At 45.6% G+C, this 115,343-nt stretch carries 88 protein-coding genes, 1 pseudogene and 1 other annotated feature (1 of these 90 running past the window's edge); of the genes and pseudogenes, 41 read left to right on the top strand and 48 right to left on the bottom strand.

Annotated elements, in window-relative coordinates; translation table 11 throughout:
* A protein-coding gene (locus tag L5M28_RS11565) for a hypothetical protein (protein WP_263196626.1) crosses the window boundary here: on the top strand, positions 1-343 show its final stretch. Its footprint begins 395 nt before the window's first position; only the last 343 of its 738 coding nucleotides appear in the window; the start codon falls outside the window, past its left edge; it ends in the stop codon at positions 341-343.
* 99 nt (positions 344-442) lie between these two features.
* On the opposite strand, the gene L5M28_RS11560 is transcribed toward L5M28_RS11565, so the two are convergent.
* Together L5M28_RS11560 and L5M28_RS11555 are read right to left on the bottom strand one after the other, a co-directional pair.
* Entirely contained in the window at positions 443-1,564 is a 1,122-nt protein-coding gene (locus tag L5M28_RS11560; RefSeq protein WP_028760965.1) for a beta-ketoacyl-ACP synthase III, read from the bottom strand.
* On the bottom strand, positions 1,561-2,754 hold the full coding sequence (locus L5M28_RS11555) for an RDD family protein (protein WP_263203389.1): 1,194 nt from the start codon (positions 2,752-2,754) through the stop codon (positions 1,561-1,563). The genes L5M28_RS11560 and L5M28_RS11555 overlap by 4 nt, the downstream gene beginning before the upstream one ends.
* Before the next feature lie 250 nt (positions 2,755-3,004).
* On the opposite strand from L5M28_RS11555, the gene cysK reads away from it, so the two are divergent.
* The 4 genes from cysK (at position 3,005) to L5M28_RS11535 (ending at position 9,807) form a co-directional block, all read left to right on the top strand.
* A complete protein-coding gene (gene cysK, locus L5M28_RS11550; protein WP_113940761.1) occupies positions 3,005-3,973 on the top strand; it encodes a cysteine synthase A in 969 nt (322 codons plus the stop codon).
* A 202-nt stretch (positions 3,974-4,175) separates the two neighbouring features.
* Entirely contained in the window at positions 4,176-5,249 is a 1,074-nt protein-coding gene (locus L5M28_RS11545) for a methyltransferase (RefSeq protein WP_263203387.1), read from the top strand.
* Positions 5,250-5,400: 151 nt separating this feature from the next.
* The gene (locus L5M28_RS11540) at positions 5,401-6,399 is read left to right on the top strand and encodes a TDT family transporter (RefSeq protein WP_263196631.1); all 999 of its coding nucleotides are present in this window, start codon (positions 5,401-5,403) and stop codon (positions 6,397-6,399) included.
* A 693-nt stretch (positions 6,400-7,092) separates the two neighbouring features.
* Positions 7,093-9,807: a TonB-dependent receptor plug domain-containing protein gene (locus L5M28_RS11535; protein WP_263203386.1), complete on the top strand. Its 2,715-nt coding sequence runs from the start codon at positions 7,093-7,095 to the stop codon at positions 9,805-9,807.
* A 154-nt stretch (positions 9,808-9,961) separates the two neighbouring features.
* Here L5M28_RS11535 and focA read toward each other — a convergent pair whose 3' ends face one another.
* A complete protein-coding gene (gene focA, locus L5M28_RS11530; RefSeq protein WP_263196633.1) occupies positions 9,962-10,957 on the bottom strand; it encodes a formate transporter FocA in 996 nt (331 codons plus the stop codon).
* A 1,221-nt stretch (positions 10,958-12,178) separates the two neighbouring features.
* Here focA and pflB point away from each other — a divergent pair.
* On the top strand, positions 12,179-14,461 hold the full coding sequence (gene pflB, locus L5M28_RS11525; RefSeq protein WP_263196634.1) for a formate C-acetyltransferase: 2,283 nt from the start codon (positions 12,179-12,181) through the stop codon (positions 14,459-14,461).
* 63 nt (positions 14,462-14,524) lie between these two features.
* Positions 14,525-15,265, top strand: coding sequence for a pyruvate formate lyase 1-activating protein (gene pflA / locus L5M28_RS11520; RefSeq protein ID WP_105252135.1), 741 nt, complete (start codon positions 14,525-14,527; stop codon positions 15,263-15,265).
* Positions 15,266-15,309: 44 nt separating this feature from the next.
* On the opposite strand, the gene yfbV is transcribed toward pflA, so the two are convergent.
* The gene (gene yfbV, locus L5M28_RS11515) at positions 15,310-15,753 is read right to left on the bottom strand and encodes a terminus macrodomain insulation protein YfbV (protein ID WP_081729091.1); all 444 of its coding nucleotides are present in this window, start codon (positions 15,751-15,753) and stop codon (positions 15,310-15,312) included.
* Between the two features lie 141 nt (positions 15,754-15,894).
* Here yfbV and ackA point away from each other — a divergent pair, with 141 nt between their 5' ends.
* The 3 genes from ackA (at position 15,895) to L5M28_RS11500 (ending at position 20,272) form a co-directional block, all read left to right on the top strand.
* The gene (ackA, locus tag L5M28_RS11510) at positions 15,895-17,094 is read left to right on the top strand and encodes an acetate kinase (protein WP_219234385.1); all 1,200 of its coding nucleotides are present in this window, start codon (positions 15,895-15,897) and stop codon (positions 17,092-17,094) included.
* Positions 17,095-17,205: 111 nt separating this feature from the next.
* Complete coding sequence (gene pta / locus L5M28_RS11505) at positions 17,206-19,359, top strand: phosphate acetyltransferase (RefSeq protein ID WP_131523542.1); 2,154 nt, start codon at positions 17,206-17,208, stop codon at positions 19,357-19,359.
* A gap of 478 nt (positions 19,360-19,837) precedes the next feature.
* Positions 19,838-20,272, top strand: a complete 435-nt coding sequence (locus tag L5M28_RS11500) for a hypothetical protein (protein ID WP_105252133.1) — start codon at positions 19,838-19,840, stop codon at positions 20,270-20,272.
* Positions 20,273-21,071: 799 nt separating this feature from the next.
* Here L5M28_RS11500 and L5M28_RS11495 read toward each other — a convergent pair.
* Positions 21,072-21,989: a class I SAM-dependent methyltransferase gene (locus L5M28_RS11495; protein WP_263203385.1), complete on the bottom strand. Its 918-nt coding sequence runs from the start codon at positions 21,987-21,989 to the stop codon at positions 21,072-21,074.
* 6 nt (positions 21,990-21,995) lie between these two features.
* Positions 21,996-23,105: an AI-2E family transporter gene (locus tag L5M28_RS11490; RefSeq protein ID WP_219234382.1), complete on the bottom strand. Its 1,110-nt coding sequence runs from the start codon at positions 23,103-23,105 to the stop codon at positions 21,996-21,998.
* A gap of 98 nt (positions 23,106-23,203) precedes the next feature.
* Between L5M28_RS11490 and folX the strand changes: the two genes are divergently transcribed.
* From folX to gltS, 3 genes are all read left to right on the top strand, one after another.
* Positions 23,204-23,566, top strand: coding sequence for a dihydroneopterin triphosphate 2'-epimerase (gene folX / locus L5M28_RS11485; protein ID WP_006082167.1), 363 nt, complete (start codon positions 23,204-23,206; stop codon positions 23,564-23,566).
* A gap of 87 nt (positions 23,567-23,653) precedes the next feature.
* On the top strand, positions 23,654-24,547 hold the full coding sequence (locus L5M28_RS11480; RefSeq protein WP_263203384.1) for a TIGR01777 family oxidoreductase: 894 nt from the start codon (positions 23,654-23,656) through the stop codon (positions 24,545-24,547).
* A 532-nt stretch (positions 24,548-25,079) separates the two neighbouring features.
* Positions 25,080-26,303: a sodium/glutamate symporter gene (gene gltS, locus L5M28_RS11475; RefSeq protein ID WP_113940752.1), complete on the top strand. Its 1,224-nt coding sequence runs from the start codon at positions 25,080-25,082 to the stop codon at positions 26,301-26,303.
* Positions 26,304-26,378: 75 nt separating this feature from the next.
* On the opposite strand, the gene lepB is transcribed toward gltS, so the two are convergent.
* From lepB to L5M28_RS11460, 3 genes are all read right to left on the bottom strand, one after another.
* Entirely contained in the window at positions 26,379-27,041 is a 663-nt protein-coding gene (lepB, locus tag L5M28_RS11470; RefSeq protein ID WP_219234380.1) for a signal peptidase I, read from the bottom strand.
* 266 nt (positions 27,042-27,307) lie between these two features.
* Positions 27,308-29,818, bottom strand: coding sequence for an ABC transporter permease (locus tag L5M28_RS11465; protein WP_263203383.1), 2,511 nt, complete (start codon positions 29,816-29,818; stop codon positions 27,308-27,310).
* A gap of 2 nt (positions 29,819-29,820) precedes the next feature.
* Complete coding sequence (locus L5M28_RS11460) at positions 29,821-30,549, bottom strand: ABC transporter ATP-binding protein (protein WP_212600695.1); 729 nt, start codon at positions 30,547-30,549, stop codon at positions 29,821-29,823.
* A gap of 52 nt (positions 30,550-30,601) precedes the next feature.
* On the opposite strand from L5M28_RS11460, the gene L5M28_RS11455 reads away from it, so the two are divergent.
* Both L5M28_RS11455 and L5M28_RS11450 read left to right on the top strand, forming a co-directional pair.
* Entirely contained in the window at positions 30,602-31,201 is a 600-nt protein-coding gene (locus L5M28_RS11455) for an arylesterase (protein WP_263203382.1), read from the top strand.
* Between the two features lie 145 nt (positions 31,202-31,346).
* The gene (locus L5M28_RS11450) at positions 31,347-32,414 is read left to right on the top strand and encodes a DUF3083 family protein (RefSeq protein ID WP_263203381.1); all 1,068 of its coding nucleotides are present in this window, start codon (positions 31,347-31,349) and stop codon (positions 32,412-32,414) included.
* Between the two features lie 87 nt (positions 32,415-32,501).
* Here L5M28_RS11450 and sohB read toward each other — a convergent pair whose 3' ends face one another.
* Together sohB and L5M28_RS11440 are read right to left on the bottom strand one after the other, a co-directional pair.
* Positions 32,502-33,518 (bottom strand): protease SohB, encoded by a 1,017-nt coding sequence (gene sohB / locus L5M28_RS11445; protein ID WP_263203380.1) that lies wholly within the window; start codon positions 33,516-33,518, stop codon positions 32,502-32,504.
* A gap of 111 nt (positions 33,519-33,629) precedes the next feature.
* A complete protein-coding gene (locus L5M28_RS11440; RefSeq protein WP_219234377.1) occupies positions 33,630-36,113 on the bottom strand; it encodes a VolA/Pla-1 family phospholipase in 2,484 nt (827 codons plus the stop codon).
* A 262-nt stretch (positions 36,114-36,375) separates the two neighbouring features.
* Between L5M28_RS11440 and L5M28_RS11435 the strand changes: the two genes are divergently transcribed.
* Positions 36,376-37,113, top strand: a complete 738-nt coding sequence (locus L5M28_RS11435; RefSeq protein WP_105252124.1) for a YciK family oxidoreductase — start codon at positions 36,376-36,378, stop codon at positions 37,111-37,113.
* A gap of 145 nt (positions 37,114-37,258) precedes the next feature.
* On the opposite strand, the pseudogene L5M28_RS11430 reads toward L5M28_RS11435, so the two are convergent.
* The 6 genes and pseudogenes from L5M28_RS11430 to rnm form a co-directional block, all read right to left on the bottom strand.
* Positions 37,259-38,223, bottom strand: a pseudogene (locus L5M28_RS11430) (exo-alpha-sialidase).
* A 101-nt stretch (positions 38,224-38,324) separates the two neighbouring features.
* A complete protein-coding gene (gene rluB, locus L5M28_RS11425; protein ID WP_028760991.1) occupies positions 38,325-39,200 on the bottom strand; it encodes a 23S rRNA pseudouridine(2605) synthase RluB in 876 nt (291 codons plus the stop codon).
* Positions 39,193-39,789 carry an SMC-Scp complex subunit ScpB gene (scpB, locus tag L5M28_RS11420; protein WP_198572804.1) on the bottom strand — a complete coding sequence of 199 codons (597 nt, stop codon included), beginning with the start codon at positions 39,787-39,789 and terminating at the stop codon, positions 39,193-39,195. Before scpB ends, rluB begins: the two co-directional genes overlap by 8 nt.
* 3 nt (positions 39,790-39,792) lie before the next feature.
* Positions 39,793-40,581 carry a segregation and condensation protein A gene (locus L5M28_RS11415; RefSeq protein WP_105252121.1) on the bottom strand — a complete coding sequence of 263 codons (789 nt, stop codon included), beginning with the start codon at positions 40,579-40,581 and terminating at the stop codon, positions 39,793-39,795.
* Positions 40,582-40,740: 159 nt separating this feature from the next.
* The gene (locus L5M28_RS11410; RefSeq protein ID WP_028760994.1) at positions 40,741-41,361 is read right to left on the bottom strand and encodes an L-threonylcarbamoyladenylate synthase; all 621 of its coding nucleotides are present in this window, start codon (positions 41,359-41,361) and stop codon (positions 40,741-40,743) included.
* Entirely contained in the window at positions 41,358-42,218 is an 861-nt protein-coding gene (rnm, locus tag L5M28_RS11405; protein ID WP_105253095.1) for an RNase RNM, read from the bottom strand. The genes L5M28_RS11410 and rnm overlap by 4 nt, the downstream gene beginning before the upstream one ends.
* A 210-nt stretch (positions 42,219-42,428) precedes the next feature.
* Positions 42,429-42,536, top strand: a sequence feature (Trp leader region).
* A gap of 97 nt (positions 42,537-42,633) precedes the next feature.
* Here rnm and L5M28_RS11400 point away from each other — a divergent pair.
* The 16 genes from L5M28_RS11400 to xthA all read left to right on the top strand — a co-directional run bounded on the left by L5M28_RS11400 (position 42,634) and on the right by xthA (position 60,882).
* Positions 42,634-44,292 carry an anthranilate synthase component 1 gene (locus L5M28_RS11400; protein WP_263203391.1) on the top strand — a complete coding sequence of 553 codons (1,659 nt, stop codon included), beginning with the start codon at positions 42,634-42,636 and terminating at the stop codon, positions 44,290-44,292.
* Between the two features lie 9 nt (positions 44,293-44,301).
* On the top strand, positions 44,302-44,904 hold the full coding sequence (locus tag L5M28_RS11395; protein ID WP_263166032.1) for an aminodeoxychorismate/anthranilate synthase component II: 603 nt from the start codon (positions 44,302-44,304) through the stop codon (positions 44,902-44,904).
* Positions 44,901-45,947 (top strand): anthranilate phosphoribosyltransferase, encoded by a 1,047-nt coding sequence (trpD, locus tag L5M28_RS11390; protein ID WP_263192220.1) that lies wholly within the window; start codon positions 44,901-44,903, stop codon positions 45,945-45,947. The genes L5M28_RS11395 and trpD overlap by 4 nt, the downstream gene beginning before the upstream one ends.
* A 6-nt stretch (positions 45,948-45,953) precedes the next feature.
* Positions 45,954-47,432, top strand: a complete 1,479-nt coding sequence (gene trpCF, locus L5M28_RS11385; RefSeq protein WP_263203375.1) for a bifunctional indole-3-glycerol-phosphate synthase TrpC/phosphoribosylanthranilate isomerase TrpF — start codon at positions 45,954-45,956, stop codon at positions 47,430-47,432.
* Positions 47,433-47,610: 178 nt separating this feature from the next.
* Positions 47,611-48,801, top strand: a complete 1,191-nt coding sequence (trpB, locus tag L5M28_RS11380) for a tryptophan synthase subunit beta (protein ID WP_105252117.1) — start codon at positions 47,611-47,613, stop codon at positions 48,799-48,801.
* A gap of 5 nt (positions 48,802-48,806) precedes the next feature.
* Positions 48,807-49,628, top strand: coding sequence for a tryptophan synthase subunit alpha (gene trpA / locus L5M28_RS11375; protein WP_263139047.1), 822 nt, complete (start codon positions 48,807-48,809; stop codon positions 49,626-49,628).
* Between the two features lie 246 nt (positions 49,629-49,874).
* The gene (locus tag L5M28_RS11370; RefSeq protein WP_105252115.1) at positions 49,875-50,306 is read left to right on the top strand and encodes a glycerate kinase; all 432 of its coding nucleotides are present in this window, start codon (positions 49,875-49,877) and stop codon (positions 50,304-50,306) included.
* Positions 50,307-50,377: 71 nt separating this feature from the next.
* Complete coding sequence (locus L5M28_RS11365; RefSeq protein ID WP_212600684.1) at positions 50,378-50,662, top strand: DUF2798 domain-containing protein; 285 nt, start codon at positions 50,378-50,380, stop codon at positions 50,660-50,662.
* A 732-nt stretch (positions 50,663-51,394) separates the two neighbouring features.
* A complete protein-coding gene (locus tag L5M28_RS11360) occupies positions 51,395-52,921 on the top strand; it encodes a lysine N(6)-hydroxylase/L-ornithine N(5)-oxygenase family protein (protein WP_263203373.1) in 1,527 nt (508 codons plus the stop codon).
* Positions 52,922-52,923: 2 nt separating this feature from the next.
* Positions 52,924-53,688 carry a GNAT family N-acetyltransferase gene (locus tag L5M28_RS11355; RefSeq protein WP_263203371.1) on the top strand — a complete coding sequence of 255 codons (765 nt, stop codon included), beginning with the start codon at positions 52,924-52,926 and terminating at the stop codon, positions 53,686-53,688.
* Positions 53,689-55,617: an IucA/IucC family protein gene (locus L5M28_RS11350; RefSeq protein WP_263203370.1), complete on the top strand. Its 1,929-nt coding sequence runs from the start codon at positions 53,689-53,691 to the stop codon at positions 55,615-55,617. It abuts the gene before it with no gap.
* A gap of 95 nt (positions 55,618-55,712) precedes the next feature.
* The gene (locus L5M28_RS11345; RefSeq protein ID WP_263203368.1) at positions 55,713-57,917 is read left to right on the top strand and encodes a TonB-dependent siderophore receptor; all 2,205 of its coding nucleotides are present in this window, start codon (positions 55,713-55,715) and stop codon (positions 57,915-57,917) included.
* 124 nt (positions 57,918-58,041) lie between these two features.
* Positions 58,042-59,112, top strand: a complete 1,071-nt coding sequence (gene fhuF / locus L5M28_RS11340) for a siderophore-iron reductase FhuF (RefSeq protein WP_263203367.1) — start codon at positions 58,042-58,044, stop codon at positions 59,110-59,112.
* Between the two features lie 113 nt (positions 59,113-59,225).
* Positions 59,226-59,771 (top strand): septation protein A, encoded by a 546-nt coding sequence (locus tag L5M28_RS11335; RefSeq protein WP_028761007.1) that lies wholly within the window; start codon positions 59,226-59,228, stop codon positions 59,769-59,771.
* Entirely contained in the window at positions 59,771-60,070 is a 300-nt protein-coding gene (locus L5M28_RS11330; protein WP_028761008.1) for a YciI family protein, read from the top strand. Before L5M28_RS11335 ends, L5M28_RS11330 begins: the two co-directional genes overlap by 1 nt.
* Positions 60,070-60,882, top strand: coding sequence for an exodeoxyribonuclease III (gene xthA, locus L5M28_RS11325; RefSeq protein ID WP_263203366.1), 813 nt, complete (start codon positions 60,070-60,072; stop codon positions 60,880-60,882). The genes L5M28_RS11330 and xthA overlap by 1 nt, the downstream gene beginning before the upstream one ends.
* Positions 60,883-61,873: 991 nt before the next feature.
* Here xthA and L5M28_RS11320 read toward each other — a convergent pair.
* From L5M28_RS11320 to L5M28_RS11275, 10 genes are all read right to left on the bottom strand, one after another.
* Complete coding sequence (locus L5M28_RS11320) at positions 61,874-62,299, bottom strand: SMI1/KNR4 family protein (RefSeq protein ID WP_131523523.1); 426 nt, start codon at positions 62,297-62,299, stop codon at positions 61,874-61,876.
* Between the two features lie 187 nt (positions 62,300-62,486).
* Positions 62,487-62,855, bottom strand: coding sequence for an SMI1/KNR4 family protein (locus tag L5M28_RS11315; RefSeq protein WP_028761011.1), 369 nt, complete (start codon positions 62,853-62,855; stop codon positions 62,487-62,489).
* Between the two features lie 485 nt (positions 62,856-63,340).
* Positions 63,341-64,795, bottom strand: a complete 1,455-nt coding sequence (locus L5M28_RS11310; protein ID WP_263203364.1) for a methyl-accepting chemotaxis protein — start codon at positions 64,793-64,795, stop codon at positions 63,341-63,343.
* A gap of 104 nt (positions 64,796-64,899) precedes the next feature.
* Positions 64,900-65,391, bottom strand: a complete 492-nt coding sequence (locus L5M28_RS11305) for a DUF1097 domain-containing protein (RefSeq protein WP_028761013.1) — start codon at positions 65,389-65,391, stop codon at positions 64,900-64,902.
* A gap of 260 nt (positions 65,392-65,651) precedes the next feature.
* Complete coding sequence (locus L5M28_RS11300; protein ID WP_263203362.1) at positions 65,652-67,898, bottom strand: xanthine dehydrogenase family protein molybdopterin-binding subunit; 2,247 nt, start codon at positions 67,896-67,898, stop codon at positions 65,652-65,654.
* Position 67,899: 1 nt separating this feature from the next.
* On the bottom strand, positions 67,900-68,403 hold the full coding sequence (locus L5M28_RS11295) for a (2Fe-2S)-binding protein (protein ID WP_263139066.1): 504 nt from the start codon (positions 68,401-68,403) through the stop codon (positions 67,900-67,902).
* 3 nt (positions 68,404-68,406) lie between these two features.
* Positions 68,407-69,174 (bottom strand): nucleotidyltransferase family protein, encoded by a 768-nt coding sequence (locus L5M28_RS11290; protein WP_263220910.1) that lies wholly within the window; start codon positions 69,172-69,174, stop codon positions 68,407-68,409.
* Entirely contained in the window at positions 69,174-70,190 is a 1,017-nt protein-coding gene (locus L5M28_RS11285; protein ID WP_263139069.1) for an XdhC family protein, read from the bottom strand. Before L5M28_RS11285 ends, L5M28_RS11290 begins: the two co-directional genes overlap by 1 nt.
* Positions 70,191-70,513: 323 nt before the next feature.
* Positions 70,514-72,253 (bottom strand): methyl-accepting chemotaxis protein, encoded by a 1,740-nt coding sequence (locus tag L5M28_RS11280; protein ID WP_263203360.1) that lies wholly within the window; start codon positions 72,251-72,253, stop codon positions 70,514-70,516.
* A 145-nt stretch (positions 72,254-72,398) separates the two neighbouring features.
* Positions 72,399-73,043, bottom strand: a complete 645-nt coding sequence (locus L5M28_RS11275; RefSeq protein ID WP_113940724.1) for an MBL fold metallo-hydrolase — start codon at positions 73,041-73,043, stop codon at positions 72,399-72,401.
* 255 nt (positions 73,044-73,298) lie between these two features.
* On the opposite strand from L5M28_RS11275, the gene L5M28_RS11270 reads away from it, so the two are divergent.
* Positions 73,299-74,588, top strand: coding sequence for an alpha/beta hydrolase (locus tag L5M28_RS11270; protein ID WP_263139072.1), 1,290 nt, complete (start codon positions 73,299-73,301; stop codon positions 74,586-74,588).
* A gap of 207 nt (positions 74,589-74,795) precedes the next feature.
* Here L5M28_RS11270 and L5M28_RS11265 read toward each other — a convergent pair whose 3' ends face one another.
* Genes L5M28_RS11265 through L5M28_RS11255 form a run of 3 tightly spaced genes read right to left on the bottom strand, consistent with a single transcriptional unit; the run spans position 74,796 to position 78,454 of the window.
* A complete protein-coding gene (locus L5M28_RS11265; protein ID WP_173244080.1) occupies positions 74,796-75,179 on the bottom strand; it encodes a cytochrome c3 family protein in 384 nt (127 codons plus the stop codon).
* A 42-nt stretch (positions 75,180-75,221) separates the two neighbouring features.
* Positions 75,222-76,859 (bottom strand): histidine ammonia-lyase, encoded by a 1,638-nt coding sequence (gene hutH, locus L5M28_RS11260; RefSeq protein ID WP_263203357.1) that lies wholly within the window; start codon positions 76,857-76,859, stop codon positions 75,222-75,224.
* A gap of 41 nt (positions 76,860-76,900) precedes the next feature.
* Positions 76,901-78,454, bottom strand: a complete 1,554-nt coding sequence (locus L5M28_RS11255; protein ID WP_263203355.1) for a flavocytochrome c — start codon at positions 78,452-78,454, stop codon at positions 76,901-76,903.
* Between the two features lie 165 nt (positions 78,455-78,619).
* Between L5M28_RS11255 and L5M28_RS11250 the strand changes: the two genes are divergently transcribed.
* A complete protein-coding gene (locus L5M28_RS11250) occupies positions 78,620-80,146 on the top strand; it encodes a sigma-54 interaction domain-containing protein (protein ID WP_263203353.1) in 1,527 nt (508 codons plus the stop codon).
* Positions 80,147-80,261: 115 nt separating this feature from the next.
* Here L5M28_RS11250 and L5M28_RS11245 read toward each other — a convergent pair whose 3' ends face one another.
* Entirely contained in the window at positions 80,262-81,431 is a 1,170-nt protein-coding gene (locus L5M28_RS11245; protein WP_261272888.1) for a porin, read from the bottom strand.
* A 304-nt stretch (positions 81,432-81,735) separates the two neighbouring features.
* The gene (locus L5M28_RS11240) at positions 81,736-83,805 is read right to left on the bottom strand and encodes a DNA topoisomerase III (RefSeq protein WP_263203351.1); all 2,070 of its coding nucleotides are present in this window, start codon (positions 83,803-83,805) and stop codon (positions 81,736-81,738) included.
* 166 nt (positions 83,806-83,971) lie between these two features.
* Between L5M28_RS11240 and L5M28_RS11235 the strand changes: the two genes are divergently transcribed.
* Together L5M28_RS11235 and L5M28_RS11230 are read left to right on the top strand one after the other, a co-directional pair.
* A complete protein-coding gene (locus L5M28_RS11235) occupies positions 83,972-84,259 on the top strand; it encodes a hypothetical protein (protein ID WP_028761027.1) in 288 nt (95 codons plus the stop codon).
* Positions 84,260-84,526: 267 nt separating this feature from the next.
* A complete protein-coding gene (locus L5M28_RS11230; protein ID WP_105252099.1) occupies positions 84,527-86,005 on the top strand; it encodes an alanine/glycine:cation symporter family protein in 1,479 nt (492 codons plus the stop codon).
* Positions 86,006-86,132: 127 nt separating this feature from the next.
* On the opposite strand, the gene purF is transcribed toward L5M28_RS11230, so the two are convergent.
* The 9 genes from purF to fabB form a co-directional block, all read right to left on the bottom strand.
* Positions 86,133-87,647: an amidophosphoribosyltransferase gene (gene purF, locus L5M28_RS11225; RefSeq protein ID WP_028761029.1), complete on the bottom strand. Its 1,515-nt coding sequence runs from the start codon at positions 87,645-87,647 to the stop codon at positions 86,133-86,135.
* Between the two features lie 57 nt (positions 87,648-87,704).
* Entirely contained in the window at positions 87,705-88,193 is a 489-nt protein-coding gene (locus L5M28_RS11220; RefSeq protein WP_028761030.1) for a CvpA family protein, read from the bottom strand.
* Between the two features lie 115 nt (positions 88,194-88,308).
* On the bottom strand, positions 88,309-89,082 hold the full coding sequence (locus L5M28_RS11215) for an SPOR domain-containing protein (RefSeq protein WP_028761031.1): 774 nt from the start codon (positions 89,080-89,082) through the stop codon (positions 88,309-88,311).
* Positions 89,075-90,346: a bifunctional tetrahydrofolate synthase/dihydrofolate synthase gene (gene folC / locus L5M28_RS11210; RefSeq protein WP_263139085.1), complete on the bottom strand. Its 1,272-nt coding sequence runs from the start codon at positions 90,344-90,346 to the stop codon at positions 89,075-89,077. The genes L5M28_RS11215 and folC overlap by 8 nt, the downstream gene beginning before the upstream one ends.
* A gap of 44 nt (positions 90,347-90,390) precedes the next feature.
* A complete protein-coding gene (gene truA / locus L5M28_RS11205; protein ID WP_028761033.1) occupies positions 90,391-91,176 on the bottom strand; it encodes a tRNA pseudouridine(38-40) synthase TruA in 786 nt (261 codons plus the stop codon).
* A gap of 102 nt (positions 91,177-91,278) precedes the next feature.
* Positions 91,279-94,731 carry a FimV/HubP family polar landmark protein gene (locus tag L5M28_RS11200; protein ID WP_263203349.1) on the bottom strand — a complete coding sequence of 1,151 codons (3,453 nt, stop codon included), beginning with the start codon at positions 94,729-94,731 and terminating at the stop codon, positions 91,279-91,281.
* Between the two features lie 177 nt (positions 94,732-94,908).
* A complete protein-coding gene (locus tag L5M28_RS11195; protein WP_131523510.1) occupies positions 94,909-95,925 on the bottom strand; it encodes an aspartate-semialdehyde dehydrogenase in 1,017 nt (338 codons plus the stop codon).
* Positions 95,926-95,927: 2 nt separating this feature from the next.
* On the bottom strand, positions 95,928-97,058 hold the full coding sequence (locus tag L5M28_RS11190; protein ID WP_263203346.1) for a 4-phosphoerythronate dehydrogenase: 1,131 nt from the start codon (positions 97,056-97,058) through the stop codon (positions 95,928-95,930).
* A gap of 160 nt (positions 97,059-97,218) precedes the next feature.
* Complete coding sequence (gene fabB / locus L5M28_RS11185; RefSeq protein WP_168824238.1) at positions 97,219-98,430, bottom strand: beta-ketoacyl-ACP synthase I; 1,212 nt, start codon at positions 98,428-98,430, stop codon at positions 97,219-97,221.
* A gap of 138 nt (positions 98,431-98,568) precedes the next feature.
* On the opposite strand from fabB, the gene mnmC reads away from it, so the two are divergent.
* Positions 98,569-100,611: an FAD-dependent 5-carboxymethylaminomethyl-2-thiouridine(34) oxidoreductase MnmC gene (gene mnmC / locus L5M28_RS11180; protein WP_263203345.1), complete on the top strand. Its 2,043-nt coding sequence runs from the start codon at positions 98,569-98,571 to the stop codon at positions 100,609-100,611.
* 95 nt (positions 100,612-100,706) lie between these two features.
* On the opposite strand, the gene L5M28_RS11175 is transcribed toward mnmC, so the two are convergent.
* From L5M28_RS11175 to prmB, 6 genes are all read right to left on the bottom strand, one after another.
* Positions 100,707-101,456, bottom strand: coding sequence for an RNA methyltransferase (locus L5M28_RS11175; protein WP_263203343.1), 750 nt, complete (start codon positions 101,454-101,456; stop codon positions 100,707-100,709).
* The gene (locus tag L5M28_RS11170) at positions 101,446-101,730 is read right to left on the bottom strand and encodes a YfcL family protein (RefSeq protein ID WP_263192192.1); all 285 of its coding nucleotides are present in this window, start codon (positions 101,728-101,730) and stop codon (positions 101,446-101,448) included. Before L5M28_RS11170 ends, L5M28_RS11175 begins: the two co-directional genes overlap by 11 nt.
* Positions 101,731-101,734: 4 nt before the next feature.
* Positions 101,735-102,913 carry an ATP-NAD kinase family protein gene (locus L5M28_RS11165; protein ID WP_263192190.1) on the bottom strand — a complete coding sequence of 393 codons (1,179 nt, stop codon included), beginning with the start codon at positions 102,911-102,913 and terminating at the stop codon, positions 101,735-101,737.
* 60 nt (positions 102,914-102,973) lie between these two features.
* Positions 102,974-104,149: an MFS transporter gene (locus L5M28_RS11160; RefSeq protein ID WP_263192189.1), complete on the bottom strand. Its 1,176-nt coding sequence runs from the start codon at positions 104,147-104,149 to the stop codon at positions 102,974-102,976.
* A 66-nt stretch (positions 104,150-104,215) separates the two neighbouring features.
* A complete protein-coding gene (aroC, locus tag L5M28_RS11155) occupies positions 104,216-105,310 on the bottom strand; it encodes a chorismate synthase (protein ID WP_028761043.1) in 1,095 nt (364 codons plus the stop codon).
* A 124-nt stretch (positions 105,311-105,434) separates the two neighbouring features.
* Positions 105,435-106,379: a 50S ribosomal protein L3 N(5)-glutamine methyltransferase gene (gene prmB / locus L5M28_RS11150; protein WP_263203341.1), complete on the bottom strand. Its 945-nt coding sequence runs from the start codon at positions 106,377-106,379 to the stop codon at positions 105,435-105,437.
* A gap of 80 nt (positions 106,380-106,459) precedes the next feature.
* On the opposite strand from prmB, the gene smrB reads away from it, so the two are divergent.
* On the top strand, positions 106,460-106,990 hold the full coding sequence (gene smrB, locus L5M28_RS11145; RefSeq protein ID WP_263184859.1) for an endonuclease SmrB: 531 nt from the start codon (positions 106,460-106,462) through the stop codon (positions 106,988-106,990).
* A gap of 114 nt (positions 106,991-107,104) precedes the next feature.
* Here smrB and sixA read toward each other — a convergent pair whose 3' ends face one another.
* Positions 107,105-107,575 (bottom strand): phosphohistidine phosphatase SixA, encoded by a 471-nt coding sequence (gene sixA, locus L5M28_RS11140; RefSeq protein WP_028761045.1) that lies wholly within the window; start codon positions 107,573-107,575, stop codon positions 107,105-107,107.
* A gap of 169 nt (positions 107,576-107,744) precedes the next feature.
* Between sixA and L5M28_RS11135 the strand changes: the two genes are divergently transcribed.
* From L5M28_RS11135 to L5M28_RS11125, 3 genes are all read left to right on the top strand, one after another.
* Positions 107,745-110,534, top strand: coding sequence for an insulinase family protein (locus tag L5M28_RS11135; RefSeq protein ID WP_263203340.1), 2,790 nt, complete (start codon positions 107,745-107,747; stop codon positions 110,532-110,534).
* Positions 110,535-110,817: 283 nt separating this feature from the next.
* Complete coding sequence (locus L5M28_RS11130) at positions 110,818-115,086, top strand: EAL domain-containing protein (RefSeq protein ID WP_263203338.1); 4,269 nt, start codon at positions 110,818-110,820, stop codon at positions 115,084-115,086.
* Positions 115,087-115,175: 89 nt separating this feature from the next.
* Positions 115,176-115,343, top strand: a 168-nt coding sequence (locus L5M28_RS11125) for a transposase (protein WP_263203170.1), incomplete at its 3' end; no start/stop codon positions are given.

Genomic DNA, 115,343 nt, shown 5'->3' with positions numbered 1-115,343 from the left:
TATATCCCATCTTTATCAGCAAATGGATGTGGAACAAGGTGCGCTTTTTACCGCTAATCTGAGCGATGTACGCCTCAACTGGCAATTCAGTCTACACAGTTTTATTCGCCTTTCTAGCATTTACACCCGGATAAATCGCAATGTAGCGCAGTATTTATATTCAGCGCCGCAGAGTGAGGAAGCGCATTTAGGCAATGAGCTCCTCTACGGTTATAAACTCAATCCGCAGAGTGTGTTCTACCTCGGATACTCTGATAGTTTGCAGGCTAATGATGAGTTAAGCCGCCTGACACGGGACGAGAAAACCTACTTTATGAAGTTAAGTTACGCATGGCTGCTATAAACAATCATTGCCTTAAACAGAAAGCAACTTAGGCAAACAACTGACATAAAAAGCCCACATCTTCCTCGATGTGGGCTTTTTATTATGGCGGTGAGAATCTTAGACCTTCTGCAGAATAACACTGCCAATAGAATATCCTGCGCCAAACGAACTCAATAAACCTAAATCGCCAGTCTTAAAGTCACCGGAAAACTTGTGAAATGCAATCACAGAACCCGCGGAAGCCGTATTGGCGTATTCATCTAACACCACGGGCGCTTGTTCCGCTGACACATCATCCCCAAGCAACTTTCTCACTACAAACTGATTCATGTTGATGTTCGCTTGATGCAACCATAAACGCTTAAAAGACTGTGGCGTTAACGCTTGTTCGGCCAGATGTTCATCCAAATGCTGATAAATCATCGGCAACAGCTCTTTAAATACCTTGCGCCCTTGTTGGTGGAATAACTTATCAGCTTGATGGGCCGCACTCGGATCGCAGCGATTCAAGAAACCGAAATTACTGCGAATATTGTTCGAGTAATCGGTAAAACAGCGGCTTGAGAGGATCTTAAACACATGATCAGACTGGGCTAAGCTTTGTTCTTCCAGTACCAGAGCCGTCGCCACATCACCGAAGATAAAATGGCTGTCACGGTCGCGATAATTCACCTGTGCCGAGCAAATCTCAGGGTTGATCACTAACACTCTTGAGGCAGAACCCGTAGCAATGGCATTAGCCGCGGCGACAATTGCAAACGTCGCCGATGAACACGCTACCTGCATGTCGTAACCATAACCCCGCGTACCCAGTGCACGTTGAATTTCAATCGCCATAGCAGGATACGCACGCTGAGTATAAGCACAGGCAACAATCACTAAGTCAATTTGCTCAGCCTTGAGATTGGCATTCTTTAGTGCCATCAAGGCAGCTTCAAGGCCAATCTCAGCCTGCATAGATAATTCGTCACTGCTGCGCTCAGGAATCAACGGCATCATGACTTCGGGATCCAGAATGCCCTCTTTCACCATCACATATCTGTGCTTGATACCTGAGGCTTTTTCAATAAACTCGCTCGATGAATAGGACAAAGCCGCAACATGGCCTTGCTCAATTAAGCCTGCATTTTCAAGATTGAAAATATCCACATAAGCATTGAAGCTCTCAACTAAGGCTTCATTGGAAATACTGTGGGGCGGCGTAAATAGGCCACTCCCCGAAATGACGACCTGTTTCATAAATGCTCCAAACGGGTACTGGTTGTAAGGTGAGCAGAGGATGCATCATCACTCGTAAGCACAGGTGCTAACTCATTTTGCCCCTGCGCTTGTTGCTCTAATCGTTGCTTTTTATGCATTTGCACTAAGTCTATCACGACTGTTGAAGATATTTTATCTTGGATCCCCTGCCGATTGGCATCCCAAAATATTTGCATAAAGCCAAGTAAGCCAGTGGTAAAGCCTGCGGCATAGCCACCATAACGGCCAAACGCGGCCCATAAACTGATGTTGGCACCATCGAGCTGGATCACCCGAATGCCCAACATCTTCTTACCTAAGGTTTGACCATCAAATCGTGCAGTAAAGACGGTAAAGTAAAACGCTGCCCAACCAAAACCCAGCCCCATATCACTCAGAAAGCCTTTCACCCAAGCGACAACACTATGGGTTGTAGCTTCATCAACGGTTCTGAGGCGAGAATATTGCGAAGAGCTCACATTCACTGCATCACCCACCGCACTTTGCGGTTGTACATCCGGCGAAATAGCTTGAATAGGCTCAGGCGGAGAATCTGTTGTCGCCAACTCAACAGGAAGCGTAATAACAGGCCATAGGCTGCCATTAAGCACTTCCGCCTGTAACTTTTCACTGTCTATGGCAGGCAAACTACTGTTGGCTATGGTTGCTAGCACTATTTCACGTTGATCATTTTCTGTCATGCCCTTTGATCCTGAAGCGCTTTTTATCGCTTCATGTAGGGACTGAACTTGAGTTTTACCACAAGCATAATTATTACAGTGGCTCAACGACATCAATGCTGGTAGTGACGTAATGATTTGTTCACCTAATGCAAATTGTTGCTCTACTCCCTCACTGCTTTTAACGTCTGTTCCATTAAAATCAAACAGATTATTGGCGGTTGTCAGCAACATAAAAACCAACATCAAGGCATAAAGTCCCCACTTGAGTAAACGACCAAACTTACGACTGCGCTTTTCAATCCAGATAATACTGACCACCAGCAAGACAAACATCCAATCCATCTGCTCAGCTAACACAGTGATCAGCAAACCATCAATCAGTATGGCTAACATCCGCTTCAACGGTGTCGCCAATGGGGTATATAACACGGCTGCAGCAATGGTAAATGCCTTTGGTGTTACCATCGTTTTTGGATCTTTACCCAGATCCATTTGTTGCTGCTTCATCTTTGCGCTTGTCCGATACGAGTGATAGGCTAGTTTTACGATTGAGACATCAAGAAGTTATCCCTGTTAATGCCACAATCTTTTTTATGTTAGCAAGAGGTTAACACAGTTAAACTGGCTGCCAATCAGGGTTTGCGAATAACAGCACACCCTTTAATAACCAAATCGAATAAAGAAGAACAAACAATCACTTCTAAAAGCGCCACAGCAGATTATGATTCAGTAGTGCCAACATAGGAGCAAGCAATCCATGAGCAAAATTTTCGAAGATAATTCATATACTATTGGTAATACACCACTAGTACGTTTAAACCGTGTTAGCCAAGGTAAAGTGCTGGCCAAAGTCGAAGCCCGTAACCCAAGTTTCAGTGTTAAATGCCGTATCGGTGCCAATATGATTTGGGATGCCGAGAAGAAAGGTCTATTAACAAAAAATCACGAGCTGATTGAGCCAACATCAGGCAACACAGGTATTGCATTAGCGTATGTTGCCGCGGCCCGTGGCTATAAACTGACTCTGACCATGCCAAATACCATGAGTTTAGAGCGTCGTAAGCTACTCAAAGCCCTAGGCGCAACTCTCGTGCTAACTGAAGGCGCGAAAGGCATGAAAGGTGCGATTGATAAAGCGGAAGAAATTCGCCAATCGGCTCCTGAAAAATACATTTTATTGCAGCAGTTTAATAACCCTGCTAACCCAGAAATCCATGAAAAAACCACAGGTCCAGAAATCTGGAATGATACCGATGGTGAAGTGGATGTGTTTGTTGCCGGTGTAGGTACTGGCGGTACAATTACTGGTGTAAGCCGTTACTTGAAAAAAGTGGCAGGTAAAACCATCACCTCAGTTGCGGTTGAGCCAGCAGATTCTCCTGTTATAGCTCAAACCTTAGCGGGTTTACCAGTGCAACCAGGGCCGCATAAAATTCAAGGTATTGGTGCAGGCTTTATCCCAGGTAACTTAGATTTAGAATTGATTGACCGTGTTGAGGCTGTAACTAACGATGAAGCCATCGACATGGCCCGCCGCTTAATGCAAGAAGAAGGCATTTTAGTGGGTATTTCATCGGGTGCCGCCGTTGTCGCCGCCAACCGCATCGCTGAGTTGCCAGAGTTTGCAGGCAAAACCATTGTGGTGATTTTGCCATCGGCTGCCGAGCGTTATCTATCTTCAGTCTTGTTCCAAGGCCAATTCGGCGACGAAGAAAACGTTCAATAAACGACGTTTTATCGTCCTTAAAATACCCAGCTTTGGCTGGGTATTTTTATTTATGGCATTCCATTATTTAGATCTCGATTACAGAGCATAAACAAGTTACAGCTCAAGTTTGGATACAGCTCATAGTTCTTCGTATCTCAACTGGCTTTCACGGCTAACTTGGTTATAAAGAACGGACCCGCTCGCCAATTCATTCCTTTTTATGTCTTTTTACCGAACATCAAGTAATATCAGCGCCTTCAATGCAAAGTTTGAAGCTCAAAAAATTGCCTTTGGCCCCATCAGCTTTCAAGTCGCCCACTGCCTACTCAAATTCGATGTGCTAGCGCAAATAGATAAAGCGGCCGAGCATGGGATCACTGCAGCCGAGTTAAGCCAATCCACCCCACTGAGTGAATATGCCTTGGGGGTATTGCTGGATATGGGACTCAGTATGGGTTTAGTTTGGCAAAATGAAAATGGCTATGTGCTCGACAAAACTGGGCACTTTTTACTGCATGACGACATGGCAGCCATCAATCTTAACTTTGTGCAGGATGTTTGCTATCAAGGCCTTTTTAACCTTGATACCGCGCTACTCGAAGGCAAGGCCGCAGGACTTAAGGTGTTCGGTGACTGGAATACCATCTACCCCGCCTTAAAAGATCTACCGCCCAAAGCGAAACAGAGCTGGTTTGCCTTCGATCATTACTATTCGGATCATGCCTTTCCACAGCTTCTGCCATTAGTGTTTGCCCATAAGCCAAGCCATTTAGTGGATATAGGCGGCAATACGGGCAAATGGGCACTGAGCTGCTGTGATTATGACGCAAACGTTGAAGTCACGATTATGGATTTCCCGGGGCAACTTGAGGTAGCCACACAAAATGCACTCGCACGAGGTTTTGCAGCACGAGTGCATACCTTTGCCACCGATCTGCTGGACGACTCCCAACCCTTTGTCGAAGGCGCCGATACTTACTGGATGAGTCAATTTTTGGATTGCTTCTCAAAAATCCAAATCCTGAGCATTTTACAACGCACGGCAAAGGCAATGACATCAAGCAGCCAACTCTTTATCGTCGAAACCTTTTGGGATAGACAGCCATCGGCCGCCTCCGCCTATTGCGTAAATGCCACTAGCCTCTATTTCAGCGCCATGGCCAATGGCAATAGCCGCATGTATCACTCTAAAGATTTATTGGCCCTGCTTCACCAAGCGGGACTGTATGTGGATGAAGACACAGACAATCTTGGCCTAGGGCACACGCTACTGCGTTGTAAACTCAAACCTTAAGTTTAATAGCAACATTAAAGTAAATAAAATTTATGCAATGAATAAAATTAATCAAATTTATTTATCATGGATACCCGCAGTACACTAAATATATCAAAACAGCGCCCCAAAAAGCGATGTTAAGCATTGTCAGTATTGAGAGGTATTCAAAATGACTTCAAAACGCAAACGCTGGACATCCCACGCAGCTAAACTTCCCAGCCCTATGGCTGGGTTGGCACTGGCAATTGCCAGCTTAGGTTGGACATGGGAGAACATGACACCTTCACTTAATGGCGCAGGACAACTCACAGGGGCCATCATAGCCTCTGTGTTACTGTTATTGCTCATGGGTAAATTCATGCTTCATCCTAATATTTTAAAGGACGAGCTAAGCCACCCAGTGATTGGTAGTGTGATCCCCACCTTCGCCATGGGCTTGATGGTGGTGTCTAAATCACTCGGCGATTATTTCCCCCATGCAGGCTTAACTCTGTGGCTAGTCGCCATTGGTATCCATGTGATCTTCCTAAGCGCGTTTATCTATTATCGCGCCATTGATTTTAAACTCGAGCACATGGTTCCAAGCTGGTTTGTACCACCGATTGGCATTATCGTCGCGGCAGTGTCTTTCCCTGTGTCTGACTACCAATGGTTAGCAAATGCCATTTTGGTTTTTGGGATGTTGGCTTACTTAATCATGCTGCCTTTGATGCTCTATCGCCTCATTTTCTGTCAGGCGATACCCGATGCCGCTAAACCAACCATTGCCATTCTCGCGGCGCCCGCCAGTTTATCACTTGCAGGTTATCTGACCGTTTGCGAGCAGGCGTCGATTCCCTTAGTCGCCTTACTACTGAGCATCGCCATTCTGATGACCAGCATCATCTACTTGGCCTTCTTTCACCTACTAAAACTGCCCTTTAGCCCAGGCTACGCAGCCTTTACCTTCCCTATGGTGATCGGTGCAACCGCCCTCTTTAAAACCGCTGCTTGGTTAACGCAGTTCAATAACATGGGTGAGTTAGCGATATGGATAAAATACTTAGCAGAATTCGAATTGGTAATCGCCACCTTAGTGGTTGCCTATGTCGCCCTACGTTATTTAGGACACTACTTTCCACTGCAATTTAACGTGGTAGAGCAAAAATCAGTTCTAAATAGCAAATAAACAGAACAGCTTTTTGTAAAAAAAATTAACCATAAAAATGAATTGTTCACTCAAAAAACTAAACAATAAACCGAAAACGAAGTGAATAGATATTCACTTCGTTTTTATATTTAAACAGTTAAAATTAAATAATCAGAAATAGTATTTGATTAGTTTTTATTCTTTACAACATTTCATTCCATAATTTTACTTCTAGTTTCCTGACGCGGTGTAAAAATATCACCATACAAAATTAAACCGCATGAAAACCCTTATTGATAACACTCCTCAATCATCCAATCTAAAATATATGGAATGACAAACCATATCGTTATTAATTTTTACTTTTTCACATAAAATAGTTTCAAACTATTATTGAAAACAACAAAATTAAAACACAATAAAACAAAGCATTAGCAACAATAAAAAAACACAAAGAACCAATAATAAAAACAAAAAGCCAAATAAAAAACAAAACACTCAGATTAAAACCTTATCTGCCACCGATTACACACACACCCTACTTATATCTGCATTTTAAAAAGAGAGTAAATAACAAATTTTAAACAAAACTCCAGCATGACCAATGTTGCACTTGTTATTTTCTTGTGGTTATATCCTGAACTCAATTAAATGAGAGCTTAATTCTTTACATAAGTAACCATTTAAGAAAAATAAAAAATAAACATACAACATGTGTTAAGGGAGAATAAAATGCGTGCAAATTCTACATTAGCCAAAGCAGTTCGCTTTGCATTAATAAGCGGAGCAGCTACTGCCGCGTTAACCACTTCGATAGTATATGCAGCTGAAGATGGTGCCAAAGTTGAACGTATTGAAGTAACAGGTTCACGTATTAAGCGTACCGATATGGAAACCGCAACCCCAGTTACAGTACTAAGTGCTGATGATATGGCAAAACAAGGTTTTACTAACGTACAAGATGCATTGCAGAGCCTGACTTCAACAACAGGAGCAATGACAACTCAATCAGTACATGGTTTTACACCAGCTGCGTCATCAATCAGTTTACGTAATGCGGGTGCAAGCAGAACGCTAACATTGATTAACGGTAAACGTCTCAACCAATATCCTAAACCAGCAGGTGGTACAGACAACTTTGTTGATACCGCAAACTTACCAATGGAAGCTGTTGCTCGTATTGAGATATTACAATCTGGTGGTTCAGCAATTTATGGTGCAGATGCTGTTGGTGGCGTAGTAAACATTATTTTAAAAAGAGATTTTGATGGCGTCGCATTAAAATATCGACATGGTGATACTACTGAAGGCGGTGGTGGAAGCGATCGAATTGCGCTATCTCTGGGTTCATCTTCCGAACGTGGTAACGTCTCAACCTTCATCGAATTTACTGATACTGAGCGTTTGAATGCAACTGATAGAGCTGTTTTTGGATTAGATACAGACAAAGTACCTTATAGTAAATATTCACAATACAGCTCATATGGGGCTGGCATTACAGGTAAAAAACCTGCTGGTGGAACGACACCAAAAGGCCAACGTGTCCTAACTGCGAGTGAATGCGAAGCGGGCGGTTTTCTTTGGACAGGTAGCGCATGTGGCTTTGATCGCTCAAAGTGGCGCGATCTATCACCAGAAAGCACTCGTTTTATCAGTTCAACGAACTTTAACTATGAAATTGCAGATAATTTGAACTTTGTAGGACGTCTTGATTTTGCAGAAGCAAAATCAACAACACGTATCGAACCTATGGGTATCGATAACTACACAGTCAATGTTGCAGGAGACAAAGTAACTTTAGGCGTTGATTTAGATGATTCACTGACAAAGACATTCGACAAGAATACAGGTCTTGGTGGAGATTTTAAAAATGCCGAAAATGGTGACTACAACTATATTCGTCGTTTGCACGAATTCGGCAACCGCGCAGGAGAAACAAGTACCCGTAACTATTTCTTCACCGCGGGCTTGGAAGGCGTGATCGCTGATGATTATAGTTGGGATACATCCGTAAATTACGGCCGTACTAATGTGGATGTATTCAATAGTGGCTTTGCGACTGTGGGTGGATTATTTAATTATCTAGCTCAAGGCACTGACGGTAAATCACTGCTTGCGCCAATCAGCACAAATGATGTCAGCGGTATAGCGTACACTCCGTTTGAAAAAGCTCAATCAACTCAAAAAAATATTCAAGCAAATATCACAGGTCCAGCATTTGAACTGCCAGCAGGTTCAGCTGACTTTGCTTTTGGGGCAGAATATACCACTCAAGACTACTCATCAGAATCTGACTCAGAATCTGTTAAAGGCAATATTCTAAGCCGTGGTGGTTCATCAGGTGCTGGTGAGCGTTCATACTGGGCAACCTATATGGAATTAAAGCTTCCAGTTCTTGAGGACTTAACACTTGATGCGGCCTTACGTTATGACCGATATGATGATTTCGGTGGAAATTTGTCGCCTCAATTAACCGTAGAGTATCGTCCACTTGATGAATTATTAGTTCGTGGCTCTATCAGTAAAGTGTTCCGCGCACCAGATATGCATCGCGTATATGGAGATGCAACTCAAGCATATAGCAATATCATTGATTTTAAACAGTGCCAAGCTCTAGGTGGAACTCCATCTCAGAAAAATCCAGATCCAACACTGAACAAAATCTGTAATGAACTCAATATTGATATCACTACTGGTGCTAACAAAGATCTTAGCGCTGAAACAGGCTATACAGCCAACATAGGTGCTGTTTATGGTGGCGATAGCTTAAATGCTTCACTCGATATTTGGGAGTGGAAACTGGATGACATGGTAAGTGACATCTCTGCAAGCAAAGCTGCTCGTGAATATGAAACTTATGCAAACATGATCACCCGTGACGCATTAGGTACCATTACTCACATTAATACCGTCGCACAAAACCTTGCTTATCAGAAAGTTCGTGGTATTGACTTAACCACTGGTTATGGATGGGATGTCGCTGACTTTGGTGAGTTAAAACTAAACTTTAATGGTACTTATATTCTTCTTTCTGAAGTACAAACAGATCCTACAGCTGCAATTGATGATGACATTGATGATGGTGGTTTACCGCAATATAAAGCCAATATCATTTTAGGTTGGTATATAAACGATTTTGAAACAACTTTAGGCGCTTACCACACAGCAAGAATGCATGGTGTTGGATATAAATCGTTTAAAAAAGCTGCATTAGATAAAGGTTTGGCATTCGATGAAAGTGCAAACGAAATTGCATCACAAACGAAGTGGAACTTAACATCGGCTTATAACATCACAGACGCAATTAAAGTGACTGGCGGTGTAATGAACTTATTTAATGCTGGACCAAACTTTGATCCAACAGATACAGCCTGGCCACACTATAACCGTTCATCATATGATGCGCGTGGTCGTGAATGGTTTATCGAAGGCGAAGTTAAATTCTAATATGGTGTTGATTAGTTAGAACCTAATCAAAAAACGGCATCTTCGGATGCCGTTTTTATTTACTTCATTATTTACACATCATAGTAAACCGACATAAAAAAATGCCCAACTACTTGCTGGGCACTTTCCCTTCAGACTGATAATTAAAGACGTTTTAAGAATGTTTAGTCAGCTTAATCTCACTCTGATGCTGAGGTTTTTCAGTATGTGAATGTGGTGCAGAAAAGTGTTCATGATGAGCTTTGTGTGATTCAGCCAAGGTTGCTTTACCCTGCTCTATCCACCAATAACCTAAACCAACAATCACACCGCCACCGACAATATTGCCTAAGGTTACAGGTATTAAATTATTGAATATAAAGTTTGCCACGGTTAAATCGGCAAATTGTGCTTGAGTAACCCCTAAAGACACGAAGAACTCTGGGCTGGCGATTGATTGGATCATCATGCCCATAGGCACCATAAACAGGTTAGCGATACTGTGTTCAAAGCCACTACTGACGAACATAGCCACAGGTAAAATTAACAGTAACGATTTAGTCAGCACATCACGGCTGGCAAAGGTCATCCACACACCTAAACACACCAACATGTTACATAAAATGCCTAAACTAAAGGCTTGAATCCAAGTATGGTGCAGTTTGTGCTGTGCCACTTTAAGGGCATTTAATCCCCAGTTACCACCATCAAGATCATACATACCTGCGGCAGTGATCAAGCAAACCATCAACATAGCGCCGACAAAATTGCCGGCATACACGCGGCACCAACATTTGAGTAATTCAGCGCCAGTGACCTGTTTTTGTGCCCAGGCAACGGTACTGAGCACAGAACTGGTGAACAGTTCTCCACCGCAAACAACCACTAAAATTAAACCTAAACTAAAGGCTATTCCGCCAACGAAACGAACTAAACCCCAAGACGCATCGCCTGCGCCAGTAGTTACGGTTAAATAAAAAACAAAGGCTAAAGCGATAAATGCGCCAGCAAACACAGCTAAGCCAAAGGACTGCCAAGGTGCTTTAACCACTTTGCTTGTCCCGTAAATTTCAGCCTGATTGTAACAGCTAAAATGAGCTGAAACCTGTGGCGCTTCATGTGCGCTGTTTGTCACAGTTGGAACTGATGACGATGGATTTGGGCTTTTCATTGCATAACTCCAACTTCAGATAAACAAACTTGAACGCGTAGCATAGGTATCTCCAGCAGCGCCATTGCGCAGATAACACGAATCAAAACCGAGATAATGATTTGCTTAGCTTAAATGATGATTCACTAAAGTCTCGCTTTGTATCATACAACGCGCTTATGCTGTGAAGCAGATATTGCTAAAGCGTGATGCTATTCACACCCAAAATGTGAAAACTTTGAAGCCAAAAACACAAAAGGTTAATTGGTCTTACCACAGCAACCCGATTTTCATCGCGAGAATGTGGCTTAATTAAGATGGTATACAATGCATATCCTGCACGTTTCCATTTCATATTTAGCGAACTAACGCTTAAATTAATGCGCTATAGATTCAAGCAAACCTCAGCAATGACACATTAAATGACCAATAGCTTGATGCGTGTCTCTCGGTATTCATTAAATTGAACCCACTATAACCCATACTTTAGCATTTACAGTTTAGTCCAACAGCAAGTAACAAGTTGCCTGCATCATAGCAAACTACTGTATTTAGCCACTCTTTAACCCTTCCTGAATGATTTAAGCATTGCATGCTTTATTTGATGGCGTTATGACATGCCGTCTCCTAAATCGACACTAAGTTAGCAAATAAAAATAAATTAATACAAATAGCTAACATCAAACTTATTTTTAATATCATAACCACTGCGCCTACTGTGACAGCTCCCATTATCGAGCCGTGACTCCCACCAATCAAAATCAGCCTATACGAGGATAGATTTATCCTCGCTAAAGGTGGACAGTAAATGGTAACAATATAGGCAGGCTGATTTAAGAGATAATGGGGTTCAGATGTCACACCAACTTAAAAAGCGTGCCGTATTCCCTATTGTGGTAAAAAAATGCTACCTAGCTAGCAAATTTGGGATTAACAGAGCATAAACCAAGCCGTTTAAGATGCGATAGCGACAGACCTATGTTAATATGCCTATGGACAATTGGTCTTACCAATTATAAAGATTTATCAGTAGCCGATAATCAAAGTAAGCGAATATTTGTCATCTTATCGGGTATCAATAGACAGACTTTTGGAGTGACGAGCGCTTCAAAATCCAGTTCCCATCATAGGGCGTCATCATGAAGGGAGCTTTATTTCAGGAATTAGCTATTGGCTTATACTCAGCATTGCTTAACGCTGATCGCCAATAACCTTTTATCTCAACCAGAAGGTATTAGTACGATGACCGACAAAACTGAACTGTTTGCCAACGCATGGGAAGGCTTTACTCCTGGCGATTGGAAATCTGAAGTCAATGTACGTGACTTTATCCAACAAAACTACGCGCCTTTTGAAGGCGACGAGTCCTTCCTCGCCGGTGCCACAGAAGCGACCACAAAATTGTGGGATAAAGTCATGGAAGGCATCAAACAGGAAAACCGTACCCACGCGCCTGTTGATTTCGACACTAAGATGGTTTCAACCATCACTTCCCACGACGCTGGCTATATCAACAAAGAATTAGAAACTATCGTTGGCTTACAAACAGACGCGCCGCTAAAACGCGCTATGTTGCCTAACGGTGGTATTCGTATGGTGGAAAGCTCATGCGCCGCCTACGATCGTGTACTGGATGAAGATGTTAAATATGTTTATTCAGAACTGCGCAAAACCCATAACCAAGGTGTGTTCGATGTTTACACCCCCGAAATTATGGCCTGTCGTAAATCAGGTATTTTAACGGGCTTACCCGATGCTTATGGCCGTGGCCGTATCATTGGTGACTATCGCCGTGTGGCACTTTACGGTATCGATTACCTGATGAAAGATAAGTTTGCCCAATTTAGCTCACTGCAAGTGCAGTTCGAAGCGGGTGAAGAGTTATCTAACGTTATCCAATTACGTGAAGAAATTGCCGAGCAACACCGTGCATTAGGCCAAATGAAGAAAATGGCTGCCAAGTATGGCTTCGATATTTCTCGTCCAGCGACTAATGCACAAGAAGCGATCCAATGGACTTACTTCGGCTATTTAGCTGCAGTGAAGAGCCAAAACGGCGCTGCCATGTCATTAGGTCGTACCTCTTCATTCCTCGACATCTATATTGAACGTGATCTAAAAAATGGCACCTTAACTGAGCAACAAGCTCAGGAAATGGTTGACCATTTTGTGATGAAATTGCGTATGGTGCGTTTCCTACGTACCCCTGAATACGACGAATTGTTCTCAGGCGACCCAATTTGGGCAACGGAGTCAATCGGCGGTATGGGCTTAGATGGCCGTACGTTAGTGACGAAATCAAGCTTCCGTTTCTTGAACACCCTTTACACTATGGGTCCAAGTCCAGAGCCAAACATCACAGTATTATGGTCAGATAAACTGCCAATCGGTTTCAAAAAATATTGCGCCAAAGTGTCTATCGACACTAGCTCAATCCAATACGAAAACGATGACTTAATGCGTCCTGATTTCCAATCAGACGACTATGCAATCGCCTGTTGTGTGAGCCCTATGGTTGTGGGTAAACACATGCAGTTCTTCGGTGCTCGCGCTAACTTAGCGAAAACCATGCTATATGCGATTAACGGCGGCGTAGACGAAAAACTGAAAATCCAGATTGCCCCTAAAGCAGACATGATCACAGACGAAGTGCTCAACTTTGATGACGTGATGAATCGCTTAGACGGTTTAATGGATTGGTTAGCGACTCAATATGTCACTGCACTGAACTCAATCCACTACATGCATGATAAGTACTCTTACGAAGCCGCGCTTATGGCGCTGCACGACAGAGACGTACGTCGCACTATGGCTTGTGGTATTGCGGGTTTATCTATCGCAGCCGACTCACTGTCTGCCATCAAATACGCCACCGTAAAACCGGTGCGTGATGAAAACGGCATAGCAGTTGATTTCGATATCAGCGGTGACTATCCAAAATTTGGTAACAACGACCCACGTGTAGATGATATCGCCTGTGACTTAGTTGAACGTTTTATGGCGAAAATTCGTGACCGTAAAATGTATCGCAATGCGATCCCAACGCAGTCAATTCTGACCATCACCTCAAACGTGGTTTATGGTAAGAAAACCGGTAACACACCCGATGGTCGTCGTTCAGGTGCGCCATTTGCACCGGGTGCAAACCCTATGCATGGCCGTGATGAAAAAGGCGCAATCGCTTCTTTAACCTCAGTGGCAAAACTCCCATTTGCCCACGCTCAAGACGGTATTTCTTATACCTTCTCAATCGTGCCAAATGCGCTGGGTAAAGATGATGATGCTCGCCGTACCAACTTAGCGGCATTGATGGACGGATACTTCGACCACAATGACAAAAAAGAAGGTGGCCAACACTTGAACGTCAACGTGATGAACCGCGAGATGCTCGAAGATGCCGTTAAGCATCCAGACAAGTATCCACAGCTGACCATCCGTGTTTCTGGCTATGCAGTGCGCTTTAACTCACTGACACCAGAACAGCAACAAGATGTGATCACGCGTACGTTCACAAAAGGTCTGTAAGCTAAATTAGTCAAGGCTGTAGTACACTGTGCTACAGCCTCACTTATTTTAACAGGAGTCACAATGGCAGTTATCGGTCGGATCCACTCGGTGGAATCCTTTGGCACAGTAGATGGTCCCGGCATACGGTTTATCACCTTTATGCAGGGCTGTTTAATGCGCTGCCAATATTGCCACAACCGTGACACTTGGGATCTTGATGGCGGAAAAGAAGTTCTGGTCGATGAGTTAATGAGTCAAATCATCAGCTATCGGCCTTTTCTCGATGCCAGCAATGGTGGTGTTACGGCCAGTGGTGGTGAAGCCATTTTACAGGCCGAATTTGTCGCCGAATTATTCACGGCTTGTCAGCAAGAAGGTATTCATACCTGTTTAGATACCAATGGTTTTGTACGTAAGTACACGCCAGTGATTGATGAGTTGCTCGACCATACTGACTTGGTCCTGCTCGACATCAAGCACATGGACGATGAAAAACATATTGAGTTAACTAAAGTCAGCAACCATAGAACATTACAGTTTGCGCAATATTTGGCAGAGCGTAATCAAGCGACGTGGATACGTTATGTCGTAGTGGGCGGATTTACCGACGATGAAGCATCGGCATTACAACTGGCCGAGTTTATCAAGCCCATGAAAAACATTGAAAAGGTAGAATTACTACCCTATCACGAATTAGGTAAACATAAGTGGGAAGCCATGGGCGAAAGCTATCAACTCGATGGGATATCCCCCCCAAGTCGAGAAACCATGGAAAAGATCAAAGCGGTATTTGTCCAGCAAGGGATTAACGCGATTTATTAATCCACAGTAACAAAAGAGCCAAAAGGGATAACCGCAGCAACGGCCTAAAGTTCTTCCCAATAACTGGCATCTAAACGCTCAAAGGCTATTTTTAAAATCAGTGCCATATCGAGGTAACAGGCCTTAGCGCCTAACGTGTGGCAATTGATACCCATGGATGACAACTTCGCACTCAACTGGTTAATCCAGTCGAACAGCGTTAACGGTAATGGATGGCGAGCTCGCCAGCCTAACCACAGCAGCCCCTGTAACGGTAAGCTGATGAAAAATAAACCGAGAGTGACAGCTTGGGGCAGAAATGCCCAACCGTGAATATACAGCTGGCTCATGCTCACAAAAATCGCCAGCACTGGCATCACCAGTATGGCAAGCTGAGTTGCTCGGACGACCCGATACTCAGGAAAATAAAAACCCAGTTGTCTAACCATAGGCCAAGTCTTCATATACTGATGACCATCACCTAAGGTTTTGAGGATCTTAATGCTCAATCTTAGACACCAACTACAATGGAATACTGCTCTTACCATAGCACAATCTGGCGAATCGCCCCAAGACTGATATGGTAAAAACACCGCAGTTCCTCATTATTTTGAATCGTTATATTAAACACAATGGCAAAGGGTTTACACATGTCAAATAAACTGGTTTTAGTTCTCAATTGCGGTAGCTCTTCTCTCAAATTTGCCGTCATTGACGCGCAAACAGGTGACGACCAAATTTCTGGCTTAGCCGAATGTTTTGGTTTAGAAGACTCTCGCATTAAATGGAAAATCAACGGCGAAAAACATGAAGCAGCCTTAGGTGCATTTACGGCTCACCGTGAAGCAGTTGAATACATTGTTAATAAAATTCTTGCGGAACAACCTGAATTAGCAGCAAAAATTCAAGCCGTTGGCCATCGTATCGTTCACGGTGGTGAGAAATTCACTCGCTCAGTGATCATCGATGAGAGCGTGATCAAAGGCATCGAAGACTGTGCTTCATTAGCCCCACTGCACAATCCTGCTCACCTTATCGGCATCCGCGCGGCAATGGCCTCTTTCCCTAAATTGCCACAGGTTGCTGTATTTGATACCGCTTTCCACCAAAGCATGCCAGACAGAGCTTATGTCTACGCCCTGCCTTACAAGTTATACCGTGAACACGGTATTCGTCGTTATGGCATGCATGGCACGAGTCATTTATTCGTTAGCCGTGAAGCGGCAAAAATGCTCAACAAGCCCATCGAAGATACCAACGTGATCTGTGCTCATTTAGGCAATGGCGCGTCAGTGACTGCCATCAAAGGCGGCAAAAGTGTCGACACTTCTATGGGCTTAACCCCATTAGAAGGTTTGGTCATGGGCACGCGTTGTGGCGATATTGACCCTTCAATCATCTATCACTTAGTCCATCAACTGGGTTACACCTTAGAAGAAGTGAATAACCTGATGAACAAGCAAAGTGGTCTGCTGGGTATTTCCGAGCTGACCAACGATTGCCGTGGCATAGAAGAAGGTTACGCCGAGGGCCATAAAGGCGCGACCTTAGCCTTAGAAATCTTCTGCTACCGCTTAGCCAAGTACATCGCCTCTTACACTGTGCCACTGGGCCGTTTAGATGCAGTCGTCTTCACCGGCGGCATTGGCGAAAACTCAGATTTAATCCGTGAAAAAGTGCTCAACATGCTGGAAATCTTCAATTTCCATGTCGATAGTGAGCGCAACAAAGCGGCGCGTTTCGGTAAGAAAGGTATCATCACCCAAGATAAAGGCACGATTGCCATGGTGATCCCAACGAACGAAGAATGGGTTATCGCCGAAGATTCCATTAAACTTATCAACAAATAAAAAGACCTAAGCCGTTTGCTCACCCAAACGGCTTTATACCTTACGTAGCCGTACTCACAAGCAAATTTGCAGAAACTATTCTGCCAAAAACCATCGAAACTAGAGGTTTTTATGTCTCGTAATATTATGTTAATCCCCATAGGTACCGGAGTCGGCCTGACCTCCTTAAGCCTTGGGATGGTGCGCGCACTGGAGCGCCACGGGGTTAAGGTTCAGTTCTTTAAGCCTATTTCTCAGCTTCGTCCAAACGATAATGGCCCAGAACGCTCTACCACTATTCTGAGCAAATCGCCAACAGTAAATCCCTTAGAGCCCTTCGACATGGCCCATGCCGAAGCCTTAATCCGCGCCGACCAAATCGACGTCTTAATGGAGCAAATCATTGCCCGTGCGGCCGATTGCGCTAGCAACACAGAGACCTTAATTGTCGAAGGTTTAGTGCCAACGCGTAATCATCCCTTCGCCGATGATGTGAACTATGCCATCGCTAAAGCCATGGATGCCGACGTGATTTTTATTGCCACACCAGGCAGTGATACGGCCACAGGGCTAATGAATCGCCTCGAAATCGCCTATAACTCTTGGGGCGGGAAAAAGAATAAACGCTTAATTGGCGCCGTAATTAACAAGATTGGAGCACCCGTTGATGACGAAGGTCGCGCGCGCCCTGATCTTTCTGAAGTCTTTGATCACCAAGGTGTTCAACGCTCAGATGCGGCCAGCATGTTCCAACTGCCGGGTAAGAGCCCACTGCGTATTTTAGGCAGCGTTCCCTACAATCTTGATCTTGTCGCTCCTCGTGCGTCGGATTTAGCGAAACATTTAAGTGCACGCATTCTGAATGCTGGTGAAATGCATACCCGCCGCCTGCGTAAAGTAACGTTTTGTGCCCGCAGTATCCCTAATATGGTGACCCATATTAAGACTGATTCACTACTTGTGACCTCAGGCGATCGCTCAGATGTCATCGTTTCAGCCTGTCTTGCGGCCATGAACGGCGTGAAAATTGGTGCCCTGTTGTTGACGGGTAGCTACGAGCCAGAGCCGGAAATCCTTAAGCTGTGTGAACAGGCCTTTGAAACTGGTTTACCTGTGTTCTTGATCGACAGTAACACTTGGCAAACCTCGCTCAACATTCAACGTTTCGACCATGAAGTACCCGTCGATGACGCGGTTCGTATCGATCTGGTGCAGGATTATGTGGCCAGCCACATCGATCAAACGTGGATTGAAAGCGTGACTAAAAACTCACCCCGTGAGCATCGCCTGTCACCACCGGCTTTCCGTTACAAACTCACGGAATTAGCGCGCGCCGCCCACAAGACTGTGGTGCTTCCAGAAGGTGATGAGCCGCGTACCATTAAAGCGGCGGCCATTTGTGCAGAACGCGGTATTGCTCGCTGTGTACTCTTAGGTAAAAAAGAGGAAATTCTGCGTATCGCCGCCCAGCAAGATGTGGTGCTTGGCGAAGGCGTGATCATTATCGATCCTGAAGAGGTGCGCGACCGTTACGTAGAACCTATGTTGGAACTGCGTCGCAGCAAAGGCTTAACTGAAGTCGTTGCTCGTGAACAGTTAGAAGACAACATGGTGCTCGGCACTATGATGTTGGCGCAAAACGAAGTCGACGGTATCGTTTCTGGTGCGGTTAACACCACAGCCAATACCATTCGTCCACCACTGCAATTGATCAAAACGGCACCGGGCTCAAGCTTAGTTTCATCCATCTTCTTTATGCTGATGCCAGATCAAGTGCTTGTTTACGGTGATTGTGCGATTAACCCAGATCCTAATGCTGAGCAGTTAGCTGATATCGCCATCCAATCGGCAGAATCAGCAAAAGCCTTCGGTATCGAGCCAAGAGTGGCAATGATCAGCTACTCAACTGGCAACTCAGGTACAGGTTCAGATGTGGATAAAGTGCGTGAAGCAACCCGTATTGCCAAAGAAAAACGCCCAGATCTGATTATTGATGGTCCATTGCAATACGATGCGGCGGTTATGCCAAACGTTGCACGCTCTAAGGCACCTAATAGCCCTGTCGCTGGTCAAGCTACTGTTTTCGTGTTCCCAGACCTTAATACAGGCAACACGACTTACAAGGCCGTACAGCGAAGCGCCGATCTGATCAGTATTGGTCCTATGCTGCAAGGTATGCGCAAACCTGTGAACGACTTGTCTCGCGGCGCGTTAGTCGATGACATCGTCTACACTATCGCACTAACGGCAATTCAAGCCGCACAGAACGACGCAGCTAAAGGCTAACAGCATTAAATCTGCATAGCGTTACGCACAAAAAAGCACTGGTTATTACCGGTGCTTTTTTTATGCTCAAATTTAGCGTAAACCATACCGTTGATCGCAAGAATCGCTTAATGGATAAGTCGAAATTGCAAAAGATGAAGAAAAAACGAGAAATATCAAATTATGCAGTGTGAATAAGCTCGGCAAATTGCGAAAAATATCCACAAGTAGAAGTGGAACATAATGGAAAGCAGAAAAGCGTCACTTTTTAATCAGCAAATAAAGCAAGACAATATCAGTGACTTACAAAGTATCACTGAAGTCTTCAACATAGTTTTCCACAGTTTCTGTGGATAACCTTTTTATATGACTCCTAACTATATGCCACACACATGAGGTTTGAGTCAATGCTTTTCACAATAGACAGCGAATCACGACAAGACTTGTACATTACAGCTAAAATCGCGATACTCGGAACAAATTCCAATAACTAAAACTTATGCGAACTCTATTTTTTTTCTCCCTCCTGTTTCTCTTCGGTTGTGGCGATCCCTCAACGCAAGAGCAGCGCCAGTTATCACCGGAAGAAGTGAGCTTAGGCTTTTTTAAAGCGATTTATGTTGATCGTAATGTTGAACAAGCCAAGCAATACGTCGACGATCCCATTAAACAAGTGCTCACCCATTACCACATTGCCGCAGCCGTACAGCGTAATATGCTCGGCCTATCTATGACCAATGTTGAAATGGAAATTGATGATATCGATATCGACTTCTTCCGCAAATTTACCAAAGACGTCATTGTTGTGGTCAAAATGAAAGGTCTTAAAGGTGGTCAACCATGGATTGATGACAGGACCATACGCCTACACAAAATTGGTAGCCAATGGATTATCGTCGAACTTCTGCCTGAAAAGCGCAAAGTTAACGGTTAACCCCCTTTCTTGCCTGCTTTCACCGCGCATACCTTGTCATACAATCATTCTGCTTACTTTCAACCAAAAAAATAGCAACCCTAAGGTTGCTATTTTTTGTGCTTGTTCTGTTATTTCCGACTCATAAGTACCGTCAGTTTAATCGTTATCGATTAAGCTTGGATCACTTCTTCTTCGCTTTCAGCAGGTAAAGACGTTAGTACATCGTCTTTCACTTGATAATAAGCATTTTCGTATTCATGAACTTCCATAACAACTCCTGCTTGATTGGGTAAGGTCGCAGAGGCTTGCCATTCTATGCTGACATTTTGCCTATGAGGAAAGGGATACATTCCGTGGGCGGGAGTATAACAAAGCAAAAGCCATAATTACAGAAAACTTTCAGTTTTGTATCACCAAGCATGGCATTTAAGGCTAGTTATCATTTGAATAGCTCACAATCAGTACTTCCACATGAAAGACTTTCACTTTCTACGAGGATATTGAGGCCATGCTGACGCCATTTCATCATTCGCTTTATACACAAAAGCGATTAACAGAAATCGCTTACACAAAATGAATCTAGGGAATGCCATTAGATGTTCAGGGCAGGCTTTATGGTGAAATTTCCACCCTCAAACACTTAGACCAACATCAAGTAAGTAAAGTGATTGAAACCTATGGGCGATCGCAGCTATCTGAGCGATTAAGCTACTGAATAATAAGTGCTGTGTAATAAGCGACAGTGTAGAAAGCTAAACACTCAACCTAAGCCGACAAAAAAGGCCAGTTAATACTGGCCAGTTAAGCTAAATCAGGCCTAGGCTTGAGTCGATAAGCGGTAGCGAAGCACCTTAAGTGACTTCTCTTCCGACACATCCATAAAGGCTAGCGGATTGGCTAAGCGCTCTATGTATTCGAGTGCAGGTGCAGCTTCCGCTACCTGTTGACGCAGGAAAGCGGTATCGAGTTCAGGTGCATTTAGACACAGTAATACTTCGCCATTCTCGGCAAGCAACTCAGGTAAACGCCTAATTAAACGCACATAATCCTTAGTCGCAACAAAACTGCCCTTTTGATTGCTCGGTGGATCGGCAACAACAATGTCGTAGGGACTGAGCTTTTTCAGTTTGCCCCAAGATTTAAAAATATCATGGCCTAAAAAACGGGCTCCCGCGCTAAAGCCATTCAGCAAATGGTTCTGCTTACCTATGCCTAATGCGCCTTTGCTCATGTCCATATTCACAACTTCATCGGCGCCCCCTTGTAATGCCGCGACCGAGAAACCACAGGTATAAGCGAACAAATTAAGCACCTTTTTATAACGGGCGTTTGCTCTAACCCACTCACGACCATTAGCCATATCGAGGAAGAGTCCGTGGTTTTGTCCGCGCATTAGGTGCACCTGAAACCGTGCGCCATTTTCGCTAACGATATGCGGCTCAGGCACTTCACCTTGCAATAATTGGGTAAACGTCCCCCCTGCACTACGGTATTGGTAGACTAAATTCAATTGGCTATCTGGCCTAATAGCTTGCCAGCGCGCTGCAATCGCCTGTTGGCAGAGGGTTAAATCCGTATCCTCCAAGGGAGTAAAGCTGGTCAGCAATAGTACGGGTGCAAACCAATCTAAACATAGGTGCTCACAACCCACGTAATGCCCACCGCGGCCGTGGAATAACCGCACCGCATCATCACCTAACTCAATTGTCGCTAGCGCTTGTATAAAACTTTGCATCTTCTACTACTTACTCTCAGTTGCACTTGTATTGGCTTCATCGCCATTGGGAATTGCATTTTCCGTGTTACTGGCCAAGAACTTATCTTCGATATCGTCCGATAATAAAATGGCTAACCAATTACCACTCTTACTCGATTCGAGGGCAATTTTAACCACCATAGTCAATGGCACTGACAGCAACATGCCCACAGAACCTAATAACCAGCCCCAGAAAATTAATGATAAAAACACCACTAAGGTCGATAACCCCAGACCGCGCCCCATAAATTTAGGCTCAATGATATTGCCCATCACCATGTTGGCACCCACGTACAAAAGTGCAGTTCCCCCCGCAGCCGCAGGGCCAAGCTGAATAAAGGCCAACAACACCGCTGGAATGGCGGCAATGATAGAACCAATATTGGGAATGTAATTAAACAGGAAAGCAATCACCGCCCATAACATGGCGTAATCCACGCCGATGAAGGTCAATCCCACACCGACGATGATCCCAGTAGCCAAACTCACTAAGGTCTTGATCACCATGTACTGATTCACAGATTGTAAAAAGCGGTCAATCTGCTTTAAGCGCATATCGGGATCGTCCAATGCCAGGTGCAATTTCTTTGGCAGCGACTGAGCTTCAAACAGCATAAAGACGATAGTGAGGATGATCAGAAATAAATTCGCCATCACATTGCCGACACCCGATAGCATATTCGTGGTCATAGACAAGGCCATGCCAGGGTCAAAATAGGCTAATACCTGATCCTTCGAAATCTGAATATTTAATGCCTGTAATTTATGGATAATCCACGAAAACTGCTCCACCAGCTGATCGCGATATTGGGGCAATTGTTTAGAAAACTCATTGACAGAACTGCCGACGACTGAGGCTAACCATAGGCCCATCAACACAATAAAACCCATCAAGAGGATCACTGCCAGCCATTTAGGCACACGGAACTTTGTCATCAAACCGATTGCAGGATTACAAATCACCGCAAGAAAACTGGACAGCACAAACGGCACCACAATAGGGCTCGCCGCCTTAATCCCTGCCAAAATAATCACTACAAAGGCCATAACCGCAAAGCCACGATAAGCAGCAGAGGGCGCATTAGGTCGAGTCATTTATTAAAAATCCTTCTTGATCTTAGATAAAATTGTTAGGCTAACCCTTGAAACCACTTAACCTCAGCAACTTTAGCTTAAGATAGCCATTTGTCATTATGAAACCAGAAACCGCGATTATACGCATTAAAAACTTAAGACTTCGTACTTTTATTGGCATTAAAGAAGATGAAATCCAAAATCGCCAAGACGTGATCATTAATGTCGTGATCCATTATTGTGCCGAACGTGCCCGTAACAGTGACAATGTCGAGGATGCGCTCAATTACCGCACTATCACCAAAAAGATCATTGAACTGATTGAGAATAACCGTTTCTCATTACTCGAAAATCTCACCAGCCAAACGCTGGCCATCGCCAGTGAGCATCCTTGGGTTGAATTTGCCAGTGTCGAAATCGACAAACCCCATGCCCTGCGCTTTGCTGATTCAGTCTCGATGGAGTTATGTTATCAAAAATAATCTGGCTAAAAATACTCCGACTAAGTGATCGTTGCACACCGCATTTTGGTATATATCCGCAGAGCTTAACCAATTAAGAGAGGTTCCATGAATATACTGATCACCGGCGCAAGCGGCTTTATTGGTCGCCAATTAGTCGAACGACTGGCGCCATATCATCAACTGACGTTATTAACTCGCTCAGTGCAACAAACACAAAAAGTGCTCGGCAATCAGCACCATTACCTCGAGAGTCTCGATGCGCTAAGCGACTTGAATCACATTGGTGCCATTGTAAATATTGCGGGTGAACCCATAGTCGCTAAACGTTGGAGTAAAAACCAGAAGCAACGCATTTGTGATAGTCGCTGGGATATTACGGCAAGATTAACTCAGCTAATACATCAGAGTAGCACCCCTCCTCAGATCATGGTGAGTGGTTCGGCAGTCGGTTATTACGGGCGGCACGATGATAAATTACTCGATGAGTCTAGTGGCGCCCATGTTGAGTTTAGCCATGACATCTGTCGAAAATGGGAACAAGAGGCGCTAAATGCAACCTCAGAGCACACACGAGTCTGCATTATCCGTATTGGTATCGTGCTAGGTAAAGGTGGTGCCTTAGAGAAAATGTTACCGCCATTTAAACTCGGACTCGGTGGCCCAATTGGCCATGGACGCCAAGGTATGAGCTGGATCCATGTGCAGGATCTCATTTCCCTTATTGATTTTTTACTCACTCAACAACACTGTAAAGGCATATTTAATGCCACAGCACCCAATCCAGTGAGTAACGCTGTGTTTACCAAAGCGCTCGGAAAAGCACTTAATCGCCCAGCGTTAATCACGACCCCACCGCTTGCATTACGCTTAGCGATGGGCGAAATGTCGGAGCTACTGACAGAAGGGCAATTTGTTTACCCCAAACGTGCCCTCGAAGCGGGTTTTCAGTTTCAATTCAGTGATCTCGATAACGCCTTAACAAACGTGTTAGCCAAATAGGCTAGCACGCTAGAGCTTAAACTCAGCTTTAATATGCTGATAAAATCAGTGGCTAATGAGGTGGCATCTTAGTACTCAAATCCGCTCAACAACCAGGTATATTGTAACGTCAATCTTGCCATTATTTTAGCAACACTAGAAAAACAAGAATGTAACATCATGATTTATATTATGATTTAGCGACAATCCGTCCATTTTCTGCTAAACTCGCCTCCATTCGGTCATAGGAGGCACGCATTAACCGCCTCAGCCTTGACCACAGATAGACTCAGCAACACCTCATAAATAGACAGTTATTTATGCTCAGGAACAGGCTATTTAATCTACTGTTCTTGGTCTGTAGACCATAAAACGATACACGCTCGCGCCTACTCGTCCTTTAAATTTTTTATCGGATTGACACTGATCTGTCCTCGACATCAAGCGCTTAACATCCAGCATTAGCAGGTACTTAATAACAAGATGGGTTACTTCTCATTGGACATTGTGCCCAATGAAACGCCCGCACTAAGACAGTTTGTAAGGAATTTTCATGCACACGACCTATATGATTGGCGAGCTAGAATCATTTTTAATTGCCATTTTCGTGCTGTTTATCGGCCACTCTATCAATCGCCATGTACGTGTCTTCAGGCAATATAATATCCCCGAACCCATAGTGGGTGGCCTTGTTGTCGCCGCGGGAGTCACATTTCTTCATTTTCAAAATATTAGTCTCGACTTCAGCCTATCACTGCAAAATACCTTAATGCTGATGTTTTTTAGCACCATTGGCCTCTCGGCAAACTACAAGCTATTGCTCAGCGGTGGTAAAAAAGTCTTCATCTTTTTAGGTGTAGCCTCAGTGTATATTGTGATTCAAAATGCCGTCGGCGTCAGTTTAGCCAGCCTATTGGGGCTCGATCCCATCATGGGACTTATCGCAGGATCAATTACCCTGTCGGGCGGCCATGGTACCGGCGTCGCTTGGTCACAAACCTTTGCTGAGCGCTACGGTATCAACACCTTAGAGTTTGCTATGGCCGCGGCAACCTTTGGTTTGATCATGGGTGGGATCATCGGTGGCCCCGTCGCACAGCGATTAATCGGTAAACATAATCTCGTTTCTCGCTATGGGGTTGGCCGCAAGCATCACAGTGAACATCCGCATTTAGTCACTTATGATCACTTAGAAGAAGACCAAGTCACCGCCAAAACCATATTAGAAACTCTGTTTGTGCTGTTGTTGTGTGTTGCAGGATCAAAATGGCTCACGCTGTGGATCAGCCAATCGGGTATTGCATGGCTAAAGATGCCCGACTTTGTATATGCTCTTTTTCTTGGCGTGCTCATTGCTAATCTCACAGAACTCACCCGCGGTTACAAACCCCATACCGAAAGCATCGATGTGATAGGGACTGTCGCGCTGTCACTCTTCCTCTCAATGGCCTTAATGACTTTAAAGTTATGGGAAATTTTTGATTTAGCGATCCCGCTACTGGTGATATTACTGGTACAAACCGCAGTGTTGGCCATTTTTGCCTATTTCGTGACGTTCAAAGTCATGGGCAGTAATTACGATGCTGCGGTGATCACCGGTGGCCACTGCGGCTTTGGTATGGGTGCAACCCCAACAGCGGTAATGAATATGGGCGCGCTCGTCTCACGCACAGGGCCATCACCCCAAGCCTTTATGGTAGTACCTATCGTCGGAGCCTTCTTTATCGACATAGTTAACTTAATTGTCTTACAGGGCTATCTGAGCTTTATGAAGTAGTTGCGAATAAACCAATCACTTAAAAAATAGGGCGCCGACTTTGGCGCCCTATTTTATGGTTCAAAATAGTTAAAACTAGAATTCACGCATTAAGCGTTCAGGCCGAGGTAGGTAATAATCATCATAATCAAGGGAGAAAACGACTGAACTTGAACGGCCAACAATCTCATCACGGGGCACGAAGCCAATAACCCGAGAGTCAGCACTGTTATCACGATTATCACCCAGGGCTAAATAATGCGCATCCGGCACTGTGACAGGTCCAAAATTGGCAAGCCTTGAGGGTACAGGGTTAAGGCGAATACTGTGGACCATACCGAGTAAATTTTCCTGCATTTCTGTCACATCAGCGGGAGCATAAGCACTCAATGCTTGGGATGTGTAGCTAAGCAGTTCGCCGTTTAAATACAAGCGATTATCCTGCATCATCACAGTATCGCCTGGCACAGCTATTACCCGCTTAATCAGTTTTTTATCGGCCTTTTTCGAGTCAAATACCACGATATCGCCGCGAGCAGGATCTGCCAGTTTAACTAATGCGATATGCGTAAATGGCACCCTAAGATCATAAGCCATCTTATTAACAAGAATGCGATCACCCTCGACGATAGTCGGCAGCATAGAACCCGATGGCACAGTATTCCAATCGGCCACAGCGCTCCTGAACACTAGCATTAAACTGATAAACAGAAAAAAGGAGCGATTATCCTTAAGCAGTTTTGTTATTCCTTTGAACATAATATTCCCTCTATGGCATATATAAGCTAGTCGCTGTTCTCAGTTAGATAGACCCATTGAGTTGCACTAAGTTCTGTTGCTACCTGCTTAAGCACAGATCAATTTGTAAGCCGATGTAAAAAGCATATTCAATTCAAGTGCAGCAGAATCAACCCCATAACAAAAAAGCACTGAGCTTATGTCGCATCAGTGCTTTTAATGTTGGCTCAGCTTGTTGTCTTAATAAGCTTTATGTTTTAGCCCATCAACAGAGTTCACAAACCGCCCTAGCTCCCAGCCTTTAATAGCTCAGAGCAAGATTGGCTGAGCAATTGTCGACAACGCCAAACCCCTAGTAAGGCGACGATTAAGGCTCCAGAAACAGGGGCAATACCCCACCAAGGCCAGTGCATGTATACATTAAGCTCAAACACTTGCGTCTTAAGTAGATATAACGCAAATTCGGCCACAATTACGGCTAACACACCCGCAATACCGCCAAGTAAGGCGAACTCTAAACCCGTTGCACTGCGCAATAACCATCCTGAAGCACCAAAGGTACGTAACACCGCCAGTTCACGTTGCCGAGTTGCCATGCCAGCCTCAGTCTGTGCAATCAAGACTAAGGCACTGGCTAATAACACTAAGGCCAGCACTAAAGACAACGACAGCGACACTTGCTCAATTATCTGCCGCAACTGCCCCACCATAGCGCCAACATCTATGATAGATATCGTCGGAAATTGCTGAATAAGCGCAAGGATCACTGCATCCTTAGGCGTACCATCGGCACTCAGCGCTTGGCCGTTTGTTGCGGGGTCATTTGTTGACTGGTCATTTAAATAAAAACTCGCCATCGAAGTATAACCAAAAGGCGCGAGCGCTTCTTGAGTGAAAATCATAAAGAAGTTCGGTTGCAGCGTTTCCCAGTGTACGGCACGAATACTGGCAACTTTAACTGTGAGCTCTTGATTATCAATCACGTAAGTCAGCTTATCGCCAAGACCAATACCTAGACGCTCCGCCACGCCGGACTCCACCGACACTTCATCAGCGGCTTGATTAAAATGCCCCTCTAACAGTTCGTTGTTAGCAGGCAGTGTATTGCGCCACGTTAGGTTTAACTCGCGCGAAATGCCCACTCTTCCCTTTTCACCCGCTTCTGACTGTTCATTCGAAATCAGCGCTTCACCGTTAATTTGAGTTAATCGGCCACGGATCACCGGATAAATATCTGTCGCCACTATCCCCTTCGCCGTCATGAAATCATTCAAGGGCTTTGCATCATCAGGCGCAATATTGACAAGGAAATAATTAGGCGCATTTTCGGGCAACTGTTTTTGCCATTCGTTAAGTAAATCTTGTCTTAACGCCAAAATAGTCAATAACAGTACCAGTGCAGCGCTAAAGCCAACCAATTGCACCGCATTTTGCCGCGCACGACGCCTTAGCCCCGCCAGCGCTAATTGCAAAGGATTGGTAGTCTTCATACCAACACTGTGTCCTGCTCGTATCATCACAAATCCAAGCAGACTTAATAGCACAGCCAGCAATAGCACAGCCGCGACCACAGTCAGAGTCAAAGTCCAACTTTGGGAATACAAATAGCCCAGTAGCGCCATAGCCCCTAGACTCAGTAGCAAATGCAGCCACATACCAAGCTGTAAGCCTTCTAACTGACGCTGCAACACCCGAAGTGGCGGAATAGCCAGTAAACGCATCAATGGATAAGCCGAAAACATAAAGGCGCTGATGAGCCCAGTGCTGATACCGAGTAATAATGGCCGTGTGAGTGGCGGTGAATAGGCCGCAATTTCAGGTGGTAATAGATAACTGATCCCAAAATCGAGTAACCCTCCCCCAATTAGACCTAGACCAATTCCCAGTAGTGTTACCAACAATAAATGAGTACCAAACAACAGGCGAATTTGCTTTGCCGAGGCGCCAAAGGTTTTCAGCATGGCCACCACATCGTAATGACGCTGACAATAACGCTGTGCGGCAATACCTATCGCCGCGCAGGCCAATGCAATGCCCATCAAACTTGCTAGCAGTAGGAAGCGCTCAGCTCGCTTAACCGCTCCCGCTATCGGCGAGTCACCGGATTGCACATCGACCCAACGCTGGGTGCTATTCAAAAGCGGTTTAACACTTTGCTCAAAGGCCGTAAGCGAAGCTTCATCGCCAGCAAATTGATACAGATAAGTCACGCGGCTGCCCGGTTGAATCACTCCCGTTTTGGCGACATCCTCCATGCGCATCAATACCACGGGCGATGAAGCAAAAGGATTAAAGCCCGCGTCGGGTAAGCGGCTGATCTCATTGCTGAGCACAAATTCACTGTTACCTAGTTCGATGGATTTGGGATAACCCAAAAGTCCGCCTAAGCGAGTCTCAAACCAGATTTCGCCCGCTTGAGGTAACGCCTTGGTTTTACCGCTGGTGAGTTCAATATCGCCCTTAAGCGGGTAACCCGACTCTACGGCGCGTACTGTGACTAACTGAAACTTATCTCCCGAATAGACCATGGAATTAAATTGCATGTTAGTCACATGCTTAAGCCCAAGCGCTTCGGCTTTGGATAAAATCGCCGCATCAATTTTAACCGGCGAATCGATAATACGGTCGGCAGCAATAAACTGTGAAGCTTGACCACTAATTGCCACTTGCAGACGTTCACTCACCCGCGCCAAGCCACTCACAGACAAAACCGCGAGCGTAATAGCGAGGATAATCAATAACAATTGTCCCTGCTGTAACTCGCGTTTAAACAGGCGCCATGCCAGACTTAACTCCATTATTAAGCCTCCTTAACATCGGCTAGCGGTTCTGTTTGAGTGATATCTTCCTGTAAATGGCCGTTATCCATCACCAATTGACGCTCACACCGCTTGGCCAGCAGCAGATCATGGGTAACAAGGACTAAGGTTGTATGGCTTTCTTGATTAAGCTCAAACAACATATCGGCAATCTTATGGCCGTTGACGCTATCTAAATTGCCTGTTGGTTCATCGGCAAACAAAACTGTAGGTTCACAGATAAAAGCGCGGGCAATCGCCACCCTTTGCTGTTCACCACCCGAAAGCTGTTTGGGTAAATGGGTCAAGCGATGGGATAAACCAACACGCACCAACATGGCCTGCGCTTTTTCCTTGGCATTACTCACGCCCGCAAGCTCGGCGGGTAACATGACGTTCTCGAGTGCAGTTAAGGTATCCACTAACATAAAGGATTGAAAAATAAAGCTGACCTTCTGTTTACGCAGTGCCGCTTTTTGCTCTTCATTCAATGGTGATAATGCCACACCATCGAGCCAAATCTCCCCCGACGTAGGCGTATCAAGCGCCGCAAGCAATCCCAATAAGGTGGATTTGCCTGAACCTGATGGGCCGAGAATGGCCACACTCTCACCTTGCTTGACATCTAAGTTAATGCCCTTGAGGATAGTGAGCGTTCCTTCCTGAGTAATCACTGATTTTTCGAGGTTAACAACATTAATGGCACTGTTTTTTAAGATGACGTTAGACATAGGATCCTTCTTATATAAATCGTTCTGGTATCAATCGCTAAGATTAAAATCAATGGCGAAGACCCTAGGGGCATTCATCCTACTGAGTGTACTCATGGTCACGCCCGCTCACGCGGCAAAGATACTGATCCTCGGCGATAGCTTAGGCGCTAGCTACGGCATGGCAGAACAGTCAGGCTGGGTAGCACTACTGCAAAAAAATCTGCCCGAACATCAGTTTACCAATTGCTCTGTGAGCGGCGAAACCACAGCGGGCGGCCTACGCCGATTACCCGCCTTGCTCGATTCTGTTGCTCCCGACCTTGTGGTCGTTGAACTGGGAGGTAATGATGGTTTACGTGGATTCCCCCCAACGCAACTCGAAAATAATCTAATCCAAATCATTACCCTAGCCAAAGATAGCGGCGCAAAAGTGCTGCTGACCGAGATCATGGTACCGCCTAACTATGGCCCTCGCTATACCCAAAAGTTCACCCGAGTGTATCAAGACATATCTAAAACCCAGGATATAGTATTGATCCCCTTCTTTATGCAGGATATCGCGCCCCATCCAGAATTAATGCAAAGGGATGGCATTCATCCCAACGAAAAGGCGCAAGCTCAGATTGCGGCTTGGATGCAACCATGGATAGAAAATGCGTTAACCCAATAAAATAGCTGCTATTTTAAGCTAACGAACCGCTTACTTAGCTAAACTCATGTTCAACGGATAAAAACGTGTTCTAACGCAAGATTCACCCTATAGATAAACAGTAAAATTCGTGTTAGCAAATGGTTAACTCAAACAAGGAGTCAATATGTCCCTTAGCCATCAGCAAAAAGTGTACATACCCAAGGAAGCCCGTACAAATCAATACATCACAGCCGAAATCAAGGTGACGGATGAGCTACTCAATCAATATCCCGATTATCAAAGCTGCTATCAAACGTTAAGCCGTTTGATATTTAATTTGGCAGAACAACACGATCTCCGTAATGTTCACGTGATCACTAACGATAAACTGCCAGTAGTGCGTTACCATACCGAAGCGTATTGCTTCCAAACCACTGAACAAATTCTATTTTTTTATAACCCAGCCTACCACGAAGCCCAAAACTTATTCTCGCAAGAAAACTATCGCGCCCGTAAACTGCGCATTGTGTTTCTCGCCACAGGTGACGATATTCGCAGTAATTCCGCCAGTTTCCATATCAAGGTGCGTGAGTTGCTCACTGAATTAATGCCCTTAATGCCAATAAGCGCTCTTAAGGTTAAGGTCCGCGACCATCAGCATTTATCCTATGATCTGTTCGCAAAAGCTAAGGGCTATAAAGAAACCTATGGTTATAAACTGCGCGCCATCGGCCCAAGATATAAAGCCAGAAAATGTGAGTTACCAGAAAACGTTAGCTCTCTTACCTATGTGACGGTGAGCTTGCCGCTGAGCCGCAAACTCAAACAGGGTTTATTACCTGACTCAGCCACTGACTTTACGCCTTTATATCAGCATCTTGAAGACTGCTTCCTCAAAGCGGCAGCGAATAGACAGCTAACACGCCTTGCTATGATAGCGAACGGCTTAACACCACTTGTGCGTAACAGTAAGTTTGAAAAGCTCGCCAGCAAAGCCGAAGTACAAATGATAGGGTTCGATCCTAATGCGACTGAGCAACAAGTTATCCGTCGCTGGGATGCCGATAACTTAGTCGAAGCCGCGCACTTTACCATAGTGGCAGGTACCAAGGATTGTGACGATTCGGGTTTCGGTCGCTTTATGAACAATGTTGAAACAGCTCTGAAGGCCTTCGCAGCGGACATAGGTGTCGATCCGGAGCGTGAAGATCTCATCGTACGCTTCCATCAACATATCAGCTATCAAATCTAACCCACTTCGGTATTAGCCGCGAAAGCTCAGCAAATGAAAACGCCTGCAAATGCAGGCGTTTTTACTTTTATTCACCAATAGACAAAATTACATAGGACGATTTTTTTCTATGAGGCGATTGAAAATAGCGTTCACAGACAAAGAGGCACCGTGGGCAATTTTATCAGCGAGTTTCTTTCTCATCTGATAACGTATCTTGTACACAGAACGCTCTGTGGCGAGTGACATTATCACATCATCGCTGGTCGAAATCGCATCAACTAAACCTAATTCAATGGCTTGCTGACCGTACCAATGCTCGCCAGTAGCGACTTTCACTAAATCCAACTCAGGGCGATACTTACCAACAAACGCTTTAAATAAGACGTGGGTTTCTTCGAGTTCTTCTTGAAACTTCTGTCTTCCCTCATCGGAGTTTTCACCAAATACTGTCAAGGTGCGCTTAAAATTACCAGCCGTATGTTGCTCATAATCAATTTCATGCTTTTTCAGCAGGCGATTAAAGTTAGGCAGTTGAGCAACAACACCAATAGAACCGACAATGGCAAAAGGTGCAGCATAAATTTTATTCGCTACACAGGCCATCATATAGCCACCACTGGCGGCGACTTTATCAACACAGACAGTCAATGGAATATCAGCTTGGCGTAAGCGATCTAACTGGCTGGAGGCTAAACCATAACCATGCACCATACCACCGCCACTCTCTACATTGACAACCACTTCATCGCCTTTTTCTGCGATAGCGATAATTGCACTGATTTCTTCACGCAGTGATGCGACCTCAGCGGCATCGATACTGCCCTTAAAATCAATCACGAACACTTTGCCCGTGCAGGCTTCATCTGCGGCCTTGTCTTTTGCCTTTTCGTCAGCTTTTAATTGCTTTTCATAGGCTTTGAATTGTTTCTTTGACAGAAGTTCTTCTTTTAAGCCATGCTTAAGTTCTTCTAACTCTTCAGACAAGTTAGTGATCCTCAGCTCGCCCTTATCTGACTTGTGTTTTACAGTGGAAGCCAACACCACAATAATAACGGCAACGATTGCGACCACTATTGTGACGGCTTTCGCCAAAAACATTCCATACTCGTATAAAAATTCCAAAGTGTTCTCCGTTAGGGCGTTACATCATTCAATCAATTGCGCGCTATTCTAACAGCCTAAAGGCCCATAAAAAAACCCAGCAAAGGCTGGGTTTTTCCGATTAAGGCAAGATTAGTTAGGACAAGTCGCAATGACCCCACTGTTTGTCACTAAAATCGTCACGTCGTCCTTACCTGCAGTAGCAGCATAGGTTGCCACTTGAGTCTGCATTTCAACCGTGGCAGCCGCGGCCATACCATCCGTTGATTCCTTTTCTTTAGGATCAACAATCGAACTGTGGTGACCTTTAGCGAAACGCACAACGCCATGACCTTTGCTCGTGCTATCGGCACAAGGTAGCCCGATGGCAGCGATCAGCGGCTCAGTGCCCGATAATGGGAAGTTATCGACGCGATTAGGCAGCACTTGATCTGCTAAGTTACCGTTACCATCACCCGCCACTTCAATTAAGTGAACAGGTAAGCCTGTCGCTTTTAACATAGCAGCATGGTTAACAGGATCTGCAGAATCTACCGCTGTTTGAACCGCAAAGGCAAACGTCGGAATAAATTGGGCATATACCCCCTGCACCAGTGCCGCATATTCAGGGCTACCAGGCTCATAACCTGCTGTATTAGCCGCATCGACCTGTGCTTGGAAAGTTGCAGATGCCGTAATATTACTAAACAGTACTGGGCCAAAGGTTGCAGAACCTGCGAATGATCCTGCTAATCCACCTGCTGGCGCAACTAAGGATACAGCATTGATAGCATAAGCATTTGGCAAGGCATCGCCGGTTGCTGGATTCTTCATACCTGTGCTGGCATAGGTCGCAAAATCAGTGCCCACAATGGCGCCTAAACTCAGACCTTGAGCACTGATTTTAGTCACATCAAATACTTGCGGCTGACCTGCTTGTGCTAAGCCCTGTGCTAAGCCCGTAAGAGCAAGACGCACCCCTAAATGGTCCATCGTCGCTTGACGGAAGTTATCTCGCACCGACAAAGTGCTAGAAATATTCACAAACACCAACGGGTTACCATTTTTAAAGGCATCCGGTTTACCGACAACTGCACCGAAGGCAGGATCTGTCGCAGAGACTTCATAAATCCCATCACCGTTAGCATCGAATGAACGCGCACCGTGAAGTGGCATATCAATAGCAACAGTTGCAACCCCCATTGCCGCATACGTGCCGGCATAGGCCAATGACATTTCTTTACCGCCACCTAAACCGTGAAGGGCAATTGTTGTTGGCCAACCAGATGTAGGAGGAATAAACTCACGACCTTGCTGTTGATAAAAAGCGGCCAATTTCGTTGCATTGGGCATAGAAATCAGTACAGATACTGTTTCATAACCTTTGATTGCTGGAATAGGATTGAATTTAGTCAGATGTTTGGTTTTATCAACTGCCGTACCATCGTCTAAAACCCATGTTTTACCCGCCATTAACGAGGGATTGGCTAAAGCATCAGCAGGGTTGGCAATACCATTAGCCACCGCTTGCATACCAAAATTATTCTGGCTGAGTGTGCCCGCTTGCAGGGCTAGTAGCACAGATACAGGGCTATCACCTTGGGCTTTCCAATGACCATTAATTAATGGTTTACCTTCAGCGGATAAACAACCAACTGAAGAACAATCACCGTAAATAGGCAGTTTAATTTTTGCCGTATACACATCAGCCAAGTTTGCGGCAACATAGGCAGCTCCAGCAGCTGGTGTTAAGCCCGCCACTTGAGCCACAGTCAATCCAGTCGGTGTTGGCATCTGGGCAAAGCTTGGTGCATAGGGAGCACCCTTCGCCATCAGCAATTTGGTGGTTTCATAGACGTTAGCAACAGACTGAGTTGTAAATAAGCCAGAGTAACTGATGGTTAAAGGATCGACCTTATGGGCCGCAGCAATCCCTTTCTCATAACTATTCACTAAGGTTTGCAGCATCAATTGATCTGGCGTTTCTAAAGGTAACGTATTGATATCCAGCTTCAACAAACCATAGGTCGTTGAAGGAGCGATACCACGACCTTCAGAATCTTGAATAAGATTCGTTGTCGCATAAATATAAGATTGCCCAGCTTTGAGTGGCTTAAGCGGTATTATCACCACTTTTTTGCCCGAAGCGGTTGATATAAAGTCAACGCCAAACTGCAACTCAGCGCCCACTTTACAGGCTGAAACTGACGGTTTAGCCTTACATTCGGGATCAGACGATAATGCGCCGCCTACTGTGGCTTCAAACATTCTGACAGCACCCGGTTGTGCAACTGATGCCGCCATTAAGGTCAGCGGTGTACCGTCATGTTTTTTCGCCAAATCGATATCAATAGAAATCGGTGATGTTGTGGACCACCCATCTAACGCCCCAAGCGCTATTTGTGGATCAACATAATTGCCCGAGCTTTCACCCGGAATTGATAATGTGCCATCTTTGGTGCCACTGAACAGCAAATCATTCGGTAATGGAACTTTTGAATTAGCAGGGTCGAACACCATGTGCGATTCAGGGATGAGCACTTCTGTCTTATCCTTGAGTTCATTAAAACTGTCCTCACCACATCCTGTGAGGCCCAGTGCAGATGCAATCGCAACACCCAAAATGAGTCTTTTCATCTTTTTTCCCCAAATCTTGTTGTAATAGTTTTGTTTTCCCCAAGAAATTAGTCACAATAGCTTTTAGATCTGTGACCAATAGGGCTTATGTTAGCCCCTAACTCATTTCAAGTTAACGTAAAAATATTGAGTTAGCCACAAGTTTGTCACAAAGATTTTAGCTATTGATAACAAAGTTTCATTCATTTGTTTGAAACATGCGTTTATCACTTCGGCGACTCTAGAAGTGGCGGGCATTCTCGCCAAGAGGAAAAAGAGACTCATGTTGGAATATCAAGCAGCAAAAGATTTACTCAAGGGCAAGACGATTTTAGTCACAGGCGCTGGTGCTGGCATAGGCCGTACCGCCGCCATTGAGTTTGCAAAACACGGCGCCACTGTGATTTTACTTGGTAAAACAGTGAAAAAATTGGAAGCAGTTTACGACGTAATAGAGCAAGCTGGTTATCCCAAACCTGCCATAGTGCCATTGGATCTTAAGGGCGCAACGGAACAAAATTATCGCGATATGGCCGATACCATAGCCGAGCAATTCGATCATTTAGACGGCTTATTACATAACGCTAGCTTGCTCGGCGCCTTAGGCCCGTTTGAACACATAGATATTCCATCACTCGAAGACGTGCTAAAAGTGAACGTCACGGCCCAAGTCATGCTAACTAAAGCATTACTACCTGTGATGCGCCAAGCACCCAGTGCATCTATTATCTTTACGTCGAGCAGTGTGGGTCGTCAAGGCCGCGCCTATTGGGGACCTTATGCTTTCTCTAAGTTTGCCACCGAAGGCATGATGCAAGTTCTCGCCCATGAATGCGATGGCACCTCAGTTCGAGTTAACAGCATCAATCCAGGAGCTACCCGCACTGAGATGCGCGCTAAAGCCTACCCTGCAGAGAATCCACTGGATCTCAAAACCGCTGAAGAGATCATGCCGACCTATCTCTATTTGATGGGTCAAGATTCTAGTGCCGTCAACGGACAGCAGTTTAACGCACAGTAATCGAATCGCTTATTGAGTTTCTGCCGGTATGATTCAGCAATATTAAAGGGCCTATTTATGGCTCTTTATTATTTTAGATATTCTCAAAATGAAACCCGAACTTGTCGATGACATTAAGTACAACAAAGATAGCGCACCGCCAATCTTAGCTTAACTGAATTTTTGCAAAATAAATCATCGTTTTAGCTTTGGCGACTCTGTTTGATTCATCAAGCGAATTTTGCGTATCCAGCTGTGAGTCAGCTAACTCATGGCTGGAGTAATAACTTACCCACAACTCATTTCCGTCAATCACAACGCCCGCATAACTGGTATCGCCCTTCGATGGCAGCGTCAATAACTCTTGAACCACGCCAGTATCTGGATGAATTTGAACTAAAGCCGTTCGAACTTGTTCATCGTATAAACGCACCACAGCCAACAAACGGGATTGGTACATCAACATCACTGGCCCACCAATGCGCTTATCGAGTTCTTGCCATTGCCAATCGGTGAATGGCATTTGACTGCGGCCGAGTAAACCGACAAATTCTGGGCCCATACGGGATCGCGCCTCAATAGACAAAAGCCGTTTTCTTGATGAAAAACAATGGCAGTTTCGTTGACATAACCTTGATTATTAAACACCTTTAACCAAGTCTCAAACTGCACCCCATCATCACTTTTATACAAGCGGGTATCGCCATCAGGCCCAGCGCGATAACCCACGCCATAGAGTGCATTTTGATGCTCGGTTAAGCGCCATAACCAATAGCCTTTATCAGCGACTTTTAACGCATCCGACCACGCTAGCCCATTGGCTGAGCGCCAAAGATGTGATTGTAAGCCAGACTTATCGTGTAAAGTCCCGCCGCCGAGTAAGAGTAATTCCCCTTGATACTCAATCAGTTTGCCATCGCGTAAATCCGCCTCATCCGAACGGATCAGCGCCACGCTCTGCCAAGTGTCGCCTAAATCCGCTGAGCGTAGAATTCGTAGCGCACCATCGGGTGACACATGGGCAGTCCCTTCACGGAAAACGCAAAACAGTGCCCCCTGAAACGTGATTAAATCGGTAAACGCATTATGGGCAGCGTGTTCCCAAATCCGTTTCACTGAAATTAGCTTCATCCATTCACTCCTCAATCCAACTGAGACTTGTTATAACATAGCTGCAAATAACAGAAAGCAAAAAGGCCGCTTAGCGGCCTTTTTCATTGGGATAAAACAACTTAGCTGCGCTGACGCGATGGCTTAGGTTTCCCCGATCCGGTCACTTTATGCTTACGTACGGCGCGGCGAATTTTAGCACTCTTCACCTGAGCACGGGCTACGCTGTGTTTATCAGCGGCGAGCATAGTACGAGTTTCGGGCTCAAGACCCGCCAGCTTACGCAAGTAGTTAACTTGCTCTACTGGCAATTCAACCCAGCCACCGCGAGGCAGTGATTTTGGCAGTTCGACCATACCATAACGAATACGGATCAAACGACTCACCTGTACTTCTTGGGATTCCCACAAACGGCGCACTTCACGGTTGCGACCTTCGCGTAAACACACATGCCACCACTGGTTCATGCCTTCGCCGCCCGCTGGTTTGATGCTATCAAACTGCGCAGGGCCGTCTTCTAACATGACGCCAGTACGTAAACGTTGCACTGTCGCCTCAGGGATTTCACCAAAGGTACGCACTGCGTATTCGCGGTCGACTTCGTTCGATGGATGCATTAAACGGTTCGCCAACTCACCATCTGACGTAAACAACAATAAGCCTGAGGTGTTAATGTCTAAACGACCAACCGCTACCCAGCGTGAATCACGCACTTTAGGTAAGCGATCGAATACCGTTGGACGGCCTTCAGGATCTTTACGACTACAAATTTCGCCTTCAGGTTTATGATATGCCAGCACACGGCAAATCACATCTTCGGCAGACTTTAACGAAATGGCTCTGCCATCGATACGTACTTTAGCATCAGCTTCAATACGATCCCCAAGGCTAGCAATTTCACCATCAATACTAACTCGGCCTGCAGCAATCCATGCCTCCATCTCACGACGGGAGCCATGGCCTGCACGGGCCAAGACTTTCTGCAATTTTTCACTCATTAGTATTTTGCTCTTCTGACTGTTCTGGCGATGATTTCAAACCTGAAAAAACCGCCTGCAATGACTCAGTATCCGACAGCGGCGGTAAATCCGCTAAGGTATCTAAGCCAAAATATGCTAAAAATTCTAAGGTAGTGGCATATAACGCGGGTCGCCCCGGTACTTCTTTATGGCCAACTACTTTAATCCAATGTCTATCTGACAAACTTTTTATGATATGGCTACTTATAGCCACACCGCGCACCTGTTCAATATCGCCACGAGTCACAGGTTGACGATAGGCAATTACCGCCAAGGTTTCTAATGTCGCACGCGAATATTTAGGCGCCTTTTCTTGCCACAGGGGTTGCAAAAAAGGACTCAAGACTTCTAAGGTCTGGAAGCGATAACCTCCAGCGACTTTCACAAGTTGCACACCTCTGTCTTGATAATCCTGCTGCAGCTCATCCAATGCAGCTTTTATTTTGTCTCTGGAAACCGTGAAATCCACCAATACAGTGTCTTTCAACATTTTCGCCGACAAGGGTTTCCCCAATACAAACAAACTCGCTTCAATAAGCTGTTTTAATTGAGTAGGATTTATCTGCATCAATTAATAGGCCTTAACGTAAATAGTTGAAAACGGCTCTGTTTGGTACAATTCGACCAATAATTCTTTGACTAATTCCATCAAAGCTAAGAAGGTGACTACCACGCCGGCACGGCCTTCTTCTAGGGTAAATAAACGTTCAAATGCCGTAAAATCTTCCGAGTTCAACATGGCTAAAATCTGGCTCATGCGCTCACGAGTCGATAACTGTTCACGCTTAACATGATGATCTTCATAGGCATCGATACGTTTGAGTACATCACCAAAGGCGCGGGCAATTTCAAACAACGAAACTTCTGGCGGGATCATTAACGGCTTAATGTCGGGTGCTGCCACTGCTTTGGCTTGAAATACATCCCGCTCGAGCCGCGGTAAATCATCGAGTTTTTGCGACGCTTCTTTAATCACTTCATAGGCTTTAAGCTGCCGAATAAGCTGTGCCCGTGGATCTTCCTCAACCTCATCTTCGGCCACCATACGCGGCAGCAGCAAACGGGATTTAATCTCGGCAAGCGTTGCCGCCATCACTAAGTAATCGGCAGCAAGTTCAATTCGAGCCTGAGTCAGCAACGTAATATACTCTAAATACTGCGCGGTGATTTGCTGAATGGGTAAATCGACAACGTCTAATTTTTGCTTACGGATCAAATATAAAAGTAAATCCAATGGGCCTTCAAAGGACTCAAGGAATACTTCTAATGCCTCTGGCGGAATAAACAAATCCAGCGGCATTTCGGTCATTGCCTGACCACGAATAACGGCTAAGGGTAAACTTTGTTGCGTGCCCTGCATCCGCTATCTTGCTCCGTTAACGCTGCGCAACCCAACTTAGGCTAACGCCAAACGCGCGATTATACCTGTAAATCTGCGGCGATAAAACTGCCAAATGTTCACTGCCGCTCGCCGCATCGCTCACTCGCATCCACTACAGATAAATCTATTGCGCTGGATTTAGAGAAAAGGCGTGATATCACCCGCGCCTTCACGCAAAATTTCGGCGCCATCTTCAGACATATCAATCACAGTCGTTGGCTTTTCGCCTAAATAACCACCGTGGATAATCACATCCACTTGATGCTCGAGCAAATCGCGAATTTGTTCAGGATCAGACTCGGCAAATTCTGCATTTGGCATCACTAAACTAGTCGACATCAGCGGCGCATCTAAGGCTTCGAGCAACGCTAGTGCGATCACATTGTCGGGCACGCGAATACCTATGGTCTTTTTCTTGTCATTTTGTAAGCGACGCGGTACTTCTTTAGTCGCTTTGAAAATGAACGTATAAGGCCCAGGCGTGCAGCTTTTTAGGATGCGATACGCCTGATTATCCACTTTAGCGTAAGTCGCAAGCTCGGATAAATCGCGGCACATCAAGGAAAAGTTATGATCGTTCTCAATTTGACGAATTCTCGCCATCCGCGTCATAGCGTCTTTCTCACCAATCAAGCAGCCTAAGGCATAGCCCGAATCGGTGGGATAAACAATCACACCGCCGCTTTTCAATACGGCAACCGCCTGACTAATAAGCCGCGTTTGCGGATTTACTTCATGTACATAAAAAAACTGACTCATGGTCGTTCCATCCAAGATTCCGATTGCCAGACCCAATCAATACCTTGGGGCTGATACAGATTTTTACCTAATTCTATCCAATTGCTCGGAAAGTGAAAATCACTCCCTATCGATGCAAGCAACTGGTTTTGGACACTCAGCGCCACAAGATTGGCCCTGTCGTCTAATGTTTGCTGGCCAAGCACCACTTCCATGGCATCTCCACCGGCTTCTTTAAATTCACGCACTAAGCGCTTAAGCCACTTAGCCGATAACTTATAACCACTGGGGTGCGCCAACACGGCTAACCCACCTGCGTTATGGATGATATCAATGGCACTGGCCATATCACCCCAATTATTAGGCACATAACCGGTTTTACCGCGTGCAAGGTAGCGTTTAAAGACGCTGGGCATATCCACAGCATGACCATTTTCAGCCATCCAGCGAGCGTAATGTCCACGGCTCAATGCCGCATCACCCGCCAACGCCTTAGCACCTTCGTAGGCACCTTCAATGCCAGCTTTAGCTAATCTATGGCCAATTTCTTGAGCCCGTAATTCACGTAATTCACGCTGGTTTTCTAAAAATGCTAATAACGCTGGATTATCAGCATCGAAGTTAAGCGCCACTATGTGGATATCGTAACTGTTCCAGCGAGTAGAGATTTCCACGCCAGAAATCAATTTCAATGGAGTAGCTTGAGCCTGATTAAAGGCACGGGCTTCAGGTAAACCAGCCACTGTGTCATGATCGGTAATGGCAAATAACTGCACACCCTTTTCAAGAGCTCTTGCCACCAATTCAGACGGCGTTAACTGACCATCGGACGCGGTCGTGTGGCTATGTAGATCAGCCAATATGCTTTGAGTATTCATGGCGCTATTGTACGCGAACTTGTTAACAAATGCGCTGCTATCTCGCATTTTGTGGCTGTGTGACTTAAATTTTCTGCGTCATTAAAGTGAATAAATCGCAGAAAATGAAAAATATTCAATTGACATTCAGCTCCAGCTAAGGTTTTCTATACACCAATTACTGAATTAGCGAGACCCTTTTGAATGACACACATTAACGCTTCATTAAACATCATTTGGTGGTGGCACTTCCCAACGTAGCGGGTGGTGTGAAGCTCTGTGCTCATTTGAAAGTGACCAGAATCAACAAGAAGCCCGCAGAAATGCGGGCTTTTTTGTTAGGTGCGAAAAATGTCGGCAGACTCGGGTAAAAAATTAAGAAAGCGAGATAACTCATGATGTTAAAGACATTTTATAAGGTAGCTGGAATATGAACATGCCCAAACAGACATTCGCACGCTCAAGCACACTCAAGGCGGCATTAACCTACCACAGCGATCCACTACGCTTATATCAGCACATCACCCAAGATGCGCCCCATACTATGTTGCTCGAATCGGCCGAAATCGACAGTAAAGATCACTTAAAAAGCATGGTAATGACCCATGCCGCCATGATGATCCGCTGTGACGGTTATCAGCTAACCTTCACCGCACTGACCGGCAATGGCGCGAGCTTACTTGCTCCCATCGCGCTCTTTTTCAGTACTGCTGTCAATGTCGCCAGAGATAACTTGACCTTAGTGATCACACTGCAAAAAGACACTCAGCTGCAGGATGAAGATGCACGCTTAAAATCGACCTCGCCACTCGATGGTCTACGGATGTTTATACAGCAGATTGGTTGTGACGCCCATACTGACAGCCAGACCAAGCCCGCCTTTGAGGATCTGTTTTTAGGTGGCGTGCTGGCCTACGACTTGATTGATACTGTCGAACCACTGCCTGCCGTACCGAACCGCGATAACGATTGTCCAGACTACTTATTTTACCTCGCCGAAACCTTAATCCTTATCGATCATAAACTGAAACAAGCCGACATCATTACCCATAACTTCAGTCACGATTCAGCTCAATATGCCGCCATCACCGCAGCGCTAAGCGAGCGAGTTCAGCAGTTAAGCACACAATGTAAAACTCTGGGTAATTCACCTGCCGATATACCGACACTGGTCGCCATCGACGCAACTGAGCAAGTCAATATTTCCGATGAGGTGTTCAAACAAACCATTATCGATTTGAAAGAACACATTATTGCGGGCGATATTTTCCAAGTAGTGCCATCCCGTAGCTTTAGTTTGCCTTGCCCGAATACTTTAGGGGCTTATCGTGCCCTGCGCCTGACTAACCCTAGCCCTTACATGTTTTATTTCAGAGGCCAAGATTTCACGCTGTTTGGCGCCTCACCAGAAAGTGCGCTCAAATTTGATGCCAGCAGTAATCAGGTAGAAGTCTACCCGATTGCCGGCACCCGCAAACGCGGTAAAACCGCCACGGGCGAGATTGATTTTGACTTAGACAGCCGTATTGAACTTGAACTGCGTTTAGATAAAAAAGAACTGTCGGAACACTTAATGCTGGTCGATTTAGCTCGCAACGATATCGCACGCATCAGCCAAAGCGGCAGCCGCAAAGTCGCCGAACTATTAAAAGTTGACCGTTATTCCCATGTGATGCACCTCGTCAGCCGTGTAACGGGTCAACTGCGTCAAGATTTAGATGCCCTGCATGCTTATCAGGCCTGTATGAATATGGGCACATTAGTGGGCGCACCAAAAGTACGTGCATCACAACTGGTACGCCAAGCAGAAAAAGCCCGTCGCGGCAGCTATGGCGGCGCTGTGGGTTACCTTAATGCCCTTGGTGACATGGACACTTGCATCGTGATCCGCTCCGCCTTTGTCAAAAATGGCACCGCCTTTATTCAAGCGGGCGCTGGCGTGGTATTTGATTCTGATCCACAAAGCGAAGCAGATGAAACCCGTCAAAAAGCCCAAGCCGTGATTTCGGCCATCAAGATGGGCGCTGGACTGCTAGCAAATGAATCGTCAGCTCAATCCACTTCAGCACAATCCTCTTCAGTGCAATATAAATAGGAGCCAAACATGAAACTCTATCTACTCGATAACTTTGACTCCTTTACCTATAACTTAGTGGATCAATTTCGCAGCCTTGGCTGTGAAGTGGTGATTTACCGCAACGATGTTGCCGCCGATTATATAGCTGAAAAACTGCTTAACGAACAAGAGCCTGCAGCCCTCGTGTTATCACCAGGACCAGGTGCGCCCCATGAGGCAGGTTCTATGATGGCACTTATCGCCAAAGTTGCGGGTAAGGTGCCTATGCTGGGTATCTGCCTTGGGCATCAAGCTATGGTGGAATATTATGGCGGCACAGTGGCACGCGCACCTTTTGTGGTACACGGCAAGGCAAGCCCCACTTTCCATGACGGTACTGGCGTATTTGCTGGTTTGCCTTCTCCCCTGCCCGTTGCCCGTTATCACAGTCTCGTCGCCACTCAAGTACCGGATTGCTTGCAAGTGATCGCAACCACTGACGCTATGCCGATGGCAATTTTGCACCCGCAGCATAGAGCCGTTGGGTTTCAGTTCCACCCAGAATCGATTCTGACGACGTTGGGCAGCACACTGCTCATTCAAACCTTGGCATTTCTGACCCAAGACATGACAGCAGGAGTAAATGCATGAGTACAAACCATATTCAGCCTTTACTCGATGTTTTATACCAAGGTAAGAGTTTAAGTCGCGAGCACACCGCCGAACTTTTTGGCGCGTTAATTCGCGGTGAAATGAGTGAAGCCACTATGGCAGGCATGTTAGTCGCGCTCAAGATGCGCGGCGAAACCATAGATGAGATCAGCGGCGCCGCCGATGCCATGCGCGCCGCCGCCAAGACGTTTCCCTACTCGAATGGCGATAACCTTAGCAATGGCATCGTTGACATAGTTGGCACCGGTGGCGATGGCTTTAATACCATTAATATTTCCACCACTGCGGCCTTTGTTGCCGCGGCGGCGGGCGCCAAGGTCGCCAAACACGGCAATCGTAGCGTGTCGAGTAAATCGGGTTCATCGGATCTATTGGCGCAGTTTGGCATTGACTTAACCATGTCACCAGACACCGCCAGTCGTTGCCTCGACGCATTGAACCTGTGCTTTTTATTTGCGCCCCACTACCACGGCGGAGTAAAACATGCGGGGTCGGTCAGGCAAGCACTGAAAACGCGCACCTTATTCAATGTGTTAGGGCCACTTATCAATCCTGCCCGCCCCGAATTTATGTTACTTGGCGTTTATAGCCCTGAGTTAGTCTTACCGATAGCGAAAGTATTAAAGGCGCTTGGCACAAAACGCGCTATGGTAGTGCACGGCAGTGGTTTAGATGAAGTCGCGCTGCACGGCAACACCCAAGTGGCCGAATTAAAAGACGGCGACATCATAGAGTATCAACTCACGCCCGCCGATTTAGGTGTGCCTTTAGCACAAATCAGTGACTTAGAAGGCGGCGAACCCGCGCAGAATGCCTTGATCACCGAGGCAATTTTAAAAGGTTACGGCACAGATGCGCATGCCAATGCGGTCGCCATTAATGCAGGTTGTGCTTTATATGTGTGTGGGATTGCTGATTCAGTGAAAACAGGAACCTTACTTGCGCTCAGTACCATACAAAGCGGTAAAGCCTTTGAATTACTAAGCCAATTAGCTAAAGTCAGCAGTGAAACAAAGGAATAAGTGGCAATGACTCAAGAACTGATAACAAATAGCCAAGATATGAGAACTCAGCCACAGGCAGAAACAAACCCTATGCCAAAAAGTAATGTGTTAACCCGTATAGTCGACACCAAAGCTGCCCATATTGCCGCCCTGAAGCTGCGTTTCCCCGAGGCCAGTCTGTCGCCAAAAATCTCTGACCGCAGTTTATTTGCCGCACTCAAGGCGCCCAAGGCGGGTTACATTTTAGAATGTAAAAAAGCCAGCCCGTCCAAAGGGCTTATCCGCGATGTGTTTGATGTAGAAGCCATTGCCGATATTTACGGAAAATATGCGGCGGGCATTTCGGTATTAACCGACGAGCAGTTTTTCCAAGGGGATATGGACTATATCCCTAAGGTGCGCGCTCGGGTGAACCAACCTATTCTGTGCAAAGATTTTTTTGTCGATGAATACCAAATTAAACTCGCCGCCCACCAAGGTGCCGATGCCATTCTGTTAATGCTATCCGTACTCGATGATGCGCAATATCACCGCCTAGCGAAAGAAGCCGCTAAGTATCAACTCGATGTGCTGACCGAAGTCAGTAACGAAGAAGAACTTAAACGCGCCATCGCATTAGATGCGCCGATTATCGGGATCAATAACCGTAACTTAAGGGATTTGAGTACCGATCTCGCCACCACAGAAACGCTGGCGCCACATATTGGCAGCGACCGCGTGGTGATCAGCGAATCAGGCATCTACAACAATCAGCAAGTACGCCGCCTGAGTCCACTGGTTGATGGTTTCCTCGTCGGCAGCTCAATTATGGCCGAGGCTGATATCGACTTAGCCTGCCGTAAATTGATCTTCGGTCACAATAAAGTCTGCGGCCTCACCCGCATGGAAGATATTCGCGCCGCAGCAACAGCAGGCGCCGTCTATGCCGGGCTGATTTTTGCCGAAAAATCCCCGCGCGCGTTAACCCTTAACGCCGCTGAACAATTGCTCAGGGAATATCGCGCATCCGCGGCTCCCGCCATTGAATTCGTCGGCGTGTTTGTTAATGCCGCGCCAAGCACCATTACGGATACCGCAGCCTGTTTGCAGTTATCTGCCGTACAGCTGCACGGCACAGAAACTGAACTTGAAATAGCACAGCTCGCCGAGCGACTTGAGCAAGCGGGACTCACCACCCAAATTTGGAAAGCCGTCAGCGTCGATGCGCAAACGGGTGAACTTGGCAACTTGCCTCTGGGAGCACAGCGTTATCTCTTTGATAGTAAAACGGCAGACCAATTTGGCGGCTCAGGCCAAGCCTTTAATTGGCAAAGCATTGATGTGAAATCCCTATGCCCACAAAAAGCCCATGCCATGTTGGCTGGCGGACTCAACGCCGACAATGCGGCCAGTGCCAATACCCAAGGATTTTACGGTTTAGATTTTAATTCTGGCCTAGAAACCGCCGCAGGAATTAAATCGGCGCAACTGATCCAAACGGCTTTTGCCCATTTACGTCTCTAGCCTATCGCGCTAAGCAAGAAGCCCTAGATGCTGTTGGTGCAGGACAAGAGTGATGCTCAACAAACAATATGAACCTATTAATGCCAGTGGCCAAATAGATAACGATGCGGTTAACCCCAAGACGCTGTTAGCACCATCAAGCCACTGACAAACTGATTGATAAGATAAGGAAAAAGGTATGTCAAAGTTAAAGCTTAACCCTTATTTCGGCGAATACGGCGGCATGTATGTGCCACAGATTTTAGTGCCAGCCCTTAAGCAATTAGAAACTGCCTTTGTGGAAGCGCAGGAAGATGAAGACTTTAAAGCCGAGTTTACCGATTTATTGAAAAACTATGCGGGTCGCCCAACAGCACTGACCTTAACCCGCAATTTAAGCCCAAATCCTATGGTGAAAATCTACCTTAAACGGGAAGATTTACTCCACGGCGGCGCCCATAAAACCAACCAAGTGTTAGGCCAAGCCCTGCTGGCTAAGCGCATGGGTAAAAAAGAAATTATTGCCGAAACCGGTGCAGGACAACACGGCGTTGCCACCGCCCTTGCCTGCGCGCTATTAGGCTTAAAATGTAAAGTCTATATGGGCGCGAAAGACGTTGCGCGCCAATCACCTAACGTATTTAGAATGCGTTTGATGGGTGCGGAAGTGATCCCTGTCACCTCAGGTTCTGCCACCCTAAAAGATGCCTGTAACGAGGCGATGCGCGACTGGTCTGGCAGCTACGAAAAGGCCCACTATCTCCTAGGCACAGCCGCGGGGCCACATCCGTTCCCAACCATAGTGCGTGAATTCCAACGCATTATTGGCGAAGAAACCAAGAAGCAAATGCTGGAACGTGAAGGTCGACTGCCCGATGCTGTTATCGCTTGTGTTGGCGGCGGTTCCAACGCTATCGGCATGTTTGCTGACTTTATCGACGAACCAAGTGTCGAACTGATTGGCGTCGAACCTGCGGGTAAAGGCATAGACACGCCAATGCACGGCGCGCCGCTTAAACACGGTAAGACTGGTATTTTCTTCGGCATGAAAGCGCCTTTGATGCAAGACAGCGAAGGGCAAATCGAAGAATCTTACTCGATTTCAGCCGGATTGGACTTCCCCTCCGTTGGCCCGCAGCACGCGCATCTTAATGCCACAGGCCGCGCCCGTTATGAATCAGCTACCGACGATGAAGCCTTAGAAGCCTTCCAACAACTGGCGCGCTGTGAAGGGATTATCCCCGCATTAGAATCGGCGCATGCTATCGCCTATGCCGTCAAAATGGCGCGCGAGTGCACCAAAGAAACCATTTTAGTGGTCAATCTTTCCGGTCGTGGCGACAAAGATATTTTCACCGTTTCTGACATTTTGAATGGTAAAGAGGAATAATAAACATGAGTGACACGTCTACCAACACTGGCCGTTACCAAGCCACCTTTGCCAGACTCAACGCCGAAGGCCGTGGCGCTTTTGTCCCCTTCGTCACCCTTGGTGATCCTAGCCCTGAGTTATCGCTAAAAATTATCGATACCTTAGTGCAAAACGGTGCCGATGCCTTAGAACTGGGCTTTCCGTTTTCCGATCCCTTGGCCGATGGCCCTGTGATCCAAGGCGCTAACCTGCGTTCTTTAGCCGCTGGCACAACTCCAACGGCGTGTTTTGAATTACTGGCGCAAGTGCGCGCTAAATATCCTGAACTTCCAATCGGTTTGCTGCTGTATGCGAACTTGGTGTTTGCTAACGGCATAGATGCGTTTTACGCCAAAGCGCAGCAAGCGGGTGTGGATTCAGTACTTATCGCCGATGTTCCAGTGGAAGAATCAGCGCCCTTTAGCGAAGCCGCTAAAGCCCATGGTATTGCGCCGATTTTTATCGCGCCGCCCAATGCTGACAGTGAAACCCTGGAGCAAGTGAGTAAAAGTGGTGAAGGTTACACCTATCTCTTATCCCGCGCAGGAGTCACAGGCACAGACACGAAAGCTGGCGTGCCGGTAGAGGAAATTTTATCTAAATTAAAAACCTTTAACGCCCCACCACCGCTCCTCGGTTTTGGTATTGCCGAGCCTTCACAGGTAAGCGCCGCCATCAAAGCGGGCGCTGCAGGGGCAATTTCTGGCTCTGCCGTCGTGAAAATCATCGAAACCCACCAGCACGATGAAGCTAAGCTACTGGCGACACTTGGCGATTTTACTCGCGCTATGAAGGCTGCAACCTAAGCGAGTCTTGATTTAACTAATCCAATATAAATCAAGAATTCAATTACAAATAAAATAAGTGAGGTAGACTCATCGCCTCGCTTATTTTGTTTATATTTACCAAGCTCTATGTTTATTCAGCCTTTATCTCCCTCAAACATAATCTATCAAGGCAATACTGACACTCACCCAGTACTACACTGACAGCGTATTTATTTAGTCACAGTTCCTCGATAGAATGCCCTATCGAAGAAAAACGGACTTTTTATGCAGTATCGGATCTATATTCTCGAATTAACGCCTTGGGGCTGTGGTTTTGAAGGTGAAGTTGCAGGTAAATGCGATAATGGTGCGCCAATTTGGTTTTACTACCAAGGTAGCGATCAGCAGGCCGAAATTCGCTTTCCGGTTAACCAATGGGTCACAGTTGAATTGCTTGGCCGATTAGCAAGTGCCAGTCTTCAAGCTGATATGATTAAACAAACGCCACACCAGCATCTGAAATTCCCGCTGCATAACTGTCACTTTGAAGCTTCAGGACAAATCATCGACATCAGCCAAACACCCGAAGATACAATTTACCTGTTGCAATCAAACCTACCGCTCCCCTTTGATAATGAACTTGGGAAATCCCCTATCTCGCTAGGCCATTGGGTCAATGTAACAGGCGAGCTTTGGGTAACAAATTGGATGAATTGAGTCGATAAAAAAAGGTATAGTGCTAGCCTGTAACAAATCATTCGCCTGATACATATCCATTAGAGGATCCGATGACCATTTCTAAATCTTTACCCGATGACAAACCTCGTACTTTTTTGGGGACACCCAAATTACCGGCAAAGTATGCCACTGTGGTGATGCCATTTTTTCTCTCTATTCTCATGAGTTGTATCGTTTCTGGGATCAGCACTTTCAATGGCGTTGGCGCTTCACCGCAATTTCTCGAACTCTGGCTCGGCGCTTGGCTGATCTCATGGGTTGTCGCCTTTCCGACACTGCTGATGGTGTTACCTTTGGTGCGTAAAATCACAGCTCATTTTGTCGATTTACGCTAGTTTTACGACTTAATCTTCCGATTTAACTATTTTATTTCAAAGCCGTTTTAGGACGGCTTTATCTTGAACTCCTTCTCTTATGCGTACAGCGACTAAAAATTACATCGATAATTGCTCGATCTGTTACCCTGCCCATATTCACTTAAACTAAAACAGTACGACCTACACCATACCAATCGTATTAAATCAAAGCGCTCATTGAGCCTCCTGTCCACGCTTTACAATGGATTTACACTGACCGTTTAGCGGCACCTATGTTTATTGTATAAGGATGACATGACTCCCACCTAAATCAATTTTCCTCTGCTCTCGAACCAACTCAAGCATTAATGTAACCCACTGTATTTATATCTTTTATAAAAATAGAGCTCGTAAAACCCTAAATGATATATCCCCAAAACGCTGCCTAATTATCACCCCTTTATCATTTACTTATTTGTACCATTAACCGTATCCGCCCCCCTTATTTATCAGTTAAAAGTATTAACCTACAGCCCACCCAAATGAGAATGGTTTGCATTTGAATATTTTCACATGCTAATTTACCTACCGTTGTCGGGACAGAGACAGCAGGAAATGGCCTAAGGACTGAGCTAAAAATAGCGAGTTGATCAACGCAAGATAAATAGCCAAACAGTCTATTTTGATAACCGCATTCACTTTGGTTTGTGTCCTTAGGTAACTGATTACTGGATCGGCAACGCGCAGTAGCATGTTGCCAAGGAGGCGTAAGTGAGTACACAGCAAAGGGAAATGGATCGCGAAATCTTTGATCTACTTGGCATAGGCATTGGCCCATTCAATCTTGGCCTCGCCGCCTTATCAGAACCTATTGACGGCTTTAACTGCTTATTTTTAGATGCTAAAACCAGTTTTGACTGGCATCCAGGCATGCTACTCAAATCCTCAAGATTGCAAACACCCTTTATGTCGGATCTGGTGACTATGGCCGATCCCACCAGCCGCTACAGCTACCTTAATTTTGCCAAGCAAACGGGCAGACTTTATCCCTTTTATATTCGTGAGAATTTCTTTTTACCCCGCCACGAATACAACTTGTATTGCCAATGGGTGAGCCAACAACTCAGCAACCTTAAATTTGGTTTTAAGGTCACTCAAGTGGATTACAACGCAGGTGAAAGTATTTATCGAGTTACAGGTTTTGATAGGCGCAGTGGTAAAACCCATACCTATCAATGCCGAAAGCTAGTGCTAGGCACTGGCACTGGCACTGGCACTGAACCTTATCTACCAAAGGATTGCCCAATCCAAGATGCACGGGTCATGCATACCGCCAGTTATATGCAGCAAAAAACCTACCTGCAGAGTCAGAGTGCCATCACAGTAATTGGTAGTGGCCAGAGTGCGGCGGAAGTGTTTTACGATCTACTACAAGATATTGATACCTATGGTTATCAACTCAATTGGATGACACGATCAGCGCGTTTTTATCCCTTGGAATATACCAAGCTTACTTTAGAGATGACCTCGCCAGATTATGTCGATTACTTCCACGAGTTGACCCCTAATCAAAGATGCTCACTGATAGCCAGCCAGAAACAGCTCTACAAAGGGATAAATTCTGAGCTGATAAACGACATTTACGATTTGTTATATCAAAAGCGCCTATTGGCCGATTTTCAATGCCGACTGATGACGAATGCGGCGCTGACTCATATCGAGCCCCAAGCCAATATGCTCAAGTTGCATTTCCACCACAATGAAAAAAATCACACCTTTGAGCAAGAAACGGGCGCCGTCATTTTAGGCACAGGTTACCACTATCGTTTACCCGAGTTTATCAGTGGTATTAAACAACAAGTCGAATTCGATGACGCCGGACAACTTAGCGTGCAGCGTGATTACAGCATAGATATTCGAGGGGATATTTTTGTCCAGAATGTCGGTTTGCATACCCATGGGATAAGCTCTCCAGATCTGGGTATGGGCTGTTATCGCAACGGCACCATCTTAAAAGCCGTGCTCGGTTATGCGCCCTACCACATTGAGGAACATATCGCGTTTCAAACCTTCGATCCGGCCAAACTTGCCAGTCATCAGCCCTGCGGCGTCAATGCAATTAACACGCAGGATCTTAATCCAAGACATTTTCCTAAGGCGCCGCACAGAAAAACTCAAGTTGATGCACCACAAACTATCCCTCCAACCAAGATTCCAAGTTCTGGCGCAAGTTCAACCGTGAGTTCAGGCGCGGGAACCAATATGCCGGTCTTAATGGCGCCGAACCAGGAGGCATAATAATGGCAAGCCAATTTAGCAACCATTGTTTAACGCAACTATGTTTAACGCAACTATCCGCTATTTCGAGCATTAATGGTTTCCAGTTCAGAGCGTTAGACCTTACACAAGACATTCCAACACTACAGTCTTGGTTTAACCAAGATTACGCCAAGTTTTGGGGTATGCAGGGCTTGAACCTTGATGCCATAAAAAATCTGTTAGCAACAACAGAACACAAGTTTGCCTTGATAGGTGAATGGCAGGCCAAAGCACTATTTATGGTGGAGCTCTACGATCCCGTCCACGATGAAGTCGGTCAGCACTATCGTGTTGCGCCGGGTGATTGTGGTATGCATCTCATTATCGCGCCGCCAGATGGCAAACCCGTCAGCGGCTTATCCTTGAAGGTGATGGATGCGATAGCGCAGCTCGTGCTTGAAAAACTGGCCTTTAATCGCCTCGTGGTTGAACCCGATCAACTCAATAGCAAAATTCATCGCTTAAATAGCCTGATAGGCATTCGCTATGAAAAAGCGATTCAATTAAGCACTAAAACTGCTTTGCTCGGATTTTGCACTGCGGCCCAGCGCCTTCGACCATCGAGCACGCCCTCTTTGACGAGTCTAGCCCAAACAACCTCAGCCCTGCCAAGCTCAGATCAGTCAATGCCTGCTCTGCCAAACTTAGCAGAACAATACTTAGCAAGCCCAACCCTAGCAAAGTCAAGCTCGCTCACAGCACCAGTAGCCTCTCCCATAACATTATCGACTCTTCAGGTGAATTAGATGAACTTACCCACAAAAGCCTTATTAATGAACCCATTGCCAACGCAAGATCATCATGACCAAGCAGTACATGCTCAACAAAGCTCGGCGCTGTCGACAACATCGACTTCTATGCCAGAGCATTTAACCCCCGCCTATTGGCAAGCTGCTAATCGTCATTTAGTGAAGAAAATCCTCTGCGAATTCACCCACGAGAAGCTCATTACGCCGACCCTGTACGGGCAAAAAACGGGGCTCAATCACTATGAACTCAGGCTCAAAGACAGCACTTATTATTTTAGTGCACGACATTATCAGCTCGATCATCTCGCGATTGATGCCGATACCATCCGCGTTTCACTTGCAGGACAAGAGCAAATCCTTGATGCGATGTCGCTGATCATTTCCCTTAAAAATGACTTAGGGATCAGCGAAACCTTACTACCAACCTATTTAGAAGAAATCACCAGCACCCTTTACAGCAAGGCGTACAAGTTAGCGCATCAGGCGATCCCCGCCGCCACGCTGGCGCGAGCTGATTATCAGAGCATAGAAGCGGGTATGACAGAAGGCCATCCGGTGTTTATTGCCAATAATGGCCGGATTGGTTTTGATATGCAGGATTACCGTCAATTTGCCCCAGAAAGCGCGATGCCGATGCAGTTAGTCTGGCTTGGAGTCCGCAAAAACAAAACCACGTTTGCCGCCCTCGAAAATTTGAGTCACGACGCGTTACTCAAGGAGGAACTTGGCCAGCAGTTCACTGACTTCCAACAACGTCTTAAAACCCAGCAGCATGATCCACAGGACTTCTACTTTATGCCAGTGCATCCTTGGCAGTGGCGTGAAAAAATCGCCCGCGTCTTTGCCGGCGACATAGCCCGCGGCGATCTGGTTTATCTTGGTGAAGGCAATGAGCAATACCAAGTGCAGCAATCGATACGCACTTTCTTCAATCTTGCATCACCGCAAAAGTGCTACGTCAAAACCGCGCTTTCTATCCTTAATATGGGCTTTATGCGTGGTCTATCGCCCCTTTACATGAGCTGCACACCGCAGATCAATGCTTGGGTTGCAAACTTGGTTGAAAACGATCCTTACTTTGCCCAACAAGGCTTTGTGATCCTCAAAGAAATTGCCGCAATAGGTTATCACCACACCTATTACGAGCAGGCACTCACCCAAGATAGCGCCTACAAAAAAATGCTCTCTGCCCTGTGGCGCGAAAGCCCACTCCCACACATTGCGCCTAAGCAAAATCTGATGACCATGGCAGCGCTACTGCATACTGATCATGAAGATAAGGCCCTTATTGCCGCCTTGATAGCCGCCTCAGGCTTACCAGCAAAGGATTGGGTCAGTCGCTACTTAAACCTGTATTTATCGCCGCTGTTACATGCCTTTTTTGCCTACGATCTGGTCTTTATGCCCCATGGTGAAAACCTGATCTTAGTGCTCGATGAATATGTGCCAGTCAAGATTTTGATGAAAGACATAGGCGAAGAAGTCGCGGTACTCAATGGCATGAAGCCACTACCTGATGATGTAAAACGCCTTGCGGTGAGCCTTGAAGAAGAGATGAAGCTTAACTACATCTTACTGGATATTTTTGACTGTATTTTCCGCTATTTAGCACCGCTGCTCGATGAGCAAACCAGTGTCAGTGAAAGCCAATTCTGGGAGTTAGTGGCGGACAATGTACGTGATTACCAAGCCCAGCATCCACATTTGGCCGACAAGTTTGCCCAATACGATCTGTTTAAGGACAGCTTTGTACGTACGTGCCTCAATCGTATCCAATTGAATAATAACCAACAAATGATAGACCTCGCCGACAGGGAGAAAAACCTGCGTTTCGCCGGTGGCATCGACAATCCCTTGGCGGCCTTTAGACAAAGCCATGCCTTTAAGCGCCCTATGCTTAGCAGCGCTGAGCAAAAGGCACGTTAACACACCACAAAGTGGATAACCCCGAAACTTTAGCTGGGCCAATGTTGGCCCAGCTTGTTTAACCCCCAACCTAAACGGAATTAAAGATCAACATTATGAAGACTTTTCCTCTCTCCAGCATCGCACTCGTCTGTCGGCAAGCCCTCGTTAACCCGAAGCTATTGCTGTGCTCAGCCATGTTAGCCACGGTTCCCCATGCCACAGCTGACACTGTCGATGCGGATAGTAAGACTAAAAAGCACCAGAAAGAAATTGAAGTCATCAATGTCATTGGCGCTAAGGACTTACACGACAACCGTTATAAAACCCAAGCGATGAACACGGCAACTGGGCTCGATTTATCCTATCTAGAAACACCGCAGTCGGTCACGTCTATCACCCGCCAAATGATGAATGATCAACAGCTTAATAGCGTGATTGATGCCATGACCAGCGTCGCGGGGATCAATGCCCGCCCAATGGATAACGACAGATACAGTATTAGTGCCCGCGGCATTGCCGTGAGCAGCATTTTGTACGATGGCGTGCCAACCACCAACGATACTCGCTTCAACTATGGGGATAATCTGATCGACACCGCCATCTACGAGCGAGTAGAAGTGGTACGCGGCGCGACTGGCCTCATGACGGGAGCCGGTAATCCCTCGGCGGCCATTAACCTTATCCGTAAACGCCCGACTCAAGAGTTTATGGGCAACACCTCGTTAAGTGTGGGCTCATGGAATAATGTGCGCGGTATGGTCGATGTTTCCAGCGGCTTAAATGACTCGGGTTCTGTGCGCGGTCGCGTGGTGGCCGCCTATCAGGATAAAGATTCATTCCAAGACAGGTACGAGCAGCAGCGCACTACGCTATACGGCATAGTCGAAACCGATATTGGCGATAGCACCTTATTCATCCTTGGTGTCGATTACCAAAATGCTACGCCGAGCGGCACTATGTCGGGCGGTTTACCGCTATTTTACAGCGATGGCAGTCGCACTAATTATGATCGTGCCACTTCAACGGCGCCCGATTGGGGCTCGGCGCATACCCAAGGCCTCAACACTTTTGCGAGTCTCGAACACAGATTAGACAACGGTTGGAACCTAAAAGGGACTTACACCTACGGCGATAACTCATTGGAGTTCGATGTACTATGGGCCACGGGATATCCTGATCCTGTAACCAATATCGGCGCCACTGCAGGCTCTATCGCCTATGTCGACGGCAGCCGCACCCAACACAATGTGGATTTGCGCGCCGAAGGACAATACCAACTCTTTGGATTAGAACATCAATTGATGTTTGGCTGGAATGGCCAACGCCAAGAGTTCGCCAATCCCTACTATTATCCCACTGCGGCAGTACCGCCTTTGGGGGATTTTCGCGATCCGAACTTCCAATATCCAAAACCTCAATGGAAGGAAACCTATACCACGGGTTCATTTGGCGAAACCAAACAGAGTGCAGCCTATGTAGCGACTCAGCTTAATCTCAGCGACGCTTTAGCTGTCATCGTCGGATTACGCCTCAATGAGTGGGAAACCGACCAAGATAACTTTAAAAGCCTATACAATTTCAACATCAGCAACGAACTCACTACTTACTTCGGCCTCACCTACGCCCTGACCGAGCAATATTCGCTCTACGCCAGTTATACGGACATTTTTGCACCGCAAACTAAGCAAAGAATCGATAAAAGCTACCTAGATCCAGTTAAAGGGAAAAACTACGAAGGCGGGATTAAGGCGAGCCTGTTCGATGAGGCTTTAGATATGTCGCTGTCGGTGTTTGAGATCAGACAAGACAATGTCGGAGTCAGCACTGGCGATGTGATCCCAGGAACAACAACGCAAGTGTATGAAGGCGTAAACGGTACAAAAACACAGGGATTCGAATTTGAATCGACGGGTAAAATCACTGATGACTGGAATCTTTACTTAGGTTACACCCAGTTCACTAGCGAAGATCCTGAAGGCAAACGTATCAGTACCACTTCACCACGCCAGCAATTAAAACTCTTCACCACTTATACCTTTGGCGGTGATTGGCATAAATTGCAAATAGGTGCGGGGGTTAACTGGCAGAGCCGCGTCTACCAAACAGTTAATTCGCCACTTGGCAAAGTCGAAGTAGAGCAAGGCTCTTACGCACTAGCGAGTCTAATGGCGAGTTACGCCTTCACAGAGCAGCTTAAGCTCAGCGCAAACCTGCACAACGCCTTAGATAAAAGCTACTACAGCCAAGTCGGTCAATATAGTCAATTCCAATACGGTACGCCGCGAAGTGCCAGCTTAACCTTGGACTATCGCTTCTAAGTCAAATTTATATTGAGATCGTTCGAAAAACCTTGTGAGCCCAAATCTTGGGCTCACAAGGTAATCATTTACATGGACTTATCGATAACCGCGGGAATCAATCACAACCCTATAAGGAGTCACTATGGCAAGCCAACGGAGAGACACCAGACTGCAAACATTGTGCGATACAGCGCCAAGCCACAACGCGTTGAATCAAACTATTTTGACACTCAATCAGCTGTTACATGAGCGGGCGCCATTCTATAGAGAGCACCTTCGCGCAACGCAGTCCCCTACTGGGCTCAGTTTTAATGAATGGAGCTGCGCCGATACTTATCAAAAACTCATTGCACGTTTTGCCATCGCACATCCTAGCGTAGAAACTCAGAGTGAAACTGAAGCTGTAACTGAAGATGAAACCGAGGCTACTAAAACAGCTGCAACCAGCCGAGCGCACGCTTTGCTCAGTAAAAGCGCTACGGCCAGTAGAAAAGACACTCACAAAGCGCTGCATTCACTTTGGGGTCAATGGTATTTTGGCCTTTTAGTTCCGCCGGTGATGGAGTGGATTTTCAACGCCCCAAAAGCCACATTCGAGCCTATTCACTGGCAGCCACAGTCCGTTTTTATGCAGATACACGCCAGTGGCCGAGTGGCAAAATTTGAATTTAAAATAACAAAGCAACAGCCAAATACCGCTTTGACCTTTAAAAAATACCACGGCATCGAGCCACTTGCCCAAACAAACACTAAGCCAAGTTTCAAGACAGACACTAAGGTACACTCGCCATTAACTTCATATAAGCCGCCAGTTAATAAAGAACTCGCCCTACAAGGCCTTGTCTTAAACTTACTGCAACCGAGTGTTGAGCGCCTACTCACTTTGAGCCCCGTGCCCGCTAAACTATATTGGAGTCACTTAGGCTATCTGATCCACTGGTATCTAGGAGAGTTGGGATTATCTCAGCAACAAAGTCAGCAACTTAAGCAAGCTCTGTTTCGCAGAACGACCTTTTTTGATGGCACCCAAAATCCACTGTATAACAGCATCAATTTGATTGTTGAACCCAAAGAAGGCAGCACAAACATCCAATGCATTCGCCGTACTTGCTGCCTAAGGTATCAACTCGCCAACACTGGCCAATGCCACGATTGCCCACTACTAAGTCGCCCTAACGCTAAGACAAACGCAACCAAACAGGCACAAGTCTAACTTGCCCATTAAACCCATTTAATGGGCAAGATCGCAATCCTAGGCCCATGGTGCTTTTGCCCTTATGTTGCACATGCTACACTCAAGCCCATGTCTCTTTAACATGATTATTTATGAAACAACTGCTTGATTTCCTGCCCCTCGTCATCTTTTTTGCCGTTTATAAATTTTTCGATATTTATATCGCCAGCGGTGCATTGATCGCAGCCACCGCGCTTCAATTGATCGTGACCTATGCGCTATATAAGAAACTTGAAAAGATGCACTTAATCACCTTTGCTATGGTGACAGTGTTTGGCACACTCACTTTAGTGTTTCACGATGATTCTTTTATCAAGTGGAAAGTGACCATTATCTATAGTTTGTTTGCCATCGCCTTAGGTGTCAGTCAATTGCTCAATAAATCGATATTAAAGTCGATGTTAGGCAAAGAAATGCAAGTAGACGACAAAATTTGGGCTCGCGTAACTTGGTATTGGGTGATCTTTTTCGCCGCTTGTGGCCTAGTCAATATTTATGTCGCCTTTAGTTTGCCATTAGAAACTTGGGTCAATTTTAAAGTGTTTGGTTTAACCGCTTTAACTTTAATTAATACTGTCCTGACCGTATTTTATCTTTATAAACACCTTCCCGAAGATCAACGCAAGGAACTCAAATAATGTGGTATATGATTTCAGCTCAAGATTTTGAGAATAGTTTAGAAAAACGTTTAGCCGCACGCCCAGCTCATTTAGCTCGCCTGCAAGCCCTCGCCGATGAAGGTCGTTTACTGATCGCTGGCCCACACCCAGCCATCGACAGCGAAAACCCAGGTGATGCTGGCTTTAGTGGTTCACTGGTTGTCGCAGATTTTGAATCCTTAGTCGCAGCAAAACACTGGGCCGATGCCGATCCCTATATCGAAGCGGGCGTTTACCAAAGTGTTGTGGTTAAACCCTTTAAACGAGTCCTGCCTTAATGAAAATAGTGTCCTTTAACATCAATGGTCTGCGGGCACGCTTGCATCAATTGCAAGCCTTAATCGATAGCCACCAGCCCGACATCATCGGCCTGCAAGAAACCAAAGTGCACGATGAGGCGTTTCCATTAGCCGAAGTCGAAGCCATGGGATATCAAGTGCATTACCACGGCGGTAAAGCTCACTATGGTGTTGCCATGCTGTCTAAAATCGCACCAGAAAAACTGCAAAAGGGTTTTCCTAGCGATGACGAAGATGCCCAGCGCCGCATGATTATCGGCACATTTACCCAAGCGAATGGTCGTCCATTGACTGTGTTCAACGGCTATTTCCCCCAGGGCGAAAGCATAGACCACCCAACAAAATACCCTGCTAAACGTAAGTTTTATCAGGACTTAATGCACTACTTGCAGACAAACCACAGCAACGATGAAGATATCGCCATCATAGGTGACATCAATATTTCGCCGACCGATTTAGACATAGGCATAGGTGAAGTCAATCGTAAGCGTTGGCTAAAAACCGGCAAATGTAGCTTCCAACCGGAAGAGCGTGAGTGGTTAAAAACCTTACAAGACTGGGGCTTAATCGACACTTTCCGTCAATTACATCCAGAGCGCATCGAACGTTATTCTTGGTTCGATTACCGCAGCAAAGGGTTTGATGACAACCGCGGCCTGCGAATTGATGTGATTTTAGCAACGCCTTCACTGGCAGCACGTTTAGTCGAATCCGATGTCGATTACAATCTGCGCGGCATAGATAAACCTTCAGACCACGCGCCCATTTGGAGCACGTTCAAAGAGGCTTAATTAGCTAACGTTCGATCATCTTAGTAGATATAAAACATCGGCTTAGGCCGATGTTTTTTTATGGGCGAAACATATTTTATCTTTGTCGTTCGATGAATGGTCAATGAGTCAGGTTTGATACTGAACGTAATTCACTTTTGGACAGATATGTCTTGAAGACGAGTGTTTTGGGACCAATAATTTTAGTTGTGAGGAGTTTAGCGTTTGCTGATATCCACTCACACATGCTTACCATGGTATTTGCTCGTCGACTCGCAGCCAGTCCATCCGTGGATGCTCGACCGCCCCATCTGATGTGAAAGGATTCACAAATGCCGCGATGGCATGGACGCCAAAGAGCGGCCATGTGCCGGACGGTCGTCTAGCTAATCACCATCGCTCACCTGTTTAGCATCGGCAAAACCTGTTTGTTTTAAAGAAATACGTAGCATGCTTTGGGACAAAAGCGTGTTAGGTCATCAGCTATAACAGGTGAATTTCGCATAGAAATTTCTATGGTGTAACGCCTTGCTCAGCTGCATTTTTGGAGTAGAAGCTTTTGTGTTATCAAACAAAAAAGAAGGAACGGAAAAATGTCAGATGCAGCAATTTGTTATGTTCGAATTCTAATAATACTATCAACATATTGATGGACCATTATTCAACTTTCACATAGAAGCAATTACATTTACAACTGAAAAGACCAATTTGAGGATCTTTAGGTGTAACGCCCTTACGTTTAGCTTGTGAGTTAGCAACTTCTACAGCGTGCTTAATCTCATTAATTTCTTTGCTAGATAGCCTTCTCGTATGCCCATGTACAGGACATCGTTCTCGTTCTCCATCACCCGATATTCGCTCTCCTGACATATTGATGCCCTCTTTCTAATTTCTACCGCTTTAAACATAACGCCGCCAGCAACTGCCGGAGTGAGTTGGAAGCTTTTTTACGTCTTTTTGCAAAAAAGAAGACAGTTTACGGAGGTCAGATTGACTGGCCTTGTTAAACATTTTAGAACTTGAGCGAATAACCACTGGAAACCCACTCATTGAAATTTTCCGCCAACAATACCATAGACTCTTTCGTTAAATCGCCGAAAGGTACCCTATAAACTGGCCAGTCTTCTGAACTTATATTATGTGTGGTATCGAAGACAATTGACTCTCCCCCACCATCTGAACCAATAGCAACCAACCCAGGCAAGTATTGCTCGTAGCAATAGGCTTCTGTTAATTCGGATATCTCTTTAGCGCTCCAGAGCACAACTGAGTCATCTGGTTCTTGCACGCCAATCGGAGTTTCTGCCCCATTAGTTTCAAGCAAGAACTTCTTATACTCACTCGGAAGATCTGTTCCTAACCATTTCTCAAGAGCCTGAATTTCTTCAGCACTTGCTGGATTTTCCGGATATTCGAATTTATCTCGATATTTGCTCATAATGCTTAACGCCCATTTAAGGGGCTGATAATCGTTTGCTAAAATTGTGTAGCGAAGCGAAGTCGAGCAAACTGTTAGCAGTCCCGCTTTAAATGCTTGTATGGGTTAACGTTTGGCTAAGGGGCAGGCTTTAACCCATCACTGAGAGCGGAGCGAACGATTTGAACCACTATTTAGGCTATCACAGTTACTCAAGGTCTACACAAACCTGCTTGTGCCATGCAGAAAGATTCGGCCATTCTTCCTTAGTGCTGCCGTTGTGAGACCAATAAATTATCTCACCCGTCTTTGCTATGCAGAAATAGTCGCCATTATCCTCGATGAATGGCAAAAGGTCTCTTGGAAGACCCATGACATTCCAGGCTGTTTCAGCAATGTCAAAGATATCAAGATGGCCAGAGCCGGGTAAAATTACCGCAGGCTCAAAGGTAGCGTTTGCAACATCGCTGCCAGACTTCAAAAATGATCGGTAGTCGTCATGAAAACTGATGCCCAGTTTGCTTTCAGCGCTGGCTATTTCGGTATCTGTCGGGTTTCGAAATGGATCGTTATTCATAATTATTGTTGCCTAACGTTAAGCGGCGCCCCAAGCCAATTTTAATTGACCGAGGCGAACAAGTGATACTCTAGTGAACGTTTATCATCAACAAACAATTTAAAATTGCTTGATATTTTTCTTAAATATTTCCGATAAAGGTTAACACAATCAGCCATATAGAAACCATCAATTTCCCCAAATTCTATTTTTACAAAACACAGATTTCCACCGCCAACCACAGTGAAATACCCTCCGCAAAAAGGACATTTTCAGACATAACTTTCTCCCCTGAAATCTATGACCGTCAATTTAGATAATGTCACGCTGATAGAACGGAATAGGGCAATATAACTAAATAGTTCTTTGGGTACTTCCAAATTAAAATGGCGGAAATCTAAGATTTCCGCCATTGTCGGATGATACGTTACTACTTAACATGAGACTCAGTATCGGGCGTTATTGCTCAACACCCCATGCCGACGACTCACATTAAAGGTGACATATTAACTCGTGCGGTACTGCTTTAAAATGCCATCTAACTCGACCGAGGCATGGTGCAGATCATTGGCTAAGGTCACACTGCGCTGGGCTGTTTGTTTGATAGTTTCCGACTGATGGCGGATTTCATTCAATTGTCCGGCAATATCCCGCGCGGCGACACTCTGCTCTTCCGCCGAGGCGGCAATTTGGCTGCTCATATCAAATACCGCATTGACCGATTGCGCCATACCTTGAACATCATCACCGACGGCGATAATCGCACTGCGACCTTCATCGGCCTGATCGACTATCTCCATGGTAATGCTAGATAAACGAGTCGTGCCAGATTGTAAGCCTTCAATCATGGCCTGAATTTCTACCGTGGCCTGTTGAGTTCGACCCGCTAAGGTACGCACTTCATCGGCTACCACAGCAAAGCCACGACCTTGCTCACCGGCACGGGCCGCTTCAATGGCCGCATTTAAGGCTAACAAATTGGTTTGCTGGGAAATACTGTTAATGGTTGTGACTACAGCATCGATACTCGCCGCATCCTTAGACAATTGTTCCACCGATGAAAACGCCGCACCAATCTTAGTTGAGAGTAAACCAATGCTTTCCACTGTATGGCTAATACGCCCACGACTGGCCAACATTTGGCTTGAATTTTCCTTGGTTTGCAACGAAGTATTACTCGCATTAACAGAGACTTCTTCAATCGCTGAGGTCATTTGTGCCATCGCCACGGCAACGGAATCGAGGAATTGATGTTGGAACCCAATCAGTTTATCACTGGTGGCCGCCTGTTGATTAAATTCATCGGATGCCAATGATAAGGTCTGTGCATTTTTGCCAATGGCTGACACCATTTCACTCATATTGTCGGCGCAGCGATCGATTTCCCGGGCAATCAAACTGAAATCGTCAGTACCAAAGAAGTTTAATCTAAAGCTCAAATCACCATCGGCTAAGCGTTTGATGGCTAAGTACATGTCCCATAATCCACCACCGAGTGAAGTTGAAATCCAGTAACTCAGTTGGAATAAAGGCAACAAACCCACTAACGCTAACCAGAACATAAAGTTAGCATCGCTACGCGCATCGGCTTCCCACTCATGGACATTCTGCGTCAGTTGTAAGGCTTGGCCTGACACAACACTGGCGCTGGCCGTCACTTTATCCCCTTGACGCTGCGCATCACTTTGCCTTGAAGTTACAGTTAACCCGTATTGGCTGGCAAATTGAGATAAGGCGTCAGCTTCTAGCTTTTGCGCCGTTGCAACTTGCGCTAAGGTATCGACGCTAGCTTGAACCCGAGCGATAGAGGCCTGCTCAAGGTTACGATGCGCATGTTGATAGTTGACAAGCGCCACGGCGGCCGTGATCAGCGCCACCATAGAACACACTACCCAAAACTTTCCGTTGAGACTGAACTTGATCAATATGGCATCAATGGTACGAAACTGGATTTGTTTCATCTTGATAATTCCTAAGAACAAAATGCTATTTGGCACTAAATCAGCAGTATAGCTCAGATTGTCACGACAACTATGTCAGTCATAAGATCTGAGCAGGTATTATGCTAATCAGCGCTAGCAACTTGGTTACGTGTGGCGGCAGACCACTTTTGTGTCAGAGTAACCAACTGCCCCGTTAACAAGCTCATGCTAAAACCTAATAAGCCACCAATGATCAACGACGGCACGACATTGGCCACATCACCCGCCATAGCAAAGGTAGTGCAGCAGCCAATAAAGGCGCCAGGAATAAAGCTAAGCTTTTGATAACTTGCCTGTAAACACATGGCCGAAGTGGCTATGCCGGTAAAAATATACCCAAATACGGGCGAAATAAAAAAGCTGCTACCCGAGATAATGAGCCAAGCCCAAAATACACCGGACAGGTTTGTGCACCACGCCATCATCACGCCCTGAAAGCCAGCCTTAGGTTGAGCAAAAAAAGTGCTACAACCTAAAAAGCCGATCCAAGTGACCAGATGAAAGGCATCTGCGACGCCACACCAAATAGCCGCCAATAGGCCGGCAGAAATAGCGACTTGCCAACGATTTTCCATGGATGACCCCTTTAGTAATTCTATTCACGGAAGTTTAATACCCTTGGGCGCTCTAAAATGTGTATTTTGAGGTAGCTTGGGTAAACATATTGGTTAAATTACCTCTATTTTGGTAACAAAAACCTGATCTATTGCTAATTTTCGGCATTAATGCCCGTAAAATCGCTAACAAGCAAATTTTTTGTGGTAAAAAAACGAAAAAAGCGCTTATTAGGCGCTTTTTTGTTCAAACGGCTTTCAGTTAACCCTCTTGCCGACACTTACACTCGCAATAGTTTATTCACGGGAAGATCGCGGATCCTCTGCCCCGTCGCCGCAAAAATCGCATTGGTTAAACTCGGGGCAACGGGCGGCACACCCGGCTCACCCACGCCTGCGGGCGGCGCATCGGATGCAATAATGATGATCTCCATATCGGGGGTTTGGGGAAGTCGCAGCAAAGGATAATCGTGGAAATTCGATTGCTGCACTTTGCCCTCTTTGTAAGTGATTTCACCCATCAAGGCTAAACTCAGGCCAAATACAATCGCACCTTCTGTCTGTGCTTTTACCCTATCTGGGTTAACTATCGTGCCCGCATCGATAGCAGCGATGGCATTCAGCACTTTAAGCTGTTTATCCTCACTCACTTCCACCAGCATGGCCACGGCGACATAACTCACAAAACTGCGGTGTACGGCAAAACCCCAGCCCTGATTTTTACCCGCCTTGGGCGCCTTAGCTTGGGCTTTTTCGACCGCGTCGATTACCCCAAAATAGCGACTGACGTCCACAGGGTGACGATTGAGCTCTTCGCCATAGTTGCCGTAGGTGAACTGTTGGTCGGTAAAGGTCTCACGCCTTGCTTCACCTAAAAGGCTACGCCACATTGCAGGGCAAGAAACCTGAGAACGATGAGCCATTTCATCGACAAAACTGCCGACACTAAAACCGTGCTGAATATTACACACAGAGCGCATCCAACCAATACGGCTATGCGCCTGCGCTTTTACCGCTTCGTATCTTAAATTTGGCAAAGCAAAGGGCACATCCACAAAGCCTAAATCCAACTCACCGCCAGAGGGATATTCCACCCCTTCGGCAAAGGTCGAGCTAATGGATGGAAATCCGGTACGGGCTAAAAGCGCGGTCGGTTTGTTATTGGCATAAAACAGTGCCTGATAGGACTGGGCGCTGATAGCATGGTAATAACCGTTTTGAATTTCATCTTCGCGGCTCCAACTCACCTTAATTGGACGCTTGAATTGCTTCGATAATAGTGCGGCTTCAACGCTAAAATCAGGTTTAGATTTACGCCCAAAACCACCACCCAATAGGGTGACATTCACTTTAATCGCATCTTCTTCCATACCTAGCGCTGCGGCCACATTTTGCTGGGTACTTTGCGGCGTTTGGGTCGATGCCCAGATTTCACAGCCCTTTTCAGTCACATGGGCGGTGGCAACGGGCGGCTCAATAGAGGAATGAATTAAATAAGGCACGGTATAAACCGCTTTTAACGTATTCGCCTCGGGCCAGTTTTTGATTTCATCACCAGCTTGACGCACGACATTACCGCTTTGCTGTACCCGCTCGACCAGTGACTTCAAATAAAGACTTGAATCATGCTGACTGTTGTCGGCCTGAGTCCAAGTGACTTTTAAGGCTTTGCGCCCTTCGAGGGCACTCCACGTGTTTGTGGCGATAACAGCTACGCCGCCCAAAGCCTGAAACGCGGGAGCGCCCTTAGCGGCTGGCAAACGATACACATCCACTACCCCAGCCACTTGACGCGCTGCGGTATCGTCCAAGCTTGCCACATCGCTCCCGAGCACCGGCGGGCGTATTATGCTGGCGTAAAGCATGCCATCGAGTTTGATATCATAACCATAAATCGCGCTGCCACTTAACATGGCATCCATATCAACGATTTGACGTGATGCACCAATCTGCTTGAAATCTTTAACGTCTTTAAAGGTTAATGACTCAACTGCAGGTACTGGCTGCTCTGATGCGGCTAACGCTAACTCGCCAAACTTGGCCGAGCGGCCCGTTTTAGCATGCAGCACTTTATGGCTGGCGGTATGCACCTCGCTCACGGGAACTTTCCAACGTGCGGCGGCAGCCTGTTCTAGCATGGTTCTTGCCATCGCCCCCATCTGGCGCATGCGGTCGTAATTTTCGCGAATACTGCGGCTACCGTCGGTGTTTTGGCTGGCATAACGTTTATCAGCTAAACCTTGAATAGGGACAATTTTATCCCAATCCGCTTCTAACTCTTCGGCTAAGACTTGCAGAATGCCGGTTCTGATCCCCTGTCCCATCTCGGAGCGATGGCAAGTGAGGTACACTTTGTCGTCTTCACCAATGGCAATAAACAGATTCAACCGCGCTTCTTTATCCTGCGCCAGCGCCATGGGGCTCCATGTTAGTCCGCTCGCCCCTAATGCTAATCCGCCACCCACTGCGCCAAACAGTTTTAGCACGTCGCGGCGGCTGATATTTTCTACGGCAGTAAAAGTACTCATATTAGCCCTCCTGTTTGGCATAGTTTTGCAGTGCGGCTTTGATCCTAGGATAGGTTCCACAGCGGCAGAGATTACCCGACATGGCCGAGTTGATTTGTTCTGCAGAAGGTTTCGGATGCTGCGCCACTAACGCCGCAGCCGACATCAGTTGTCCCGCTTGGCAATAGCCGCACTGGGGCACGTTATGTTCGGCCCAAGCATTTTTAAGCTTTTGATTATCCAGCCCTTCAATTGTTGTCAGACGTTTTCCTTGTGCCTGCCCCAAACTGGTTAAACAGGCGCGCACAGGTTGGCCGTCTAAATGCACAGTGCAAGCACCGCATAACCCTGCACCACAACCATATTTAGTGCCCGTGAGCCCTAAAATATCCCGTAACGCCCACAGGATTGGCATCTTAGGATCGGCATCTAAGGTAAATGATTTACCGTTGATGAAAAGTGTTTGGATGGAAGCGGCGGTACTGGCTTCCTTGATAACTGCAGTGGTTGATAATACTTCTGCCATAACTCACTCCTTAAGTGCCAACCACGACGCAAGATCGGCTTGGGTATCAATATCAATTGCGGCGCGGGGTAGTGTTATAGCGACTAACGCTCCCCGCTGTGCTTGTTGTTTTAGAATCGATTTTGCCCCGCGATCACCACTCAAGTGAGTGAACTGCGGTAATGTAGAGGCATTAAAAATAGCAGGTACGCCTAAATCATCCAAATAATGGGCGGCAACGTCTTTACCGGTTTCATGCCATGTCAAAATCAGTTGTCGATAATCGTCTGCACTCAAGGCCACTTGGTCTGCCAATGTCAGCAGCATGGCATCAAAGCCCTGCTCCTTGGCATAGCTTGCCGCCAAACTCACTGAGGATGCCAAGCCTGTTTGCCACTGTGGATTAACTAAAATATCAAAGGGTTGGCGGGAATGAAGCTCGACTAATAATGGCTGCAATATGTGCTGATGAGCACCGAGTATGATTAACAAAGGCGTATGCTGGAGCGAATGAGTGTCTTGGCGATCCAAACCTAAATCTTGGTAACTAAGCTGCTGTAAACGCTCAACATGAGTGTTAATGATGGTTTGTTCGCGAATTTCCGTAGCGCTATGTGATGGTAGAAGTTGCGCTAACTTTACCCCGTCAAAGCGCTTACTCTCGCCGGCCGCAAGTACCACAATCAGCAGCCGCTTGGATGAAAGTGGCGTTTGCTCTGTCAACGTTTGCTCTGCCGACTTTGGTGCTGAAGACATTAGTACAGAAGGCTTTTGCACTGGCGGCAACATCATCAACGCATTATCTCATCGAGATGTTTTAAGGTTGCGCCATGGAGCACCCCGTGGCACTGGGCCAAAATACTTAACGCAACGGCACTCGGTAACTCGCCGCCAAGGGCAAGCCCCGCGGGAGCAGAAAATACCCCAGTAAAAGATTCAGCACTGAGCCCTGCCATTCCAAGCACTTTATCCCGTCGATGGGCAGGACCAAGCAAGGCGATATAGGCTAGCGGATGCGCTTGAATGACCTTTAATGCCGCAGCATCTAAGCCCAAGTTATGGTTCATCACCACGGCACAATCCAATTGAGCGATATGATTCGCGGTTAATTCCCCCGCGGTCAGTTTCACTATATGGGCATGGGGGAAATCCGCCGCTCTGGCATAGGCGGTACGACCATCAAAAACAGTCACTAGCCAACCTAAAGTGTGGGCCATGGCGGCAACGGGCTTAGCATCGATACCACCGCCAAAGATCCCAAGATGGAATCTTGGTCTCAAGGGAATAATCAGTGATTCTCCCGCGTCTTGGGTGAAGACGCCCGTGCGAACAAAATCGCTGGCGGGGAACGGCGTCAACTCCTCAGAATAAAACGCAGCGTGATACTGGCGCGCATCCGTCCCCGCTTTGACTAAAGGCAATTGGTAAAAACCCGACCGACCGTGGCGAAATGCCTGCACTAGCTCAACTAAGCCAAGATCATGATTCTCTTTTAGCAGAGGGATCAACATGATATCTACTATGCCACCACAACCGAGTCGATAGCTGGCATCGGACTCATCGCTTGCATCATAGGTGACACACATGACTTGCTTAGTCTGCATGGCATTTTGAGCATGGCGGCGTAAATCGGCTTCTAAACAGCCGCCACTTAACATACCCACGCCTTGACCAAACTCATGGAACAACATCATGGCGCCAGGTTTGCGATAGGCCGAACCTTGAATTTTGGTGATCACCGCAAGCACCCAAGCGTCATCCGCCAGTGGTAGCCAATGCTCTAGTAAATCTTCGATTTGGTGATCCATCCGCAAGGACTCCATTGGGTTAGAGAGATTTAAAAAAATTTAATGCGCTTATCGCTATTGAAACTATCAACCGTTAATAACGCAGCTATCGACGACTATTTGTCATCAAAGCTTGACGCAAGTTTTATCAGCAAATAAAACCGCTTCGTCAAACGCTCGCATTAAACATATGGACAACCAAGTTAGCAAAGGCGTGTGCGTATTGAAAGGAGTAATAGATTTCAGAAAGTGTTGAAGCATAAAATATGTTCAGGGGAAGTTAAAGAGGAAGAATTGACGTCCATGTCTGAGTGGCGTTTGTTCGCAAATCAACCACATTTCATCTAAAACTGGTATTCGCCCGCCTTAGTGCGCAGTATCTGGGATTGGTTGTCTAGACTAATGGATGTCGATTCAATCTGTTCGATAATCTGTGATACTTCACGGGAATTATCGCGGATCACCATCATGCTCGAAGCTATTTCTTTAGAAACTAAGGATTGTTCTTCGGTTGAAGCGGCAACCTGAGTATTGATCCCATGAATCGCTTCCGTACTATGGCGGATATCCTCAAATACTGCCACGATACGTTGCAGTTCTACCCCCGCCTTTTGCATTAGCGTCGCCGCTTGAGTCACAGATGTACCCACTTGATTAGTACGGCTTTGAAGGCTTGCGACAATATCATCGATTTCCTTGGTGGAATCTTGAGTGCGCTGGGCTAATGATCGAACCTCATCAGCTACCACAGCGAAGCCTCGTCCTTGCTCACCGGCCCGTGCGGCTTCAATCGCGGCATTCAGTGCCAGCAAATTCGTTTGCTCTGCAATCGCCTTAATCACACTCAACACATTGCTGACTTGGGTACTTTCGTTCACTAGATGCGACATAGAGTCTTGAGTATTCCTAAACTCAGTTTCTAATACCGACATGGCTTTCAACGCTTCCGATACTGTCTGTTTACCTACAGTGACATGCGTTTCATTTTCGGCGGCGCGGCTTTCAGCGTTCGAGGTGCTCTCACTTACATGCACTAAGGTCGTGGTCATTTCTTCCATCGCACTGGCGCTGGCGTCCAGTTCTCTCGCCACTCGATTTGAGCTTTCACGCGAAATTTGAATTGATGCTTTAGTTTGCTTCGCTAAATCAGCCACCTCTTTTGCAATACCATCTGTTGTCGATAATGAACTGGCAAGGGAAGAGATAAACAAGTAGATTTGATTAACGATTTCACCAATTTCCCCCTGAGTCGTAACAGAGATCCGCCGCGCAAGATTTTTAGAGCGCTGAATATCGAGCAATTCAATACAGGTCTGCACTAAGGGAGTCACAATCCTGCTCTTAACGATAATAAATCCGCCAACGGCGGCTAAAATCACGATAAATAACACCAGTTGGGACCAGTTTAATGCTGCATGCAGGGAATCGAGTCGGTTATTCACATCACCATCGGTACGTTTATCCAATGCTGTAAAAAACTCATCAATCGGCTGCATGATCTTAGCTTTTTCTCTGTGGTATTGGTCGCTATGTAATAACTCCCTCGCCATAGTTAAGTTAGGCTCACCTTTGATCGTGTAAGTTTGGGTGTTGGGGTCCATAAAAATACCTTTGACGGCATTCATGGCTTTCACTTCGAGGGCGACTAACGCATCTGAGTTTTGCTGAGCTTGTTCAAGGTAACGGAATTCTTCATCAGAAAAACCGAGGGACTTCATTTGTGTGTTTATCGCAATGCTAGCACCGTCGGGTTTTGGCTTATCGCCATAGCTCAGCACCAAATCCCAGTAAATCTGATGATATTTTTCAGGTCTAGACTTCTCACCATTACGGATAGCCAAAATATCCATATACATTTTTTCGTATTTTTCATCACCCGTAACAGCGTAAGTTCGAGCGAGACGCGTTAGGTCATCGGAACTTTGTCTTAACTCATCGGCAACTTGATAGGACTGATATCGGACGCTAGCCGCATCATTAAAGAGATCGATTTTAGACTTAACATTGAAGCTCAATACCGCAGAAATCACGGCACTCGCGACTATGGTCGAAAAGACCACGCTCATCATTGTTTTTGTTTTCATACTTACCCCAGTAGACGGAAGAACTGCTTTAAGTCTAGAAGGAAAAACAGAAAACATAAAAAAGGTTGGTTTATTAGCTGAAATAATCATTTGATTTGCGAGTGATTATCGCTCACAAATCAAGCAATGCTGAATGGCGTCTCAATTACAGTAAAAGTTGGTCCGCGACAAAGGGGTTATGCTCGCGCTCTTCGCCAAAGGTCGACATAGGACCATGCCCAGGAATGAATTCAACCTCGGCACCTAAGGGCCACAGTTTTTCGGTGATCGAGTGAATTAAATCCTGATGATTTGATTGGGGGAAATCGGTGCGACCGATAGAACTTCGAAACAAAATATCCCCCACCCACGCCAACTTAGATTGGGCAGAGAAAAGGGCAATGTGTCCCGGCGTATGCCCAGGGCAATGCAGCACAGATAAACTTTGCTCGCCCACTTTAACAATATCACCATCCTGCAGATATTGATCCGGTTCAAAGGCATCACAATGGGGAAAACCAAAATTTTGGCTTTGCTTAGGTAAGTTATCAATCCAGAATTTATCGGCAATATGCGGGCCAATAATCGGCACATTGGCGGCTTTCGCTAAGGCTTTTGCACCACCGACATGATCGATATGCCCATGGGTAAGGAGGATTTTTTCGAGGACGAGTCCAAGTTTCGCCACTTCGTTTTGGATCCTGTCAATATTCCCGCCGGGATCCACGACCGCAGCACACTTGGTTTTTTCACACCAGATCAAGCTGCAATTTTGCTGAAAAGGTGTCACTGGAATAATCTGATACTTCATAGCTTCAATCTCGTGTTATCCATAAGCGATAGATTACGCTAAGAAACTCATCATGGCTCAAATTTATATCCAAAAAATTGATCTTCACCAAAAGCTAATCAAATAATCCTAGCTTACGACATAAACTATTTTGTCTATACCCAAGTTAGCTGAAGATACGCGTTTCAGGTAGCCTAGGTTACTGCATCTTCAGCTTATTTGGGTATACAATCTGCCAATCACAATAACATGATCCTCTGCCATTAAGGTTGTTTGATGAAACCCGATATTATTCTCGCCGGAGTGCTGGCGAAGAAACACACTTTTACCTTGCCCCTCAACTATCAAAATCCAATTGCAGAGCAAATCCAAGTGTTTGCCAGAGAACTCTGTAGCCCAGAAAACAAAGATAAAAAACTACCTTATATCGTATTTTTTCAAGGCGGCCCTGGATTTGCGGCCATGCGTCCCGCCAGCAACAGCGGCTGGATCCGCCGCGCATTAAAAGAATATCGGGTGTTATTACTCGATCAACGTGGCACAGGCTTATCAACACCGATTAATTACCAAAGCCTGCAACACTTAGATCCCGCAGCTCAAGCGGATTACCTAAGCCATTTCAGGGCTGACAATATCATTCGTGATGCCGAAACGATTCGTGCCCAGCTTTGTCCCGCCGATAAGTGGGCGATTCTCGGCCAAAGTTTCGGGGGATTTTGCGTGTTACATTATTTAAGCGCCGCCCCTCAAGGCGTCAGTGAAGCCTATATCACGGGTGGCATACCATCATTAACCCGTAGCAGCGACGACGTCTATCTTGCGACTTATCAACGCGTACTGGCGAAGAATAAACAATTTTTCCAACGCTTCCACGATGCTCAACATCTCGTCACTCGCTTAGCAAAACATTTGCTTGAAAATGAAGTGTATTTGGCAACGGGTGAACGCCTCACGGTTGAAATGTTGCAACTGCTAGGTATTAATATTGGAATGGAGCAAGGGCCTGAATCGGTTTATTATTTGCTTGAACAAGCCTTGATCAACACGGCTTCAGGGGCAGTAGTCAATCCGTTATTTTTAAATCATTTCGGTCAAATGCTCGATTACAACACTAACCCAATTTTTGCCCTGTTGCATGAGGCCATTTACTGCCAACACTCAGCTTCACAATGGTCTGCACACAGGGTTAGACAGCAATTCCCCGCCTTTAACTATCAACAAGGTAAACCGTTTTTATTCACAGGTGAGATGATATACCCATGGATGTTTGACCAATTTAGTCACTTAGTGCCGCTTAAAGCTGCGGCAGAAATCCTCGCCCATAAATCAGATTGGCCAGCACTTTACAATCTAGAGCAACTGGCACAAAACCGAATCCCTGTTGCAGCGGCCATTTACAGTGAAGATATGTTTGTAGAGATGCAATACAGTTTAGAAACTACAAAACAAGTTGGCAGGCTAAAGTATTGGTTAACATCAGAATATGAACATAACGGCATCCGCATGGATGGAGAACGCATACTGGATAAGCTCATCAGCTTAAACCGAGGCGACACCCTAAGATAAATATGAGCTTTAAGGGCTAATTAAGTTAATGCTGGGATTATATGCCTGCTCCTCATCAGTTGAGTGATTTTGGCAAGCTTTAACGACCTATTTCCGTATGAGTAAACCGTTTTGGTTTACTCTTTTTTTTGCAAAAAATGCACTCACCTTCGGCGAGTGCATTGCCCAATAAAATAGACGACAAAGCAAAGTGACAAAATCTTAAAACTATCGCTTCATTTTAGGATAAGTAAATTCATGACATTGATTACAATAAACTTTGCTTTCTTTATGTTCTTGATGACAGTAGGTACATGGTAAATCAGAACCGTAATGTAAACTGTCATGGGGATTGGGCTCGACCGAATGCCCCGCGTCTTCAGGTCGCTTAGTCAGTTTAGCCACATCCTGAGGAGAACCATGGCAGTTAGCGCACACTGCGGCATCAGGTATGGTCTTACGCTTTACATCACCATGACAGGCAGTACAGTCGACCTGACCATTTTCACTTGTCATCACATCCTTATGATAATCCTTAATATTCATCGCATTTGTTGTTATTGGCAGCATGAACATGCAACCAAGTAAAAGTGTATATAAGGGTTTTAACATCAGACTCTTCCTATAGCGGGGCATATTGCCCCGCATAACATATTAATAATTTGCGATAAATTCAGTTGAAGTTTGGATATCAGGCGTGAATGGGCGATCTTGAGCAACAAATGGCACTTTTTCTCGGTAAGCCTTGTACATGGCTTCGGTCGCTTTACCTAAATGAAGATCTGGAGTGGCCAACTTACGTAAATCAATCGCTTGACTTGAATGCAGCAACTCTAAACCGTAGATCACACGTGTGTTGTCAACAATCTGGATCAAATTGTCCGCAGCAAGCTTGAGGTTAGTGAAAGTATCTTCAATTCCCCCCGCAATTGAGATCCCATCAAATGACACTGGGGTCGCCAACTGTTTATTACGAACTTGCATATCTACAAACACTTTTTGAATCGCGCCAAAAGCATGACCATTATTACCTGGAGCACTTAAAAAACGGGGTAAGTTAGTAAAATGGTCATCAGATAAATGGATGGTGCGCATAACACTGTTATGGGATACATGTGTCAGAGCGACACTCAAGTTTTGTACTGCCAATGCAACAGGCAAAGGTTCAAAGTTCGTGGTTGGAAACACACCACCTTGCCCTTCGACGATATACTTAGCAACCTGTGGAAACTTCGCATACTCATTCGATGCGCCAACAATAACTGCAGGGTTATCATCCGAATGATTTATTTGAATATTTACCACATCATTCAATTCTGCTAACGCTTGTTCAGCACTGGCTAACGTGTATGCTGTCGTTCGGTAACTGAGAGGGTCCTGCAAAGGACGTTCATCATTAAGCTGCCATAAATAACTGCCATCTAACTGTTTTAGAATGTCACTTGTGCTGGCTTTAATATAAGGGAAAGGACGAATATCATTGGTTTGTGGTAAAAATGGAGCAACATTACCATTTAATCCCTCAAGGCTTAAACCAAATAGCGTTGGCGAGATAGAGAGTAATTGCTTGGCCTCACGGTAACCTTTCATCGCATAAGCTACTGAAAACGAATTGTTAGACAGAATTGATAGCGCATCTTTCCCCATAGGCACAAGTGGTGTAATTCCGGCATCCGCCATAGCATCTTTACTGCTAACACGTTGTCCTTTGTAGAATACTTCCCACTCACCCACCATAGCTAACCCGACATGGGATGAGAGCAAAATATCCGCTTCACCTACAGTACCGTGGGCGGGGATGACTGGCGTTAACCCTTTGTTAAGGTATGCCTCATAGAGTTCAGCCACAACAGGTTGCACCCCTGTTTGTCCCGCGAGCATAGTATTTAAGCGTACCGCCAAAGCTAATCGAGTTAACCGAATCGGTGCAGCGTCACCGACTCCTGCACTATGAGCTCGAAAAGTGCTGAAGTTAAAGTTACGTGATGCCTCAAGCACTTCATCACTTAACTTGCCATTGGCATCAAATAACTTGTGATCTTTGTTCAAACCAACGCCCACAGTAAGACCATAAACAGGCTTACCTAAACGAGCAGCTTCCATCAACAAACTATTAGCTTTAACGAGTTGGGTTTTCGCTTGAGATGCAATCTTGACTTTAGCGCCATCGGCGATTGCCCATGCTTGTTCTTGCGTTAAATGTTTACCATCGAGGACAACGTGCTCCATCGCTAAAGCACTCCCAGAGAGTAGGCTTAAAGTAAGCGATGCCATCAACACTGATTTATTCATTACCATTCTCCAATACATTGTAATTTTTAATAAAAATCTAATTATGCTTGCTTAAGCACCGCCGCCTTTGCCGCGGCACAATTTCGGCCCGCGTTGCGACCAGTAACAACGCCCTCTGCGACAGCACAAGCGCCTAAACGGCTAGCACCGTGAATTCCTCCGGTTGCTTCACCTGCGGCATACAGTCCTGGAATGGCTTGGTTGGTGACTAAATGCAGTACTTCTGATCGGGTATTCACTTTAACGCCGCCCATGCAATAGTGAACTTTTGGCCACATACGAACGGCATACCAAGGCCCTTTATCTAGCACAATGGCTTCTTGCAGAGGACGTGCGAATTCTTTATCAACACCATTTTTTACCGCTTCGTTCCAACGGGCGACTTGAGCTTTTAGTGCTTTGGCTGGCATACCATAAATAGCAGCAAGTTCGTCTAAGGTTTCTGCTTTACTAATCACCTTATATTTCAGTCCCCAATCTAAGGTTTGCGCCTTACTAGCCCCTTCTGCATTAGTGAAACCAATAGGATAAACAGGCTGACCATGTTCATCACGGCGAGTCATGATAGCGTCAGCTCTCGCTTTACGATCTGCAAGTTCATTGAAAAAACGTTCACCAGTGCGCACATCCACCACAATACCGTGGGGATAGGTCGCAATCGTGTTGAACTGGGATGCAGTACCAAAGCCTTTTTCATCGGGAGATGCCCATGGGCCGAGTTGAATTTGGTCTAAATGAATAGGGTTAGCACCTAAGAGCATCATTTGCTTTAGGGCTTCTGAAGTTGCACCAGCATGATTGGTGGAATCTAAGTCGTTATTTAACTCAGGTAGTTGCATCATGCGATATTCAATATCGCGACCAAAGCCCCCCGTTGCCATAACAACACCACGGCGCGCGCCTATGCGACGTATTTTACCGGTTCGCTCATTAGGGAAATAAAAACCTTCACGAACTTCGACCCCAATCACGCGACCATCGAGATCTTTCACAAAGCTTTCGAGCTTGGTCTGATTTCTCATCACCACGCCTTTATCTCTCGCGGCGTTAATCAGCGGTCTGATAATACCTGCCCCTGAACTTTCAACTGTTTGCAAGACTCGTTGTATTGAGTGACCACCAAAATGCTGCACGAAAGGTTTCCACTTAACCCCATGTTCAATCAACCACTGACAGGATTCAGCCGTGCCATTACACACCAGTTTTAACATCTCAACATCGTTCATGCCCCGACCTGCTCGCATCATATCGGCGACCATTTCATCGACAGAATCCTTAATGCCTGCTTGTTTCTGCAACTCAGAATCCGCCACAGCCATGGCACCGCCATTGATAGTTGAATTACCACCAAAGACTGGCATCTTGTCCACAACCATAACGCTCACACCAGCCTCTCTAGCTTGTAATGCCGCAGACATCCCAGCAAAGCCGCTGCCGACAACTAATACATCCACAATCTCATCAAATACTTCAGGAGCAACACCACAATTGGCTGTTGCAGGTAAGGCTATTGCAGCCCCAAAGCCCGCAGCCATCACAGCCCCACCTTTTAGCAACTGCCGACGGCCCGTATCAATATCTTGAGTTTTACTCATGCTTACCTCCTTCAATAATGGCTGGAACTTGTCAGCATGGAAGTGCATGCGCTGTGCCAAGCACCTAAAAAGAGGTAATTAAGTGGGGAACTTTGATTGGAGGCACGGAATCACGAAATATAAAGATCTACAATCACGATACTTAATGATTAACATGAAATATCAATGGAAAAACACTTTTATCACGAATCGACACTGAGATTATGCAGTAGCCTACAACTCGAAAAGTCCCTGCAAAGTTACTTCGAGTTTATTCGGGATGAACTACCTATTGATGGGCTATTTATTAATATTTTTCGCAAAAAATTTAATGACATACAATTTATAGCTCATGTCAATGCTAACCAATCATGCACCTTAGATAGACAAATATCTATCCCTGAAGAACTGGCTAAGTGCTTAGATGATCCTCAACGCCCGCGCGTGAGAATTGTTAATGATATTGAGCACGACCCAATCACTGCTTTAGTTGCACCTAAGGTGATCAACGGTATTCGTTCGCTGATCATTTTGAGAATGTCTATCGAAAATACCCACCTTGGGATAGTCGGATTTTATGCCAAAACGACAGGCGTTTTTCGCCCTCGTCATGCTGATTTAATTGCTCCGCATATGCATGCATTAGCCTTGATCACTGCACTCAATTTACGCGGACGTAATTTACTTAAAGAAAATGAAGCACTCTCAAAGCAGAATGTGAGTCTTCGCAGAACACTGGATGTCCAGAATGGCGTAGTGGGAGCCAATTCAGGCTTGAAACACGTCATGCAGCAAGTGCAATCTATTGCCAAGATTAATACGACCGTCCTGATGCTAGGTGAAACGGGGTGTGGAAAAGAAGTGATAGCTAATGCTATTCACGAACTTTCTGAACGTTCAGATAAGCCCTTTATCAAGGTCAACTGCGGCGCCATTCCAGATACTTTGATTGACTCCGAACTCTTTGGTTATGAAAAAGGGGCATTTACTGGGGCTGAGTCCCGTAAAATTGGCTACTTCGAACAAGCCAATGGCGGCACTATCTTCCTCGATGAAATTGGTGAGCTACCACTATCCGCACAAGTTCGATTACTCCGTGTACTTCAAAATAGCAGTATTACCCGTGTGGGTGGGCATGATGCTGTACAGCTTGATATTCGTATAGTGGCTGCCACCCATAGAAATTTACAAGCTATGATACACAGAGAAGTGTTTCGGGAGGATCTTTGGTATCGCTTAGCTATATTCCCTATTGAAATCCCTTCATTAAGACAAAGACGTACAGACATTCCTTTACTCGTACAGCATTTTATCGAGCAACTGAGTTCAAAGTTCAACCTGCCTCAATTACCAAGAGTTACACCGGAACAATTGAATATTCTGAATCAATACGCTTGGCCAGGAAATGTCCGAGAACTCATTAACGTGCTCGAACGGGCGATAATACAACAACCTTCAGGACCGTTAGATTTTAGCTTCCTTGCTCCACATCAGGGTGAGGAAATTACGACCCAAGCAAATCAAACCGTTATCATAGATCCAAACTATGCGAGCGATAAACTTGTGCCCCTTGATGTTATGACCAGAAAATATATTAGTCATGCACTGCGGATTACAGGTGGAAAACTCTATGGTCCAGGAGGTGCGGCTGAGTTATTGGACATCAATGCCAATACCCTGCGCAGCAAAATGAAGAAACTGGGGATTGTATAATCTTTCAAGGCTAACGAGTGCTCTATAACAAAAATAGAAAGCATCGGTTAACAAAGTGCATAAATAACAAAGGTCACATAAGTGACCTTTGAAAAATTAATGATAACCATAGGATCTAGAAGAAATAACGGATTCCCACCGCATAGTTGTTATCTTGTAGATCTTCATAGGCTTTATCATCCATACTGCTGAAATCTATTTTGGCCTCAACGTACATAATTGTGTCGCGGCTATAGCGATAATGCAGACCTAACACTGCAAATTGGCGTGTCCATTTTCCTTGGATCGCAGTATCTACATCGGTATCAAGATCTTGATATGTCAGTAATACTGTTGGAACGAAACCATTATCATACTGATAAGCAACAATAAACTCTGCTCCAGTTGAATCATATAAATCTCCGCCCACTAATTCGTTTTGCTCACTCTTATGGGCGTTAAAACCTACGTATAAACCGTCAGCATCACGACCTGGAGCATATTGATAGAAACTACCGTATTGGGCGCCTATACCAATAATTTGATTAGTGTTATCAACCTCTTGGCCTGCAAGATTTCCGGTAAAATCACCACGATTAAATCCCGCTAGCACTTTAAATTTATCAGTAAAGTTGTAAGTTACACTTGCACCGTAGCTAGGTTCGAAACTCAATTCGGAACCATCTTTCAAGGGAGCACCACTGCCATCATACAAGGCAACATCGCTATTTTGTTTAGAGGCATACTGCACTGCGACATGTAGATTACCAAAAGTATTACGATATTGCAGCGCAGCATCGGCACGTCCTGCCCCTGTTAAACCACCGTCACCGAAGGTATAGGCCCCCACAGACCACCCCGTAAAAGCATTGAGCACATCGGTTGTGTAAGCAACATCATAGTAAGCCCCCCATTGCTTACCAAAACTGATCTTTCCCCATTTCTCATGGGACATCCCAACATAACCCAGTCGATTGAATAAAAAATCTGAATTTTTAGATGCAGATAACTGACCGCCACCTTGGCCTTGCGTGTATATAAGGCCGTCATCACTGGTCACCATATTGATACCCCATTCCGTATGGGCAAAGGAACTCCAGCCATTTTTCTCTTGACGGTCGAAACGAAAACCAACACGAGAAAAATTATCTATAACGGAAGTTTCATGACCATCATTTAACGCGGCAAAACCTAACCAACCTATCATGTTAACGCTGTTAGTTTGGTCATTATACAACTCAACGGCTTGAGCAGGTCCCATTAACAATAAGCTTGGGATCATCAAAGCGAGCAATGTCTTTTTCATTTCATCTACCTTTAAATTCAGCGAAACCATATATAATCACATGATTTATTTGATATATTATTTTCCCCAATCAATAGTAAGCAGGTTATATGCCACCGGGAGGAAAAGCTGAAAATCAAGGTGTTTTTTAGATACGGATCAGGCAATCTCGAAATATCGTGATTATCGGTTGTTAAATACCGTTAGATAAATTAAATGTCGTTATTACATCAAAAGACAATAACGACATATATGCAACAAGTGTGTCATTACACTGCTGTTGTAGATTTGCGGCAATTATAAGCTGAACGACTAGTTGATCGAGTTACCGAACTTTTGGAACTGGTCTTTTGGGAAGCATATTTGTTGGAACCATCGTTTTTGTTGTACCTATACCTTTCGCTGAACTTGATTTTTTAGAATACGACTTACGATAACCAGATTTATTACTTGCCGTTTTACGATAACCTTGGCCTTGTAAACCATTAAGCGCGGTTGGCAGTTGTGCGCCTGCATTCTGGATAAGCGTGGATAAGGTGCCGAGCAGTGGCTGCATAAAGGCTTGATAAGAGGTTTCTTTATGGCAAATGCCATTCAGACTCGCTTCCCAAAGCGCTGTCATATCCGGCGTAGTCGCACTCGCGGGCAAGCTGTTAATCAATCCTTTCCCCACGTCTGTCGAGACAATAGATTTACCTAAGCGTTGTAAAAAACCGCGTTTGAACAGCAATTCGATAATACCTGCACGGGTAGCCTCTGTACCTAATCCGTCGGTTTCTTTAAGAATTTTACGGATCTCAGGATCGGTCACATAACGGCTAATACCCGTCATAGCTCCGAGTAAAGTGGCATCGGTAAAGGCCTTTGGTGGTTGAGTATTTTTCTCTAACAATTCGCCTCGAGTACAATGCAAAGCCTGTCCCAATTTCAAAGGCGGTAATTGGCCGATAAACTCGTCATTCTCCTCATCGTCCTTACCTGCGCTTTCTTCCGTCGACTTGTTGCCACTCGCCTTACTGCCATTTGGCTCTTGGCGGGCAAAGAGTTGCTTCCAGCCGAGGGATTTATCCTGACGCGCCTTGGTATTAAATAAGCCCCCCTCGATTGTCACTTGCACTGTGGTTTCACTGTAACAATAAGCCGGATAAAACTGGGCTAAGTACTGGCGAGCAACATGAAGATATAACTGCCTCTCACGCTGACTCAAGCTAGATAAGTTAGCCGTCTTCTCTGTGGGGACGATTGCGTGATGGGCGTCCACTTTTTTATCATCCCATGCTTTAGATTTAAGACGGGGATCGGGTGCATCAGCACCTTGCAATAACTCAGCAGCACCGTCACTTATCGCCTTAAGTACCAAAGGCGCAAGGTTATGTTGCTCAACGGGTAAATAACGACTGTCGGAGCGTGGGTAAGTAATGAGTTTATGGCGTTCATACAAACTCTGGCAGGTATCGAGCACATCCTTAGCACTCATGCCAAACCGTTTGGCCGCATCAATTTGCAACGCGGATAAGCTGAAGGGCAATGGCGGATTCTGTTTCTTGTCCTTAGCCACTAATTGAGTGACTAAGGCGGGTTTATCACTGATGCGACTCACCACATTTTGCGCTAACCCTCTCACTAACACTCGTCCTTCTTCATCCATATAAGGCTGACAAGCTTCGCTAGGTTGCCACTTGGCGCTGAAGGTTTCTTGCTTCTCGGTCGCCAAATGCGCCAGTACTTCATAAAAAGGTTTAGATTGAAAGTGGGCAATCTCTTCATCACGGCGCACCACTAGCCCAAGCAATGGCGTTTGTACTCGGCCGACGGATAACACGCCTTGATAACCGACCTTTTTACCTTGGATGGTGTACGCACGCGTCATATTCATGCCATAGAGCCAATCGGCACGACTGCGAGCTAAGGCCGATGTGGATAAAGGAATAAACTCGCGATTGCTGCGTAGCTGCGTTAGAGCCCGTTTTACAGCTTGTGGGTTTAAGTCACTGATCAGTAAACGCTGGGTTTGATGTAGCTTGTCCCCCGTCACGCCAAGATAGGCAATCACTTCATCAACGAGTAACTGCCCTTCGCGGTCGGGATCGCCCGCGTTAACCAGCGTGTTGGCTTGTTTGACTAATCGTTTTAGCACTGTGAGTTGGCTGCGGGTCGCAGCCTTAGGTTTTAGTTGCCACTTGTCTGGCACTATTGGCAAATGCTCGAATTTCCAAGACTTAAATTCGGGATTATAGGCATCAGGTTCTGCTTGCTCGAGCAAGTGACCAACGCACCAAGACACACAATCGCCATTGGCGGCTTCGATAAATCCATCGCCTTTTTTATGGGGTTTAGGCAATACATCGGCAATGGCCCGCCCTAGGCTAGGTTTTTCTGCGATATAGAGAATCATACAAACACCAAGTACTGGATATAATTACAGTATAATTTAGCCCAAACGCCAGTTGAGTGCAAATTTCTGTAGTAAACCGAGCTTAAATGTAAAAGCTTAAGTGTAAATTCAATTGCGAATGATTCTCAACAATGCATAAGATACACTAAATAACTAAGGAGTGACTATGAGACAGTTTGCAATAAATGCGCGACAGGCTATGACAATAACTCCAGCATTAATATTAAGATTCAATCAGTTATTGATATTCCATAGCTTAATGTTACTCGCAATAAGCATGCTCACCAGTACCTGGCTGGGACAAATGAAAATCATCGATATGCCGTTAGCATGGGGATTCATTCTCGTCATTCCTATTGCTGTGAGTTTATCTCTATTACTCAGCCACCAAATCACGCGCCATAGCTTAAGCAGCTTATTCGGCGTATGGATGCTACTTTGGGTAATGGGATAACTGACATTCATAATAAATCACTACCGTATTTCGAGTTAACTCGCCCCTCTGCTCTATTTATCCATGCTAAAACTCAATTTCAAAACACATTGGTTTCAAATATTTAACACTTTAACTATGAAGCTCCCTAAAAAATAGTTATGTTGAGTATCTTGGATATTTACAAAAAATGTCTTAATCAAAAGTGAATGTCCTAACTCAACATCTGTTGAATAACCGTAAACCTAAAAACTCTGCTAAAACAACACAATAAAGGAATCGGAGTCTATGAATGAGATTGTCAACGCGATCAATAGTGTAATTTGGAGCCCTGCACTTATTTTTCTTTGCCTAGGTGTCGGGCTCTATTTCTCCCTTCGCACTCGATTTTTACAGCTGCGCCATCTGCCAGAAATGATCCGCCTGATGTTTGATGGTAAGAGTACTGATGCGGGAGTGTCGTCTTTTCAAGCACTCGCGATGACATTAGCGGGCCGAGTCGGTACAGGTAACATTGCAGGGGTTGCCACAGCAATCACCTTTGGTGGTCCTGGCGCTTTATTTTGGATGTGGATGGTTGCCTTTCTCGGTGCCAGCTCCGCCTTCGTTGAATCTACCTTAGGTCAAGTCTATAAAGAAAAAATCAATGGCGAGTATCGTGGTGGGCCTGCTTTTTATATTGAAAAAGGCTTAGGCATGAAATGGTATGCATGGGTATTTGCAATTGCGACCATATTTGCTTGCGGGATCCTGCTGCCAGGCGTACAAGCTAACTCGATAGGTTCAAGTTTAAAAACCGCTTTCAACATAGATCCTAATGTGACGGCAGCCATACTGGCCATGCTTCTTGGTTTTATCATTTTTGGCGGTGTAAAACGTATCGCTCACTTTGCCAGTGCCGTCGTCCCCTTTATGGCACTGGGTTACATCATAGTGGCTTGTGTCATCATAGCGCTAAATATTGGCCAGCTACCGGGTATTTTATGGTTAATTATCAAAAGTGCCTTTGGCTTTGATGCGGGTTTTGGTGCCATTTTAGGCTTAGCCATCATGTGGGGGGTAAAGCGGGGTATTTACTCCAACGAAGCGGGTCAAGGTACAGCGCCACATGCCTCATCTGCAGCGGCGGTAAGCCATCCAGCCAAACAAGGGTTAGTTCAAGCTTTTTCTGTGTATATCGACACCTTATTCGTTTGCTCTGCAACTGGTTTCATGCTGCTCATTACAGGACTGTATAATGTTCAGGGCCCAGACGGTGCGGCGCTCTATACCGGCATTGCCGGAGTCGCTGCAGGACCAGGCTACGTACAAACGGCAATGGAAAGTATGATGCCAGGATTTGGCAATATCTTTGTGGCTATCGCACTGTTCTTCTTCGCCTTTACGACCATAGTGGCTTATTACTACATTGCCGAGACCAACATTGCCTATATTAACCGTAAAGTAAATCATCCTTGGTTCATGGTCGTTCTCAAAGTCGTGATCATTGGCTCAACCGTATACGGCACAGTTAAAACGGCTGATATGGCTTGGGGAATGGGCGACATTGGTGTTGGACTCATGGCATGGCTCAATATTATTGCCATTATTCTATTGAGGAAAACCGCATTCACTTGCCTTAAAGATTATGAATCACAGCAGGCACTTGGCATTGAGCCACTTTTTGATCCGGTAAAACTGGGTATTAAAAATGCGGATTACTGGGTTGAACGTAAGCACGCTGAAGAAAATGTAATGACTGAAACAGCGCAACGCATAAATACGTAGACGTTATCACGATGATCCGTTAAGCAAATATAAGCCATTAAAAAGCCAGTGATTTCTCACTGGCTTTTTTTGTATCGTTTAGAACAAAAAGGACACAAACTTTACGATACTGAATTACCCACAATCCTTATGGGTGACAGACGTTATGCAGCTCTAAGTTAGTGCCAATATCTTTATTTCGATCGGCTTTAGCATCGTCATTTCGCAGTTGCGTCAAGTGATCTAAATACGCTTGGTCAACGTCGTTCGTGATGTAGTGACCATCAAATACGGACGTTTCGAAACGTTTAATCGCAGGATTCTCCATTCTTACCGCTTCAATTAAATCTGGCAAGTCTTGGAAAATAATGCCATCAGCACCAATTAACTTGGCGATTTCATCGGCATCACGACCGTGTGCAATAAGCTCATTCGACGTTGGCATATCAATACCGTACACGTTCGGGAAACGAATTTCTGGTGCGGCAGAGGCAAAGTACACTTTCTTAGCACCTGCTTCACGGGCCATTTCGATGATTTGCTCAGAGGTCGTACCGCGAACGATAGAGTCATCCACCAACAGGACATTTTTGCCTTTGAATTCAGTGTTAATCGCATTCAACTTGCGACGCACTGACTTCTTGCGCTCCTGTTGACCAGGCATGATGAAGGTACGGCCAATATAACGGTTTTTCACAAAACCTTGGCGGTACGGTAAGTCCATGCAACGGGCAATTTCCAGCGCGATATCACAAGAGGTTTCAGGAATAGGAATAACCACGTCGATATCGTGATCGTACCATTCCTTCTTAATCTTCTCGCCAAGCTTAGCGCCCATGTTGACGCGACTTGCATATACAGACACTTTGTCGATCGTCGAATCTGGACGGGCAAAATAGACGAATTCGAAGATACAAGGTGCATAGCTAGGCTCGGCGGCACATTGACGGGTATACAGCTGGCCGTCAATTGAAACATAAATCGCTTCACCCGGTGCTACATCACGCATCACTTCAAAGCCAACTGCATCGAGTGCCACGCTTTCAGAAGCGACCATGTATTCAGTGCCAGTGGCGGTTTCGTGCTTACCTAATACTAAAGGACGAATACCAAATGGGTCACGGAACGCGACTAAGCCTTGACCAATAATCATGGCAACTACCGCGTAGGCGCCACGAGCTTGTTGGTGTACGTTAGCGACCGCATCGAACACTTCTTCCGACGTCAGGGTCAAACTCGTGGTTTTTTGCAGTTCGTCGGCCAACAGGTTTAACAAGACTTCAGAATCCGAAGTGGTGTTCACATGGCGACGTTTTTTGATAAGCCCTTCGGCTAATTCGACTGTGTTGGTTAAGTTACCGTTATGGGCTAATGAGATCCCAAATGGCGAGTTAACATAGAAAGGCTGCGCTTCAGATGCGCTTGAACTGCCCGCAGTTGGATAACGCACATGGCCAATACCAGCATTACCTTGTAGGCGTTGCATATGTTTGACTTCAAAAACGTCTTTAACCAAACCATTGGCTTTACGTAGTCTGAAAGCACCACGATCAATGGTCACAATACCTGCCGCATCCTGACCTCTGTGCTGCAACACTGTCAGTGCATCATAAATGGTCTGATTAACCGATGATTGGCCAACTATTCCGACGATACCACACATGGGTAAGCTTCCTCATTGTAAGATGTTCTATCACTTAGGATTATTTTATTTTCTTTCTTATAGTTTGGGTACAAAGCTGGAGGTATTTTCCAAATAGTCAAAAAACCATTGAATAACAACGCCAAATTCGGGTACTAGCACAGAATCTTTCCACCATTGGGAGTTGGGAGATCCTGTGAAAGCATCCATGAAAAACAACAAGGCGCTCACAATAAGCGCGCCTCGAATAGCACCGAAGCACAAGCCCAAAAGCCTGTCAGTGCCAGATAATCCGGTTTTGACAACAAGTTGTCCGAGAATATAGTTAACTAAGGCACCGAGTACCAAAGTGGTAATAAAGAGGATGGCAATAGAAACGCCATTACGCAGCATCTCATCGTTCATTTGTGTTAAGTGAACGGCAAGATCTTGGTAAAATTGGCTGGCAACAAAGAAAGCCGCAAACCATACCACTAAGGACATGGCTTCTTTGGCAAATCCACGGATCAGACTGATGAGAGTCGATAATCCGATGACGAATATGATAGCGTAATCAATCCAAACCATTGAGATGGCTTTCCGACATGGGCTTTAAGACGGCGCGATTCTACCAGAGACTGAAACGATTCTCACCCCTAGTGAGGTAAATAAATCATTTTCAGTCTCGTGTGTTGTATCACCATTAAGATTCTAAGGGATTAAAAGGAACAATCCAGCCCTTGAGACGTGTAAGGTTTTCCACCTCAACTTGTACTTTCTTCAGCTTTGCCTCAGACACATCGGGTCCGACAAACACTTTAGTTAATACGCCATCTTTAGGGTTTTCAGGAATAGTGTACGCTTTAAAACCACTCTTACGCAGCTGTGCAACCAAGGCTTTAACATTCGTTGCGTTGTTAAAACTGCCAAGCTGCAAGGTAAAGCCACTTTTCAAGCTGTCACGGCTGACCACTTTAACGGCATCCTCTTTGGCTGCACTGGCTTTGGGCGTTTCTGCTTTAGGCTTTTCAGCCTTAGCCACAGTAGTCGCTTTAGCGTCCGCTTTTTTAGCCGGCTCAGTTTTTACAGTGGCTTTAGGCGGCTCTTTTTTAGCTTCAGGTTTCGTTTCAGGCTTAGGCTCTGCTTTTTTAACATCAGGCTTAACGTCTTTCTTAACATCTTGCTTTGCGACTTCGATTACTGGCGCAACGGCAGACTTTTCATTGTCAGCATTAACTGGCATTTCGGCTAAGGCGACCTCAGTCCCATTCAGCGCGGCAGCATCCTCGGCTGACAAGACTTCAAACATATCATCGTCGGCTTTTTGCTGCTCAATCACGGTCGGGCGCAAAGGAATTTCGGAAAACTGCTCTTCTTGGCGATCTTTTTTGCCATCCAAAATATCCGGCAAAAAAATTACCCCAAGCGCAACCAGCACCACAGTGCCGACTAAACGATTATGAAACTGGCTAGACAAAACTGACTTCCTGCATAAATTGAGACTTAAAACCTGCCACAGTGTAAAAGGAGCCAAACACAATTACCACATCATCTGGGTTAATTTGCGCTTTTAATGCAGACCAAGCCTCAGATATGTCCTCAAACTCAAATGCAGCAGCCTCAGTGGCTAATGTTTTGCGTAGCATGGCCGAACTCGCGCCACGCTCACCGTGCAGACTGACCAAATACCAAGTGTCGATCAGTGGATTGATCACAGGCAACACACCTGCAATATCTTTATCCTTCAGCATGCCGCAAAGGGCGAACACGCGCTTACCCACAACGATTGGCGCTAACTGTTGTACCAAAAACCGCGCCGCATGGGGATTATGGGCAACATCGAGTAACACTAACGGCTGCTCACTCACCCGCTCTAATCGACCCGTTAACCGAGCCGTGCTAATACCCTCAGCAATAATTGAAGGCGTGATATCCGGCCAGCCCTGCTCAATCACTGCCAATACAGTCGCCGCATTAGGTAATGGCAAAGTTGGTAACGCTAAATCGTGCAGTTTGAGCACTTGACCTTGAAAATCCCACAGATTGCCATGGGCTTGATAACTGAATTCGTTACCGACGCGATACAAGATGGCGCCAACCTCATTGGCGACATCATTGACAGTGTGTGGCAAGTTGGGTTCACCGACAATGGCAGGTTTACCACGGCGGAAAATGCCCGCCTTTTCACGGCCCACAAGCTCACGGGTATTACCGAGATAACTTTCATGGTCTAAATCGACCGACGTCAGTACGCTAATGTCGGCATCGATAATATTGGTGGCATCTAACCGTCCACCTAAACCGACTTCTAAGATAACCACATCAAGCTGAGCGGTTTTAAAGAGTATCAAGCCTGCAAGCGTAGCGTACTCAAAAAAGGTCAGAGAAATATCGCCGCGCGCGGCTTCAATTTGCTCAAATGCCGTAACAAAACCGCTATCACTGACATCGCTACCATTGATACGCACTCGCTCGTTGTACTTCAGCATGTGTGGCGAACTGTATACGCCCACAGTCAAACCCGATAAGCGCAGAATATTTTCGAGCATGGCGCAGGTGGTGCCTTTGCCGTTCGTCCCCGCCACTGTCACTATCTTGGTTTGACCTAAATCCAAAAGACCAAGGGTTTGCGCGACCTTAGAGACACGGGTTAACCCCATATCGATTTCGATTGGATGTATAGATAGCAAATAATCCAACCACTGTTCCAATGCTGCATTTGACGCTGGTACTGTAAGCATGTCCGTATATCCTCGTATTCGATTATCTCTCAAATAAGATCTTTTCAATCCAACATGAATAATGGCCCAAGGGCGAGCTTAGGTAATTGATATTGTTCTGGATAAGTCACATCAACTAAATAGAGTCCATGGGGTTTAGCCGTTGCTGCGGCTTGGTTTCTGTCTTTTAACGCGAGCAAATCGCCCATCCAAGTCAGTGGCTGATTACCTAGACCGATTTCTAACAATGAACCGACAATATTGCGCACCATGTGATGCAAGAAAGCATTCGCAGCGATATCAACAATCACATACATACCTTGGCGCGTGACATTAACGCAATGCACATTACGAAACGGTGTTTTCGACTGACACTGGACAGCGCGAAAGCTGGTAAAATCCTGCTCACCCAAGAGTGCCTGTGCCGCTTGGTGCATTTTGTCAGCATCGATATTGCCGTGATAATGGCTTACACCATGGCGTAAAATCCCAGGCCGAAAAGTGTGATTATAAATCACATAGCGGTAGCGTCTGGCGGTGGCCGAAAAGCGCGCATGGAAACTGTCGTCGACTTCTTTGACCCAACGAACGGCAATATTGTCGGGCAAATTAGCATTCACCCCTAAGGTCCATGCGCCTTCATTACGAATAGCATTGGTTTCAAAATGGACCACTTGGCCTGTGGCATGCACGCCCGCATCGGTACGGCCAGCGCAGAAGACGCCGATAGGCTCATTGGCCACTATCGATAACGCCCGTTCTAATTGCCCTTGTACTGAATCGACTTCGGCCTGACGTTGCCAGCCAAAATAACCATTACCGTCATATTCAATACCTAATGCAATCCGCATCCACTTATCCTCACAATTGATTTAGCGGCGCATTTTATCACAGCAGCCCATAAAAAAAACGGCGCTGAAGGCGCCGTTAGATTGAAACACTCTCAACCGGGATTAACTAATCTCTTTGAGCAAACGTCCAGCTTCATCCTGCTGGCGCTCGTTACCGTCAATTTGCACTTCTTTGAGCAGGGCTTTCGCACTGTCGCTGTCGTCAATTTCGATATAAGCACGCGCTAAATCCAGCTTAGCGTTGACTGAGTTTTCTTCATCATCAACATCGATCATCGCGGCATCACCGATTAAGGCACCGACATCACTCATCTCAACGTCAACTTCCGAATACAAATCGGTATCAGCCCCCTCTTCATCGGCATCATTCAGCAACTTGTCGATGTCGATAAAACCGTTTTCATTTTGAAAACTGGTTAAATCATGGTCAGGAACAAACTTTTTCTGCGCTTTTCGCGACTCCTGGGCATCGAGTGCAGCCAAGGCTTCATCGACGGTAAGATTATGATCATCGACCAGAGAGAAACTGTCTTCCGACGTCAACACATCTTCATCGTCATAATCTGTATTGGCTGTAAAAGCGGCGAGCACATTATCGTCACTTAAGTCTAGCCCTTGCTCAAGGTCCAAATCATCCGCGTCTTCTTTGATATCAAGTTTAAAATCTTCACTAAAATCAATATCGTTACGCGTAGCCTTAATGGGCTTCTCTTGAGAAGCATAATCGACCGCTGTGGCATCTTTGTTAGGCTCAACATCATTAGCCGTTACATCTGCTTGCGTTGCCGCAGGCTTAGCCTTAGGCGCAAAATCTAGCTCTGAGTCCCAATCGAGCACATGGGGATCTTTGCTCTTATTGGCTTTTAAATCATTAAAGAAAGAAGATTCTTTTTCTTTAACACTGGCCGCGGCTGCAGCAGCGGCCAAAGTGACTGCGGCCGTCGCTAATACATCTGCGTCGTTATCGTCACTCAATTCCTCGACTAATGTAAAAGTATCATCGGTGCCATCGATAGAGTGAGCCGCACCAATGCCTTTAAGTAAATTATCTTCGTCAACTGAATTGTCTTCTGAATCGAGCTGCGCCGTTTCCATATCAAAGTCGAATTCATCTTCATCGGCATCCAATTGCTCCGGCACATCAAACTCAGCTAAGAGTGCATCTAAATCATCATCACCTGACGCTTCACCTTTTATGTCTTCCGGTAACGAAGCTTCTAATTCTGCTGCGATTTCTGCACTGATATCATCATCTTCTGCATCGACTTTGAGTTCAGGCTCAGCATCAAAACTCGCCAGTAGTGAATCAATATCATCGGATTCTTCTACGCCTAATTCATTAAGCTCATCGTCTAACTCAGCGGCAATTTCAGCACGAATATCGGGCGCGATTTCAGGTTCAACCGCTGGCGTCGGTTTATCAAAATCCGCTAACAGAGCATCAATATCATCGGTATCTTCCACACCCAGCTCATCAAGCTCAGCGTCTAACTCTGCGGCAATTTCAGCGCCGAGGTCGGGTTCAACTTCAGGTTCTGCAGGTTTATCGAAATCGGCTAACAGGGCATCAATGTCGTCGGTATCTTCTACGCCCAGTTCATTAAGCTCAGTGTCTAATTCAGCGGCAATTTCAGCGCCGAGATCAGGTTCAACTTCAGGTTCTACTGGTTTATCAAAATCTGCTAATAGGGCATCGATGTCATCGGTGTCTTCTACGCCCAGTTCATTAAGCTCCGCATCTAGTTCAGCAGCAATTTCAGCGCCAAGATCAGGCTCGACTTCAGGTTCAGCGGCTGGCGTTGGTTTATCGAAATCAGCTAATAAGGCATCGATATCATCAACGTCTTCTCCGCTAAGTTCATCATCTAGCTCATCACCGAGTTCTGCCGCGATGGCAGCACTGAGATCTTCATCATCAGACGCAACAACGTCTGGTGCAGGCGCTTGTGCAATCTCAGTATCTTCTGCAGGAACACTAAACTCGGCAAGTAATGCATCAAGATCATCGTCATCCGCGATGGCTTCATCGGCAGGTTTAGTGTCTGCGACTTCAACATCATTCAGGTTAGAAGTAACATCATTACTGTCATCTTCTTGAGCTAAATCGCTCGCAAAGTTACGCTCTAATTCACTTAAATCCTCTTCGGCTTCGGTGCTGTCTTCAGAAGTGCTGTCGTCAGAAGTGCTGTCGTCAGAACCTAGGCCCGCTAATAGTGCATCAAGATCGGCTTCCTCAAGAATATTGCCAGATTTAGGTTTCTCCTCAACAATATCCTCTTCCTGATCGCCCATGGCTTCGGCCCACAGGTCATCAAGAGATTGCCCTTCGTCTTCAACCTCTGGTTCGGCAGAGATCCCCGGATCGACAAACATTTCAGAAGCCATATCCATCTGATCGTGGGAGTCAGTCAAATCTTGCTCAGGTTGTAAATCGACACTGCCCATATCAAGAAGACTATCGATGGAGTCCGCATGGTCAGAATCTAAATGTACCGCCATATCGTCTAAATCGTCATCATCCATATCCATGATGGCGGTACCCGCAATCCCAGCGGCACCGGCGGCCATAACCGCTTCTTGTGTCTGCATTTCACGACGTTCTTTATTGCGTTTACGGCGCAGGAACCAGAACACAGCAAGCAGTAAGAACAAGGCAGGGATCACAGCCGCGGCAATCAATAACACAGGACTGTTAAGGATATTGCGCCACAAGTCATCGGGCTCAATCGGTGCCTCTGCCTCTACTTCAGCTTCAACAGCTGTCGTCTCTGGTACTTGCGCAGCTTCAACTTCGGCTTTCAAGGCTTGGTTTTGTAGTTTACTGGCTTGAAGTGTTTCTTCCAGCACAGCAATCCGTTGATTTAATTCTTCAACTTTAACTTTTAGCGCTTCAACATCTGAAGTGCGCACTGAGAGTTGATCTTGCGTGCGGGCTAATTCATCGGTTAATGACAGATTTTTGCTTTCTGCCGCTTCTAACCGCGCCGTCACATCTGAACTCAGCATCTTGGGCTTTTCTGGAACAGGTGTTTCAACAACCGCTTTAGGTGGTGTCACTTTCGTTTCAACAATCACCGCAGGAGCCGTGACTGGCGCTTTTGCTGTCGTCACCTTAGCTGGCGGTTTAGACGCTGCTTTCGCCGGAGCCCGAGATTGTCTATCACTTTGCTCTGCTCTGGCTATCGCCATACGATTGGGGATCGACAGCATGACTTCTTTAGACGGAATGAGCAGGATCATACCGCGTTCTAAACTGTTATAACTGGCAGAGTTAAACGCATGAGGGTTAGCATCGTATAAGGCGGCCATCACCTGATAGACGCTAACACTGGCATCAGGACGGACTTTTTGCGCTATGCTCCAAAAAGTGTCTTTCGATGTCGTTGGACCATATTGATGGTTAACTTGACGGATCTGTCCGTCTGGCCCCATGATTTTTAAGGGTTTTAATCTTGGTGTATCTGCAGCAACGGCGGGATCAATAAAATAAGCGGTAGAAGAAACAGCTAAAACAGTGGCCATTAGACCCACAAGATACGAAGTGCGAAATTTCATCAATCCTTCCCTTTGAAGCGCTATAAAGTTATCTCACTGATAACAGGCTTTAGGCAATTGTATTTATTGAGATTACTATAAACCAGAAATCCCCGCCCTGCTACTGTTCACAATTGTAAAACAAAAAAAGCCTGCTGACAGCAGGCTTTTCAATGGGCATCAAATGCAATCTAATGCTTAGTAATAATCTCTCACTAAGATCTCGGCAATTTGCACACTGTTCAAGGCTGCGCCTTTACGAATATTGTCTGACACGACCCACAAATTAATCCCGTGAGAATGAGAAATATCCTTACGAATGCGACCCACATAAACCGGATCGGTTCCTGCGGCATCTGTCACTGCTGTTGGATAATCATCATCGGATTCAAACAATACCACTCCTTCGGCATTACGCAGTAAAGCTTTAACGTCTTCGGCATCAACAGGCTGACGAGTTTCGATATTAATGGCTTCTGAGTGACCATAAAACACAGGCACACGTACGGCGGTCGCATTCACTAAAATCTCATCGTCACCGAAAATCTTCTGGGTTTCCCAGACCATTTTCATTTCTTCTTTGGTATAACCGTTATCCATAAATTTATCGATTTGTGGCAATACGTTAAAAGCAATTTGTTTTGGATAGACTTCAGCGTCAGCAGGTAAACCTTGCAGTAATTTAGTGCACTGATGCGCTAATTCTTCAATGGCTTTTTTACCTGTGCCCGATACTGACTGGTACGTTGCCACATTAATGCGGCTGATACCATAGGCATCATAAATTGGCTTAAGTGCCACCAGCATTTGAATGGTTGAGCAATTTGGGTTAGCAATGATATTGCGATTGCGGAAATCAGCGATAGCATGCGGATTCACTTCAGGTACAACCAAAGGAATATCGATGTCGTATCTAAAGTGAGAGGTGTTATCAATCACAACACAGCCTGCTTCAGCGGCAATCGGTGCCCATTTGGCGGAAACATCACCTCCTGCAGAGAAGAAACCAATTTGAGCTTGGGTCCAATCGAAGGTTTCTACGTCGAGAATGGTAATTTGTTTGCCATGAAAGCTGACCGTTTCACCGGCGCTGCGGCTACTGGCTAAAGGGTACAAATTGGCAACCGGGAAATTACGCTCTTCGAGGATCTCTATCATAGTTTGACCCACTGCGCCCGATGCACCTAAAACGACAACATTAAATTCCTGTGACATAGCTACTGACCGACTCCTGAAAAACCTAAATTGGACAACCAATCTACCTCAGATTGACCGTCATAAGCCAGCGCCAATGCACTAAATTCGCGTCTATGTTGGTGATTTTTTCTCATAGTGTCGAAGCCATTCTCATTTAAGAATGTATTTCTGAACATCTTGTCATCATCGCGCAAATCATAGACAAAACGCGCGAGCTGTAATAACGCTTTTTCATTCGGCGCGGTCGCAAGTTCGACCGCCTTAATGTTAAAGCTTGGCAAGAGATCCAGCAGACTTTTATCGGCAGCAATATTAAGTAACTGACACAGCTTTTGATAGAGCATAAAAGTGCCGCGCGCCTTACCTTCTAAGCTGTAACCTGCAATATGCGGGGTGGCAAATTCAGCCAGTGGCACCAGTTCAGGCATCGGTGTTGGCTCGCCTTCCCACACATCGAGCACTAATTTAAGACCATCACGCTGGCGTTTAACTCTGATAAGTGCTTTGTTATCTATCACATCGCCACGACAGCAATTAACTAACCAAGTATTGGGTTTGAGCGCCTTTAAGCGCGCCTCATCGAATAAATGTTTGGTTTTATGCTCGCCCGTTCGCGTGATGGGCACATGTAAACTGATGATATCGGCCTGCGCCATGATGGTCTCTAAACTCACAAAACTGCGTGGATCGCCCTCTGCAGCTTTAATGGGATCGTTAAGCAACACGTTAATACCGTAGGCTTGCAAGCATTTAGCTGTTGCAGTACCGGTATTGCCCGCGCCCACTATGCCGACGACCTTACCCTTAAGCGGCGAATCAAACCGCTGTGCTAACTCCAGCATAGCGATAAAAGCAAACTCCCCAACCGCAGTCGCATTGCAACCTGGTGCATTAGAGAAGGGGATATTATGCTCGGCAAGGTAGGCTAAATCCACATGATCTGTGCCTATAGTGGCACTGCCGACAAACTTCAGTTGATGATTGCCCGAGAGCAACTCGGCATTCACTTTGGTGACTGAGCGCACTAATAACACATCGGCACCGCGCACTTGCGCTGCGGTTAACGTGCGGCCATTAACAGGAATAATTTCCCCGAGATCGCCAAATAGCGGTTCAACATAGGGCATATTTTCATCGACTAAAATCTTCATGGGCACCTGATCTAAAAAAAGTGGGAATGGAAGGCATCAAGATGCTCGGTATTCTAACAAGACTAATGGGATAAATCCTTGTCGATGCAACAGGTTTACAAAAAACGCCCATAAAAAAGGGAAGCCTAAGCTTCCCTTCTATCGTGTTTGATAAACAAACTTATTTGAATTTGCGCATCACTAACGTGGCGTTTGTACCGCCAAAACCAAAGCTGTTACTCATGACTGTAGTCAGCTCAGCATCGCGATATTCACGCACGATAGGCATATCTTTCGCCGCTTCGTCCAGATTTTCGATATTGATGCTTGGGGCAATAAAGCTGTTTTCCATCATGATTAAGCTGTAAATCGCTTCATGTACGCCTGCGGCGCCTAATGCATGACCTGTCATAGACTTAGTCGATGCAATCGGTGGGCACTTGTCTTTGAAAACTTCACGTAGCGCTTCTAATTCACGCACGTCGCCCACTGGCGTTGAAGTGCCGTGAGTATTGATGTAATCGATTGGGGTATCGACATCCATCATCGCCATTTGCATACAACGCACAGCGCCTTCACCCGATGGCGCCACCATGTCATAACCGTCTGAAGACGCGCCATAACCAATCACTTCAGCGTAAATTTTTGCGCCGCGAGCCAGAGCATGCTCTAACTCTTCAACCACTAAAATACCGCCGCCGCCAGAGATAACAAAACCATCACGGTCTGCATCATAGGTACGAGAGGCTTTTTCGGGTGTGGCATTGTACTTAGTTGACAGTGCACCCATAGCGTCGAAGCCCATGGTCAGTGTCCAATCCACTTCTTCAGCACCACCGGCAAACACCATATCTTGCTTACCCATTTGGATAAGTTCAACGGCGTGGCCAATACAATGTGCGCTGGTTGCACAGGCTGAACTGATAGAATAATTCATGCCTTTAATTTTAAATGGCGTGGCTAAACAAGCGCTGGCCGTGCTCGACATGATGCGAGGCACAATATACGGACCTACGCGTTTAACGCCTTTTTCACGCAATGTATCGGCAGATTGTACTTGGTTAGACGATGATGCGCCGCCTGTACCCACAATCAAACCTACGCGCGGATCTGAATACTGTTCTTCAGTTAAATTGGCATCGGCAACCGCTTCTTGCATAGCAATGTAGGCATAAGCTGCCGCATCACCCATAAAACGCAATGCCTTACGATCGATATGCTCAGCAGGGTTTAACTTGATGTCACCCCATACATGGCTACGTAATTGCATCTCTTCAAACTGAGCTGAATGCGTAATACCACTGCGGCCCGCTTTCAGTGACTCGGTCACTTCTTGCTTGTTATTACCGATACTTGAAACAACACCCATTCCGGTGATCACGACTCTTTTCATTTTATTGCTATCCATTGTGTACATGTCAGTACCTACTTTTCGCTGAGCCAATAGTATCTGTTTTGACTCAATTAAGTGGTCAGCTTTCCATAAAGGCGAGTAAAATAATGCCAATTATGAGACCGAGAGTAAATTTCTTTGACTGCAGAGCCCAATAAACCTTGCCAAATTAAGCGCGATTACCCGCAATTAATCAACCTTTATCCCGCAACAGCTCACACTGATGCACACTATCTCAGCAAATTGAGCATTTATCAGCAGCGGGTATTTGAGGCTCATTCACAGCAAAAACTCTTAGTATTAGGGCAAATTGGTTTAGGTAACGGGCTTGAACTCTTATCTTGGTGGCGCACTCAGACGAACCCTAACCAACGATTACTCCTTAACGTATTCGAACCCAATCCGATTAATGCTTACGAACTTAAATTACTTTGGGATCAATCCGCCTGTTTAGCCAAAGTGCCTGAGCTTGAGCCACTTGCCCAACGCTTACTTCATACAGAGCCGACGGCTATTATAGGTTGTCAGAGATTAATTTTTGATGACGGTCGTACCACAATCGACCTGCACTTTGGTGATATTCAATCCCAGCTTAGTTCACTCATCCATTCTCCGCTTCACCCCGTTCAGCACTGGCTGGTATTGCCCCATCTACAAAATGGGTTAAATCAGCAGATCCATTGGCAGATGGCAAAACTCAGTGACGATGGCGCCACTGTTGCAACTATTGGATTAAACGAATCAAGCGAACTAAGCGAAACACCTGTGAGCAGTTTCCAAGCCTGTGGCTTTGAGGAGAGGGATTTTACCTGCGCTGAAATACAGACAAACCATCAGCCTGATGCCATTTTGTTACACGAGCGCCACGTCTTACGCCAGCAAGATGCTAAAGCCTATGCCTTTAATCCTATGGCTGCAATATTATCCTCGGACGCGCCCTGCTCGATTGCCATCATAGGCGGCGGGTTAGCCTCGGCGCATTTGGCGCTGTCTTTGGCGGAACGCGGCAAAAGTACGCAGCTCTTTTGTAAAGATGCCAAGCTTGGCCAAGGCGCTTCGGGCAACCGCCAAGGGGCGATTTATCCACTGCTGACACCGGAAAATGATGAATTAAGCCGCTTCTTCCAGCAGGCATTTTTATTTAGTCGACGTAGAGTACAAGCGCTGACATCTGCCCCCGCCCCACATCAAACGCCGATTTCCCATGATTTTTGCGGGATATTACAAACCGCCCACGATGAACGCAGCCAATTAAGACTCGATAAAATTATTCAAAGCCAGAACTGGCCAAGTGAAATTGCCTATCGAGTCGATGCGCAGCAGGCCAATTCTCTTGCGAACATTAATATCGACAAATCAGGCTTTTTCTATCCGCTGGCTGGCTGGGTTTGTCCCTACGAATATGCCGAAGCCGCACTACAAAAAGCGCAGCAGCTTACTGAGGTCAAACTCCATTTGGAGACTGAGATCCTTGAAATTGAGCATCAAAGTGAAGGTTGGTATTTAATCACCGCTAAGCATCGCTTTGGCCCCTTTGCACAACTTGTGCTCGCCAATGGCGCAGCGCTCACGCAATTTGATGCCAGCAACAAATTACAAATTAGCCCTTTTCGCGGCCAAGTCAGCCATGTGCCAGCTCAATTTCAATTGAGTCAGCTCGCGACTGTGCTGTGCGCCAACGGTTATTTAACCCCGAGTCACGAAGGACTCCACTCCCTTGGCGCAAGTTACGTTAAAGAACCCAAGCATTTAGATTTTTGCCCGCTGGAGCAGCAAGAAAACCTCGCCAAAATGCACGAGAGTTACCCCAATCAGCCTTGGCTTGAAGATATCGACATGAGTGGCAACAATGCCCGTGTTGGCGTGCGTATGGTCACGCGGGATCATTTCCCTATGATGGGCTGCGCGCCCGATGTGCCACAAATTATTAAAGATTATGCGCAACATCAACTCACGAAAGAAAGTCGTCACTACTGGCAAACCACGCCAGCACCCGTGCATCAAGGGCTGTATATTCTCGGCGGGTTAGGCTCACGGGGGTTAAGTTCTGGGCCACTTGCCGCCGAATGTCTCGCGGCGCAGCTTTGCGGCGAACCAATACCACTCGATAAAGCGACTCTGTGTAAACTCAACCCCAATCGCATGTGGCTGCGAAAATTGCTCAAGGGCAAAGCGCTCTAGGCAATCAATCGCTAGAAAAATAACGTTTTTGAGCGCTATAAAAAAGGGATTAAGCCTTGGCTTAATCCCTTTTTAAAATATTTTATGTAAACCGCTTAAGCGGCAGTAACAACAATAGTGTTATCACTGCTGCTAGGTTCAAGACAGCTAGGCTCTACACAACTAGCCTCAATATGTCGGGGCTTTCTCGATTCTCTCGCCACTTTTACCCGAGTACGATTGTTGTTATCACGACTCTGGCGGATCAGCGCATCGCCGCCTATGCTCGATGTCAGATCTGCAGCCTCACGGTGGGATTTAGCCAATCTGTCGTATAACAGCACATTGACCGAAGCCGCAAGATTCATACACCCGACCGTAGGCACATACACTACGGCATCGGCTTTATCGATAATATCTTGACCAATGGTGCCATCTTCAGGACCAAACACATAAAAGGCTTTCGCGGGATGGACAAAATCCGGTAGCGGCGTCGCGCCCACCACCAAATCGACACAGATAAGCTGAGTGTCCGCCGGAATCGCGGCTAACAATGAAGTGACGCCCGTGAGCGGAATGCGCTCGCCAGCATCTTTAGTATCGACATGGTATTGCACTGCACCCGAACGCGCGGCTAACTCGTAGCGCCTGCCAGTGTAAAATACGCCATCGACGCCATAGCAACCCGATGCGCGCATAATGCCACCGACGTTAACGGGCGTTTTAGGATTCACTAAACCGATAAATACCGCGCTGGCATCGAGCGTTTGCACACAGGCTAATTCAGCACTAGGCATTTCTACACTCGTTACTTCGGTATTAGTCACGTGCTCGTTGTCAGTCATCGGCTGGGAGCTAGGCAACATCCAATTCGCCTATAATCTTTGCCTGCAGCTGTGTCCATGCTTGTTCAACCAAGGCATAATCGGCATCATTTAATTCTTGGCGCGCGAGCGCTAAACAGTCGGTCATTTTTAGCATTAAAGCATCAAGATCCGTTTCACCCTGCGCTTCTAATTGCGACAACACTACGGCCACATGGCCCTGTAAGTATCCACAGGCAAACAAAGCATCGTCATCACCATGGCTAACAACGCTGGCGATCCACTGTTCTAATGCGTCTTCGTAATGCTCTAACATGGGTCTAACTCTCCATTAATACTGGATTGGCCGACACATCTGCTGCGACCAATAAATCTGGATTGGCCACCTGATACATAACGTAATCATGGTAGCCCGTCGTCACTTTATAATAGCCGCCAAGCTCGCTATCTAATTTAGGGTCGCCACTATCCACAATTAGTGGTCGTCCATCAAGTGCTTTTAGCTTAGTTTTTGTGGCAAGGATAATAATATTGTCTTTTCCGATGCGCCGAATGAGCTCGGGCGACAACTGTTGATTACCGCGCCCTAAGATATGGCCTTGGCCACCAATTAAGGTAATCACCAACTTAGTCGGCTTATCTTGGGTCAGTTCGAGTAATTTATTCGCGGTTAAGTCACTGCCAACAAGGTTTTTATCTTGAATGAGATCAACACCGAGCAGGGTATTATCGAGGCCTAACTCTTCCATCACAAAGGCAACCGTACTGCCAGAGCCCATGATGTACAGTTCATCTTCCATTTGATTGATCACATCGGCGGCGATATCGGCCAGCACGAGTTCATCGACTTCCTTGCCGCCCATCTTCACCGCTTGCACATAACGCGGCTCGGCGGGCACTAAGAGCTCACCAAATCGTTTAGCGCGCACTGCGCCTTGGCGAAAAGCCACTTCGTCAATATCCATCACATCGGCGGACATCAAACTGACAAGTTCGCCATCGAGTAACATCTTGACCACCATGCCAGACGCATGGGGCGTAATACCGTAAACGCCGGAATGAATTTTCACCCCAGCAGGCACGCCGAGCACAGGGAGTTTGTCGTCGATAGTGGCTTGTTCAAATACGGAGTAAACATCGCGGGCCGTACCATCGCCACCGGCAAAAAGGAGTAAATCCAGCGGTTCATCCAGCAGCGCACGCACAACGGCCTGCGTATCCAGTGCCTGAGTTTTATCCGGAGTTTGATACACCACTCGCGTGGTAAAACCGAGTGTTTTAGCGGCGTCTTCACCCATGATGCCTGAAGCGGTAATGACTTCAATGTCATCACTATAATCACGGATAACCTCGAGGGCCTGCATCATACGCAAGGCGGCTTTGGGTTCAGCGCCTAAGGCGATCGCCTCTTCGGCAACGCCATCGCTGCCCTTAAGGCCAACACTGCCACCTAAGCCAGCTAATGGATTGATAACTAACCCTAAACGAAACCGAATCACCCTTTACCTCACTTAACGCAATCTTTTGATTTTTTTATACTTTTATTTTAATGGATATGACTAGGCCGTATGGGCTGCAACACTCGGTTTATCCTTAGGGATAAAGAATACCGCCAGCATAGCGGCAAAGGCGCATACTGCGGCAAATACCCAAGACCAAACCGCCCCGCTACCATCGCCCCAAATAAAGCCACAAATCCAAGTACCGAGCGCGCCGCCAACCCCAAAACTTAAACTGGCGTATAGGGCTTGACCTTGGCTTCTGTGACTCGCATCAAAATGTTTATGCACAAATTGAATCGATGCCGCATGGGTTAAACCAAAGGTAAAGGCATGTAATAATTGGCTAAAACCAAGCCACAACACGCTATCTACCCCAAAGGCAACCAATAACCAACGCAAGCAAGTCATGCCGATACTGACAATCAATAAGGTATTCACGCCAAAGCGACCCAGTAAACGCGGCGCGAACATAAACATCACGATTTCGGCCATAGCGCCAAGGGCGACAAATATCCCCGCCGAGGATTCGGAGTAACCCGCTTGCTTTAAATATAAGACGAAGAAGCCGTAGAAAGGTCCCGCGCTCATTTGCAGTAACATGGCCGAGACTAAGAACCAAATAATCGCCCGATTCCATTGCAATGGCGGCCGCACTTGGCTGGTGTCGCGCACTAAACGATTTGCTGGTAATGGCAACGCACTGGCTAACATGCCGATAAATAATGACAAACCGATATAAGGCAACACCTCAGTGCCCCACTGACCAATCGCAAAGCCCGCACCGACAACAAGACAAATATAACCGACACTACCCCAACTGCGAATTTGACCGTAGCGGCTGGCATTCTCGCCTAAGGTTTCTAAGGTGATCACTTCAAGCTGGGCGAGGATCGCATTCCAAAAGAAAGTATAGAGGGCCAAACTCAGCGCCATATACACAAAACCACCATGGTAGAAGAAACTCAAATACGCCAGCGCGGCGGCTCCCGCGCCCATTTTGATCAGTTCGGCGCGCATCCCCGTTCGGTCAGCCACTTTAGCCCACACATTCGGCGCAACAATGCGCGTCGCCATCAGGATGGCGAGTAAAAAGCCAATTTCTTGAGGATTAAAACCGCGATTTTCGAAGAAGACCCCAAGATAAGGGACCATAGTGCCGAGAATAGAAAAGAAGAAAAAATAGCAGGCACAAAGCCAGCGCAATTGCCGGCTTGTGCTAGAAGAAGTTGACATTAACGCATTCCATTTATCTCATGCTACTCATTGTATCGTTATCGCATACCAGCTATTTCATGCGACTTATCGCATACCAAGCACTGGCGTATGACTACGCACATCCTGATTTTGCGCTCTGTGTCTTAGCAAGTGATCCATCAACACAATGGCAAGCATAGCTTCGGCAATCGGTACCGCGCGGATCCCAACACAAGGATCGTGACGACCTTTAGTGACCACTTCAGCCATTTCACCTTGTGCCGTCATACTTTGACCTGGCACGCTGATGCTGGAGGTGGGTTTTAACGCAATATGGGCAATAATCGGCTGACCCGACGAAATCCCACCGAGCACACCGCCCGCATGGTTAGATTCAAAGCCTTGCGGCGACATTAAGTCACGCCCTTCGGAGCCCTTTTGCGTCACGACACCAAAACCATCACCAATCTCAACACCTTTGACGGCATTAATACCCATCAGCGCGTGGGCGATATCGGCATCGAGTCTATCAAATACTGGCTCACCTAAACCCACTGGCACACCTGTCGCGATAACGGAGATTTTCGCGCCAATCGAGTCACCGGATTTTTTCAGCTCTCGCATGTATTCATCGAGCGCTTCAAGCTTGCTAGCATCGGGGAAGAAAAAGGCATTTTGCTCGATTTGGTCAAGATCAATGGTCTGCGCACAAATAGGACCCAGCTGCGACATATAGCCGTAGATCTCGATACCGTGAACTTGCTTTAAATACTTTTTCGCCACCGCACCCGCCGCAACCCGCATCGCAGTTTCACGGGCTGAAGAGCGGCCACCACCGCGGTAGTCACGCATACCGTACTTTTGCTGGTAGGTATAATCGGCGTGCCCAGGGCGAAATAAATCTTTGATATTAGAGTAATCTTGACTGCGTTGATCGGTATTTTCAATCAAGAGTCCAATCGAGGTGCCCGTGGTTTTACCTTCGAAAACGCCGGATAAAATCCGCACTTCATCGGGCTCACGGCGGGCCGTGGTATATCGGGATGTCCCTGGGCGACGGCGGTCAAGATCGTGCTGCATATCGGCTTCGGTTAATTCAAGCCCTGGTGGGCAACCATCAATAATGCAACCCAGTGCAACACCGTGACTCTCACCAAACGTCGTCACTACAAAATTTTGACCAATACTGTTTCCAGACATCCGCTTTGTACACCTTAGGTTATTTGTTCATCGCTCCGCGCCCAGCGAGTACTGGACAATTTATTTTCCCGCTGCAAGCCTAACTGGCAGCGGGAAAAGTCTCAACCTAATTTGCTATCTTAGGCTATTGCGCGTCGCGATAAATACCAAATACCGACTGATTTTCGACCAGTTGATCGCGGGTCAATACGAATACGCCATCGCCGCCATTTTCAAAGTTAATCCAAGTGAATGGCACTTCTGGAAACTGCTCAATCAAATGCACCATAGAATTACCGACTTCGACTACGAGCAAACCCGTTGGTGTTAGGTATTGCGCGGCATTGGCCAGTATGCGTTTGGTTAAATCTAAGCCGTCGCGACCTGAGGCTAAACCGATGGCAGGCTCATGGTGATATTCATCTGGCATGTCGTCAATGTCTTCGGCATCCACATAAGGTGGGTTTGAAACAATCAAATCATACTGAGGCCCTTCTGGGATGGCCGAAAACAGATCCGATTGCATCGGGAATACTCTGTCCATCACACCTAAGGTTTCGATATTGATTTGCGCCACATCTAAGGCATCTTCGCTGATATCCAGCGCATCGACTTCGGCGTCTTCAAATTCATAGGCACAGGCAATCGCGATACAAGCGCTGCCAGTACATAAATCTAAAATACGTGTGACTGGCTTGTTATATAACCAAGGGCTAAAACGGTTAGCGATCATTTCGGCAATCGGTGAACGTGGCACTAACACGCGCTCATCGACGTAAAATTCAAGCCCAGCAAAACGCGCTTTGTTGGTCAAGTAAGGCACAGGTAAGCGTTCTCTCACCCGACGAATGATCAACTCGACAATTTTATGCTTTTCACTGCTGGTCAAGTTACTTAAAATCACTTGCTGACCGATTTCTTCGGGTAAGTGTAAGGCATGGAAAACTAAGGCGATAGCTTCATCCCACGCGTTATCAGTACCATGACCATAATACACATTGGCATCGTTAAAACGGCTCACGGCCCAACGTAACATATCGCCAATAGTACGTAATTCTGTCACAGCTTCATCTACAAAGATCTTATCCAAAACGTGCTCCCGCTAGTTTGTTCGCAAACATTGTAACTGAACTCTATTCAGAAACCATAGGATTCAATAGAATACCCGCCATGAATAAAGACGACGACAAAGAAGGCTTGGCGATGTTCTCAGCGCTTATTGATGGAATTAAACCCATCACGCAAAATAAGCGACACTTTCGCATGCCCTTAAAAAGCAAACAGGAAATAGAACTGAAAGAGCAGCAACTGCATGCTAACAGTTATTTCTCAGATACTTATCAGCCACTACTGCCTGTACAAGGGCCGATGCGTTGGTTAGAAGAAGGTGTTGACAGTTTAGAACTCAAACGCCTCAGACGTGGGGATTACCAGCCAGATTTACTGCTGGATTTACACGGCTATCGCCAATCAGAAGCCAAACTTGAGTTAGCGGCACTGATCCAAGCCTGCGTTAAACAGCAAAGCCTGTGCTGCTGCATTATGCATGGTTACGGCAGTGGCATATTGAAACAACAAGTTCCCATGTGGTTAGTGCAGCATCCTATGGTGAAAGCTTTCCATCAGGCCCCTAAAGAATGGGGCGGCGATGCGGCGTTATTAGTGCTGATTGATATTGGTGAGCAGCCGCATAGACGTTAACTCGCTATCGGCTTCAGAGATTAACGTTTCAGATTTAGAGATTTAGAGATTTAGCAAAACAAACGGCCCACATTAAGTGGGCCGTTTGTTTTGTAAATGGGATATAAATCTAGGCTAGCTAATGCTGTGAGGCGCATGTTGCCACACAATCGACGCTTGCTCGGCATGTTTATCAATGAGCGTAATGCCTGACGTCGCGAATAATGGCGGCTCAACGCCAGCCACTAACTCACTGACTAAGTAGCCCAGTAACGGCATGTGAGCAATCACGAGTACTTTATCCGCTTTGTATAACTCAGCATAAGCCACAACCAAGGCGGCTACATTGGCGGGATCGCCAGAAGGCACAAGATCATCGGCGACTAACCACTTACGCGGCTCAGGAAAATGCTGACTCAGTTCCTGCCACGTTTGCTGTGCTCGTAAGTAAGGACTAACTAAAACAAGATCGAAATCAGCCACACTGCGAGCTAGCCAGTTGCTCATCAACACAGTATGGTGCCTTCCAACATCGGTCAGTGTTCTGTCTCTATCAGACTGAGCATTAAATCCGGCGTCACCATGTCTCATCAAAAATAGCTGCATACTTCTCTCGCGACTCAAACTTGTTTTTGTTTTATCCCAATTGTAGCCCTAAAATCCGTTTCAACAAACCTCACAAGACTTAATCTTTAGTCGATAAACACAAGAGATATTTGCTAAAAACCATTAAGACTATCAATATATAACAAGCTATCGTTATCGGAGTGTCTCTTTGCAAGCCTCTCAGTCCATATATAAAAGTCCAAATGATCACCGCCAGTATCGTTATCTTGTATTAGATAATGCGCTCAGGGTGTTATTGGTTGAAGATCAAGATGCCAGCCAAGCTGCCGCATCTATGGCTGTAGGCGTGGGTCATTTTGATGATCCCGCAGATAGACCCGGCATGGCGCACTTTTTAGAGCATATGCTCTTTCTAGGTACTGAGAAATTCCCAGACTCAGGCGAGTATCACGCCTTTATTAATCAGCATGGCGGCAGCAATAACGCTTGGACGGGCACAGAGCACACTAACTTCTTTTTCACCATCAATGAAGAAGTGTTTGCCGACTCCTTAGACAGATTCAGCCAATTTTTTATCGCCCCAAAATTTGATTTAGATTTAGTCGATAGAGAACGCCAAGCTATTGAATCTGAATTTAGTTTAAAGCTAAAAGATGATATCCGTCGGACCTATCAAGTACTCAAAGAGACAGTCAACCCACGGCATCCATTTTCGAAATTTTCCGTGGGTAACTTAGTCACCTTAGGCGGAGAACAGGCACAGGTACGTAGTGAATTACTCGATTTCTATCAAAGCCATTACAGCGCCAACTTAATGACCTTGTGCTTAGTCGCTCCGCTTTCCCTTGATGAATTACAAGATTTAGCCTGCCACTATTTTAGTGGGATCCGAAACTTGAACTTAGTGAAAAACTATCCTCAAGTACCACTATTTTCAGAAAAAGAACTGTTGAGGCAAATCGATATTGTGCCGCTTAAGGAGCAAAAACGCTTAAGCATCAGTTTTAATTTCCCAGGAATTGATCACTACTACAAACGTAAGCCTTTGACTTATATCAGCCATATTTTAGGCAATGAGAGTCATGGCAGTCTGTTGTCGTATCTGAAAGAACAAGGATTAGTGAACAACTTGTCTGCGGGCGGCGGTGTAAATGGTTATAACTTCAAGGATTACAGTATCGGTTTACAGTTAACCGATAAAGGGCTAGGCAATCTCGATGAAATTATCAGCTGCTGTTTTGAGTATATTGAACTTATCAAAACCCAAGGCTTAGATGAATGGCGTTATTTGGAGCGTGCAAACCTGCTCAAAATGGCGTTTCGTTATCAAGAGCAAGTTAAATCACTCGATTTAGCCAGCCATCTCAGCATCAATATGCATCACTATGAGGTCGAAGACTTGGTCTTTGGCGATTATCGGATGGATGGGCTGGATATCCCTGAAACCATTGAGCTACTTGAGCTCATGGTGCCACAGAATATGCGCCTGCAGCTTATCGCCCAGTCGGTTAAAACGGATCGTAAAGCTAACTGGTATCACACGCCGTACAAAGTCCGCCCAATTGCGCCACAGTCCCTCGCTCGTTGGCAAGTGAACAGTATTCGCCCTGAATTACAGCTACCAGCTGCAAATCCTTTTATTGTCGCCGACTCGATTGCCCGTCCGGATAAGAGCAATGTTGACGTGCCAGTGATAGTTGCAGAATCAACTGGATACCGCATTTGGCATAAGAAAGATGATGAGTTTAATGTGCCAAAAGGTCACATGTATTTATCGCTAGATTCAGAGCAGGCAAGTAAAACGCCAAGGCATGCCGCCCTCACCCGCTTATATGTTGAAATGCTACTCGATTATCTAACCGAGCCAACCTATCAGGCCGAAGTTGCTGGATTAAGCTATAACATTTATCCGCATCAAGGCGGAATTACACTGCATTTATCGGGCTTTACCGGCAATCAAGAAACGTTATTAGCGCTATTAATCCATAAAGCCAGAGAGCGCAATTTTACCGAAGAGCGCTTTGCCCTCATAAAATCTCAGCTACTGCTCAGTTGGCAGAATCAGACACAGGCTAAACCGATTTCACAATTATTTACTAGCCTGACTGTTACTCTGCAAAAAAGCAGTTATGAACCAGCACGCATGGCACAAATGTTGGAAGATATTAGCCTAGAAGATTTACATAACCATGTACGCGCCTTCTACGAAAAGATCTATCTTGAAGGATTAGTCTACGGGGATTGGTTAGTCTCTGAAGCACAAGCTCTCGGCAAACGTTTAGAGCACATTTTATCCTTAGTTTCGACGCCGAGCGCCGAGTCCACCAGAGAATTAGTGAATTTAACAGGCCAAGGCACGTTACTGAGAGAACTCGCAATAGATCATCAAGATAGCGCAATTATTGTGTATTACCAATCTGCCGTGGCAACACCCGAAAAAATGGCGCTATTTAGCTTACTGAATCACACTATGTCGTCCACCTTCTTCCATGAGCTGCGTACTGAAAAACAGTTGGGCTATATGGTAGGCACAGGTTATCTGCCGCTCAATCGTCATCCTGGACTTATTTTCTATATTCAGTCACCCACAACTGGGCCACTGCATTTATTAGAAGCCATCGACGAGTTTATTGCCGACTTTAATTATGCAGTGATGCAAATCACCAACGAAGAATGGGAAAGTACAAAGGTAGGTCTGATTAATCAAATCATGGAGCACGACGCGAACCTCAAAACTCGCAGTCAACGTTATTGGGTCAGTGTCGGCAATAGAGATTATCAATTTAACCAAAGAGAACTCGTCGTAGACGAAATAACTAAGCTCACCCGCACTGATTTACTCAAATTCATGATGCGTAAAATGCGTACTAAGCACAGCGATCGCTTAGTGTTATTTAGCACAGGTGAACAACACAGAACCCAAGCCGCGCTGATGTCAGACAAAATGATCACGGATCTTAAAGTTTTTAAGCAAACGGCAGAAAAGTTTAATTTCTAAACAAAAACACTTTTGCTCACACATTTGTGAGCAAAGTTAGGTAAACAAACAGAATCGCTACAAATCAGTCCAACTATAGTCGTATCTTTCAGTGTTGGACGTAATCCTGATGTAAAACATGGCTAGCCCATGTTCTACCACTTCAGCACCGAACAATTTTACTGCATCTACATGCTGTTAAAAGGATTTTCTGCAGACTCCACTTTGACAAACCGCTCACTTTCTGGAAAAGTGATGTAACACAATTGTTTCATGGCATCCTCGGATAATAAGAACAAACACTATGCCTAAAGCACTCTTTAAAATCGTCTTGCTCGCTTTTTTTAGCTTGCATGCATTCGAAGACGTAAACGCATCTCCCTTTTCTGATAAATCTCCTATTATTCTCCAATCACAATCTTTTGGTGTCCCAGAAGGACTTTCCCAAAGTACTGTTACGTCTATCGTTCAAGACAATGATGGTTATATATGGATAGGAACATTTAATGGATTAAATCGATTTGATGGGAAAAACTTTAAGCATTTTTATGCTAATGATACCAGAACAGGCCTTCCCAGCTCTTTTATTAGAAGTTTACTTATTGATGATAAAGGCATTTTATATGTTGGAACAGATAGTGGCTTAGTCGTATATGATAAACTTCAAGAATCCTTTTCTCAGTATGGACTGTCGGTAAAAAGCTCTCCTGTTTGGAGCCTCAACTCAAGTGATAAGAGTTTAATTGTTGGAACTAACAAAGCAATTATAGATATAAATAACAAAGAAAAAACATACGAACTTTCAAATAAAGGCCTAAGTGAAATCAAAAAAACGATAAAAGTAGGCGACGATTATTACATAAGAGATTATGCAGGTACGTTATTTAAGTTCACCCAGAATGAATTAAAAGAGATAGCTAAAAAAACAATTGATTTCGAGCAAGAAGATCACTCAACACTACTCATATCATTAAGTGATGGACTATATAAGTATAAGGACAATAAAATAGTAAAAATTGATCCACAAGTATTTTCTCAACTCACGAAACACAAAAACACTATTTATGGTATCACTAATAAAAATATAGTTAATATTTCTAAAAATAGCATTGTAGGACTTCTAGCCACAGATAGCACAGATAGCACAGATAAAACATCTTCATTTTTTGCAACAGAAGATATGTTTATACTTGGCAGTATTGATCAAGGTGTTATTTTTATAAAAAAAGTAAAAAATTTAGTACAACAAACTAATTTAATAAAAGATAACACTTGGCATCTTACAAAAAATCCACAGGGTTTTCTAGTATCATCTGAATCTGAAATGATAGAACTTTTTGACGAAAACTTTAATTTAATCGAAAGTTTCGACACTCAAAGCCAAGGATATAAATACGCTATATTGAATGATGACGGGCTCTATTTTGGCACTAGCACTGGGCTATTTCTGAAGACTGCTGGAACTGTAAAGTTGATTAGTGAAAAATCAATATCATCACTATCTAGTAATAAAGACAACTCGTTAATAGCTGCTGGAACATCAGATGGAAAGGTATTGATTATCAGTAAAGGAGAAGTAATCCGTAGTGTTGATACTAAAAAAAATGAGCCTATTTTTGACATTGAATTAGAGTCGACAGATGTTATCTATACTGCTGGTCAGGGAGGCCTTAAAGAATATAAAAATGGGCTATTAAAAAATTTAAGTGAAGAAATAACATACAGCATAGTAAAAGATGATCATGGAATTTATTTTGGAACATCTACATCATTAATGTTCTACAATAAAAATAACAATAAAACTTCTGAAGTATTTTCTAACAAAAAAGAAATTTACTCCATAGTTAATAGCAATAACTTTTTGACTGCTGCATCATTAAGCGAAGTGATTATATATGAAAAGAAAAATGAGAAATCATACACTTTAAAAACGTCAAATGGAAGTCAGTATGAATATAACTCGCCGAGTGGAATAGATGTTAATGGTTATGTTTTACTTGCAGGTATCAATGGAGTTAGCTTGGTATCTCCTATTAATATAGTAAACTACATTAATAATAGAAAAATAAACAAAACGGAAATATCAGAGTTCTTAGTCTTTAATATCATACAAGAAAATGAAAGTAACTTTGTTAACAAAAAAAATCCAACTAAAAACGAAATAACCTTAAAGTATTCAGATTATCCATTCTCATTTAATTTTATATCGCCTATGTCAGACGACTCATCTACCAACTACCATTATAGGATGTATGGCCTTTCTGATACATGGATATCAGCAAATGGAACGAACTCTGCTACATATACAAACTTATCACCTGGAAAATATACTTTTCAAGTTTATGCCGTTGATTCACTTTCCGGTGAAAAATCTGTAACAAAAGAGCTTGATGTCATTATAACGCCTCCTTGGTGGTCATCATTTCAAGCAAAATCGATATATGTAGTAATTACAATATTTATTTCATTTATAATAGTAAAAGCCATTTTACGTCGTAGAGAAACGCAAAGACAAATTGTCCTCAGCGAAGAAAGATTAAAACTTTCCCTTTGGGGAAGTGGTGATGAAATGTGGGACTGGGACATAGAAACTGGCAATATTTTTCGCTCCAATATCTGGGGAGCTCTTGAATTTCCCCGTGATGGGCATCGTTCTGGAAAATCGGATGAAGAGAGTAATATACATCCTATGGATCAAGAACGTGTCCGTGAAGCGCTTAATAAGCATTTTTATGGTGAAACAGATCATTTTGAAGCCGCATATAGGGTAAAAGGCAAAGACGACAATTGGGTATGGATCTTAGACCGTGCCAAAATTGTAGAGAGGGATGACAAAGATAATGCCCTGCGAATGACTGGAACGATTAAAAATATTAGTCAGTTTAAACAAAAGGAAGAACAACTAAAACTCTTTGAAAAAGCAATTGAAAACATTTCGGAAGGTATGTTTATCCTCGACAACGAATACCGTTTTGTCGAAGTCAACGAAGCTTGCTGTAAAATTTCATTGCGTAACCGAACTGATTTTATTGGCAACTTACTCACATTTGATTTATATCCAGAAACCTTCTCCACCCAAATTAGAACTATGTTAAAACAGCAAGGTCGCTGGGCAAATGAAGTCGAAGCCGCCAGAGGAGATAACAGTCACTTCCATATGGAACTCACTATCGATGCTATCTATGATGAGTTAGGCGAATTATCACACTATGTTGGTGTTTTTTCTGATATATCAAGACGTAAGCAGCAAGAAGAAGAACTTAGAAAATTAACCAATAACGATCTCTTAACCGGACTACCTAATCGCTCCAACTTACAAGTGACCTTAAATAACCTAGTGAATCGAGAAATAGCTCATGCGCTTATGGTGCTTGATCTTGATAATTTTAAACGTATTAATGATTCCCTAGGCCATCAAATTGGGGATACTTTATTAAAGCTCGTTGCTACCCGCATTAAGTCCTTACTTCCTAAAAATACCAGTATTTATCGTCTAGGCGGAGATGAATTCGCCATTGTATTAGACAAGGGTTCAGATATAAGCGCCAGTGCAGCAATAGCTAACCGTATTATTGAAGGGCTAAAACCTGCATTTGACGTTAGCAATGAACAGCTAGTCCTAGGATTAAGTATTGGTATAGTGCTGTTCCCAGAAGATGAACAAAGCGAGCAAGCATTACTGAGAAAGGCTGACATTGCTATGTACCATGCTAAGTCTGCGGGAGGTAATTGCTACCAGTTTTATTCTGAGTCCTTGAACCAACATGCAATTAGGCAATTAGAAATAGAAAATCTTATCCGTGAAGGCTTAAAAGATGATCTATTTGAAGTTTATTATCAACCTAAGGTTGATCTTAAAAGCGGTAAAATTGCAGGTATGGAGGCTTTAGTCAGATTAAATCATCCAATACATGGTTTAATTCCCCCCAATGACTTTATTCCACTTGCTGAAGAAAACGGTTTGATTGTTGAAATTGGTGAAATTGTCTTACGCAAGGCCTGTTTCGCAGCGCAGAAATGGCGTGAACAAGGCATATTCAGCGGCAGAGTCGCCGTCAATTTATCGTCACGTCAATTTGCACTGCCTGATATTCAACAGCGAATAGAGTCAATATTAAGACTCACTAAACTCCCCGCATGTCATCTTGAATTAGAAATAACTGAGGGAACCGTCATTAAACAGCCGGAAACGGCGATTATCGTCATGCAGCAATTGGCTAAAATGGGCGTCAGTTTAGCACTCGATGATTTCGGCACAGGGTACTCGTCCCTTTCATACTTAAAACGCTTTCCTATTCATACTTTAAAAATTGACAAAGCCTTTGTTGACGATATAGATAAATCTGATCGCGATCTCAAAATGGTCGATTCTATTATCACCATCGCCCATAACATGGGGCTTTCTGTTGTGGGTGAAGGGGTAGAACAAACAGCACAATTGAACATTTTACGGGCACTAAACTGTGAAGAAATTCAAGGCTATATTTTTAGTAAGGCCATAAAGGAGACCGAATTTACCCTGCTACTCCAAAAAGACATGGCAAAGCCAAACACTAGGAGTAACATTACTTAATCATTTACTGGCTTTGTTTCCTAAATCGGTTGAACTAAAGCCGTAGCCGCTGATCTGATCGGCATCGCCTATCAACTTACCCATCAACCGTGTCAAAACCTCGCTATAAAACAACCAACTGGAAGCAATACAACCAAGCCTTAATCAACCGCGGTTCACTTACCTTCTGGATTGATGAGGATGCAATTGCTAAGTGGAAAGCCAAGGTCAAGCAGCCAAAGAAAGGTCGCCCTCAAGTGTTTAGCGACTTAGCCATT

This window comes from Shewanella sp. SW32, from assembly GCF_025653365.1.
GTDB classification, from domain to species: Bacteria; Pseudomonadota; Gammaproteobacteria; order Enterobacterales; family Shewanellaceae; genus Shewanella; species Shewanella oncorhynchi.
This window is presented reverse-complemented; position numbering and strand designations above follow the sequence as displayed.

Bases quoted from the DNA above. Each gene is read 5' to 3' on its own strand.
- L5M28_RS11230 (WP_105252099.1), top strand. From the start codon at position 84,527: ATGAATGAGATTGTCAACGCGATCAATAGTGTAATTTGGAGCCCTGCA.
- L5M28_RS11300 (WP_263203362.1), bottom strand. From the start codon at position 67,898: ATGAGTACTTTTACTGCCGTAGAAAATATCAGCCGCCGCGACGTGCTA.
- L5M28_RS11395 (WP_263166032.1), top strand. From the start codon at position 44,302: ATGAAACTCTATCTACTCGATAACTTTGACTCCTTTACCTATAACTTA.
- L5M28_RS11290 (WP_263220910.1), bottom strand. From the start codon at position 69,174: ATGATGTTGCCGCCAGTGCAAAAGCCTTCTGTACTAATGTCTTCAGCA.
- L5M28_RS11310 (WP_263203364.1), bottom strand. From the start codon at position 64,795: ATGAAACAAATCCAGTTTCGTACCATTGATGCCATATTGATCAAGTTC.
- L5M28_RS11270 (WP_263139072.1), top strand. From the start codon at position 73,299: ATGAAACCCGATATTATTCTCGCCGGAGTGCTGGCGAAGAAACACACT.
- L5M28_RS11175 (WP_263203343.1), bottom strand. From the start codon at position 101,456: ATGTTGCCTAGCTCCCAGCCGATGACTGACAACGAGCACGTGACTAAT.
- fabB (WP_168824238.1), bottom strand. From the start codon at position 98,430: ATGAAAAGAGTCGTGATCACCGGAATGGGTGTTGTTTCAAGTATCGGT.
- L5M28_RS11400 (WP_263203391.1), top strand. From the start codon at position 42,634: ATGCCCAAACAGACATTCGCACGCTCAAGCACACTCAAGGCGGCATTA.
- pta (WP_131523542.1), top strand. From the start codon at position 17,206: ATGTCTCGTAATATTATGTTAATCCCCATAGGTACCGGAGTCGGCCTG.
- L5M28_RS11460 (WP_212600695.1), bottom strand. From the start codon at position 30,549: ATGTCTAACGTCATCTTAAAAAACAGTGCCATTAATGTTGTTAACCTC.
- fhuF (WP_263203367.1), top strand. From the start codon at position 58,042: ATGGCAAGCCAACGGAGAGACACCAGACTGCAAACATTGTGCGATACA.
- truA (WP_028761033.1), bottom strand. From the start codon at position 91,176: ATGCGGATTGCATTAGGTATTGAATATGACGGTAATGGTTATTTTGGC.
- L5M28_RS11280 (WP_263203360.1), bottom strand. From the start codon at position 72,253: ATGAAAACAAAAACAATGATGAGCGTGGTCTTTTCGACCATAGTCGCG.
- ackA (WP_219234385.1), top strand. From the start codon at position 15,895: ATGTCAAATAAACTGGTTTTAGTTCTCAATTGCGGTAGCTCTTCTCTC.
- trpCF (WP_263203375.1), top strand. From the start codon at position 45,954: ATGACTCAAGAACTGATAACAAATAGCCAAGATATGAGAACTCAGCCA.
- L5M28_RS11320 (WP_131523523.1), bottom strand. From the start codon at position 62,299: ATGAGCAAATATCGAGATAAATTCGAATATCCGGAAAATCCAGCAAGT.
- gltS (WP_113940752.1), top strand. From the start codon at position 25,080: ATGCACACGACCTATATGATTGGCGAGCTAGAATCATTTTTAATTGCC.
- L5M28_RS11265 (WP_173244080.1), bottom strand. From the start codon at position 75,179: ATGTTAAAACCCTTATATACACTTTTACTTGGTTGCATGTTCATGCTG.
- L5M28_RS11455 (WP_263203382.1), top strand. From the start codon at position 30,602: ATGGCGAAGACCCTAGGGGCATTCATCCTACTGAGTGTACTCATGGTC.
- L5M28_RS11240 (WP_263203351.1), bottom strand. From the start codon at position 83,805: ATGATTCTCTATATCGCAGAAAAACCTAGCCTAGGGCGGGCCATTGCC.
- L5M28_RS11235 (WP_028761027.1), top strand. From the start codon at position 83,972: ATGAGACAGTTTGCAATAAATGCGCGACAGGCTATGACAATAACTCCA.
- L5M28_RS11355 (WP_263203371.1), top strand. From the start codon at position 52,924: ATGGCAAGCCAATTTAGCAACCATTGTTTAACGCAACTATGTTTAACG.
- L5M28_RS11365 (WP_212600684.1), top strand. From the start codon at position 50,378: ATGACCATTTCTAAATCTTTACCCGATGACAAACCTCGTACTTTTTTG.
- L5M28_RS11250 (WP_263203353.1), top strand. From the start codon at position 78,620: ATGGAAAAACACTTTTATCACGAATCGACACTGAGATTATGCAGTAGC.
- L5M28_RS11160 (WP_263192189.1), bottom strand. From the start codon at position 104,149: ATGTCAACTTCTTCTAGCACAAGCCGGCAATTGCGCTGGCTTTGTGCC.
- L5M28_RS11490 (WP_219234382.1), bottom strand. From the start codon at position 23,105: ATGACTCGACCTAATGCGCCCTCTGCTGCTTATCGTGGCTTTGCGGTT.
- trpA (WP_263139047.1), top strand. From the start codon at position 48,807: ATGAGTGACACGTCTACCAACACTGGCCGTTACCAAGCCACCTTTGCC.
- lepB (WP_219234380.1), bottom strand. From the start codon at position 27,041: ATGTTCAAAGGAATAACAAAACTGCTTAAGGATAATCGCTCCTTTTTT.
- L5M28_RS11130 (WP_263203338.1), top strand. From the start codon at position 110,818: ATGCCTAAAGCACTCTTTAAAATCGTCTTGCTCGCTTTTTTTAGCTTG.
- L5M28_RS11450 (WP_263203381.1), top strand. From the start codon at position 31,347: ATGTCCCTTAGCCATCAGCAAAAAGTGTACATACCCAAGGAAGCCCGT.
- pflB (WP_263196634.1), top strand. From the start codon at position 12,179: ATGACCGACAAAACTGAACTGTTTGCCAACGCATGGGAAGGCTTTACT.
- L5M28_RS11190 (WP_263203346.1), bottom strand. From the start codon at position 97,058: ATGAAGATTTTAGTCGATGAAAATATGCCCTATGTTGAACCGCTATTT.
- trpB (WP_105252117.1), top strand. From the start codon at position 47,611: ATGTCAAAGTTAAAGCTTAACCCTTATTTCGGCGAATACGGCGGCATG.
- L5M28_RS11500 (WP_105252133.1), top strand. From the start codon at position 19,838: ATGCGAACTCTATTTTTTTTCTCCCTCCTGTTTCTCTTCGGTTGTGGC.
- L5M28_RS11305 (WP_028761013.1), bottom strand. From the start codon at position 65,391: ATGGAAAATCGTTGGCAAGTCGCTATTTCTGCCGGCCTATTGGCGGCT.
- L5M28_RS11350 (WP_263203370.1), top strand. From the start codon at position 53,689: ATGAACTTACCCACAAAAGCCTTATTAATGAACCCATTGCCAACGCAA.
- rluB (WP_028760991.1), bottom strand. From the start codon at position 39,200: ATGAGTGAAAAATTGCAGAAAGTCTTGGCCCGTGCAGGCCATGGCTCC.
- L5M28_RS11200 (WP_263203349.1), bottom strand. From the start codon at position 94,731: ATGAAATTTCGCACTTCGTATCTTGTGGGTCTAATGGCCACTGTTTTA.
- pflA (WP_105252135.1), top strand. From the start codon at position 14,525: ATGGCAGTTATCGGTCGGATCCACTCGGTGGAATCCTTTGGCACAGTA.
- L5M28_RS11540 (WP_263196631.1), top strand. From the start codon at position 5,401: ATGACTTCAAAACGCAAACGCTGGACATCCCACGCAGCTAAACTTCCC.
- L5M28_RS11285 (WP_263139069.1), bottom strand. From the start codon at position 70,190: ATGGATCACCAAATCGAAGATTTACTAGAGCATTGGCTACCACTGGCG.
- scpB (WP_198572804.1), bottom strand. From the start codon at position 39,789: ATGCAGATAAATCCTACTCAATTAAAACAGCTTATTGAAGCGAGTTTG.
- L5M28_RS11370 (WP_105252115.1), top strand. From the start codon at position 49,875: ATGCAGTATCGGATCTATATTCTCGAATTAACGCCTTGGGGCTGTGGT.
- rnm (WP_105253095.1), bottom strand. From the start codon at position 42,218: ATGAATACTCAAAGCATATTGGCTGATCTACATAGCCACACGACCGCG.
- L5M28_RS11415 (WP_105252121.1), bottom strand. From the start codon at position 40,581: ATGCAGGGCACGCAACAAAGTTTACCCTTAGCCGTTATTCGTGGTCAG.
- L5M28_RS11335 (WP_028761007.1), top strand. From the start codon at position 59,226: ATGAAACAACTGCTTGATTTCCTGCCCCTCGTCATCTTTTTTGCCGTT.
- focA (WP_263196633.1), bottom strand. From the start codon at position 10,957: ATGAAAAGCCCAAATCCATCGTCATCAGTTCCAACTGTGACAAACAGC.
- L5M28_RS11560 (WP_028760965.1), bottom strand. From the start codon at position 1,564: ATGAAACAGGTCGTCATTTCGGGGAGTGGCCTATTTACGCCGCCCCAC.
- L5M28_RS11535 (WP_263203386.1), top strand. From the start codon at position 7,093: ATGCGTGCAAATTCTACATTAGCCAAAGCAGTTCGCTTTGCATTAATA.
- L5M28_RS11315 (WP_028761011.1), bottom strand. From the start codon at position 62,855: ATGAATAACGATCCATTTCGAAACCCGACAGATACCGAAATAGCCAGC.
- L5M28_RS11410 (WP_028760994.1), bottom strand. From the start codon at position 41,361: ATGAGTCAGTTTTTTTATGTACATGAAGTAAATCCGCAAACGCGGCTT.
- L5M28_RS11330 (WP_028761008.1), top strand. From the start codon at position 59,771: ATGTGGTATATGATTTCAGCTCAAGATTTTGAGAATAGTTTAGAAAAA.
- cysK (WP_113940761.1), top strand. From the start codon at position 3,005: ATGAGCAAAATTTTCGAAGATAATTCATATACTATTGGTAATACACCA.
- L5M28_RS11440 (WP_219234377.1), bottom strand. From the start codon at position 36,113: ATGAAAAGACTCATTTTGGGTGTTGCGATTGCATCTGCACTGGGCCTC.
- sixA (WP_028761045.1), bottom strand. From the start codon at position 107,575: ATGCAGCTATTTTTGATGAGACATGGTGACGCCGGATTTAATGCTCAG.
- L5M28_RS11555 (WP_263203389.1), bottom strand. From the start codon at position 2,754: ATGAAGCAGCAACAAATGGATCTGGGTAAAGATCCAAAAACGATGGTA.
- L5M28_RS11170 (WP_263192192.1), bottom strand. From the start codon at position 101,730: ATGTTAGAGCATTACGAAGACGCATTAGAACAGTGGATCGCCAGCGTT.
- folX (WP_006082167.1), top strand. From the start codon at position 23,204: ATGAAACCAGAAACCGCGATTATACGCATTAAAAACTTAAGACTTCGT.
- hutH (WP_263203357.1), bottom strand. From the start codon at position 76,859: ATGAATAAATCAGTGTTGATGGCATCGCTTACTTTAAGCCTACTCTCT.
- L5M28_RS11255 (WP_263203355.1), bottom strand. From the start codon at position 78,454: ATGAGTAAAACTCAAGATATTGATACGGGCCGTCGGCAGTTGCTAAAA.
- smrB (WP_263184859.1), top strand. From the start codon at position 106,460: ATGAATAAAGACGACGACAAAGAAGGCTTGGCGATGTTCTCAGCGCTT.
- L5M28_RS11345 (WP_263203368.1), top strand. From the start codon at position 55,713: ATGAAGACTTTTCCTCTCTCCAGCATCGCACTCGTCTGTCGGCAAGCC.
- xthA (WP_263203366.1), top strand. From the start codon at position 60,070: ATGAAAATAGTGTCCTTTAACATCAATGGTCTGCGGGCACGCTTGCAT.
- aroC (WP_028761043.1), bottom strand. From the start codon at position 105,310: ATGTCTGGAAACAGTATTGGTCAAAATTTTGTAGTGACGACGTTTGGT.
- purF (WP_028761029.1), bottom strand. From the start codon at position 87,647: ATGTGTGGTATCGTCGGAATAGTTGGCCAATCATCGGTTAATCAGACC.
- L5M28_RS11245 (WP_261272888.1), bottom strand. From the start codon at position 81,431: ATGAAAAAGACATTGCTCGCTTTGATGATCCCAAGCTTATTGTTAATG.
- trpD (WP_263192220.1), top strand. From the start codon at position 44,901: ATGAGTACAAACCATATTCAGCCTTTACTCGATGTTTTATACCAAGGT.
- L5M28_RS11545 (WP_263203387.1), top strand. From the start codon at position 4,176: ATGTCTTTTTACCGAACATCAAGTAATATCAGCGCCTTCAATGCAAAG.
- L5M28_RS11220 (WP_028761030.1), bottom strand. From the start codon at position 88,193: ATGGTTTGGATTGATTACGCTATCATATTCGTCATCGGATTATCGACT.
- L5M28_RS11495 (WP_263203385.1), bottom strand. From the start codon at position 21,989: ATGCAAAGTTTTATACAAGCGCTAGCGACAATTGAGTTAGGTGATGAT.
- L5M28_RS11195 (WP_131523510.1), bottom strand. From the start codon at position 95,925: ATGTCACAGGAATTTAATGTTGTCGTTTTAGGTGCATCGGGCGCAGTG.
- L5M28_RS11435 (WP_105252124.1), top strand. From the start codon at position 36,376: ATGTTGGAATATCAAGCAGCAAAAGATTTACTCAAGGGCAAGACGATT.
- L5M28_RS11480 (WP_263203384.1), top strand. From the start codon at position 23,654: ATGAATATACTGATCACCGGCGCAAGCGGCTTTATTGGTCGCCAATTA.
- L5M28_RS11465 (WP_263203383.1), bottom strand. From the start codon at position 29,818: ATGGAGTTAAGTCTGGCATGGCGCCTGTTTAAACGCGAGTTACAGCAG.
- L5M28_RS11275 (WP_113940724.1), bottom strand. From the start codon at position 73,043: ATGAAGTATCAGATTATTCCAGTGACACCTTTTCAGCAAAATTGCAGC.
- L5M28_RS11295 (WP_263139066.1), bottom strand. From the start codon at position 68,403: ATGGCAGAAGTATTATCAACCACTGCAGTTATCAAGGAAGCCAGTACC.
- folC (WP_263139085.1), bottom strand. From the start codon at position 90,346: ATGCTTACAGTACCAGCGTCAAATGCAGCATTGGAACAGTGGTTGGAT.